The organism is Leisingera caerulea DSM 24564 (genome assembly GCF_000473325.1).
Lineage (GTDB): Bacteria > Pseudomonadota > Alphaproteobacteria > Rhodobacterales > Rhodobacteraceae > Leisingera > Leisingera caerulea.
Genome location: NZ_AXBI01000020.1, coordinates 434,263 through 546,002 on the forward strand (window position 1 = coordinate 434,263; position 111,740 = coordinate 546,002).

Here is a 111,740-nt window from a genome sequence, read left to right on the forward strand (position 1 = left end):
CCCAGCGCGGTGAAGTAGGTCATGCTGGAGATGAAGGGGTCCTGGGCAACGCCCGTGCCGGTGAGGCTCGAAGGGAGGTTGCCGCTGATCGACCCCGCGGCGGAGGCTTCAGCCGTCAGCGAGGCCGCGCCCGCCTTCACGGCGCCCAGCGAATTGAACGTGTTGCGGTCAACGCCCGGGATGCTGCCGGTGTCATCGTAGGAATAGCCCGCCAGGTAGTAGCCGGCGGAGTTCACGAGGTAGCCGTTCTTGTCGACTTCGAATGAGCCTGCCCGGGTCAGCATGAAATTGGACTGGTCAGTGCTGTTGGGATCCTTCATGACCACGAAGAAGCCGTCGCCATCAATGGCCAGATCGGTGGCTGAGCTCGAGGAGATAATCGGGCCGCCGGTCTCGACATCCTTACGGCTGACGCCGCTCACGGAACCGGAATCCCCGACGACCTGGCTGACCATCTGCGTGAAGCTCCGCTTGTAGCCGATGGTGCCGGAGTTCGCGATATTGCTGGAGATATTGGCGACGGCCTTGGAGTTGACCCTGAGGCCTGCCACACCTGCCTGCATTGCGTTCTGGATGGACATGTAGTGTTCCCTTTCGGAGTAGTCTGGCAGATTTGCGCCTGCCGGGTTCTTGCGAGTGGTTGTCAGTTCTGCGCGGTCAGCGCGGTTGCGGCATCGAGAGAGGTGCCAGCGCTTCGCAGGATGTGTTGCGCCGTGCCCGTTGAGAGGGGCGTGATCGGCGGCGGGTCCGCGGCCCTCATTCCGGCGAGCTGCTCAACATGACCGCGCTTCGCCGAAGGGACACCTTCAAGGTACTCTTCAACTGCGGTCTGGCCCTGCTCAGCGGCCAGGCGGGTTGCGGCGATGCCCTCCGGGGCAGGAAGGCGTCCGGCAGACTTCATGGCAGCCAGGGCCATGGTATCCCGCCCTTCACGAAGCGCGCTGCGGGCGATTTCCAGTGAAATAAGTTCGGCGCTTTCGCCGCGCGCATCAGGCACGCCGCCGGCCTCCAGGACCACTTTGGCGTAGTCGGCATCCAGGCTGGCCACCCGGCGGTCCGGCCGCAGCCGCAGAAGACCGAGAGCCGCCCCGGGGGTACCTTGGCGCACAAGCCGTTTTGCCTGCTCAAGAACCAGACGGTCAAAGAGGTTCGGAGCAATCTGATCCCGCTCACTGGCCAGCAGGCTGTCCCAGATGTCCGTGAACTCTGCGCGTGCCGCCACGGTCAGTCCTGCGGCTTCAAGGCGGTGCGCAAGGGCGCCGCGCACTGCTGCGCGCTCCGTGTGAGCCGCCATGTAAGGCTCAATCCGCCGCACGGTCGCCACCGCTTCGCTGATCCCCATGGCCTCGAGGGCTATCGCATCCCCAAGGAGGTTCAGGATGACCTTGATGCGCCGCTCCGCCAGCTCCGCTTCCGGGGTGCCAGGATGATCGGCCTCAATGAGCGCCATTGTCATGACGGCGGTCTCCGCATCCCCGAGGTCTTCCGAAACCCGTGCAAGCTGCGCCCGCATTTTCAGCGCAAGACTGTCGCCCCGCCACTTTGGCAGCCCCTCTGCCAGAAGGTCCCTGACCCGTTCATGAACGGACCGCTCGGAGTTTTGCAGGGCCAGTTCGGCCAGCTCGATCCGCGCCTCTGCGGCTGCGCGGTCCTGATGCTCTGCCGCCCAGGCAAAGAAGTCGAAGGCCATCTGCTGCTGACCTTCCGCGCGCGCCAGCTGGCCGCGCATGAGGAGCATCTGCGATGTCCCCTCAAGGTCAGTGCCAGACTGCGCTGCATTCAGGATCTTGCGGGCAAGATCCCAATCGGATGCGTCCATGGCGGCTTTGAAGAGATGGGGCGCCAGGCGGCCGGATACAAACCGGCTGTGATCGGTCAGGCCCGCAGCCGCAGTCCGGATCCTGGCCTTGGTGACCTCCTCGCCTGACTGGATATCGGCGATGACGGACCAGACCGGATCATTCCTGACGGCCTCGGGCACAGGGGAGCCGTTTGGCGGCGGGGGTGCATCAGCGAGCAGCCGGATCATGCCAAGATACGCTTCAGCACGCGGATCAGTGCGACCGTTGGCGGCGCCATCGTGCTGCGCCGCCTCAATGAAACTGGCGGCTTCAGGCAGCATCATCCAGGAAATCAGGAAGCTGGCATAATCCAGCGCGGCCGAACTGCGCAGGTTTGCGGGCGCGGATGTGTATATCTCGTCCAGTCCGGCGCGGGCGGCTGCAAAGCCTGTACCGTCCAGACGTGTGCCCAGATCAAGGCGGGCCTCAATGGCGGCCGGCGTGTGCAGCGGGACTGCGCCGCCTGCATAGACGGACACCTCCGCGGATGCACCGTTCCCGATCAGGGCCAGGGAGGCGAGGGCTGCACACCCGGCAAGCTTACGGGCCTGTGAGGGCGCGCGAGAGACTGAGGGGAGATGCAAAATCATCGATACCTTCTGCTTCGAGGCTATTTGATTTTCGCATTTCTGGGGTTATGCGAAAAAACAAGATCATGTATAGTCTATCGCGCTGGCCCGGATCAACCAGAAACCGGCCATTATCAACACCTCACGGACCTGCGGGGAATATGGACAATATAGGCTACGTTGCGATTTCGCGGGCTGCGCTGCTGCAGCGCGCAACAGATATCAGCTCAAACAACATTGCCAATGCGAACACGGACGGCTTCCGAGCCTCAGCGGCGATGTTTGAAAGCCTTGTCGTCGACACCGGCGCCGACAGCGATATGCGGGAGATGTCCTATGCGATCGACCGCGGCACCTACACCAGCATGGACGAGGGTGCGTTGCAGCAAACCTCCAACCCGCTGGATGTGGCGATCACCGGCGACGGATGGTTCGGCTTTGTGACCCAGGGCGGTCAGACAGCTCTTGGACGGGCGGGCAGCTTTATCCTCACCGCCCAGGGAGACCTGGTGTCGCCATCCGGCGACATGGTTCTGGATGAGGGCGGTGCGCCCATCAACATTCCGCCGGGCTCTGGCCAGGTGGAGATTGCGCAAAACGGAACAATCACTGATGAGCGGGGCGGCGAAATTGCCCGCATCGGCGTGTTCCAGGCGCCTGACAGCAGGCATTGGACGCAGCTGGGCGGTGGCATGATGGCGCCGCGGGACGGGGTTGTGGATCTTGTGCCCGTCATTGAGCCCCGCATGTCTCAGGGGTTCGTGGAGAAATCCAACGTCAATCCTGTCACCGAGATGACCAGGATGATTTCCTTCCAGCGTCAGTATGAGGCCGCGATGAACCTCGCCAATGCGGCCGATGACCTGCGCAAGCAAACCCTGAGCCGCCTGGCGCCGAAGTAAAACAGCCAGAATATGCGAAAAACAGAATTGAAACGGAGATTGACATGAGGACACTTGGTATCGCTGCAACGGGCATGCAGGCCCAGCAAGTCAATGTCGATGTGATTGCCAACAACATCGCCAATGCCAACACGACCGCCTTCAAGGCGGGGCGGGCAGCTTTTGCTGACCTGATTTATCAGACCATGGAGCGTGAAGGCGCGCCCAATGCGGACGGCACTGTGCGGCCGGTCGGGGTCGATGTCGGGCTCGGCGTGCGCGCCACCGGCGTGGTCCGCCTCCATACGCAGGGCGGTCTCGACCAAACCGACAACCAGCTCGATCTTGCGATCGATGGTGAAGGGTATTTCGTCGTCACAAGGCCGGATGGCACCAATGCCTACAGCCGGGCGGGCAGCCTTCAACTTTCCCCTGAAGGCGAAATCGTGACTCTGGAGGGCTATCTTCTGGAGCCTGCCATGGTGGTGCCGGACAACACCACTGAGATTGAAATCACCCAGAGCGGCCTGGTGCTGGCCTACACGTCCGATGCGGTAGAGCCCGAAGAGATCGGCCAGATCACGCTGGCGACCTTCATCAACGAGGCGGGCCTCAAACCGGCGGGCAACAACCTGATGCTGGAGACTGCTGCATCCGGGGAACCGATGATCGGAAATCCGGGTGAGGACTCCGCCGGCATCATCCGCCAGGGCTACCTGGAAAGGTCGAATGTCGACCCGATCAAGCAAATGACGGACCTCATCACGGCGCAGCGGACATACGAGATGGGCGCGAAGGCGCTGAAGGCCGCTGATGAAATGATGCAGACCGCAAACCAGATCCGCTAATGAGCGCGCGGACCTTTTTCACCGGCGCGCTGGCGGGGCTGTCGCTTCTTGCTGGCGCTGCGCTCCATGCGGCTGAAGACCTGCTTGCGGGATCGGCAGTTGCCACTCTGGTCGAGGAGCAGCTGCTGATGGCCAGCGGCCAGGAGATTCCGCAGGACGGGCGGATTGAACTCCGGCTGCCCAAGGGTCTGCCGGACAGCGGCATGACGCTCAAGGATTTTTCCTACGATCCGCGCTCCGGCATGTTTGCCGCACGGCTGATTGAGGCCGACGGCAGCAGCACCGGTTTCCGCGGTCAGGCCGTCATTGCGGTTCCGGCCTATGTGCCTGTGAGGCGCATCCCGGCCGGGGTCATTCTGGCGGAGAACGATCTCCGCATGACCGAAATCGCCATGATGGCCCTTCCGTCCGGGTCTCTGCGCAATCCTGAACAGCTGATCGGCAAGGAGACACGCCGGATCCTCCTGCAGGGGCGCCCGGTGATCGAGGGGTCTGTGACCGAGCCCCGGATCGTCAATCGCGGAGATGCGGTGACGATTGTGCTCTCGGACGGAGGGCTGAACCTCAGCGCGCCCGGCAAGGCGCTCGAAGATGGCGCCAAGGGCGAAGAAGTCCGGATCGTCAATTTGAAATCAAATGCCACCCTGACGGCGGAGGTCATCTCAGATGGCGTCGTTCAGGTGGACGGGCGGTGACGGCAGCTCTGTGAAACCGTCTGATGCGAAACATTCCGAAAGAAGAACCCCAATGCGACAGAAGTCTCTCCAGAATGTGAAAATTCTCGTGTGTGCCGGCCTGGTTCTTGGCGCCTGCACCAATTACTCCGAAAACCGGAACCCTCAGCTGTCCGGGATCGGCCTGGATGACCAGACCATGCCGGAAGCCAGCATCGTGCATGTGCCGATGCCTGATCCCGAGCCGGTCCGGACCCCGCAGCGGGCTGAAGCCTCCTCCCTGTGGCAGACCGGATCCACAGGATTTTTTGGTGACCATCGCGCCGCAAGGGTGGGTGACATTCTTACGGTGATGATCGACATCGACGATGAGGCTGAGCTGGAAAACCAGTCCCGCCGCTCGCGCTCGTCCGGCAATGAAATCGATGGATCGACATTCCTCGGGTACGGCAGCAAGCTCGATGCGGTGCTCCCGGGCATCGATCCTGGCGAACTGCCATCAGGCTCGATCGTTGATCTGTCTTCGGCCAGCACGTCCCGAGGCCAGGGCAGCATTGCCCGCAACGAGAAAATCAGCCTCAAGGTTGCCGTGATGATCATCCGCCGCCTCACAAACGGCAATCTGGTCATCGCGGGGCGCCAGGAGGTGAAGGTGAACAACGAGCTGCGCGAGCTGCGCGTTGCCGGGATCATCCGTCCGGTCGATGTCGATATGAGCAATGCCATTCCTTACGAGAAAATCGCGGAAGCCCGGATTTCCTATGGCGGGAAAGGCCAGATTTCCCGTGTTCAGACCCCGCGTTACGGCGAAGACATGCTCGACGTCGTTCTGCCCTACTAACGAGAGAGGAGCCTATGCGCCGCATATTTTTCAAGGCAACCGGTGAAGATGTGCCACCAGCACCAAGGCGTTCGGTGATCGCCCTGTTTTTGGCGGTCTGCGCTGGAACCGGCTTCGCGCTGGGGACTGAGGCCGCAGCCAAGATCTTCACGCCCGCTGCAGAGGCCGAGCCGTTGGAGACCGTCGTCGTCGAGGAAATTGCCGCCAATATTCCAGGTCATGGGACCGCGACGTTCGATGCTCGAATTCTGGTCCAGAAGGCCGGGGTCGCGCCGGACCGGCCAGCGCTGCGGGATGCGGCACTGAAGATTGCTGTCCAGGCCGGCGCCTTGCCGATTGTGCGGCAGAGCCAGGATGTCATGGAGGCATTCGGACGGGCTGTGGGCCAGCTGGCGCCGCAAGCCGGTCTCGGGTCGCTGACTTTGGAGAACGCAGTTCTCTACCGGACAGGTATCTGACTGATACCCGGAAAGGCAGCGCCACGCCCGGACAACCGGGCGTGGCGCTTGGGACATGAGCGCCGGATTTACTCGGCCTGGGCCGATGCTGGCGCGGTCAGTTCAATCGTCACGCGGCGATTGCGGGCATCTTCCGGATCCGCCTCTATCAGGGGATCAACCGCGGCAACCCCGGCCACGCTCATGATACGCCCTGCAGCAATTCCCTTGGAGAGCATGGCCCGGCGCATTGCATTGGCCCGATCGGCGGACAGCTCCCAGTTCCCGTAGTTGCTGCCGCTGCGGAAGGGTCGGGCGTCCGTATGGCCGGTAATGCGGATCTCCAGGGGGAGTTCGGAAATCGCCGGAGCGAGCTGCCCCAGGATGGACAGCAGGGCTTCGCTCGGATCTGCGCTGCCAGTGCGGAACATCGGCCGGTCGCCGAGATCCACGATCTCGACGATCATGCCGTTCTCCTTCAGGGATACCATCAGGTTCTCAGAGAGAGCCGCAAGCTCAGGGCTTTCCTCGAAGCTTTCATTGATGCGGTCCCTGGTGGCTTCAAGCTGTTCAGACAGAGTGGCTCCACCCTTTTCTTCGGGCGTTGTGGTCTCCTTGTCGAGCTGCAGCCAAGGGTTTACGGCTCCGGATCGGGCCTCGGCAGTGTCTGTGTCCTCAAGGCCGATCTGATCCGGGCCTGTCGGGGCAGAATCCGCCTCAGGGGTCAGTTCGCTCTGAGGCTGCTGAACCGCTTTGATCTCCATGCCGATGCCATTGATCTCCACGAGGGGGATCTCTGAAGGCGTGAAGAAGTCCGCAAGGCCGCGCAGCTGCTCCTCATTGGATCCGGACAGAATCCAGAGCAGCAGAAAGAAGGCCATCAGGGCCGTCATGAAGTCCGCATAGGCCACCTTCCAGTTCCCGCCATGATGTCCTTTCTTCACTTTCTTGGGACGCTTGATGATGACGGCATGATTGTCGTGTTTCGGGGACATGTTGCTCTGTCTTTCCAAGTGAGGATATTGCGGTGTCCATTTGTGAAAAATGGACTTTCGATGGTAACTCTACCGCTCAGGGACTTGTGAAAAAAGAAAAAATGCTGCACTCTCTCCATCGCCCCGCTGCTGGGCTGGGAAAAATGCGAAGGAAGCGGTTGCCTGCCTTCTGGAATACCTCCAATGACGCGGCGTCCGCGAATGATTATCCGGAAATCCGGATTTTCCCGGCCCTGCGGTGGAATTTGGGAATACATATGCTGGACAGCACCACGATTGGCTTCAATGAAGATGTGGATGACGAGCAGGGCTGGATACGCGACTGGAAACGGAGCCGGAATCCATTGGCCCTAAACCGCATCGTGGACAAGAACCTCTCCAAGATTCAGGCCATGGCACGGCGCCGGACACGATCTCAGAATGAACGTGATGACCTGGTTTCCGCTGGCACGGAGGCCATGATCAAGGCCTTGCGCAAATACGAGCCTGCACCTGATGTTCCGTTCTTCGCCTATGCGGTCAAATTCATCCGCTCCGCGATGGCGCAGGAGGCAGCGTTTCCAAGCAGGATTGTAGATATTCCGGAAAACCGGCTGCGGACTGCGAAAGCTGGCCAGATGGATGAGGATGAAGCCGCCCTGGTCTTCGAGGCGCGCTATGTTACCGACATCGACGACCTGCATGAGGTGACCGCGTCCTCGACAGCGGTTACGGCTGAAACGTCCATGGTCAAGGACGAGATCCAGTCGGGCATCCGGAAGGTGCTCGATCTGGCCGGGGAAGCGCTGACACCTGTTGAAGCCGAAATCATCTTCAACCGGCTGTCCGAAGACGGGCCTGTGGACGAGCTCGCTGCCAAACTTGACATGTCGGTGGCGAAGATGCGAAAAATCGAAAGCCGAGCCATGGCCCGGATGAAAAATTATCTGCTCAAGCGCGGCGTGACCGCCGATTTCATGAATGCGGAGTATTGATGCAAGTCCCCTTCCTCACGATGCCGCACAATGCGCCTGCGCAAACCGCACCAGCCGCCTCATCGAGCGGGTTTGAACGTGTCCTCAACGCCGCATCGGATACAGACCCCCTGCCGGTCGCACAGGACGAGAAGCGCCCGGACGGGGATGGCGTGCCGGATGATCAGAAGGCGCCACCTGAAGAGCTCCCCCAGCCCGAAGACCTCCCGGCCGGCAATGCAGGCGGATCGGAACTTCCGGAACCGGAGGCGGCATCTGCCGGCGGCATAGAGCAAGCGCTCACTGCGCGAAATGATCCATTGCCGCAGGGCGAGCCTATTGAGGCAGTCGAAGACGCTGCTCGCGGTGAGGATATTCCCGTGTCCGTCCCCTTCAGTCCAGAAGCGGTGGCCGAACCGGCTGAGGCGGTGATTGCGGTCGGGGATGATCGCGAAGCCGCCGTTATCCCCGATGCGGATGCGGCGGCGCCCGTTGTTGCCCATGACGTTCAGTCTTTGAATGTGCGGCCGGTTGAACCTGCTCAGGACCATGAGGCTGGCTTGGCTGAGGCTGCAGCTGTGCAAGATACCGGGGCAGAAGAGGTTGTACCGGTCCAGGCCGGATCTGTGCCTGCTGCAGCCGGGGCATCTGAGGTGCATAATGCGTCGCAGCCCGGCCAAGCCCAGGCCGTATCCGGCCCCGGCAATGCGGCCATTGAGGCTGGCCTTCAGGCCCCGGCCAAGAGCCCTGATGCGGTCGGCCAGCGCGCCCTGACTGCTGGTGCCGCCCAACCGTCATCCTTTGACCGGATGGTGGATGATGCGGGCGGCAAGGGCAGCGCGCCGGAGCGGGAGATTGTAGAGGTGCGAACCGCGGGAGCGGCGAAGCCGTTACAATCCCTGCAAGCCGCATCCGCCGCTGCCTCCGGCCCCCAGTTGCAGGATACGACCATTCTTCCCCAGCAGATGCGGCTTGCGGCCGTGCAGACGGCAATGAGCCCGGAAGCCCCGCAACCGGCACCCCAGCCCAATTCCCCAATCGTGCGCCAGGTCGTTGATCAGCTGGTCCAAATTCCCACTGAGACAGGCACCGCAACGATCCGGCTGAAGCCGCACGGCATGGGCGTCATCGAGATTTCGGTGGATCGGGCGGCCGATGGCCGCCTTGAAGTGGATATGCGCGTTCAGAACCCTCTGGTGCTGGAGGCAATGCGCAATGAGCGGAGCGCGATTTCCCATCTCTTCCAGCCTTCCGGAGGCAACAGCGGGGGGTCTCTCAACATGGACCTCTTCCAGCCCGGCACCGGGCGGGGCGGCCAAGGCCAGCAGCAGGGTCAGACGCCGCGCACCGCTGACGGCTCAAGCGAAGGCCCGGACCGGGCGGAGAGCCTGGACAATTCCGGGCCAGACGATAATGCGCCGCGCAGCCAGGCCCGGTCCGCGGGCGGACTTAACATCCTGACATAAGGGGGTTCCCATGAGCATCAGCTCCATTTCCAATGCCTCGGTGGCACCGGCCTCCGATGGATCACTCTCGAAGCTTTCCGAAGATTATGAGACATTCCTCGGCTTGCTTGTTGCCCAGATCAAGAACCAGGACCCTCTGGAGCCCATGGACCCGACGCAGTTCGTGTCCCAGATCGCGACTTTGACCCAGGTTGAGCAATCTGTGAAAACCAACTCCCAGCTGGAGCAGCTGCGGTCCACGCTCGCCCTGACGGCTTCGATGTCTGAGGCGTCTTTGATCGGCCGGTCGGTCACTGTGCCCTCGAACAGCATTACTGTCGATGAGGCCGGGTCGCCGGTCAGCTTCAGTTACGAGATCGAAGGCGAGGCGGCATCAGTGACCGCGATCATCAGCGATGCCGAAGGCAACGTCCTGCGCATGATCGAGGGGCTCCCGGGGGAGGGCGGGAAGCTGAATTCTGTCACCTGGGATGGCTACGATGCACAGGGTGCCCCGATCGGTGCGGGCACCTACACCATCTCGCTTGCGGCAGAAGGCGCGTCCGGCGGGTACAACACCTATATCCGCGACACCGTGACATCTGTTTCCTACGTCGCCGGTGAGCAGCTCCTGAACCTGGCCATGGGCGGATCCGCCAGCAGTGGGGATATCGTCAAGATCGAATGAATTGGCCGCACGAATTTGCGAAAAACCGGATTGAACATTTCATTTGGGGCGGCTAGCCTCAAACTGCGAAAAGGGGAGTGAGCCGGTGCTTCGGCCCTCTCCGGACTGAAAGACCAAATGGATTGCCAATGACCCAACAAACCTCCCCGGGGGATGCTTCCGTGTCCCCTGATCCAATCGTTACTGTCTATTCCCGTCCCGCCTGCGTGCAATGCGAAGCGACCAAGCGCGCGATGACGCAGAAGGGCATTGCCTTCACAGCTGTCGACCTGACGGACAATCCTGACGCCGAGGCTGCGGTAACCGCACTTGGCCATCGCAGCCTTCCCGTTGTTGTTGCCGGCAATGAGCATTGGTCCGGATTCCAGCCCGGACGCATCGCCGGCTTGCAGACGTAAGGCCCGGGCATGCTGGGCATCGAGCAGGGCAAGATCGTCTACTGGAGCGGCAAGACCGGCAACACTGAGCGTTTTGTCTCCAAGATTGGCCTTCCCAGTATCCGGATCGCCAACCATGGGGATCCGGTGCGGGTCGAGGAGCCCTTCGTGCTCATCACGCCCACCTACGCCGATGGCCTGGGCCGCGGCGCCATTCCGAAACCCGTTGATCGATTTCTCAATGCCCCCGGCAATCGCCGTTGGCTGCTGGGGGTGATCGGCGGCGGAAATCGTAACTTCGGCCGGATGTTTGCGCAGGGTGCAACGGCCGTTTCCGTCAACTGCGGTGTGCCGGTCCTGCACCGGTTTGAGCTGGCAGGGATGCCTGCTGACGTCGACCGCGTAAGAGAAGGATTGATCAGGCTATGGACGGCTCAGTCGAAAACATCTTTGGCGGCGTAAGCGAGGATTTCTACTCGCTCAACGCCCGCCTGAAATTCACCGATCCGGACGGCAATGTCGACTTCGACGCTGACCGGCGCGCGGTGCGGCAATACTTCCTGGAGCACGTCAACCAGAACACGGTCTTCTTCCATTCGCTGGAGGAAAAACTGAACTACCTGGTCGATGAGGGCTACTACGAGAAAGAGGTCCTGGATCTCTACCCGTTCTCGTTCCTCGAGAAGATCTGGGACGCGGCCTTCGCCCATAAATTCCGCTTCCCGACCCTCATGGGGGCCTACAAGTATTACCGCTCCTATACGCTGAAGACGCGTGACGGCAAACGCTACCTGGAGCGTTTCGAAGACCGCATCTGCATGGTTGCGCTTGGACTGGCGCGTGGCGACCAGGATTTCGCGATGACTCTGATGCGGGAGATGATCTCGGGCCGCTACCAGCCGGCGACGCCGACCTTCCTCAACACCGGCAAGAAAAGCCGCGGCGAGCTGGTCTCCTGCTTCCTTCTGCGCATCGAAGACAACATGGAATCCATCGCGCGGGGCATCAACTCGGCGCTGCAGCTGTCCAAGCGCGGCGGCGGCGTAGCCCTGAACCTGACCAACCTGCGCGAGGAAGGGGCGCCGATCAAGGGCATCGAAGGCCAGTGCGCCGGTGTGATTCCGGTGATGAAGCTTCTGGAAGACAGCTTCTCCTACGCAAATCAGCTTGGCGCGCGGCCCGGCGCAGGCGCGGCCTATCTCAGCGTCCACCATCCGGATATCCTCAGGTTCCTGGACACCAAGCGTGAGAATGCGGATGAGAAGATCCGGATCAAGACCCTGTCCCTTGGTCTCGTGATCACCGATGTTTTCATGCAGGTGGCCAAGCGCAATGGCGATGTCTACCTGTTCTCTCCGCATGACGTCCAAAAGGTCTATGGCTGCGGCATGACCGAGATCTCCGTCACCGAGAAATACGACGAGATGGTGGCAGACGACCGGATCCGCAAAACCAAGGTCCGGGCCCGCAAGATCCTGGAGATCGCCGCCGCCATCCAGGCTGAAAGCGGCTACCCCTACATCGTGTTCGAGGACACGGTAAACCGCGCCAACCCGGTGGATGGCCGCGTGACCATGTCCAATCTCTGTACGGAAGTCCTGCAGGTCTCCACGCCTTCGTCTTTCACGGAAGATCTGGGCTATGAAGACACCGGCCACGATATCTCCTGCAACCTTGGCTCGCAGAACATCGCCAAGATGATGGATGGCGGGGATCTGGGAGCACCAACCCGGGCGGCGATCTTTGCCCTGACCGCCGTGAGCGAGATGAGTGCGATCGACGCTGTCCCGTCGGTGCGCCGCGGGAATGACGCGATGCACGCGATCGGGCTCGGCCAGATGAACCTGCACGGCTTTCTGGCGCGCGAAGGCATTCGCTATGACAGCCCGGAAGCGGTTGAGTTCACCAGCTGCTATTTCGCTGCAATCACCCATCATGCGATCTCGGCATCCAATGAGCTGGCACAGCAGCGCGGCCGCGCCTTTCTGGGCTTTGAAAAGAGCACCTATGCGGATGGCAGCTTCTTCGAGAAGTATGTGACCCGTGACTGGCTGCCGGCGTCGGACCGGGTGCGTGACCTGTTTGCCAAACACGGTGTGCAGCTTCCGGCACGCGCAGACTGGGAGGCGCTCAAGGAGCGCGTCATGCAGCACGGCATCTACAATGCCTACCTGCAGGCAATCGCGCCGACAGGGTCGATCTCCTACATCAACCACTCGACCTCCGCGATCCATCCGGCTCCGCAGCTGATTGAGAACCGCAAGGAAGGGAAGACCGGACTGATCTACATCCCGGCGCCGTTCCTGAGCAATGAGAACATGGCCACCTACGGCGATGCCTATTCGATCGGCTGGAAGGCAATCGTAGACGTCTATGCCGCCGCCACCGAGCATATCGACCAGGGCGCCGCAATGACGCTGTTCTTCACGCGCAACATTGATGACGGGCAGGGCGGCCGCAGGCCGATCACGACCCGCGACATCAACAAGGCGCAGATCTACGCCTACACCAAGGGGATCAAGACGATCTATTACATCCGCATGAGCGACGACAAGCTCGAGGGGATGGATGATCAGGCCGTCTGTGAATCCTGTTCCATCTGAGGGGCTTGCCATGATCAAACACGGAAACCTCGAAATCGCTGAACTGATCAGCAAAGGCATGGCCCGCTTTCCCGGCGGGCCGCCGAAGTGCCCTTTCCTTGAACCCCTTGCCGACCGCATTGCGCGCATTGCGGAAACCAAGGATGCCGCCGAGCGCGACGGTGCGGTAAGTGCGCTGATCCTGTCCCTGAGGGGAACGGAGGATGCCACCTACCTGCACAACACGCCGGTTCAGCAATTGGGGGAGGAGCTGATTGAGGCGGCTTCCGCATACGTGGATGCGTGCCTGGAGGATGGGCATACCCTTGCTCTTGGCCCCCGCATCACCCTTCGTGCTGCGCACAATCGGCTGCAGGCCGTCTATGCGGCGTTCGTTCAGCCCGAAGCGCTTGCGGAGCCTGAAGAGGCGAGCAGCGCGCCCTCACCCTGAATTCCCCATTTACGATGACGCCAGGCCGCTCCGGCAGCCTCTTCCATCAGAGGATTTGACACATGAAAGATACCATTCGCGCGATCAACTGGAACAAGATCGAAGACGAAAAGGACAGCCAGGTCTTTGACCGGATGAAAACCAACATCTGGTTTCCGGAAAAGGTCCCGGTCTCCAATGACCTGCAGGCCTGGTCGCGCCTGACCGAAGCGGAGCAGCTGCTGACCATGCGGGTTTTCACCGGGCTGACCATGCTCGATACCGTGCAGGCGCAGATCGGCGCGCCGTCGATGCTGAATGATGCGATCACGCCGCATGAAAAATCCTGCCTGTCGCTGATCCAGCTGATGGAAGAGGTGCATGCCAAGTCCTACAGCCGGATCTTTTCGACCCTGTGCTCCAGCGATGCAATCGATGAGGCATTCGCCTGGTCCGAAGAAAACGAGCATTTGCAGGCCAAGGCCCGCCTGGTGATCGATGCCTATGAGGAAGACCGGGAGCCTCTGAAGAAGAAGATCGCGTCGACCTTCCTGGAAAGTTTCCTCTTCTATTCGGGCTTCTATCTGCCGATGTATTTCTCCTCCCGCGGCAAGCTCACCAACACGGCCGACATGATCCGCCTGATCATCCGGGACGAGGCCATCCATGGCTACTACATCGGCTACAAGTTCCAGCGCGGCGCTGAGAAGGTCTCGCCGGAGAAGCGTGAGGAGCTGAAGGGCTGGGCGTTTGACCTGCTGTTTCAGCTCTACGAGATCGAGGAGCGTTACACGGAAGAGCTCTACGACGGGACTGGACTCACCGAGGATGTGAAACGCTTCCTGCAGTACAATGCCAACAAGGCCCTGCAGAACCTCGGCTATGAGCCCTTGTTCCCGGTCGGGGCGGGCGATGTGAACCCGGCCGTTCTGGCGGCCTTGACCAATGACAGCGAGAACCACGACTTCTTCTCGGGGTCCGGTTCAAGCTACCTGGTCATCCCGGTTGAAGAGACTTCCGATGCTGACTGGGATGCTGTCGCGGACGGCTGATCGAAGAGGGGAGCGCCGCAAGGTGCTCCCCGACTCACTTGCGGAGGCGGGGCCTGCGCCAAATCAGAAAAATGCGAAAAAGTAACTGACAAAATATAAAATCTCGCTATGATCTGTTCAGCCCGTTTATTTGGGCGCTCGATTGGAGTGACAAGATGATTGAAAATACTGCGGCGCCTGTGCGCCACAGGCAGCAGCCAGCGGGTCATGAGGTCCGGCCTGGCAACGGCAATCGTTGCAGCGGCTGCCTGGGCCCCGGAGGCCAGGAAAGTCTTCTGAAGCTGCGCCTCGAATTCCCTGACATCCATTTCCTGTCCGATACCGGCCGCTGCGGAAAATGCGAAAAAGTATGCGACGTGTATGACCTCGCGTTTCTCCTTCTTCTGCGCTGGCACGGATGCTTGCGCAGCAAGGGCAGCGCCGGCCTTGCTGCGGCTTATCCGGTCCGCCGTTTGCGGTGTGCAGATCCCGCGACTGCCCCCGTTATGTCTCCTGGTGAAATCCGAAAGCGTGAAGTCCTGCGCCGGCTGAGGGCGGCTGATTGATGGGGCAGCAGGTGGAGATTTCGAAGATTGGCAACCTCGTCCGCCTGGAGAGGCAGCGCCGGGGTCTGACGCAGCAGACATTGGCGGACATGGCCTCTGTCAGCAAAGGCCGGGTTGAAGCGATTGAGAATGGCCGCTGCCTCGACATGGGGCTTGGCACCGTGAGCGCGGTCATCTCGGCGCTGGGGTTTCACCTCTGCGTGCTTCGGCCGGAGTAGCTGAAAACGTCTATTTTGTCCAGTAAATTTCGCATTTTCACGATCACGTCATACAGTCTGGCGAAGTGCGAAAATAGTGATTGGAGTGACCGATGCTGAGGACGACCCTGCTATCTCTAACCGTTTGCGCCGGAGCTGCAGCAGCAAACGCGGAGGCCGGGTTTCAACCGGTAAACGATCGCCCCTTCCTGGACCTGATCGGTGAAATCGAAGGTCCGGACGGCTATGACGATATTGTCCTGGATGCACCGCTGCAGCCGCCGCGGCCGATCACACAGATGACCATCAATGAGGTCCTGGAATACCAGAGGGCGCTGCAGTTGGAGGGCTCGCATTCATCCGCAGTAGGGCGGTACCAGTTCATCCGCAAGACGCTGGCCTATATGGTCGACAAGTATGAGATCGATGGAGATCAGCTGTTCGGCAAGGTCATGCAGGATTCATTGGCCCGGCGGATGATGGTGAAATGCGACTTCTACGAGGCTGATGCGAGTGAGAGCCGGGTGGGAAATTGCCTGGCCAGGGCCTGGGCGTCGCTGCCAATGATGTCCGGCGAGAAAGCCGGTCAATCCTACTATGGAGAGGTTGGCACAAACAAAGCGCATGCGACCAGGAGCGAGGTCCTGGTGGCCTTGCGGCAGCGGTTCGCTGAAGATCCTCTTCCGGAATATGAGGTGGCCTCCAATGACCCCCTGCCGGTGATCCGAAATACCAGGGGCTCAAAGGTCGCGGACCGCATTCCGCTGGAGCCGTGAATTATGTGAATATCTGAAGGTGTGGTCTGATATTCGCATTGAATTCGGATATGCTCGCCTCCAGTTGATCTTCGAAGGCAAGAATGGAGCCGATAATGACCCTTGATCCCTGCAAGACCGGCCGCAGGAGCTTTCTCACCGCTGCAGCTGCCGCGGGCCTTGTCGCCATGTCCGGCGCCGCTGTTGCAAGCTCGGAGCCGGTCGACCCCTGGGTGACCCGCGAGCTTTACACCTGGGAAAAGCACCGCCTGGCCACGCTGGCGGAGAAGCTGAACGACACGCTGGCCGATCTGCCGGTCGAAACCAGGGTTCTCCCCGGCCACCTGCGGGTCCGCATTCCGGCCAGCCTGGCCTATGTTCCCGGAAAAGATGCGCTGAACCCGGATGGGGTTGCAGTTCTGACACTCGTCGCTGAGAAGCTGGCCGATCAGAAGCGCGTCAGCGTGGAGATCGTGGGTCATCATGACACCCGCGCCAATGACTACGAAGCCTACGTCTTCACTCAGCGCCGGGCGGTCGCGGCCAAATCAGCATTGGAAAGCAGGGGGATTTCCCCGGCACGGCTCAAGGCCACCGGCCTGGGGATGAAGTTCCCCTTCACAGACGGCGGTTCCGCGGAAAATCAGCGGATCGAACTGATCATCCGGCCGGTCTGACGTGAAGGGTGACAGCCTTCTGAGCCAGGGGCGCCGGACAGGCGCCCCGTCCGGTGCTTTCGAGGTCTGGGTTGAAGTCAGATGCTCGACCTGTCCGGAACAGATCGCGGGCGCATATGCCACCCGCAGCATCCCGCATCGTGAAATTGAGGAGGCTGGCCGCCGGGCGGGCGCCGTTCTTGTTGACGGCCGCTGGCTCTGCAGGTGCTGCGCCGGGAAGATCCTGGAGAGAAAAAGGGCCGCGCAGGGCCTAAAATGAGCTGCCATGCATTTGATCAATTGAAGAGTGCTGGGCTAGCGCCTAGAAATTATCCATGAAACGAAGCGAAACCGGGCGCGACCCGGTCAGCACAGAGGCCGGTTGAAATCCGGAAAGGAGACATCATGAGCAACATGACCAAATCAGATTACGTAGGGGCGATTGCTGAAAAGGCAGGCGTGACGAAGGCCGAGGCGGAAAAGATCGTGAATGCGATCGACGAGGTGACCCGCGAGCAGGTTGCCGGCGGCGCGACTGTTCCGATCCCGGGCGTGGGTAAAGTCGCGGCGGTCGACAAGCCCGAGCGCACCATGCGCAACCCGGCCACTGGCGAGAACTTCGTCAAGGCCGCGCACAAGGCGCCGAAGGTCACCATCGGCAAGGCGCTGAAGGATGCGGTCAACGCCTGATCAGCCCGGATCTCAAGATGAGAAAGGCCCGCTGGCTTGCGGGCCTTCTTTTTTTGGAGCGATGGCAATCGTATTTGCACGGTTGGATCGGAATACGCCTGCAAAGTGGCTTGTGCTGGTCACTCAACGATTACGTCGACCTTTTCCATCTGGTAGCTCGGACGCCACCAGATGTCTCCTCCACCGTGTCTGTCCAGCGGATACACCCGGCCATCAAAACAGACTTTGTCAGGAGTTTGCTCGGTAATCCTGGCGTACGTACGGTGATCAATTGCACCTACCCTAGTGGAGATGTTTATGCTTGCGGAGCCAGGGACGACTGACCAGCCATTAGGTGGGTAGTCGCACATGCCAAGTATCGAATGTTCCCTTCCATCGCCCATATTTGCCAGGCGCCATCTTTTGCCCGAATGAGGGCCATCTATGAATGCGGTCACTCGCGTAGTCTCAATTTTGACCGTCGGGACCCAATATATTACGGCGTTTGAGGAGGTTCCGCCAATGTTTGCAATGACGCGGACGTCTTCACCCGGCTCACGCCTCACCACTGTGGTGTAAGACGTGCCCGTTGAAAACGTATCTGGCAGCGCGCTCGTAAATTCACCATTGACCACCTGGATATCTGCTGGTGCCTCGGTTGGACCGCCGGCCGACGCGTTCCAAGAGACCTCGACAGTTATCTCCCGGTGAGTTGCGTCGAAAGCATAAACCACCGTGCCCGTGCGATTGGCTCCGCGCATGCAAATGTCGAAAGCAGCTACTGCGTTTCTGGAGAGCTTTTGCGTCGACATGCTAACCAGCCTGTTGCTGGAAAACTGCGCTGCAAACGACGAAGTTACAGTCTCCAGAACCCTTTTCTGACCTTCACCTGTCAGGTCCACTGGGACACCTTTGATCGGAACGGTAATCCCGGCTGCCCATTTGTCAGAGGAGTCAAGACTTCGGCTGTACGCGCTGGCAAGGGCAAGGTGCGTTGCATCGTTTATATTGATTGCACCGACGTCTTGAATCAATGTTTCAAAACAATCGGTCTTTGCAAAGCTGATTGAAGGTAGTCCCAACAGCACTATTAAGGTGATCAATTTATTCATGTACCCCTCCATTTTGTGACAGCTATAGCACAAAATTTGGAATTTTGCATGATGCTGGCGCTGATGGCCTTCAAGGCTGGTATTGGCCTCTGGAATTCAGCTGTTATCGGTCCTTCGTAGTTGCATTATTTTGGCGCCTGTCGGAGTACAGGAATACAACGTAATGCTTTCCGGCCGTGGGTTTATTTGGCTGCGGCAGCTCCTCACCGCTTGGGTAATCTGGTTCAATAAATAATGTTCAGCTTCAACGAATTCCTGCAGAGGATCGGCCTCGACCCGGCGCGGACGCGCCTCTTGCGCCATAAAAAAGGGGAAAGCGTCGCTGCATGGCGCCGCGGCCGGGAGCGGGCCTTCGGTTGTTTTGCCAGCTTTCAGACGCTCAACAACTCCCCCTACAACGGCAACGTCACCCATGCTTGCCACTTCTTGCCTGGTCCTGGCCGTCCCGATCAGTCCCACACCGCGCTGTTCCTCGGCACCACACGCATCCTCGGCCGATGGCGCTGGGACGGCAACCGCATGCCAGCCATTCAGGACGCCGAGGTTATTGAAGGCGAGCGTGGGAACGAGGACGTGGAAGCTTTTGATCTGGAATGGATCGAGCCTGGCCATGACTACTCGGAGCGGATGCTAATCCACTGGGGCAGGAACGCCCGCACCTGGTCGCAATGGGCCGGCGAGCAGCCGAAAGACATCCTGGAAATCCGCCTCACGGCGCAAGAGCCGCCTTTTCCGGGTTTCTCAGCCTTCCTCTCGCGGATCAGCGAGATCCAGAAATTCCCCGCGAGCTGGCTCAATGCGCTCAGCTCAGTGGGCGGCATCTACTTGCTGGTGGCGGATAACGGCGATCAATACGTTGGTTCGGCCGCGGGGCAGGATGGCTTCCTCGGACGGTGGTGCCACTATGCGGCCAACGGAAATGGCGGCAACCGGCTTCTCATCGAGCGCGGCCATCGGGACTATCAGATCTCGATCCTGGAGGTTGCATCACCCGATATGGCCGCGGCCGACATTATCAGGCGCGAGAGCTTTTGGAAGGACAAGCTTGGCGCCAGGGCTCATGGTCTGAACGCCAACTGATCCCGCTGCTATCCCATGTCAAACTCCGGCTCCTGCCGGGGGTCATAGATCAGCTGCCTTGCGTCGGTCAGGAGGCCGTGGACTTTTTCGCCCAGGTAGCCGGTAAAGCCGGGCCGTTCAAAGGTGTTCCGGCGCGCGGCGGGGGCAATGAAGCGGGACATCTCGTTTGTGAACTCCCGGGACGCCACTGTTTCCCTGATACTGTCGATCCGCTGGTCGATCAGATCCTTGTAATCCTCAATCCCGTAATCCTCGATCTTGCTGCAAATCAGCTCTGGCCGGACCTCGGCGCCCTTTCCAGAAAGCCATTGCAGGTCCCAGATATCCCGGTGCCGCTTGTAGGTCGTGCAGGCCACAAGGGAGACGATCTTGTCGGCCAGGATCTCGTCCAGAGTCTCCGTGCCGATCAGGATGTCATCATACCCATCGGGCAGCATGTTGTAATTTCGCATTGGGGAGCGCAGCTCCGAGGTGTATGCGGGAACATTCGCCACCTCGAATTTGATCTTCTGCTGCGGCAGGTCAGGGCGCCCGGGGTTGGTGATCACTGAAATCTGCCAGCGGTCAGTCTTCACCCCGAAATAGGTCGCATCCTCCCGCATCTCCTTTGGGTTCTTCACCCGGATATCCAAGAGGTAGCGCTGCGAGATATGGGCCTCAACACAGTCCCGGATCTCCTTCAGCTGCGATGGCGCAAAGTTGCGGCCGCCGACGAAATCGAGATCCTCGGAAAAACGCGGCGCCCGGTGGCACAGGCGCAGCGAGGTCCCGCCCTGGAAGGTCAGGTTTTCCAGCAGCCCTTCGCGATCCAGGGCGAAGAGGATGTCATAATGCAGCAGCTCCTTCTCAACGACCGGGCGGAGACCGGAGAGCTCGGGGTCACGCATTGCGTGATCAACAACTTCATTAAAACTCGGCATCAAGACTCTCCTCTTCCACCTCGGGTGTGACCAGGTGCGTGTTGCGCCCGACACGGCGCAGATCCCGCAGGGCCCGGTCGGGGGATGCAATTTTCAAGGGGCGGCCAACATCCTGAAGCTGGTCGAAGAATTCGCTCCAGGGCTGATGGGTATGGGTGAATTCGATATCGCCCCAAGGTGTTTTGAATTCTCCGGATCGGCCGGTTGTCATAACCGTCAGCCGTCCCACCGGGATCTGGGAGATCCATCCGTGTTCGGACAGAGCGCACTCCAGGCTCACATAGTTGTGGGAACCGCGGCGGATCGTTCGTGCAATTTCCTCCACCAGGTTGGTGGTCGGCTGGCTGGTCCTGTTGAAGACGTAAATGCCGCGCGCGGCGCGCTTGATTACTGGCTGGTCCGCCGCCGCGAACTTCCGCAGTTGCACGAGGAAGGAGTCATACTTCCCTTGGGGGAACAGTTTTCGCAAATCGCCCGTTGTAAAGACGCGCCGCCCTTTCCGGTCCCAGTCTTCCAGTTTCTTATGCAGGTCAGCTAGCTTCATTTTCTGGATAACTCATCGCGAACGCAGCCAATTGGCTACACTTCTGTCAAGATATTGACGATGTGCGAAAAAACAAAACGGCATTTGATCCGGCAAGCCGCAGGGAGGCGAAACAGACAGGCATAATGTGCGCTCGGGCGAACATTGTGCCGCTCTGTGTTCACCAGAGATAGCATTGAGAAATACCAATGCCGAACTCGCAGATTGCAAGGGGCTGGTAGCGGCTTGAAGCGATCAATCCGCCTGCAGCGAGTTCAGGACCTTGATGATCTCGGAGCCAAGACTGCGTGTGTTCTTGGCCCTGCCCATCGAGTTCAGCAGCTCAACACCAATATCCGATGCGATCGGCCGCAAGGCGGGCTTGGTCACCGGAACCAGCTGGCCGTTTTCAAAGGCGATGATCGTGCCATTCTCGAGCTGCGCCACGCGCATGTCCCGCCAGGTTGCGCTGGCCACTTCCGCAAGTTCCGAGATCGGTTTGGCGGGCGGCTTCAGGATGGCGTTGACCGGAAGGTAGACCCCACCTGCCACTTCCCTCAGCTCGCTTTTCAGTTCCTCAACTGAGCAGTCGAGCAGTTCCTTGATGGAGGGCTCATCTTCTTCAATGCAGATCTGAAGGACCATAACGCGGGTCGCATGATCAAGCGTGTTGGCATTGAAGTTGATCCGCGTCGAGGATGTGAAGGTCTTCACCGAAATCTTCTCGCCCTCAGCGGAGACGACGTCGTATCCGGCTTGGTTGACCGATAAGGCCAGCTGACCGCGCGTGATCATTGCGGCGTAAAGCTCTCCGATCCGGCCGGTCAGGTGGCGCAGCTCTGCAATCGGAGCGCCCCAGGCGAGCTCCTTTTCAAACCATTGAAGCGCCTCAGACAGGGAGCGGATGATCTGTGTTTGGCTCAGGCTCATTCCGGCACCACATAGGCAACGGGGCCGAGGTTGGTGTTCAGGAACCAGTCGCGGTGCTTCAGGTCGCCGTCGGCAATGTAGAGCTTGCGGATCAGGTACCGTTTCTCTTCCCCGTCGGAGGTCATGACCATCACCGGGCCGTCCGGGGTTTCGGCGATCGAGATATCGGGATCCTGGGCTGCGATACTCTCGATGACCCCCATCATCTGGTAGGGATCGGTCACCCGCTCGATCTTGAAGTAGCAGACGCCCTCAAAGCCGCCGATTGCGACGGCGGTAATGGCGCCGATGAGGATCGTCGCTGGCGCCATCGCAATTCCTGCGGCCGTTGCGCCCGCGCCGGCCGAACCCGCCACAATGCCGGTTGTCCCCGCCGCGGAGGCGCCGGCGGCGGTCGATCCCAGCATCGTCAGCCCGGATGTGGAATGAACAAGCGTGTAGTACCCGGCCGCCTGCAGCCCCGCGCCCGTGGCCGCGGCTCCGCCGCCCAGGGCGGCTGCGGCGGCGCTCGCCGTTTTCCCGGCAAGTTTCGAGGGCCGGTAGTCGCAAGCGTCGGCAAGGGCGGGGGAGGCGGCCAAACTGAAGGCCGTGAGGCAAACCATAGAGCGCAATAAGGGCATCAATCAAATTCCAGAGAAATGGACTGTGCCCCATTGCTACACGCAATGATGGCGGCCCGTCGAGACTGCCTGGCAGCGCGGGCTGCCGAAACGAGCATCCGGCGCCTCGGAGATCGAGGTATCCGATTCCTGGGTGGCGATGATCCCACGACCTAGTACGGCGCTGACCCGGCTTCCGCTACCCATGCGCAACAATACTTCATTGCATCTTCCACTACTGCCGCTCTGTGCTTATCATTCACGATGTTTCGAGGCGCGGAGGGGGATATGGCTGCTGCCAAAACAATTCGATCAACCAATTTCGGAAAGTATGAGCTCCGACTCGTTGAGCAGAATGGGGTCTTCTATGGCCTTGCTAATGGCAAAATATGCTCCGAGGGAAATGATCGAGATCGGGTGTGGTTGGCACTGCATGATGAAGCAGGGAAGTCGGATCCGCGGTATTTTGGGTATGCGGGAGCAAAGAGCCGTTTTTTGAAGTTCTTTCCCGCGGGATTTCAATCAGATGGCTACGCGAACCAGGAGCGGGACTACAAAGTTGCAGCCAAACGGAAACTCGATGAGGTCGCACCTCTCGAGGGGGTGTTGAGCGGCTCAGGGTATGGCGAAGCGGTCCTTTCAGTTTTCCGAGCTACCAACATGCTATCCCCATTTGAGAAGACTAAACTGCAGGAAATTCTGCGTGGTCCCGACGCAGACAAAATTGTCCAAGCTGTCGCTGAGTTCGCCACGAAGGCGAACAGAAATACGCTCGCGCGCCTTGAGGCGGCGCTGAAGCCTTATGATGCGGCAAAGTGGACATTCGCGACCTATCTACCCTACTTATGGCAGCCTGATCGACACATGTTCTTGAAGCCTGAGGTTACAAAGGACTACGCGGCTCGAGTCGGTCATCCACTTGCTTCAGTGTATGAGGCGCGCCTGGACTTCGCAGTATATTCCAGCCTCCTTGATCTTGCCTCAAGAACGAGCGACGAGCTGAGCGATTTACGGCCTCGCGATAGGATCGACATTCAGAGCTTTATTTGGGTCGTCGGCGCATATCGTGAGGAGCAAGAAGATGTCTGATTTTGATGGTGGGTTCGTGCCTTCATTAGCCTAAGGCGGAATAGAGCAGGAATGGCCGCCTTAACCGGGCTGCGCCGCTGGCCACACGCAATGATGGCGGCCCGTCGAGACTGCCTGGCAGCGCAGACTGCCGCAGCCCGGACCTATTTCAGGATCTGCTCCCGGATAAGCGTGAAGCTCAAAGAGGCAAACAGGTAGATGCCAAGGAAGGCGGCAAAAGCCATGAGCGTGTGGATGAGCGGCCGCGGGTATTCCGGCGCCCCCGGCAGGACCGGCTCAACCCCAAGCGCAAGATAGCGGACCTGCCGCCCAGCATCGGAGCGGGCGCGCTCAAGCGCCAGGACGCTCTCGGTCTGAATCTTCTGCCGCGCCTCCAGCTCCGCCTGCAGGACCGCGAGCTCGGCCTGGGCGCGCGCGATCGACACGCCATTCTCGGAAGCATCCGTAATCCGGGCGCGCTGAGCGGCAAGGCTCTCTTCCAGGAGGCGGATCTTCTGGTTCGCCAGGTCAATCTTGGTCGTGTTCGGCCGCCGGTTGGACAGGAGCTGGGCGCGCGCGAGGCGCGCCTCCGCCAGATCCGCCTCGATGGCGCCGATCTGCTGATGCAGCAGATCCATCTCAAGATCGCCTGACAGCACGGAAAAGTCCTGCTGGAGCCCGATCAGCTTCTGCTGCGTCTCCGCCACCGCCTGATCGGCCCGCGCCCGGGCGTTCGCCGCGGTGTCGACGTGATCATCGCGCAGCTTGGCCGTCATGTGATCGAGGTGCCCCTCGGCCAGCGACAGGAGCGTCAGGGAGATGCTGCGGCTGATTTCCGGGTCAGCGGCCGACACCTGCATGCGCAAAATGCCCTCTGAAGGATCAAAGCTGACCTTCACGTGGCGCAGGAAGGAGCGGTAGATGTCCTCTGAGGTGGCGTCTTCCGAGATCCGCCTGAAAAGGTCGATTCCGGGTCCGGAAAAATGATCGGCGAAACCTTCCGCTTCATCCATCTGCGCAAATGCGGCCCGCGACGTCAGATACCCCTGAACAGAAATGGCATCCTGGTTTCCCGGAAGGGCGGGGCCGCTCATGCCGGCGGCAGGACCGTTCGGCGTGCCGATGTTTTCAGCCCCCTGGATGACAAACTCTGAATGGGTCACATACAAGGGGGTGGCGATCGTGGAGAAATACACGGCTGCCGCGACCGTTGGCGCCGCCACAAATGCCGCCAGACGCCCGAGCGCCCGGATGCCTTTCTTCCGGGATTGGGCGGCAAGGTCCGGCTCTTCACCGCCATGGGGAAGCAGGTCGGGCAGCCGGTCCCTCTTCGCCGGCGTCGGACGCACAATCGCGCCGCTGGCACGGAGCGCCCGGATTGCATCGTAATCGCTTGTGAACCGCAGACGCCGGTCTCTGGCGGCCGCCCGGGCCCGCGCGAGGTCGGCGGCGCTGAACCCCTCGCTGCGGATTGCATCGAGGGCCCGGATCATATCCGGATCCGGACGGGCCGGAAGTGCATGGACGGTGGCTGCGCTCTTCAGGGGTGCTGTCATCTGTTTCATCCCGCGTCAGGCAGCTTCAGGGCTGCGGGTGTCAGGGGCGCAGGCGCAGTCCCGGCCGGGACGGTCACCTGATCTTTCACGAGCGGCAGGAAAGGAGCAATCACCGCAAATTCTTCAGTGCGCGACAGATCGGATTTTCGCCGAATGACGTGGGCGCCAATCATGGCGAGCGACACCAGGCTTGGCAGCAATTCCATCTGCTCCGCAGACAGGCTGACATGGCCGCCGTTCGCCAAACTCATCACAAGTCCTCGTCGCAGGAGGCGCAGAAGCCCGCGTTGCGCTCTTCGACGAATTCCAGGTCTCCGCAGCGGAACCACCACTCGCAGCCGCCGCAACGCTCAACAGCATGGGCGCCGTCCAGCAGACGATCTTCCAGATCGTCTTCGCTGACGTCGAGACCGTGGCGTTCAATGAGCCCGGTCAGGCTCGTGCATGTTCCCTCCAGCTCTTCCTGGAGCTCTTCGAGAACCTGATCCGAAATTTCGCTCATGGCAGATATTCCTCCTTGCGAACATAGTGAAAGCGGTACGCGCCGCCTGCGGCCTCCAGGGCCAGGAGCTGGGGCAGGTAACCGGTTCCCATATCCAGGCTGATCCGGGCGTGCGTGGAGACATGATCCGCAAGGTCCGCGGCTTCCTTCCCGGACTCGATCCCATTTTCGCACATCACCGTGTGCCCGTGGACAACGATTTCCCGGCGGGCCTTATCCCAGCCTCCCTTCCACAGAAGGAACTCACGGCGCAGGCAGGCCCAGTGGACCCGCGGAGCGCTGGCCAGGGGCTGGGCCAGAAAGCGCTCCCGCTCACCTTCCGGGTCAGGACCCACCGGCGGGCGAAGGCCTCCATGCAGCAGCAGGAGATCCCCGGACTTATAGTGGCCGGGTGCGGTGCGCAGGAAGTCCAGATAGCCAGCCGGAAGAGCTTGACGAAGCTGTTCACGGATTTCCTCTTGGGAGGCCGTCATGTGCCCAGGCAGCTCCGCCACCATGCTGCTGCCGCCGCAATCGAACCAATGGTTGAAGGCGGTGGTTTCTAGCGGGAGATCCAGACCATCCAGCAGCATCCCCTCATGGTTTCCGGGAAGTTTGATCCGCTTGTCGCATTGTTTTTTCGCATCCAGCGCCAGCTGAATGGCGCGGAAGCTTTCCGGCCCGCGGTCAATAAGGTCGCCCAGGAATGCAATGGTGCGCGGACGCCCGTTTCCCGGAACCCGCGCGATCAGGGCCAGCATGTGCTCCAGGAGGTCGGCGCGACCGTGAATGTCCGGGATAACGAACAGATGCTCATCTGTCCGGGTTCCGTTCTCAAACGCCTTCCAGGCTGTGGTCTCATCATCAAAATGCATCGGGCGCACTCCTTGGGCGCGGTACGGGTTCTGCAGGTCCCGCGGAGCGGCTCCTCTGGTTACCTCAAGAATTATATTTTCGCATACTCATTTCAGCAACCGGAATTCTCATCGCAATGAGGTTATCTTAATGGGCGACATGCGTCCCGCCAAACGCGAGGCGGGACGCTGCAGGAATGGTCGGCCACTCCTGCGATCCGCCTACGGGGCGTCCGTGTATCCGGCGGCTTCATCCTCCAGGAACTCCTCGAGGAAGCTGCGCGCGCTGCGCGGCGGCCGCGGAGCGCGCGGCTTGTCGATTACCTTGCGGATCCGTTCCATGGCGACATCAAGCGGGACGCCGGGGCGGGGATCTCGCAACGCCGCCTCGACCTTCCGGGTAATTTCGCGCGAAGACGCGGTAATTGCGCGCTGCACATGCTCGTAATCTCCGGGCCTGTCGGTGGCGATCAGGACATGATGGCCGGCAAAGGCGGCGCTGGAGATCCGGATCATCACCTGCGAGTCCAGAGGGTCCGGCCGGTCGAAGATAATCACATTCGGATCGCTGCTCATTGCGTCCAAATACGGGCTCTTGCTGCGATAGGATGCGTAGCCGGTGCCAGCACCGAGGTGACGCGCGATGCTGGCTGCGGGCCTCTCTTCCCATCCCGAGATGAGTGTGCCGCCAAAGCGTTGGCCCGCCTGGAATTCCTCCGATACGGAGCGGATGACGCGCGGCTCAGGATTCGCGCCGACCTGGGCCGCGGCGGCGAGACGGGGCAGGGCGCCATGGAGCTGGCGCGGCGAGCAGAAGCCCAGCCGGTCCTTCTCCCAAGGCAGGACATCCGGGACGGAGATATCCGCCTCACACCCCAGCGCGCCCAAGGCGGCATTCCAGCTCCGGAAGCCGTAGAGGCCGGAGACAAGCTTCAGGGTCCGGCCGTGCTTCAACGGAGCGCCGGCGGCGGCAAGAGCTGCACCCAGTTCATGGGCGCCGCGCTTGATGTCATCAGCGCTGAAGACCTCGGCGCGCAGAGCGGATGCGGCCGGAAGGGCCGATACCACAGCGTTCAGTTTGCCGGAGGGGACATGGTCGGAGTGACGGCCAAGTGCGGCCGCAAGGTCGTTCAGGATCAGCATCGCGATCTCCAGGTCGGGCAGATTTGCGGATCGTCCGTTGCCGCGGGCCCAGGAGTGCGGGCTGCGAAGTCTAAGTCCGGATTTACCAGTGTGGACGAGGTCGGGCCGGAACCCTTGGGAGCACTATAGGCCGGGCAATTCTTAGCCGCAATCAAAAATTCGCAAATTTGCGCGGGCTGCCAATACTGCAGGGGCGCACAACTTATCCTTGATGCGGCAAGACTTGTGCCGCTAGATGGGCGCAGATTTGATCATCGCATTACTGTGCAGGTTCCCCTTGTCGACATTCACCGCAGAAGATCTGACCGCGCTATTTCGCGAGCTGGCGCCGCTGCGGGCGCGGGCTTCCAAGGAGAAGCCCAAGGCCCCATCCGCAACCGAACTCCAACGCGCTTTCGCAGAGCTGCGCGGCCCGGTGGAGGATACCAAGGCCCGGGGCGGGCTGCTCAACCCCTGGGCCCTGGCCGGGTTGGGCCGGAACGAGGTCCGGGTCACTGCGGCGCTCGCGGGGCTCTGGCAGGAAGACTTCGGCGGCAGCGTTTCCCGGAGCTTTCTGGCGCTCTATCTCTACCGCGCGATCCCCGGAATAGCTTGGCTCGAGGAGCTGCAGTCCGGGTACCGGCTGCGCAATGAGGTGAATCCGCTTGGTGAGCTGGCCGACCGTATTGATCTGATGATCGAGACCCGCAATCACCTCATTGGCATCGAGGTCAAGATCGATGCCGGGCTGGGGCCGATGCAGCTGGAGCGCTACACGGAAGCGCTCGAGGCCAGGGGCAGGCATATGGGCCGCCGCGCCAGCCTGGTTCTCCTGGCGCCATACACGCTGACCCGGGATGGCGTCAGCTCCACCACATGGAAAGATCTGGCCGCGGCCGCCCGCGAAACCGCGGGCAAGCCGGAGCGCGGCAGGAGTTTCATCGAACAGTATATCGCCCGTTTCGGCGATTTCGTTGCAGACCTATAGGAGGCGATCGACATGACCCAGCAAGACAATGACATCGGCGCGGCGATCGTGCGCAATATCGATCTGCTCGAGAGCGCAATGAGCTATGCCTCGGAAACGATGGACCGCCTCATTGGCCAGGAGATCGGGGATATTCTGAAGCGGAAGAGGGATACGTTCGGCTGGAACGGAGATGCCGTTGAAACCGTCGAGGATAACTTCTGGCTGTCCTCGCCGGAATGGATTTCGGAAGGTGATCCTGATGGCAACTACGACCTCTTCGTCGAGATGGACATGACGGGGGAGGCCGCAACCTGGTTGGCATATTTCGCTGGAGCTGCCGGCTTGGGCGTGCATCTGGAGCCATCATCCAACACCCTCTCACGAGGGCCCCTGAAGCGCGTTCTCAAAAGCAACCCTGAGCTCATGGCTGAATTCGCCTCAAGGGGCTTCCATTGGGATCCGGAGGGCAAGCTTACGCTGCCGGTCGAGTTCTCCCGCGAAGCTCTGGCGATGGCCTTTGAGGAGGAGGACTTCTCGGAGGCGCTGGCGCCCCTGGAAGAGGCGTTGGATCTGGTTTTTGAGACGCGCGCGCTCTTCGACCGGCTGGCGGCCAAGATCCGCAAGGATGATAAGCGCAAGTCGCCCCGCGCGGCTGGCGGCAGGAAGGGCTGATCAGGCCGGGCCGGTACCGGCGCCATCTGCCGCGGGCGGCCGCGGCAGATCGATCATAAGCTCCAGGCGGGTAGAGGTCCCATCCGGCTTGCGCAGAGAGACTTCTGCGCCGCCGGCGATCTGCAGCGCCATGGTCTCGTAGAGATGCAGCGCGGCTTTCACGACTTCGGTTGTGCTGGAGGCGTCCGTCATCTCTTTCAGAGTCTCGATCCGCTTGAAGGACCGCTCAGGCAGGTTGATATTGGTGCGCTGTTTCTTCTGTCCCACGATACTCTCTCCATCAGCTCCCGAAGGTCTTGGTCTGATCCTTGCCGGTCACGGCGCGCCAGTAGTCGTCGGCCCGCTTCTCGAAATTCCCGGCTTCGCGGGCGTCGCTCTGGTAAAGGCTTCCGGGTTGCAGTCCCGGAACATAGTCCTGCTCGACCCAGCCGCGGGGGTCCGCATGCGGGAACCGGTAGCCGACATTCCCGAGCGCCTCGGCACCTTTGTAATGGGTGTCGCGCAGGTGCTTGGGAACCGGCTGGGGCGCTTCGCTCGTGACCAGCTGCATCGCGAGCGCAATGCCGCGGTGCGCTGAGTTCGACTTGGGTGCCCGGGCCACATGCAGGGCCGCATGGGCCAGAACGATCTGCGCTTCCGGGTAGCCGATCTTCTCCACCGCGGTTGCGGCCGCGACCGCGGTCTGCAGCGCCGTGTTGTCGGCCAGGCCCACGTCCTCAGAAGCGTGGATCATGATGCGCCGCGCGATATAGCGCGGATCCTCTCCGGTATGGATCAGCCGGGCCAGGTAATAGAGGGTCGCGTCCGGATCAGATCCCCGCATGGATTTCACGAAGGCGGAGACCACATCGTAATGCTGGTCCCCTGACCGGTCGTGATTGACCGGTGCCGCCGCATAGACCTCTTCGATCATGGCGTCCGTCACCCTGACCGGCCCGCCGCCATGGCCAAGGCACAGGCTTTCCAGCGCGGTGAGAGCGCGGCGCGCATCGCCGCCCGAGCGGCCGGCAACCAGGCGCCGGTGCTCCGGGCTCATCTGAACATCGATCCCGGTGCCGCGCAGATGATCAATTCCGCGGTCCACGACCCGCACCATCTCATCGATGGTCATCGGCTCCAGCTGGAGGATGGTCGATCGGGAAACGAGCGCCGGGGTCAGCGTGTGGTAGGGGTTGCCGGTGGTGGCACCCATGAAGTCCGCGGTACCATGCTCGGTGATGGCCAGCAGGTCATCGAGCTGGGTCGAAGAGAAGCGGTGGATCTCATCCACGAAGATCAGGAGGGGCCGAATGCGTGCCTCATCGGCGAGCTTGCGGATATCAGCCACCTTGGCCTGGGTGGCATGCAGAGGGCAGAAGGCTTTGCCGAGCATGTTGCCCACCGCCCTGGCGATCGTGGTTTTTCCGATGCCCGGAGGCCCGTACAGCAGAACGCTGCCAAGCGCCCCCGCGGCAATGCGCCGGCGCAGCAGCGAGCCCGGCGCCACGATGTGGCTCTGGCCGATGATGTCATCGAGCGTTTCCGGCCGCAATGCCGCGGCCAGAGGGGTGTGGCCCTGAGGGGCCGCTGCGTCGAACAAATCAGACATTCTCGATCCTGTAGGGGAGGGCGGCCCGCATCGCTGGCCTTAGTGATTTTCGCAAATGCTTCTACCGGCAAATACCGGATGCATCAAGCCTCCTGGCGGCCCTTCTGCGCGCGCGTTACTGCCCGGCGCTGCGCCATGCGGTCGACGATCGGGCGGATCTGGGCGGCGGTCCCATGATCTCCGATCTCGGACAGCGTCTTGGCGGCGCGGCGCAGATCCTCGGTGACGCGCTTGCGGATAGCCTCCTCGCTCTCCGGCTTCATTGCAGATTTTTTCATTCAGATTTTCTCCTTAGTATCGACTGGCGCAGAACTCGCTTCCTGCTCTTGGAACCAGCAGAGGACTCCTCTGGGATTGGGGAAGGTGAGAGCCGTCAAACTCGCTCCCTCCGTATTGAAGGCTCCCCAGCGATCATTGGTCAAACGCATGGCAAGGCCAACGACATTCTCGCCGCGATTGATCCGCTGAATATCCTTGTCCAACCGCTCCAGATTCAAGGTCATCGAGGTCTCCATTCCCTATTTAACTGTCTCATCGCGGGCCCGCAGCTTCAGGAGCCCATCGATCTTCCGCCGCGCCTCCGGCCCCGGATCAGTGATCCCGGACAGGCCGTGCTCCGCCGCTTCAGCCCCGGACCCGAACACGTCGACACCCGGCTCATAATCCCAGACGCCGGGATCCAGGTTACGCCCGTGGAAGCGCAGCGCCAGCAGGTGATCGCGATCATGAGCCGCCAGCCAGCCGCCGCAGAGGCAGCCATCGCGCTGATGGCACATGAAGAGGGCAGGCGGCTGTTGTCCGGTTTCGGCATCATAAGCCGGAAGCTTCAGGTATTCTTCGGCCGCCCAGATACCGGAAGGAACATCCTTCCGATAAGGGCAGGAGCCGCAAGGGACGGGCGGCGGCGCGATCATTCCGGGTTCCATCAGGAATGTCCGGACACGTCAGTGAAGGGGTCGGGAATCCACCTGAACGGGGTCTCCGGCCCCATCGGCGCCGCGTCATTCAGGAGATCATCCGTGTAGCACCAAAGGCCATCTTCGCTGATCCCGTGCTGCGCGCGATCCGCGTCGCTGTAGCGGTAATAGAACACGGAGGTCGAATGCCGCCTGCCTGCCTGGTTAGTATCCAGGATCAGGATGGGCCGGCCATCGCGCGGCGCCTCCTCATAGGGGCGGCCGGGCTCAGCGGCGGTCTTCCGGGAAATCCTGTCCGCAACGACGTCTTGGGGAGGTTGGCTCAAATCTCTGCTCCGGGAACGGCTTTTTTCCAATCGGATGGGGCAATCTGTGACGATCGCCCTATTGCGAAAAACTATATGTTGACCCGGCCTGAACAGCAAGGAAATTCGCAAATTCCCTGCGCGGCTCTTTCACCCGGGATTCCGGGCTGGTCTCTGCCTGGGCATGCGTCCGGCGCATAGCAGATCTTCCGATACGGGAATTGCGCCCGTCTGCAAAATTGGGCGATACTGAACATAACGGCGCCGCAAAGGTGCCAACCAGTTTCCTGGAGCTCTATCTCCTCCCTCTGAGCTCTGGAAATACGCGGCGGTCCTCTCCTCCTCCCTGAGGGCCGCCGCACCCCCTCTTTCATCTCATATTCTGCCAGACGTACACCACGGCGCCCCGGTTCGACCGGCAGGCGCCATTTCGCTTGAAGCAGAGCCTTTTGTGCTGTCCATGCGCATTAGCGGCATCCAGGGGGGGGCGACGGCGTCACCCGCCGCCCCAAGGATCAGTCATCCCGCTCCAGCACCCCGGACCAGTAAAGGTAGTCGTGCCAGCTGCGGTGAAAGTTCTCAGGCTTCAGCCTGCGCAGCTTGACCATCTCCCGCGTCGTCGGCTCCTTCGGCATCCTGATCGGCCTGATATCCTGCCGATGGCCCTTGCTGGAATTGCAGGGGCCGCACGCGCTCGCGATGTTCTCCCAGGACGTCAGGCCGCCGTCTTTGCGCGGAACCACGTGATCGAAGGTCAGGTCCTTGGAACTGAACTCGCAGCCGCAATACTGGCAGCGGAATTCATCGCGAAGAAAGATATTCATCCGCGTGAAAGGCACGGCCCGGGGCGTCTTTGCGTAGGTCTTCAGCGCAACGACAGAGGCGGGCCGGTAGACGGAGTTGCTGCTCCTGAGCTCGACATCGTACTCTTCGACCACGGTAACACGGCCCAGGAAAACCGCCTTGGCGGTTTTCTCAAAGCTCAGGGTAGACAGCGGGAAGGATGTAACCGGCCGAAAATCAGCGTTCAGGACCAGCGCGTCCAGGTTCCGGTTCATGAGATGCTCCTTTCTGTTCGGGTTGTGATCCGCCAGAACAGAAAGGGGCGGATCTACGGGCTGGTGCTGGTTGGGGTTGACGGTTTGCGGCCGGTGCGGGCTTTGCGCCCCTCAATCAAATGGCCATTCCATGCAAAGGCCGGATCCCGGTCAAAGACGGGCATCGCCATGCGCAGCAGCGAGCAGCCAGCGGCGCCGGAAGCGCGTTGGATCGTGCTGGAATATGAGGCGGTGCGTGTCATTCAGGATTTGCCTTGCTGGATCAGATGATCATTCATACCTTGCGAATTGAAAAACGCAAAGATATTTTCGCATTTCATTCAGCTTTTGACCGGATCATCCTGGAACTGGACGCCCGCCGGCTCATTGGCGATACGCTCCAGGGCGGAAAGTTGATCTTCGAGGCTCGGCTCTGCGCTTGCTTCCGGTGCGGGCTGCGCGTCCTGGCCGATGCCCGCAAGCAGCTGCTGATAGCGCTCGTTCGACAGAACCACGAGGGTTGCTTTCCCGTGGATGGTAATCTCCACCGGCTCATTCAGGGCGACGCGTTTGTACGTGCCGAAGTTCTTCTGGAACTCTGCAGAGGTGACCTGGGTCATGATAGTGCTCTCCTGGCGAAATCTAGTTGGTCGAAGTATAGCCCCGGCTTTGGGGCCGGGATATGTGAGGTGCATGAAACGGCACGGAAAATTGTGGAAAACAGATCCGGCACGTCATGCCGGTGAATAGCTGAACCCGGCCGGTTGGCGCGCTTTCAGGGCGGGAACAAGGTCGGCCAGGCTGCTGATCCACGGCAAGTCCTGGTGCTCCCGGAGGTCCCGCTGCGAGCGGTTGTGGCTTGCTGTCACAACCACCCCGTAGTGGCCTGCCTGGTATCCGGAACGCACATGCTTCGGAAGATCATCCACCCAGAGCGACCGTGGCTGTTTGCGCAGCTCATCGAGCTTTGATGCCCCCAGATCGAAGAAGATGATCTCATCAAAGGCATCATCACCGAAGATGCGCGCAGCGTTTTCTGTTCTCGCAGACCGCACGCCGGCGCTTGTCGAGCAGGCCGTGAGCATCCGGAGCCTGAAGCCTGCGGCTTTGGCCATTCGCACGAACTCAACTGAGCCCGGAGTTGGGGGAAGATGGCCGAACCACTCAGGGCAGCTGTTGAATTCTGTGATGAGCTCAGGCACCAAGTGCAGGTAATCAGCCGGGAGAAAGCCTTCCAGATTATAGCCGGTAGGCGCCGGCGCAAGAGTTGCTACTCCGTAGGTTCGCTCGAACCAGCGACCGAAGGTCGGGATGTAGTCGAAGACAACATCATCCCCATCCAGGAGGATGGTGTCCGAGAGGTCGTCCGGAAGTTCCGGGATTTGAGAAATTGGGCTGCCTGTCGCGCTCATGTGGCCTCCTTCATGCGGCATCAGAATACTTGCGAAAAAACGAAAGCACAAATAGAGTTTCGCAAATTAACCCGGGCGTCCGGGTTGCGTTTTATTGGCCAGTCATAGGCTGGAGCAAAGGGATTGAAATATGATCGTCATCGGGAAAGCTGAACTCTATGCCGGACGCAAGCGGCTGAAGGCTCTGCGCGACAACGCCGCTGCTGCGGCGCACGGGCTGATCGAACATGGTGAGGCTGCTGAATCCGCACGTGATGGGCTGCGCTTTCACTCCGGTCTGAAAACCCGGAACCTTGATGCCGTCCTGGTCGTCCAGGATGGCGAGGGGCGTTACATCTCCGCCCTGAAACTCCGGGATACCCCACGGGGCATGCCAGACCTCATCGGCGCGCCGGGCGCGCATGAAACCCCCGCGGAGGCGCAAGAGGCGGGCTATGGCCTGCTGATCGCGGCCATGGTCATGATCCTCGATCATAAACGGGCGCTGCGGGAGGGGACCGCGCAGAAGATCAGGCGCTTTGAGGTTGGTGAATTCGCCTTCGGTGTTCCGGAGGAAATCATTTCCGTGGTCGGAAAGGAGATCCCGGCCGGGCTGGAAGCTGCTGAGAAGGCGCCGCTCCAGGAGGCATGCGAGCGCGCGCTGCGCCGCCATGTCGGACACCTCAAGGGCGGACAGGAGGGGTGGGAGGCAATCAGCGACAATACGCAGGTCGACATTCTGATGAATGCTGCCCGGCTCCTCTGCCTGAACGTGAACATGATCGAAGGGTAGCCGTTGATCGCTATTGCGAAAAATCAAGCGAGCAGGTAGGCTTCGGGTACAGCTTGGGCTGCTACGGCTGAAAAGCCATTCGCTTCCACATCATAGGATGCTGCAGAGGGGGACCGCGAGGATCCTCCTCTTTTATTCAGGCAAGCTCCACGCCTGATTTGGCCTGTTCGCGCTTCAGCCCCTGTCCGGACGACGCGTCGCCCTCCAGGAAGCTCTTGAAGTGCCCGTTGAGCGGAGACGGGTGCCCGACATGGACGAACAGCCTGCCGCCAGCCCGGAACGCAACCTGGCCAAGACCCGGAAGCGGCTGATAGTCATTGAAGGCCTTCAGCATGGCGCCCTTTACCGCGGCAAAATAGTTGGTGTCATTGCCGAGCAGCACCACCAGGCGCGTTCTGTTCGAGAGCCGGGACAAATGGGTTTCGATGCAGCGGGCCATGACAGCCTGCCCCTCCGGGCTCTTCATCCCCCGGATAACCGGAGCCGAGTTGCCGCGGTAGATGCCTTCCTTGTCCCGCGCTGTCAGCGAGCAGCGCACGATGGACGCAAACCCGTAATCTGTGCTGGCGGCAGTCAGGAAGGGGGAGATGTCCTCCACGTCTTGCATCAGGCCGATTGCCTGCAGTGCCTGAAGCAGCCGGGGGCGGAACCCGGAAAACGCGACCGCATCAAAGTACCCGGACTCATGCGCATCCTGCATGAACTGCATCTGGGTTGTGCCCTTTGTCATGCCAAGAATGAGAACCTTGGGATCCGGGGCGCCCCAATAGCCCGGGTCATTGACCAGCTGCCATTTTCCCTCATGCAGATGGCGGACGGACCCGTCGCAATCCTTCCAGCAATTCCGGCAGGCGATGGGCCCATGCTGGGCTGTCGTCATGTGAAGCTCCTTGATTATGCGAAAATAAGGAGCAAAGTATCAATCAATCCGGGAAAGGCAATTCCGTATTTTCTCCAACATGCGGAAAATCCGGCTCGCGATCCCGGACGATGGTTTCAAGAATACGAACGGTGTCCGGACTCAGGGCGATGTAGCTGTCCTGCGCTTCCGGAACCAAGCGCTTGAAGGCCCGGTCGCCAAGCCTGTCCAGCTGGTCCAGCTGACCGGTTCGGGAAAGTTGCTCGATGCGCTCAGCAGGGATGCCCTCCCAGCGGTTCAGGTAGACGATTGCTGAAAAGCCGCGGCGCCGGGCATCCGCAATACGGCGGGCCCAATCCCCGCCCCGGTCCCGGCTGCGCCGAACGTTTGAGATACCAAGCTCGACCTTGTGCAATACGGCAGCGTTGCGCATCTCCGCCTGCTCTCTTGAGCCGCAGTGGAAACCGCGATCAACGGTCTTTTCAGGCCGGAATGAGCATATTGGCTCTTTAGAGCCATGCCACAGGATCAGGCTTGCCATCTGCGCCCCTATGGATCCGGCTCAGACGGGCCGCGGGGCGCCTCAAGAAGATCCGGGCGTGCCAGCACAAGCTGCTCTTCCAGCCAGGCGATGTAGTCTTCCCGCGGACGCCCTTCCTCCAGGAAGCTGCGGTACAGGCCCAGGGCTGCCTCTTCATTCAGAGGCGCCATGTATTCCATCAGAACATCGGCTCCGGGAAGGAAGTAGTCCTCCACGGGCTGGTATTCCTCCGCCTCCCGGGCCGTCAGGCGAACGATCAGCTGATCATCATCCCAGGCGACCGTCTCCAGGCTGCGGTTGTGGGCCTCGAACTCCGAGAAGTCGAGCGTCACCGCGACAGCGCCTTCGCTGCCGCAAGACCGCAGCTTGCACACCCGCGCCCGCATGCCGGGCTGCGCATAGCTTTCGCACTGGGTGATCGGCCCCTTGAGCATCACGCAACGCCCCGCAAAGGGTAGCTGGAGCAGTCCGGCGTCGGCTTCTGCCGGCGTGCTCCCCAGGCGCGGCAGCTGCCGCAAAGCAGCGCCTGCCTTGGATATGATGCGAGGGTGTCGGGGAGGGGGCATCTGGACTGCAACTCCGAATATGAGGTGGATTAAAGCTCCGGAGAGAAAACGGGCTCGTCCTGAAAGTCCTGCTCAGCACAAACAGCTTTGCGAAGCGCTTTGGTGCGATCAAGCTCCAGGACATCACGCTGCGCGGCAGGGTGATCCGGGCCGAATGCGGGGATGAAGCGGCTTGTCAGAATCTCGGCGATGTTCCCGGATGCCAGGCTGGCCCCCAGAAGCTCCGTGCAGATCTTGCTTCCGGATTGCACTGCGCCCAGCCGGTCGGAGATGTCCGGAAAGCGGGAGTGCTGCAGCGCCTCACCAATGGCGATGCGAAGGTCATCATCGGAGAAATGGTCCATGGAGGGCGCGGCCCGCTCATCGGATGTGCGCATCATTTGCAAGCCGTTGCGGGTGTAGACCCGGGCCACGAGTTCAGGGAGGTATTCGTAGACCAGGGCGCTTTCCGGAACCTGGCCGCGATGACGCGACAAGTCCGGTACGCCGGGCGCTTGCGCCAGGCACTCACGGCGGACCTGGCGGCAAATCGCAAGCAGCAGCGATGCGGCTTTGACATCCGAACCCTTACGGGCAACCTCTGCCGCCCGCTCCTTGAAGTCTTGTGTCTCAGAGACTTGCGTATTCCCGATTCCGCTCATGAGCTCCTCCTTGGCTGCTCATGTGGATGATCGGGCACATCTGCGAAAAAACGAAGCTAGGTTTGCCGCTAGGGCTTGCCATTGCTCCCGAAACGTGCGTCCAGGTATTCCGACAGCCCCCCGAAACGGCGCGCATTGATCTGCCAGGACGAGAAGTCATGGCGGATTGCCAGGGCAAGGAACAGAAAGAACACCGCGCCGAGGCTGACGCCGCTTAGCAAGGAAAGCAGGCCGGTGCCGACGATCAGGGTGTACAGCCCAAAGCCGATCGATGCGACTGATGCGGCCGCAAAGGCGAGCGCAATCCGGAAGTGCTGGATGGCCATGCCCCTGATATGCGCCTCAGAAAGCTTGGAGTCTGAAACGACTTCCGCAAAGCGCGCACGCCCCCCGTCCGGATAGCGCCCGTGATAGCCCTTCATGAATTCGGACCTGTCAAATGCGGCCGGCTTCATGGCGCCCAAGGCCGCCGCGGTTGCTGAGCTCACATTGCGGCGCGACTGGGCAATGAGTTCCGGCTTGCGGAACCTGTTCTTGCCCCACTGCCCCACCCGGGACAGCAGGGGGGCTTTTGTCGGCTTCTCTTTTGTCATGGTGAATTACCTTCTGGAAATTTCGGCATGCGGCCCGCGCAGAGCTTGCGGGGCCGTCTGGTCAGGTGGCGTTTGGCAGCATTCCGGGAAGGATAGCCGGGACCATGTAGTTGGGCTCCCAAGGCATCAGGAAAATCTCCGGGAGATCCTGCTGCAGCTCGCCGGAGCCGGCACTGTCGATGTTGGCCGGGTCATAGCAGCCGCCAGCCGCAACGCGTTCCATCAGATGCTTCTGATATTCTTCCGGGGTCCAGCCATGGGCCGCGGCGATATCCGGATCGAGGCCGGAAGGGGAGAACCCGGACTCAGCCCATTTCTGGAAGCCGCCGCTGCCCAGCATGTGCGAGGCCAGTGCGGCGCCGCCATCCGTCATCGGAATGCCATCGACCATCTGTCCGGACTGGTAAGTCTTCTTGATGTGGGAGAGGTTCTTGTTGGTGAAGTCGGACAGCGCCTGATCCTGCGCTTCGGTGCTCGACATGAACTGATCGCGGCTGTAGACGCCGCCCTTCCCGGTCCAGACGACGCCTTCCCAGTTTCCGGCGCCATTGGGCGGCTTTGCCTGCCCCGGCTCAATGTAGCCCAGGTCAACCAAGGTGCCGAACAGGAACTGGTAGGAGCCGGTCGCCGTGCTGCCGGGGTTGGTGGCATACTGATCGCCGCCGCCCTCAAAGCCAAGCACCGCCTCTCCGTAGTTGTTCGAAGGGCCGCACTCGCCGCTGCCTGCCGTCGCCGAGTCCGCGCCGGCATATGCGGCCTTTGGGGTGAAGGCCGGATTCAGAGCGGCCGTCAGCACCAACGCAGCTGCAGGAATCGAAAGAATTATTGAATTTCGCATAGCTGCGCCCTCACTTCCTCATTTGATTTCGGCAACCTGAAGACCCGCCGGCACCACATTGACCACAACGGAGGAGCCATATGCGCCCTGGAAGATCCGCGGGCTGTCTGTCGATACGCCGGACAGGATCAGGTCGTCATTCTGGTCGTAGATCAGGTAGGGCGTGCCCCACATGCCCACCTTGTAATGCAGCCCGCCGATCAGGAAGATCCGTTCCGGATGACTGTCGCCATTCAGATCCAGCTCATACTTGTCGAGGCGAAGCCTGGACGTCTCCTGGTATTGGGATGTCGATCCCACCAGGCGGTATTCATCATCACTGGCCGCTGACGGACGCAAGCCCTCGAGCAGGTCGCCCCACATGTACATCGATGGACCGCCGCTATAGGCCCAGGTGATGCCATCCGCATTGACCACGGCGCCCGTGTCCACTGTGGGCTCGAAGGAAGCAGACTGAGCCATCCCTCCGCCCACTGCGCGCCAGCCGCTTTCGCCCTCAGCGAAGAGCTTCCATTCGCAGGCACCCTGGTCGCACAGGCCGCCCAGATAGACGAGAGCTTCTGATCGGCCATTGCTGGACATGTCGAAATAGGTGATGTCGGTGATCTGATCCGCGCCGGGCATCTGATCGAGGATCTCAGCCAAACCTTCGGGGGGCGAAGACTCCGCCGCCTCAACCGCGGGGGCTGCAACCGTTAGGGCGAGCGCTGCCAAAGCGCGGACTGAGAAGAGGGGCATGTGAAAATCCTGATTTTTCCAGTTCAGCTCAGCTCGTGATGATATGCGAAAAAACGAAGTCTAGCAATCCGCCCGGACCTCAGGGTGTGAATTCATAGCTGTCTTTCTGCGACCGGTTCAGTTGCCAGATGGCATAGGGAACATCCGGGGGCAGCTCCTTGCCGCGCATCGGGTGCGCATAGCCCCGGCGAACCAGATACGGTCCAAGGGCATATGCCCGCTCCGTGTTGAAGTTCAGTCCGGGAGCGCCGGAAATGCTGACATTCGCAAGCAGGCGCCCGTAGCGGTCGACAATCCTGCCGCCATCCCCCTGCACCGGCTCCACGAACAGCGCGCGGCCGCTGCAGATCGCTTTGACAAGCAAGGAGGCTTGCCGCCCCGGGCTGTTGGCATGCGGATCGATGCCAGCCTTGCGGAGGGTCTCATCAGATCCGCGGCGCTTTGGTTTCTCCGGTGTGTTCACCGAATACAACCGGATCCGGAAGGCTTCCTCCCGGCGCTCTCCGCGCGCAGCGGGCGGCGCCAGAACCTTGAAGGTGTCCCCGTCAATGACGCGGTAATCGCGCGGCCGAAGAAAGAATGCCTCCGACGGCCGTGCGGCCATTCCCGGTGTCAGCTTAGAAACCGGAAGATATGGAGGGATCTTCATCGCAGCCCCGTGCCTTCTCAGCTTCTGCGGACAATTCGCGCAGCAGCATGATGCCGGTGCGTGCATCCACTTCGGGAAAGCCGTTTTCCTCATAGGCCGCCTGCTGGGGCGCATCGAGATTGTCAGGCGCGCCCATGATCCGCAGGTCGCCCAGGCAATCCAGAAGGTGGACCTGGCCAGCGCGCGCCATTTCCCGCAGGCCGAGAAGCCGGTCGGAGTGGGTGTCAGCCTCGAGATAGAGGGAGACGCCTTGCGGTGTTTCCCGGAAAAATGCGGTCTCGCCGTCGATGTCCTGCTCGCTGAGGCTCAATCCAAGCCCGGGAAGTTTTGCCAGGTCAGCTACCGGCAGGACGGCAAAGAAGATGCTGGCTCCGGCAATCGACTTTCCGTCGTACCGCAGCATGACCGCATTCTCGCGATGCGTCATAAGCTGGTCCGGGAGTGGGACCGGGAAGCGATGCGCCCGGGCGATATCCCCTGATTTCCGCTGATACACTTTCCATCTCCGTGAAGTCTGTTCTGCTCAGAACCATATTCCTCCGGGACGATGAAAATCCCAAACGGATCAGGAGGTTTTTTCAGGAAATTGCGCAGCCGGGCCCCGGAATGGGGCCGGGAGAAGCGCAGCTGCGAGACTTTTCCGGGTGCAAGGGAGGGGACCTGGTGCGCGATCAGGCCGCAAGGCCTGAGCGCTTTCAAGTCTTTGCTGAGGTCAGCCGGGACCAGGCTTCCTGCTTGCCCTTGATCCAGTTTTCAACGCTCAGGCCAGATTCGATGACGTCCTGAACGCGGGGACAACCGCAGTAGACGCCCGGCTGAACAATGCCGCCCAGGTGGGCAATGCCGGTTTGTGCAATTGAGATCTGTCTGGACAGCTCATGCTTGGGAGGCCGCGCCCTTCCGGCAAGTCCCTCCACGGTAGCAAGCGTGCATTCTGTCAGAAAGGCACGTGCATCATCCGTCCCCCGGATGCGATCGCTGGTCAGCATTGTCATGGCGAGACCTCATGCAGCAGTTCCGCGCGAAGGGCGGCGCCGTCGTGCGTCAGCCGCCATTCCTTTTTTACGCGCTCGATCATCCCGGCCTTGCGCAGTTTCTGAACCAGCCTGTCCGCCGCGCGCGCATAGGGATGATCCACGCCTTCCGGGGCAGGGGAGATGCGGTTCAATTCGGCCGCGAGCCCCGAGTAAGAGGCCGCCTTGCCCGGCCGAAGCCATTTGGTAAAGGCGCGCATTTGATGTTCAGCAGATGCTTGCAGCCCGTCTGCAGTCAGATCTCTGAAAATTGCGGACACAGTCTCCCCTTTCCTTACAGTGCCAGCCCGCGCGTGGCCTGAAATTCTTCGGCCGTCATGGGGCGGCGCTCTCCAATTGGCTTCCCGGTCAGCTCCGCATCGGTGATCCACCATTTGGTCGACGGGTAAAGCGACACCTGCACCAGGTGGCAGCCGCGATCTGAAAAGCGCAGTCCGGTCTTGAAGCCGGACTTCTTTTCCGCGTCGCGGATGCGCGCCATAGCCTGTTTGTCCTTTAACGCTTCCGCATCCGCATATGTAAGCATGGTAGGATTTCCCCTTTTGGCGGCACCAGTATATTTGAGAAAAACAATTACACAATAGGGATTATCCAGCAAGGAACCCTGATATCCACACAAATCATGGGGTCAGGCAGTCTTGCGGTGGTATGCGAAAAACAAAGGTATGTTATATTGGGGTGCGACGTTTGATGGAGGGCATCAATGATCTCAAGACGCGGATTCATCGGAAAGGTTGCGGCGGCTGCGGCCTGCAGTGCGCTGTCCGCAATCCCGGCTTTAGGTGCTGATCTTGATATCCCGGATCCTGTCCGGGACAACAGCCGCCTCGACCGGCTGGTTCCGCTCATCGAGCCGAGGCTCGACCTTTACAATCCGCATACGCGCGAGCGAAAGCAGGTCCTGTTCTTTGGGGCAACCGGTTACAACCGTGCCGGCATCCGGGAAATAAACTACCTGCTGCGCGACTGGCGCCAGGATGAAGTCGTGCAGATGGACGTCCGCCTCTACTGGGGGCTCGCGGCGATCCGCACCGCGGCCATGCGCGACGGGCTGAGCGGCGAGATCCAGGTGAATTCCGGGTTCCGCAGCAAGGCAACCAACGACTACCTGCGCAGCGAAGGCTACGGCGCCGCGGTGAACTCATTCCACCTCAAAGGCCGGGCGATTGATTTTGTGGTGAAGGGCGGGGATGTCGCGAATGTGGCCCGCTATGCGCAGTGGCTGGAAATCGGTGGAACCGGCCACTACCGCGGCCGGTTCGTTCACATCGATTCCGGGAAGCCCCGTGTATGGTTCGGCTGATCCCGGATCAGCTGTTGTAGGGCGAAGGCGGCGCGGGCTCGGTGCTCATTTCTCCGGGATGGGCGCTGCCGGCCTGCAATTGCTGACGGTTCCCGGTGCGCCTCCCGCCTGACTGGCTCGCGCGCAAGGCCTCCTCGAGAGGAAGCCGCATTTCTTCCGGGATCCGCCCGAACCAGCTCAACACCCGGTGGCGGGCCCGCTCGCCCAGGGTTCCGGACGCATCTTCCCGGACGATATTGCCCGGGTTCTCCATAACGCGTTCGATCATCCGGCAGGTTGCGGGATCCCAAACGGACCGGGGCGTCTTGCGCAGGGAACGCATCCCCTGAGGGGAAGGCCGCGGGGGCGCGGGGAACGCCGCCTGCTCGATTTCGCCGCTGGAAGTTGCAGTCCGCAAATGGCCGGCATAAGTCGACGGGCGTCCCAGTCCTTCCGAGGCCATCAGCTCCAGAAGCACGGATTCCATCGGCCAGCTCCGGACGCCGGTGATCAGGCTCCGGGTCCACGGGTAGTTGAAACCAACCTCCCGCTGCCAATCCAGGTCAGACAGCAGCTCCGCATCCTCAGGATCAATGCCGGCAACATTGTCCAGGCGCCAGCTTCCTGGTTCCAGATGGATTTCCCGGGCCGCCTCAAAGGCGCGGCGCGATACAAGCGCAGCCATCAGCTCCTTGATGGCTGGCCGGGTCCATCCGCCCTCCGGCTGCCGGATCGGACGCCTGATCATCTGGCGAAGCCGGTCTGAGTTCAGGGTCGACAGGGCCAGAACGGGGTGCAGCGCCTCATGCGTATCCCCCGTCACCACATCGCCATCAGGCGTGATACGCCCCTCATTTCCCAGCACATCCGCTTCGAGGCCGCTGAGGCCGCAGGAGAAGCCCAGCATGACCACCTTCGAGGCGCTTGCCGGGGATATCGTTCTGCTGTCCGTGCGCGGATAGGAGATGATCCCGTCCTGATATGCATCCTGCAGCCCGCGCATGGCCAGCGCCGAGCTGATCCCGTGATGACGGGATGCATAGGCCAGCGCATCTGCCGTGTTGAACGGCCTGACCGTGCCAACGCGCGGGGCAACCGCGGCGCTCAGGGACTGCAACGGGCGTACGGTTCCGGGAACGAGAAGACCGGAATGACGCCGGGCCAGCTCCATCAGCCGCCGTATTCGCTTGCCGTCTTCCTGCCCGGTCAGTGCGATCCGCGCCATGAAGGGGCGCCCGCCCATGGCGGAACGGGCCTGAAAGGTGATCTCTCCGGTTTCCGGGCGCGCTTTGAGGCGTGCCGGAGCCCGGTTGAGCAGCAGCGTGGCGCCAAGAACGGCTGAACGCACCCGGCCAACCGGAACGCCGGCCAGGCGCGAGAAGGTCGAGCCAATCCAGCGGTCCGTCACCGCACGCGCCCGCCCGTGAACCGCGTCGGCCACGATCTTACGGCCCGAGATCCGGGTCGCAGAAGCCAGGGCGGCCCTGACGCCTTCACGGGTTATCGGCCCGGGGCGCACCCGCACCATGCGGCTCGCCCGCTTGGGGAAGTGAGACAGGATGATTTCGACAACGTCATATGCGATCACGTCCCCCTCGACATCATTGTCCATCGCAATGACAATCGGGCAGCTTTCCGGAACTTGGGAAACAGCATCGATAATGCTCTTCACCTTTTCAGGATCCGGACGCCGTCCGGGATCAAGCAGTTTCCCCTTACGGATATCAATCCCAAGCGGGAGCAGCCGTTTGGGGAAATGGCAAACATGGCCGCCCGTCGCAATGACATGGGACGGCATGCGTATTGCCTCCATTATCCGGGTCCAGGCCTGGGCCTTCCCGTGTGCTTCGATGATGATCAGGGCCTGCATTTCACGCTCACATTTTACCCTAGAGTCTGTCGAGGGAATGCGAAAAAGCAAAGATATTTCTTCGTGAGGCGTCGGCCCTATGCACAAAAAAGGCCCCGATAAGATCGGGGCCTTTCTCTTTGCGTCTGGCGCAATTACTGGAGCGCATCTTCGAGCGTCTGCACCCGTTCGTCCAGCTCCTGGATCGCCGCCAGCATGGGCGAGATGATCTGGAGGTAGTCGACCGCCTTGGTGCCGGCCGCATTGGTGCGAACCGCCGTGGGCATGACGGCCTCGATCTCCTGGGCGATCACACCGTAGGCTTGCTGCCCGGTTTCCTTCCAGGAGTAGGTGACCGGGTTCAGATCGCGGACGATCTCCATGCCATCGGCCGCCTGAACCGTTTCGATGTCCTTCTTCAGATTGCGGTCCGAGAAGTAGTAGTAGGCTTTCGAGTAGAACGCCGTGGCGTAGAGATGGCCGTCGTAGTTCAGGCGGGTTTTGCGCGTCGGGTTGCTGGTCCCACCATAGAACTGACCGTTGGCCTTTGAGTAGCCACTGTACTTCATCACACCGGCGCTGCTGTCGGTGGCGCCCTTGCGGCGGTGATTCGAAGACAGGGCAATTGACGGGTTACCGTTTACACCGTTGCCGTTCGATACGTCGATACCAGATCCGCCTCCGATGGAGCGGGTGGTAACAACGTCACCGCTGCGCTTGACGATGATTCCAGTGTTGCTTCCGGAAAGCCCCTGCAGCGCGGCCAGCATGGACGCGGGGCGGATTGTCCGGTTTGCGGTCAGGTTGCCGCCGCCGGTCAGGCCCGCTCCGGTGTTGATCTGGCGGCTGCGGTAGGCATAGCGGCCGTCACCCCAGGAGGTGTTGAAGCTGAACGTATTGCCCGACTTCGAAAGTCCGGTGCCAGCGGAAAAGGAAGCAACGCGTGCATCGACGTAGCTCTTGTTTGCCGCATCCGTGCTCCTGATCGGGGTCGAAAGACCACCCAGCGTGCCGTCCAGCCGGAACACGAAGTTCTTCGCGCTTGCTCCGCTTTGCAGCCTGATATACAGCGGCTTGTTATGTCCGTTGGGGGAAATCCCGGTCAGGAAGTGGCCGGAGCTTCCGCCGTGGAAGGTCACGTACTGACCTGCATCACGGCCGAAGCGGATGTTGGTGCCCGGAGTGTTGCTGTTGCGGAAGCTGCGCAGTTCGCCGGTGAAGGTCTTCACGCCGCTGATCGACTGGTTGCCCGAGGTGCGCAGAACCGTCCCGTCAACACTGAAGGTCGTTCCGCTCAGGTTCAGACCGGAGCCGGCAGAATACGTGGTGCCGACCGCAGCTGCGGCGGCAGCGTCCACGTAGGACTTGTTGGCGGCCTGGCTGCCCGCAGTCGGGGTGTTGACGACCACCGAGCCGGTGAAGGTCTTGGCGCCAGAGATGGTCTCATTGCCGGTGTTGTTCACGAAGCGGTTGTCGCCCCACGCCACGTCAAACGCGAGCGTGCGGTTGGATGCAAGCGAGCCGCCGCCGGTCAGGCCGGTTCCGGTGTTTACCAGGCGCGAACGCAGTGCGTAACGGCCGTCACCCCAGCCGGTGTCGAAGGAGATGGTGCGGTTTTGCGTCAGATCGCCGCCGCCGGTCAGACCGGTGCCAGAGTCGATGCGGATCGCCTTCAGGTCATCAACGTCGTCCTGGGTCGATTTCACAATCGTGTCGACATAGAATTTGCTGGCCGCATCCTGATTGTCGACCGGATCGAGAAGGTTCTCGATCTTGAAGCCGCCCATATCCAGTTCACGGGTCGCATTGTGGTTGCCCAGGTGGTCCCCGTTGGCCGTGACATAGGTCTGCAGGAAGTTGTAGTTGACCGCATCAGCGCCGTTGACCGGATCATCCACGTTGACGATCCGCCGGTTCGACATGTTCAGGTTCTGGGTCGCGGTGTGGTTGCCGAGATCATCGCCTGCCCCGGCCACAGCCGTGTCGACATAGGCTCGGTTCACCGCATGCGTCGGCCCTGACGGCGCCGGCAGCTGGAAGATGCCGAAACCGTTCATATTGATGACCTGCGTGGCCGTGTGGTTGCCAAGGTTGTCGCCGTTGGCAGACACGTAGTCCTGCAGATACTTGAGGCTGATCGCATCCAGCGGATTGGTCGGGTCGGCCAGGTTGAAGATGGAATAGCCATCCATGTTCAGATCCCGCGTCGCGACGTGCGACCCCAGGTTATCCCCCGAGCCGTTCGTCGACGTGTATGCGTCAAAGGACGGGTTGTTCAGGGAGTTGACATCAGACCCGTCAGAACGGCCGTTCGCGATCGCTGGTTGTGCCAGGACAGCGGCCAGGGCCGTCGAAGCCACGAGGGAGATTTGTATCTTCCGTTTCATTGCCCTTCTCCGGGTTGCTGAAAAATATCCTGTCTCGCATATTAGAAAGGTCTGCGAAAAACCCAAACCATTTATTGTCCGCAAGACTCCCCGCTGGAAATACTTTGAACGCCATTCCGCCTTGCAATACGCGGGAATCTGGCACGCTATAGTTGATGAAAAGCACGATAAAACAGTCGTTTACGTCGTTAAATACCCGATCAGGCAGGGGTCAGGCCGCTTTTTGCCGGATCCGTGAAAAATTAGATGAAACGCCTGTTATCCCCATAAACTAGCACTTGCGGCATTTGTGTTTTCACACGCCCGCCGTAGCTTCACAGAATATGTGAAAAAGATAATCGGAGTCCGAAAATGCGGCTGACCCATGAACAACAGGATATCCAGGACTATTCCGCCGGAATGGGCCCTTCGGATAACCTGAAGGTGATCGCTTTCGCGGGCGCAGGTAAAACCACGACGCTGAAAGCCGTCGCAAGCGCCCGTAAGAACCGCGGTGTCTACCTCGCGTTCAACAAGTCGATCGCTGATGAGGCGAAGCGTAAGCTGGCCATGACGAAGTGCTCGGCCTCAACCATGCACAGCCTTGCTTTCGGGGCCGTGCGGGATGTTATCGGAAAGCCGATCACCATCAATGCGCGCGCCATTCGCGAGACCGGCATCATGTCCCGGTTCCACATTCCGAATGTCGAGGGCTGGAACGATTACCGTATTGCCTCGGCCGTCGGCCGCACCCTTTCGGCCTTCTGCAACTCTTCCCATGAGGAGTTCGATATCAGCCATGGTGAAGAGGCGCTGGTCAGCTCCCTTGGCGATCCGGACATGATCCGTGACCCCCGTAAGCGCGAACAGGCACGGGATGCGATGCAGCGGCTGGCGACACCGCTGATGAATATGGCGGAGGCGCTGTGGTCCCATTACCTGGAGAAGCAGGAGATGAGCCACGACATGTACCTCAAGGCTCTCGATCTGGACGCCGACCTGCGCGGGGCAGCCTTTTCGAGCTTCCGCTACCTGATGGTCGATGAAGCCCAGGACATCAACCCGGTGCAGCGCTCGATCATCACCAAAACCGGACTTCCGATCATCGCGGTGGGCGACCCTTACCAGCAGATTTACTCCTGGCGCGGCGCGGAGAACGCGCTGGACCTGCTGCCTGGTGAAACCAAGTACCTCACCCAGTCCTTCCGCTTCGGGGAAGACATCGCAGAAATCGCCCGGCACATTCTCAACACCCGTCCGGACGGCGGGCCGCAGCAACGCCTGATCGGCGCCGGCTCCGGCAACATCACCGGTCATGAGGGCGCCAAGATCGCAATCGTGTGCCGCACAAACCTGGGCATGATCGACGAGGCGCTGAACTGCATGCGCAAAGGGATGAGCCTGCATGTCGACAACATGCAGGGGCTTCTGCAGGACGTGCGCTCCGCCCAGGCGCTGTTCGACGGCCGCCCGGACAAGGTCCAGTCTGCCGATCTCAAGCATTACGACACCTGGGATGAGCTGCGCATGGAAGCGGAGGAGGCGGACCAGTCCCTGATGAAACTGGTCAACCTCGTCGAGGGGGAAATGGTCCCGCAGATCGAAGCGCTATCCAGCCATCAGCGCAAGGACCAGGGCGACGCGGCCGTGATGATCTGCACCGCCCACCGCTCCAAGGGCCTTGAGTGGCCAGCGGTGCAGCTCGGCGCCGACTGGAAAGACGTCGGGACGATGGGCAAGCGGTACCGCAAAGCGGCCACACAATCCGAAAAGCACAAGACGCTCGCGCTCGAAGAGTGGAATGCGCTTTACGTGGCCGCGACCCGCTCGATCCTGCGCCTGCGCGGCCATGAGCGCATCTGCTTCCCGGAGCCTGATCTGGAAGATGAGTATGAGCCGATGGCCGCTGTCGAGGAGCGCCGCAGGTCCATGACCGTTGAGGAGGGGGAGGAGATCCGCTTTCCGCAGTAAACCGGACTCGTGAAGCCGATCTGAAGCCGCCCTTTACGGGGCGGCTTTTTGCGTGGCAGGGCGGTCCGGATCAGACATCCGGGCACGAATCCGGTCTGCCGTCAGTGAAAGCGCTATGCCGCCCGGGTTCGGTGGCAGGGTGAACTTATCGAGCCCTTCCTCGAGATACCGCGCCGATGTGACATCGTGGCGGTCCATCATCGGAACAACATGCGCATGAGCATGCGGCACATGAATTCCGGTGTAGAAGAAGGCAACACGCTCTGCCGCCCATTCCCGTTTCATCACGCGTGCAAGCCGCTGCCCTGTAGACATGATCCGTAATGCGGTGGCTTCCGGGAGGTCATCGAACCAGGGATGGTGCTGCTTGGGGATGATCAGGGCGTGACCTTCACGGATCGGGTGAAGATCGAGAAACGCAAGCACGAGATCGTCCTCAAAAAGCCTGTGTGCTGGCAGCTCCGCCCGGGCAATCCGGCAAAAGATACAGGTGTCGGCCATCCGGACCCCATCCATCAGATTATGCAAGGGCCACGCTACTTCATCTGCTGGGAGTATCAAGGCAGCGTCTAGGCGGGCTGGAACGCAAATGAGGGCGCAAGCGCCCTCATCAACTCCCGTTCCGTGTCTCTGATCCGCCCGGTAAGCCTCAGGGCGCGCTCGCCGTGATGAGCTGCTCAATAACGCTGACCGCCAGAGGAAAGTTGACCGCAAGCACGCCGGCAATGACAAAGGTCATGCCCGGACCGAACGTCTTGGGGCCGCCCCCGCCGCCAATCGCAGTATCACGCAGGAGCATCAGGCCGCGCATGACGCCGATCAGCCCAACAAACTGCACGACCGTGACAATGCCAACGATCATCGATCTGCCCGCGGTATCCGCCTCAAACAAGCCCACGGTCGACGGGGCATAGGCAAAGATGGAGGCGGCGTCATGGGCCTCTTCAGCAAAGATCGTTTGCGCGATCGTAGAGGTCAGGCCGGGCAGGGCGATAAAGCAGACGCCGATAATGAAGGACCAGGCCGGAGAGGCCCAGGATCCGGCGTTGCGGCCCATCTCGCTGCGCTTGGAAGCCGCCTTGATGGACATCATCACGATCACGATGCCCGTGATCCAGGACAGCACATACAGCAGGCCGGTCAGGCCGCCGCCGCCCGGTGAGATCGCAGCAACAAGGTTTTCGATGATCTTAAGGAGATCGACCATTGGAGGGCTCCGGCTTCACTTTTCGCATTGAGGTCGAAGGGGCGGCCGCAGCCGCCCCGTCAGTATCATCCCGGGATCAGGACCGACTTGTTTTCCATGACGACAACCTTGCCGCCCTCCGAGGTGGGCATGATCTGCAGAACATAGCCGTAGCCTTCGACAAAATCGCCGACCTTCACATCAGAAGGGACATGCGCTTTCGTGCCGGGTGCCGGAATGCCGCCCGGAGACTTCACATAGACTGAGTCCGAACCCGGGACGCCCGCGGCGGCGGCAGTGGCGGCGCCTGATTTGGCGGTGCTGCCGTTAATGGCGACCCGCGCAATGAGGCCCAGATCACGCGCCATTCCCTCGAGGCGCTCGTTCAGATCCGTGATCGAACGTTCCACAGCAACCCGGTCAGCAGGATCTGCGGTTTCCATCGCGGCGGTCCGACGGGACAGGTCGACGATCAGGTTTTCGGCCATGTCGACCTTTTCCTTGACCCGCAGGAACTCGGCGAGAACCTCGTTCTGGCCAAGCGCCAGGGTTTCCGCGCGCTGCGCCTTTGCCTCAGCCAGGGCGAGCTGTTCCTGCAGCGAGACGATTGCAGCATCGCGCTCCACGACCTCGGCCGACAGGGTTTCGACCGTTTCGAACATCAGGTCGATGGCGTTGCGGATTTCTGCGATTTCATCCTTTTTCGCATAGTCCGCCAAGACTTCCTCATTCAGCACAGGCGCCGCCGGTGCGGGCTCAGCTTCCTCGCTGGGCAGGTCCAGGAACAACGCATCCAGATCGCCTTCGGCCGCACTGGCCAGATCTTCGGTCAGGTCATTCAGGTTGCTTGCCGCTTCACTTGCGGGAGCCTGTTCGCCCTCAATAGCGCCCGGCGCCGCGATCTCTTCAAGCATCAGCTCCGAAAGATCGCCGTTGTCGACAGGCAGTTCTGCCTCAGGCAGCGTGACCGGATCCGGGGTCCCGGTGTCCGCAGCAGCCGCGTTCTCCTGGTCATCCGTCTGCGACGTGCCACCCTCTGACTGAGCATCCTCTGCCGGAACAGCCGTGCCCGCCGGGAGAATGGTCTGCTCAGCCTGAACCTGAACCGGTTGCGGGGCGGGCAGCTGTGCCTGGGTAGCGCTCGATGCTGCGGGGGAGGAGAGCTTGTTCAGAGCCAGGTATCCGCCGGATGCAGCAATCACGAGGGCAACAGCGCCTGCTGCGAACATCAGAAGTCCGCGCTTGCTTTTGGGTTCAGCGGCGGGAGCCGGAGCATCCTGCTGCCCCGCATCGGCTGCGGACGGCACCTGCGCAGGAGCGGTCTCCTCGGCAGTATCCGGTGTGCCGGCATCAAACCAGCTGTCGTCGACCGCCTCGCTCCGAGCGGCGTCAGGTTCCATGTCATCCATGATACCGGAAGTGTTGTTCTCTTTTTCGCTCACGCCCGATGGTCCTTCTTCAACAGCGGGGGCCGCCACGGCCTCAGCGGCGTCATCCTGATACCCGTCGCGGTAATCATCGACGGGCGTTTCATAGGATGCATAATCGGTCTGTTCAGGCTCTGTGAAAACCTCCACATCCGAGAAATCCACATCTTTGACCGGGGTGTCACCGGACGATCCCTCATCCGGATCAACGCTCCAGGGCTGGAGGTCATCGCCATCGTCAGCGAGCGTGGACACCGCGCTCTCCGACGTTGAGGCGTCATCCTGCCAGGCCGAACCGGGCACGCTGGTGCCATCTGCGGTGTCGGCCCAGTCCGGGCGCGGCATGTCATCCATCGACAGCCAGTCATCATCCGATCCGGTGACTTCGGTTTCCGCTGGCGCGGCACCGGTGTCCTGGATGGCATCGCTCAGCGCCGCATCCAGCTCATCAATGTCGACAGCACCATCTTCGGCTTCCGGCAGCGCGTCATCCAGATCATCAATCCAGTTTTCCGCCGGATCGGCTTCGCTCTGCATTTCATCGCCGGAGACGATCTCCGCAGCGGGCTGCACGCCGATCAGGCTGGAAAGGCTCTGATCTTCGGCTTCGGACATCTCGGTGGTTGCCACATTGAGGACGTCATGCCGTGGCGCGGGCTCTTCCTCTGTGGAGCCGTCCTGCGCTGCAGGCTCCGCCTCCGCTTCGTCTTCGCCGGACAGATCATCCAGTGCATCGGAGCCATCCAGCTCATCATGCAGGTAGGACAGATCATCCATCGCCTCATCTTCGGCGTCCGCATGTGCCAGGGCGGTATCCGAAGCCGCGCTGTTCTGCTGCAGCTCATCATCGCCGGGGATGGTGAATTCCTGGAGATCAGGTTCGGCATAGGCCGTATCCTGGGCGCCGGAGATAGCGTCATCGGCGAAGGGCGCCATCAGGTCATCACCTTCTGGGAAGACATCGCCCAGAAGATCGTCATCCCCATCCTCATCAGCCAGGCCGCCGATCACAACGGCATCCTCTTCAGCATCGAGATCCGCATCATCCGCCGCGGGCAGCGGTGCGGCCGACGCTTCGGGCACAACGGCAGATGTGCCGCCGCCCATGCTGATGGGGCCCGCATCCTCGTCGTCATCAAAGATGGTCGACATATTGGAGAGATGCGTCAGACGCTCCTCGAATTTGCCCAGGTCGGACGTCGCCTGGTCGATAGCCTTGCCGTCGAGCAGCTCGTGGTGGCGTGCCTGGACTTCTTCAGCATTTGCGCTGCCTGCCAGAACGATGCCGGTTTCGGTGTCAGACTGGATTTGAGCGGTGGATGCGCTTTTCTTGCTCATCTTTTCCCCCGATGATGCTCTGGTGATTATTGGGCAAGCTTCTCGACGGGATCGATAAAGATGATCCCGATCGGGTAGCCGTTTCGCAGAATGATTTTCGGACCCTTCGGCGCATTCGCCAGGATATCCGAGGAAATGGCGCTCGCAGCATTGGCCGCACCGGCGTACATGCTTTGCTTGGCGCTGGCGGACCCTGTGGCAACGGTAGCGTTGTCACCCGTTCCGATCACGGTCTGCGCGGTTTGCGCCCGGCTCTGGGCATAGCCGCTGATGAAGGTCGCGGCGATAAGCGGGCCATAGCGCGCCACGTAGCGGCGCTCCACATCGCTTGCCACGGCGGTTTCCGCGGTGGCGCCATCAACCGCGAAGGCATTCACGGGATAGACCGTGCCGTCCTTGGTGGTCATGTTGGTGAAGCTGACAACCATCCGGTCTGCCGTCTTGTCAGCCGTAAAGCTGCCGGTCAGGCGGGCGCCTTTGAAGTCACCGGAGACAATTTCCGCAAGCACCGGCGAGTTCATGTCCGAAGAGACATTGGTCAGCGTTTCAGCATAGAGGACATCGCCAGGCCGCAGGATCATCTCAGCCGCACCACCGCCTGCCGCGCCGCCATCTGCAGGCTGCGCCGCGGCACCGGAGCCGGTGCCATTTGCGTCTGATCCCTCGTTCGGGATCGACACTTCGCCCTGAGCCATCCCGGAGGTGGCAAAAGTCTTGGCAACCGTTTTCATCTGGTTCGACATCAGTGCGACATACGGGTTCTCCTGCTCGTCAGCTGCACCCGGGGCCATCACGGGCTGGGGCTGCTGCTTCACTGCGACGGGCACCCGCCGGCGTTCCGCAACCTGCGGCGCCGGTTCCGGACGGGGCAGCACACGGCGTTCGGTCACAACAGGACGCTTCACCTCCGGTTTCGGCTCAGGCTTTTCTTCCTCGACCGCGATATCCTCGATTTGCACCGGCTCATCGACAGGCTTCAGGATGCCCTCGGGGGTGGGAACGGATGTCACGCCCAGCTCTGCGGCGCGCTGCGCCCGGCGATCATTCAGCTCCTGCAGGCTCTGCTGATATTCAGGGCTATCCTGCTGGACGGAACCGCCCGGCGTGGAATCCAGGCTGGCCGCGCGGGGCGTCTTGCTGGGCTCGACCTGCTTTTGCGTGTTGTAGAAGATCCCGCAACCAATCGCGACCATCGCCACGACCGAAATGCTTGCCAGCTTCAGCGACGGCGGCAGCCCTTTCTTGTGACGCACGGGCGCCGGATCTTCCATGACCTCAACCTCGGGGATGTGGTCCAGTTCGTTGGGATTGTCAGTCATTGCTGGCTCCTCAGGGCAGGACAACGTCGGCACGGACCATCTGGCCAGCGACGGAAAAGAGCGCCGTAAAGCTGCGCGGGATTTCATACACGCGGATGCCGTCCGGGCCGGACATGGCATTGGTGTGAGCGGGCCACATCAGCGGGTGCTTCGAGCGCAGGTAGACCTTCTCGCCCATCAGCCATCCGCGGGCATCGACGCCCTGGATTGCCACCGGCTTTGCCTGCGTGGGAATATCGACGCCGGCAAGGAAGGAGAGCAGCAGCTCAGAGCCCGCCTCGGTCACGCTGTCAGACGCAACGGCCGTGTTGATCTTGGCGTTGGGCCCCTGGCTCATGATCTGGATGTCATGGCGGAAATGAGCGGTCTCATTGGAAATGCCGACGCGCATCACAACCGGCTTGGCCTGCCCCTTGAGCATCACGACCAGGTTGGTGAACCCGACTTTCGTCAGCGGGGTCATCGCCAGGTTGTTGGCCTGCTCGCCGAGCTGAATGACCTCGAAATCCTGGCCGGAGCCCACGACATACTGCGTGATCGGCCAGGGCTGACCGGTCACATCGTAAAACCCGATCACCGAGGCGATGCTGGGCGCCAGGGTCAGAACCGGAGGCGTTTCGCCCGGCTCCAGGCTGATAAAGCCTGCATCGACCCGCGCATCCGGCTCTTCACGTTCCAGAAGCGCACGCTGGTTGGCTTCATAGATATCGCGGAACTTACGGACCATTTCGGGCGTCATGGGAAAGTTGTTTTCGATGGCCTGATTGAAGCCATCGATCTTGTCCGCGTTGAGCTGATTGCCATCGTTCAGCTTTGGCAGCGGATTGCCGTTTGCATCCGTGGGTGCGGCTGGCACGGCGCTGCCGCCGGTGGCCATCCCCCGGGGTGCGGCCGACGGCACATAGCCCGAGAAAATCCCGGAGCTGCCGTCGGCCTGGCCGCCCATTTCCGCGGCGGGGGAAGTGCCCGCGGAGGACGGATTCTGTTGCGCAAGAGCCATCCCGGTGCAGGACAGCAGGGCGATGGCTGCGGCGCCAGCGGCAAGTTTGGTTTTGGTCATCTGGTGCTTCCTTTTTCGCAAAACCGGATCACTTGACGAGGACGCGGGTGATCCCGACGCCACGCGATGTTTGCCATGTGGGCAGACGGCTGATCTGAACTTCGGCCATCCGGTCTTCCGTGCTCTGTTCGGAGGACGATTGATAGGTGATGGTGATCGGGACCTGCACGACCCAGCTGAAGCGGCCGGTCGCATCCGGGCCGGATTTGACGATAACGGCGCCATTGGCGACAACGCTGGAGATCAGGCGCCGGTTGCGGACGAAGTCCAGCATCCCGGATCCCTCGATGGCCTGCAGGAAGTTGTTCCAGCCATTGGGGCGTTCGAAATACTCCGATGCCTCCGCCAGATCCTGGCGCCAGTTCACGAAGTTGAAGGTCAGGGACCGGGTGATCGCCTCGACGGCGAAGTTGGTGACCTGCCCGTCGTTCAGGTAGGGCTGGGTGACCGGCGTCAGGGGGATAATGCCACCATCCTCGCGGGCAATGAAGTAGCGCGGCTCCGGCTTCTGGGTGAAGGCCCACCAGGCCGCACCGGTCGCGGTTACGGCCGCAGCGGATGCAACAATGGCCGCAATCGCCATCCGTTTGAAACCGGTCTGATAGGTCTCATGGCGTGCGAGGGCCGTTTCAGTGCCCCCGAACCTGTTTTTCATGCTCATCCGTTGTCGACCCCAATCGAGAAATGCTTCAGCGGGACGATGATGGAACGGGATGGCGGCATGCCGCTGCCAAAACGAACAGTTTTTCCCATTTTCACATCGTCTGCCTGATGCATAACATCTTGGTAGGAGTGCGCGTAAGGGGTCTTCTCCAGGATGCTCCGGATCGCTTGCGAGTTTTTGTGGATAAGCACGGTGGTGGCCACGTCGCCATCCTGGGCGGGCTTATCGCCGACGCCGGGCCGGATGCCGTAGCGCAGAAGGACCTTGCGCGCCTCTTCACCGTTCAGCATCGCATCATCATTGCCTTCATAGCCGCATGCGCTCTCCAGAATGGTGCCCAGCAACTCAGAGCGCGCGCCGGCATTGTTCTGACCATCCAGGCGCACCTCATGTGACTGGAGCGCGGCGAAGAGGCGGGTGTGGTCCTTGTCTTCGGAGACCACGTCACTGAAGTCGGTCAGCTGCTCGATCACGTTGAACTCGGTTGCAATGAAGGAGACAGCCTCCTGCTCGTTTTCCGGTGTCCCTTCACGCATCATCAGCCAGCACCCGGTCGCAAAGCTGCCGAAAACGTCTGCGAGGCGGCGCTCAAGACCCAGGCAGCTCAGAGCATGGACCATATGGCGGTAAGTCGCCATGTAGTCTTTGGCGCGGGTCAGAATACGGCCGATCCACCGATCAGAGAATTCCTTGGTGATCAGATCCAGAGCAGGGATTTCGATGTCATTTTTGAAGCCGTCGTGCTTGCGCCCGGAGGACAGTTTGAGGCGGGCAAAGCGCGATTGGTCCGCGGATTTCTCCAGGCCCGGAACGATCGACGTCAGCATGAATGTTGACGCCACCTTGTAGCCCCGTGCGGCCCCGCCGCCCGAGACGCCCTGCGCAACAACAGCGTCATCCTCAGTCGACGAATAGCGAGCCATCTTGATGATGTCGTCCATCCGCTTCCTGTCTTTCATATCTTCACCCTCCGCCTCATCGAAGATGACGGGAACGGAGCGGTTCACCAGGAAGTTCCTGATGCCGGACTCGGAAGAGTTGGAAACCACGCTCACCGCGAAGTCACCCAGCACCTTGCCGACGATATTCCGGGTTACCCAGGATTTACCGGATCCGCGCGGCCCGTCGAGCCAGATGTGCGACCGCCACGGCAGCATTCCGCAGATCGGAGCAATTGCGATCCAGCCCATCAGCGCCATGATCGACAACTCCCGGCGGTCGTGATGCCAGTCCAGCTTGCAGATGATATCGAGAAGCTGACGCACTTCGGGACTGTCGGCGGTAAACGGGGTTACCACGTCCGGCATCCGCGTGCGGGGGCCAACCGTGTAGACGTATTGGCCGGTGAACTCGTGAAGCGGCTTACTGCCTTCGCCATCGACGTAGAGCTGTGAGCCGGTGTGGAATACCACTGTTCCCCCGTCAAGGCGCGCGCCCTGGCTGCAGCGCAGTCTCGGATCCCAAACTCCGGCACTGTAGGTGGCCTGAATCAGGAAATCCACCGCGCGCTGCCAGTCCGGGCCTGCAGGCTGGCCGTTGCGGTTCAGCTTGGGGAAGTTTTCTTCCCACCAGTCAAGAGGTGCCAGGTGCAGCAGCGAGGTTGAGTTCATCTGCTTGGGGGCCAGCTCAAACACCTGGCCCGAGGTCAGCGACATGAAGACGTTGACGGTGTCCAGGTAGCCCAGGCAACGGAAATGACTATTGAAAGCGCGATTCCCGGCGTTCTCTTCCTCGATCTCCTGATGCTGGTCCACCTCATCCGGGGAGATCAGATCCTCGCTCGCAACGTCTTCAATTTCCGGAGCGTCGAGCATGGGCGCCGTCTCGCTGCCGTCAGACCCATCAGCCAGCGTCTCATCAATCATTTCCAGCCAATCAATATCGTCGTCCTGAGCTGCCGGTTCCCCGGCAAGCTCAAAAGGGGCGGCCATTTCCGGCTCCTCCAGGCCGGATGCGTCCATGTCCTTCGGGGTCTCTGTCTTGCGCAGTTCGAGGTTGGCCATATTCGTCCTCATGGAGTTCTTTTTGATAAAATTGATTAGCTCGTGCGGTGCCCAGCCTTCTTCCTCAGCGTCGGCGACATCCCATCCGGACTTAACATCCTTGGGAGGCCTGACCTGGCCGAGGACGATGTTGTCCAGAACGCCGCGGTCCATGGCGCGCTGCGCTATCACGGACTGCATCTGGTCAACGGCCTGTTTGAGACGGTCTTCGACCGTGCCGTCCGGGCGCTGCAGCGGCTTATCCGCATCGGGCCACTGGATGATGTTGATCTTCCGGTCGCCCACGATATCGAAGAAGGGTCCCCAATCAGCGTAGATCGCCGATTTCGACCCGCCCATCGGAGTGAGCACCAGCCATTTGCCTTCGGGGTCGGCCTGACGCAGCATGCGGGCAGCCGCATCGCGGGTCTTCTCGCCCTCAACGATGAGGACGTTTTTGCCGCCCGCAGCGTTCCAGCCGCGCACATCTTCCATGCCATAGACCGGCCTTGCGCTGCCAACCTTCGGTCCGATCGAGACCCAGGCAAGCCGCTTGCCGTCGTGCGTGGCATTCTCCAGAAGGCGCTCCGGGCAATCCTCGGTAGGAACCATCAGGCGGGCAGGGATAAAGAATTTCTTGTCACGGCCCATGACACGCAGAATGCACATGAGAAGATCCCCATCCGCATTTCGGTACTCATGAACCATCTGCGGGAAATACCGCTTAACGGCCGGGTCCCGGTCTCCGTATGTGCCGCGGTTATTCCAGAGCTGGAAGTCACGCTTCGCCGCGGGACGCCTGACATCGGCAGGGACAGGGATAATCCCGGCATCCGCCAGATTTCCGGGCGCCGGGCGCACTTTGGAGCTCTCGTAACGGACGAGCTTCTTCTTGGGACCGGCCGGCTTTCGGCCTTCCACCAAGCTGCGGATCTGGTCGGGGACCGGAATGCCAATCTTGTCAGCTGCAAAAATGATGGCGGGCTGGAAGTCCAGGTTCTGGGTGACCATGATCAGCCGCAGGACGTCGCCATTCTCCCCGCAGCCCCAGCAGCGGTAATTGCCACGACTTGGATTAACCTTGAACGAGGGGGTCTTTTCGACATGGAACGGGCAGAGGGCTTCAAAGGTGCGCCCGGTCTGGCGCAGCTGGGCACCCGTCAGATCGGCGATCGCATGATCGATGCGATAGCGGCTCTTGACCTCGTCCTTGAGGTCCGAGAACGCCCGGATGATATCCTCGCGGGACATTTTGACCGCAGCATTCTTTTTCGCATTTGCGGCCATCAGAAACTCCCTCCGAAGGACACGGCGTAATCACCGGAGGACCAGGCTGAAGTGGATTTGCAGGAATCGCAGATCCGGTGACCGAAGCCTTCCGAGAAGAAGGTTTTCTGGCACGTGAGGCAAGGCCGCAATTTCGCATTACCGTTTTTCGCATTCTCTGCAGACATGCGCTCGCCGGCAACCGACTTGGGCGGCAGCCGCAAGCGCGAAGCTTTGATCGCTACAGCGTTCTCCTGGCGGCCCAGTTTTTCTGCGATTTCGGAATTCGAATGACCATCTTTCCAAAGACGGATCAGGAGCTGGACATCCTCATCCTGCCAGGGACCGGTCTTTCGAACCGGAGCCTTGCCGGACGCATGCCCGAAGCCGGATGCGGCCATCACTTCCCCCATTTTGCAATCTCGCTGTTCTGTGTGTCGGGGCAAGTATCAGTCCTGATATGCGAAAAAGCAAGAGGGGAAGTTTTCGCGAAATGCTCGGATCACCCCTCATCACTGTTACGTCACTGAAAACAAACAAAAAATAGATATTATCCGGAACCCGGAGAGGCCGGATCCGCCAGGCTGGAGCGGCGGTCGGCTCCTGCATGGATATGAAAAATACCAAAAAAGACAATAAAAACAACGAGGTAACAGCGTTACAGTCCGTTACGGATGAAGATCCACCTGTAAGTCATTGATTTTATCCCTTTATTTCTATTTATCTATCTATGTATCAGGTAGATAGTAATAGATATATATAGAAGAAGAGAGAGGGATATTTCCGGACTCACGGAGAGTCTCTCCCCTCTACATACAATCCTGCCGTTACCGCCGTTACAGCGATACAGGATAGAAAAAACAAATAAAAATAGATGGTTGCGTGTAACCGGCAATAAGTGGCCAGGCGTTACGGAAGGGAAGTTCCGGCCCGGCCGGCCGAGTTTTCCACATCTGCGTTGGCCGGGATACGAATGCGCACTAGGGAATTTCTCAGTTTTTCGCATATTCTCTACATGCAGAAGATTGCGGCGGCCCGGGAATGCGGATCGCTGCCGTGCAGGTTTATGAGAGGATTGAACATGAAAACCTGGAAGAAACGTGCCGCCCTCGCAGCGGCGGCAACTGCGGCAGCCCTGATTGCGGCTCCCGCCATGGCTCAGGACGCCGGTGCCATCTTGAGCGGGCTGCGCGGGCAGGCCACCGAAGCTGTGTCCTTTGCGACCGTCATCTCCTTCCTCCTGGGCGCTGCGATCGGTATCGCGGGCTTCTTGAAGTTCTATGCCAACACCAAGAACCCCAACGATCCGTCGAACAAGATGTCGACCGCCTTCATCCTGATTTTTGTCGGCGCCGGTCTGGTCGCGCTGCCTGCAGTTTTGGGGTCGGGTATCTCGACCGTGTTCGGCAGCGGCGCGGATACCACTGATGGCACCAGCGGCTTCACCTCGCTGAACTAAGCGAAATGCGAAAAACTAAGCGCCAATCATGATTGGCGCTTAGGCGCTTCGGGGGCAGAGCTATGAAGGCAAAATTCTTGATCCGCACGTCGGCCCGCGCCTTTCAGGCATTGGCCGCAACCCTGGTCTCAGCCGGGGCCGCTGCGGCGCAAGCTCTGGATCTTGGCCAAATTGCCACCGGCATGACCGGTCAGGCGGTCGAAGGGACCAGGTTCATTACCGTCGGAGCCTTTCTTCTCGGTGTAAGCCTGGTGATCGGCGGGTTTCTGAAATTCTACGCGCATTCGAAAAGCCCGAATGATCCTTCCAGCTCCATTTCGACGGGTTTCGTTCTGATCCTGTGCGGGGCGTGCCTCGTTGCTCTGCCGTCTCTCCTGTCATCCGGCGTGGCGACCATATTTGGCGCCAGCGCTGATGTGACTAACGGGACAACGGGCTTCATCCGGATTGACTGAAAAATGCGTGCCGGGAGCCAGCGGCTCTGTCAGATGCACTTGGGGGAACGATGCTTTCCGATATGCTGAAATCGTCGCTTGTGACGATGAACCTTAGGGTCGTTGATCATGCCGCTCTTCTCGTGCCGCAGGCGCAGGAATGCGGTGAGGTCATGAAGCGGGACCAGGAACGATGCCATATCTGCGGTGTCAGGGTTCCCGGAATGATGGAAATCGACCACCTGAAAGGGCACCGCGAGTCGCCGGCATCCGACATGGCTTGCATCTGCCAGTTTTGCCACAACCTCAAGCACCCGCTCTGGGCCGGGGCCCGCAAGCGGATTATCCCGATCTTTGCGCCCGACATGAGCCAGGAGGATCTTCACCGCCTGGCCTGGGTGGCGCTTGCATGGCGTAATGCGCCGGATGATGCGCCTGTCGATGTTTCCGCAGTGATTTCGGACATCGAAGCCCGCCGTCAGCGTCTTCGCGAACTACTTGGGTGCAAGGATGCGGAATCCCTTTTCGAGGCCGCCCTTGGGATGCCTGCGCTGATCGGGGAAAAGGAGGCGGGCGAAACGCTCCTGCGCATCGACCAGTCCCTGCGGTTCTGGCCTGCGGAACTCTCGGAAGGGTATGAGGGTCTCAAGAAGGGGTCGCGGCTGTCGACGTGGAGCATCGGCGGGTTTCAGGTCATTGCAGATGAGGCTGCGCAAGCGATACGTCAGGACTGCGCGCCCGATTTCGAGAAAATCCGGGCCGCGGCAGAGGCCGTGGCGGCGGCTTGAGGAGCGCGCCATGGGCATTGAATTTCAGGATATTGAACAAGAGGACCGTACCGGCAGTGAGGATCCCTTCTCCAATGTTGGGGTAATCTTTTTCGGCGAAGATGGCAGCTGGCAGGCGCAACGGACCGGAACCGGATTCACCGCTGCGGGCGAGGGTGTGCCGCAGCGCCTTGAGCCAGGGCTTTGGGTGGCTGACATGGGCTACGATCAGGTCCGCGCGATCAGCAAGGAGCTGCGCGGCATGACGATGCGGTCGGATAGCTGGCTGAAGCTCTCGATTGACCAGATCCGAACAGCCTTCGGCCTCAGCGGAAAACGCCCCGATCAGTCCCTGCCGGTCATCGCCACAATCGCGCATCGGGTCTACCGCCTGTCACAGGAAGCGCTGCGCGACAACATGGGCGATTTGCGCTACAAGTCCCCGCATGAATTCCAGAGCCAGATGGAGCGTGCCGCATCTCTGGCCACCGCGATTGCCACGGTGAACGCGCCCGCGGTTGCCCGCACCGGGTCATCTGAAAAGCGGGTGATCGAGCATTTCACCAGAACCTACCAGGCCGGGATGTACATCGGCGGGCGTAAAGAGCCGCCTGATGACCACATCAACCTGGCGTTCCACTTCCCGCGCCTGAGCTATGCGCGCCGCATCACGGAAGACGATGTTCCGGCCTCCTCGATCTGGCAGATTGCCAATCGCAAGGACCACCAGAGCGTTGAGGACTTTCTGGAAAATATGCGCCAGACCGGCCGGCCGGCCATTTACAAGGCTGTCTGCCAACCGGGTGAGGGCTACGTGCCGGAGCATGTGCAGGTGTTCGCCAATGGGCTGAACACTTCAATGGGAGACACCCACCGCACCAGGTTTATCGATGAAGAGATCAAGCTTCTCGCACGTCATTACAAGGTTTCCGTAGAGGGCGTTGTCGCGGGCAGCAAATGGTGCCCCTCCGCAACCGGCCAGCTGCTGCGCAGCCTCGAGGCCGCCGCGGGCGGAGCCGATGCCGCGCGCGCCTCATGGTCTGTCGGCCTGGCGGCCGAAAACATCCTGGCTTCGGCGTTGAGGGCGGCCCGCAAGGAATCTCCCGGCCAGACAGCGGAAGCCGTCTGGATTGCCGCCCGGGACCGGGCCGCCATGATGCCTGCTATCGAAGCGCTGGCAGAGGTCGGGGCGTCTCTTGTCTCAGCCCACTACGGCAACATCACGGTCCGCTGCCCGCTGGACATCGAGCTGTTGATGCTGGTTGTCGATGCGGCCTGGGAATGCGGACTGATCCTGCCGCTGGAAAGCGTGGAGCTTCTGCGGCAGATGGGGGTTCCAATTCCGGCAGAACCGAGCCTGTTCGGCGGGAATGATGTGGATTACCTGCTGTCTGCTGTTGTTCACCGCCGCCAGCGTAATGCACTATGGTCCCTTGACGGGATCATGGATCTCCCAGCGGATGAACGGGCCCGGCAGTTCCGGATCTTGACATCCGCATGAGTGCGAAAAAGGAAGAAGAATGGGCGTTTTCGACGTATTCACGAAGCTGATTGGCGGTGTGCTTCAGGAGTCCATGATGGACCAGATCCGCCTGGAAACCATGGAAGATGATACATCCATGGTCTTGAAAGACGGCTCTCTGATCTCGCTGATCAACGTGGCGGGCGCCCTGGAAACTCCAGGCGAGGCTGAGATCGCCTTGATGGTGGAGCGGCTGCGCGTCATGCTGGCGTCGTATTTCGCCAAACCCGGCCATGCCATTGAAGTCAACTTCATGCGCGATGCCAACGCCGCCCGGCAGTACATCGAGCGGATCGTGAACCGGACCAAGCGCGGCGCGCATGGGCTCGGCCTCGACCTCGACGACGTGCTGCAGGAGCGGATCTCGAACCTCTCGACCAAAATGGTCAGCGAAGTCTGCCTGATCACGGTCACAACCCGCCCGGCGGTACTTGACCGCGAGGAGCTGAAAGAGGATGTGAAAAATCTCGGCGAGCGGATGGCCAAGCTGCCGGTGATGGAAGGCGGCCAGCTTCCCTCCAAGGCAATGCTGTCGGCGCACGCCCGTCACCTCGCACTGGTTGAGGCCTTGAACAGCACATTGATCAAGGCGGGGCAGATGTCCAGGGTCCTGGGGGTTCACGAAGCGCTTCAGGAGATCCGCGCTGGCATCTATCCGGACACCTATCCGACCAAGGACGAATGGCATCCGATCCTGCCCGCCTGGTCGAAAGAAGGCGCAGCCACGCCATCGGTGAACCCGGGCAAGCGCGCCCTGACCATGCTTCCGGAAACGCCCGCGCAGATGAACGCGACGGAATTCGGGAACCTCGCCGTGCCGACTTTCGACCTGCAGCTGGCCACAGAAGACAGCTACATCGAAAGCAACCGGTCGGTCCGGATCGGGAACATGGTCTTCAACGGGTTCGACATGACGGTCGCCCCGGAGGTGCTGCCGGACTTCAATTCTCTGGTTGCCGACATTACCGCAAAGGGCATGGATATCCCGTGGCGCGCATCGATGCGCATCGAGTCCGGCGGGGTTCAGGCTCAAACCCTGAAGATGATGTATCTCTCCATCTTTGCCTGGGCGGGCGGCAACCACAATCGCAGGATCCGCGAGGCGCTGCTGCTGAACAGCGAGATCGACGGCAAAGAGGACAACATCGTCCGGTTCCGGATGTCTTTCTCGACCTGGGCGCCACCGGGCAAGCCGGATGTTCTGCGCCGGAACTCCCAGATTGTCACCGGAGCTGTGAAGCGCTGGGGAAACTGTGGCGTCGACGGCATCTCCGGCGACCCGATGGCCACCGTCATGTCGACCATGCCGGGTGTCACCCAGTCGTCAACTGCTCCGGTTGCGGCCGGGCCGATGCGGGATGTGCTGTCGATGATGCCCTTGAGCCGTCAGGCATCTCCGTGGGAGAGCGGGGCGGTGATGTTCCGGACCGGTTCCGGAAAGCCCTGGGCCTACCAGCCCGGCTCCTCACTCCAGACGACATGGGTCAGCCTGATCGTTGGCACGCCCGGCTCGGGTAAATCCGTGCTGATGAACGCGGTCAACTTCGCTTCGGCCATTGCCCCCAATGCGGCCGTCGGGGACACGCCGCAGCTGCCGCGGATCTCCATCATTGATATCGGGCCCTCCTCTGCGGGGCTGATTTCGCTTCTTCAGGAGGCGCTGCCGGCGGATCGCCGCCATGAGGTTCTGTTCCAGAAGCTGAAGAACGACTCCAGCTATGCGATCAATATCTTCGACACGCAGCCCGGCATGCGCAAGCCGATGTCCGGGGAACGGATCTTCCAGATCAACTTCATGTCCCTGCTGATGTCTGACGGTGCAAATCCGCCCTCCGGCCCCATGCGCGGTCTGATTTCGGCCACCATCGACATGGCCTATGACATGATGATGGACCACCGGTCGCCGCGCCGCTATCTGCGCGATGATCAGCCCGCGGTCGACAAGGCGCTTGATGAGCTGGGCTTTGAGGCCATGCCGGAAACCATCTGGTGGGAAGTCGTGGACTTTCTGATGGAGCATGGGCGGATGGCGGAGCTGGAGATCGCACAGCGCCAGGCCGTGCCGACCCTTCCGGATCTCGTCACCGCATCGCAGCAGGATCAGGTGCGTTCGATCTACGGGGATGCAGTGGATGCCGCGACCGGCCAGCCGGTGCTGAATGCGTTCCAGCGCGTCATCTCGGAGGTCGCCCGTGATTATCCGATCCTCGCAGGCTGCACCCGCTACTCGATCGGTTCGGCGCGGGTTGTCTCTATGGACCTGATGGATGTCACGGCGCGGGGTTCCGGCGATGCCGCCAAGCGGCAAACGGCCATCATGTACATGCTGGCACGTCAGGTCATGACCCGCGACTTCTTCATCGATCCGGAAGAGATCGAAGGGATGGTCAAGCGCGGGGATGTCCCCGACATGTACCTGGACTACCACGTCAAGCGCGCCACCCAGATGAAGAACACCCCGAAAATCCTCTGCATGGATGAATACCATCGTTGCGGATCGATCGACGCGGTGAACGATCAGCTCCTCCAGGATGCCCGCGAAGGCCGGAAATTCAAGGTGGACATCAAGGTCGCATCGCAGCTGATCGAAGATTTCCCGAAAGCGATCGTTGAAGTTGCGACCGCGCTCGTCGTCTGCAATGCGGGCTCGGAGAACTCGGTCAGCTATCTCGACGAGATGTACCGGCTGACCGAGAATGAAAAAGCCATCCTCCGCCACAACCTCAATGGCCCGTCCTCGCGCGGCGCCCCGGTCTGGGTGCTGTTCAAGATCAAGGGCAAGGGTCAGGTGCGCCAGGAGCTTCTGCTGACCCTCGGCCCGGCCGAGCTTTGGGCCTTCTCAACCACCTCGGATGATGTTGCGCTCCGCTCGGAGCTTTACAAGCAGATCGGTCCGAAGGCGACACGCCAGGTCCTGGCAGCCCGGTTCCCGGGCGGCACCGCAGAAGCGGAGATCAAGACCCGCATGGCCCGGATCGAGGAAATGGGCGAGCGCGGCTTGAAGGCAGGACAGACGAATGTGATCAATGACCTCGTGCGGGAGCTGAAGGAGCAGTCCTTCATCATGCAAAAGCCTGCCGGATAAGCGGTTTCCTACCATCGATCACACAGAGCGCGCGGCCCGTCCGCGCGCTTTGCCGTCCGGGGCGGGGCTTGGGCAGCAAAGCGCGCCGCATCTTTCCGTTGAGCTGCGCCAAGGAAGGTGATACTTTTTCGCAAAACCTTTCTGGATTGGACGCCTCTCAATGAACGCGAAAAACTATACAGCCTTTAAGCGGGTCGATTTGCCAACGCTGCTGGCCTCATCTTCCTTCTTGGTCAGCGGGCTTTTCATGGCTCAGACGTGGATGGACCATGAACGGGTGCGGCTGGCGGCCGAACCGCGGGTGCCCGAGCTGGCGATGGCCGCCTGGCATGAGGTCTCGCACTGGGCCGGCATCCCAGGCCGCCAGGTCGACGTGGCGGGCTATGCGGCACCCGAAGAGGTCCCGGACGTGCCTGATCTGCCGGTCCTCAACGCCATCACCGTTCCAGACGGGCCGTCCGGCGAAGCCGAGCTTCAGAAAATCGGCGCCACGCTCGCAGCGGCCTATGTGTTGCCGCAGGAGAAGGTCGTGGTTGAGATCCCGCGGGCCAAGCCAGCTCCGGAAAAGGCTGTCACCCTATCCGAGGAGATCGGGGGCACGAAGGAGCGCGCGGGCGCGGCCGGATATGTTCTCGGGGAAGATGGCGCCTCTCCAGAGCTGCGCCTGGCGTGGTCCACGCTCCACCGGGCCAGGATGGCCGAAGAAAGCGACCTGCAGGAGCCGGATGAGGCTTACTTCCGGCGCGCGGCCGGGGAAATCGGATACGTGCCCGCCGGTTTGGCTCCTGAACAGGTCCGGTCTCTGGATGCGCCGGTCGAAGCCGGGGCGGGCGGTCTGGCGGAGGGGCCGGTCACATTCCGGTCCGCAGATCTTCTGGATGTCGATGGGCAGCTGATCCGGCTGGATGGTGTCCGCGCGCCGTCTGAGGAGGATGCCTGCCAGACATCTGAGGGCAGTTCTTACGACTGCGCCGGCTGGGCTGTGCGCGGCATGGAGACGATCGTCGATGGCCGTGAGCTGAAATGCCATCTGACGGACCGTGCGGCCGGTGCGGATGGCGAGGTCTACGGCTGGTGCGACCTGGAACTGCGCAACGGGTCGCGGCGGGACCTGGCGGAAATCGGCGTGTCGTCGGGGATCCTGATGGTCGAGCACAATGGCGCCGGCATCAGCCCCTACCTGCGTTCCGAGGATAATGCGAAAAACAAAGCGCACGGCATTTGGTCTGGCACCTATGTTCCTGCGAAAACCGAAGAGGAAAAAGAGTGAAATACGGAATTTTCGGAGCGGCGGCCATCGCTCTCATGCTGCCCTCCTTCGCGGCCGCGAAAGACGAGCGGGGATTGTTCGGCCTGACGCCGGATGATTTTGCCCGCGGCAGTGCCGTGCAAAGCGCTGATAGCCATGTCGCGGCCGCAGTGATCGCCTCAGGCACGGCAACTGGCATTCAATTTTCCGGGTTCAGCCTGCGCGGCGACAGCATGATCCTTGAAGCCGATCGTGTCGTTGTTAGCCCGGGCGGCCAGGTGAATGTCATCCGGGGAACCGTCAAATCAAAGCATGACGGCAAGGGCATCCTGAGCTTCCAGGACGGCAGCTTTGAATCGGCCGTACTCCTGGAAACCCTGATGCTTGAGGACAGCTGCACGCCGTTCGGCGCCGCAAGCCCTGATCAGATGGATCTGGGGGACGCGGAGTTTGCCGATCTGGTTTTGCGTGCGCCTGAAGATGTCATGGATGCGGTTGCTGCCGGCACCTCGTCAAACGGACCGGAAGTCATTCGCATCAAGCGTCTCAGCATGTCCTTCACCGGCCTGACTGATGCGCCATGCTTCATGGTGTCGAGGTTGTCGGCGCATGAGGGGGTGGCAGTGGCCGCTGATGGCTCCATCGGGCGCGTGAGTCGTGCCGAAGGGCGGGCGAATTTCCTGCCCGGATCCGGCCAGCCGGTTTTCCTGGATGCATCCATGACTGGCGCGGTTGCCTATGGGCCTGATGGCGATGAGCTGCTTCTGGCAGAAAACGTGACTTACGGCTTCTCGATCGATGAGGGCATCACGGCCGGACTGCAGGCGCTTGCGGAAACTGACCCGGAGGAGGTGGTTCCGAATATCGTGCAGCTGCTTGCCGACGGGAACTTCGGCTTCCATTACACGGCTTCCGGGCTGCGGATCCCGCTGGGCGAGATGCTCAGCAATTCTCAGCGCGACCGCATCGGCTCCAACGGCAGCGAGGTTGTCACCGGAGCGGCGGCGATGTCGCTCTCCTCAAAGGCCGATCGCATTCGCCTGGTGGCGAACACGGATCTGGAAGGGATGCAGGATGCGCATCTCGACCTGGAAATGGTCATCACGCCAGGGGCGGGCGGGGGCACCGCAATGGCCATGACCGGCGGCCATCCGGCAGCGGTCATCCTGCCTTACCTTCAGATCGAGGGGCTGGAATTCTCGATTGAAGACCGTGGGATTTGGCAGCTGATCGAGCGCGGCACCGGAAAGCCCGTATCGGCGCATGCGGCCGGCCTGGCGGGTTTGGCCGCCATGGCGCCGTCGGAGATCTCCAAACCGGTCATGGAGTGGATCAACGGGATCGCCCGCAACGGCCGTGGCGGTGTAACCATGAACCCGATCGAGCCGGTGGGTCTCGTTGAGGTGATGATGGGCGCGATGATGAACCCCGGAGGGCTTGGCTCTCTGCTCAGCATCGAGACCCATTAACAGACCGGCCTTTCCTGGAAGGGTATAAAGGGGATCTGCGCATCTTGGGCGCCAGCTTTCGGGAGATGGAGGCTGGCGCCTTTTCTATAGATTGCGCAGCGGGCAGTTCGGTGCCAAACAAGGGCATAGCCCATTGGTAGATTCCGGGACCCGTATTATGCGTCTAAGTTTAGCAGCAGCAGTTTTTCTGGCATCCATATCCGGCGCCGCCGCCAGCGCGCAAAGCAAGTGTGGTGGTGGCCGCAGCGATGTCCTCTCCGTTCAGGAGTATGACGCGGCCGTCACCCAGGTTGCCTACTCCAATGGTCTGGAACTCAACGTCCAGCTCAGCAATGAGAGCGGTCGTGACATCCGGATGATTGATGGCAGCATTCTGTTCCAGGACGTGCTCGGCCGGGACATCATCCGCATTGCAATTGAGCCCGACCAGAAGATCGCAGCCGGCGGATCTGTGAAGCAGGAGGGGCTTTATACAAACACCCGCCTTGCCGACGTGGCGCCGGAGGATGTCGTGGTGTCGACCTGCGTCCGCGGTCTCGTCTATGCGGACGGCGAAGTGTTCAAGGCGGGCGAATGAAAATGCGCAAGCCGATCTTGGCCATCGCCCTCGCAGTAGCTGCCTCGCAGGCCGCCGCCGAGGGGAATGAGGAGTTCAAGGCTGCCGCAGTCCAGGTGGCGATCGCTGCGAACTGCCGGGCCACCTACGGCCAGCACGATCTGTTCGAGGCGGCCTTTTCAAACTTTGAAGCCGTCGCAGAGGAGACGGAGGCCGATCTCTCCGAGCTGGAGCTCGCTGAGATGAAGCAGAAGCTTTACGACTTTGAGGCCGAACCCGAGGGCAACATGTTCCTCGAAGGGTTCTGCAAGAAGCTGACTGCCCAGCTTCTCCCCGGATCGGTCAGCGAATAGGCAGTAGAGCTGCCCCGACTGGCCTCATGCCGCCCGGACCGTGCGTTTGCGGATTGTCTTGTGCATGGATGGGATGTCCTTCACCGACAGCAGATGCACGCCGGTGCTGCGTGATAGGTCCCGGGCGCTCTTCGTGTAGTGCCCGGTCGTCAGAACTGCAGCTGCCATGACGCGGTAATGCGCCTGACCCGCATAGGCCTCCTGGACGGCCCTGTTGCCGACTGCACCGCTATAGCGCTTGCACTGTATGCCAAGGGTCAGCCCGCCGCGGCGCGCAATGATGTCCAGGCCCTGGTCGCCGCTGGCGCGCGTCACGCTGGCTCGCCATCCGTGCCGCCGGAGGTTCTCCGCGACCCAGTGCTCGAACAGGTGGCCATTTCTGGGCGGCCGGGCAGGATTGAAACGCGGCCTGCTGCCGCCAAGTCCTGGCAGGTGTCTGCAGATGCGCACAAGCAGTATGACCGCGCAGGCCACCCCGAAGATGATCGGAAGCATATCCGGGTGGGGAAGGAGGTTCGGAGCCCAGGTTCCCGCCAGGCGCCACATGAGAAGTCCAGCGAATGCGCAGACTGCCAGCCAGGCGGCCGTATTCACGAGAGCTCTGATGGCGCGGGAGATCACATTCAAACCTAGAGTGTCCGGGGTTCGGATCTGAGGATCCGGGTTGCGCCCAGACTAAGCGGCTATGCGAAAAACAGATAGAAATTTGAATAAGAAATCCACAATCCCGGCGGAGGATCAAGTGGGGCTGGCCCTTTGCCCGTTGCATAAATGCACAAGAGCGGGAGGAAAATGTTTGAAAAACAAATAGGCAAGATATAGAATCCAATAATCACATATGGTTGGATTCCCGAAGAAAACGGAAAGTGCAGATGAACACAGGAACTGAAAGCATCGGTCGGGACATGTCACCGAGCACCGGCGCCTGGATGACTGCCTTTCAGATTGATGGGAATGAAGCAGAGTTTTCGCGCCTGCTTCGCATCCTTTCGGTCAAGCTTGGCGACGTCTACACCAGCAGGCTGCAGCATACGGTAAGCCTGTGCGGAGCGCTTCAGGGCGGCCGTGTGAAAATGATGCGTCGGGACGCGTCCGGTGTGAGCTTCACGGAGCTTCTGGGGCTGCTGGCTATCGTCAACACCCACGCGCGCCTGGCGCGTGCCAAGGCGGCCCGCATCGAGGATCCGGGGTTCTACCTGCGCGCGGAAGGCGGGGCGGTGCGCCCTGCCATGCCGCTGGAGCATCTGGCCTTGATCTCAGGCTACCGGGAAGACGAGCTGCCCTTGCTGCTTGCGCCGCTGATCCATGATGGCGCCATGCGCATCGTCCGCGACAGCAATGGCAACAAGGCCATCCATGCCGCTGACGGCTATGTCGACGAGAGCGAAATCCGCCGGTTCATGAAGTTCTGAGGCGGGGCATGTCAACCTGCCGCACATGCGGAACGCCAATCCGGACATCATCGCTTTGGTGCTCTCCGGAGTGCCAAGCGGTCCGGACCGGCCCGCAGGCCAGCCTGCAGACGGAAAAGAGCCTGACAGAATAGTCTGCCAGGCTCGATTTCATTCGCGTGAGCGGTACCGCGGGATCAGACGAGGGACAGATCCACCGCCGAAACCTTGCCGTTCCTGCCGGTTTCCAGCTCGTAGGAAACCTTCTGGCCATCCGGAAGGCTCTGAATGCCAGAGCGCTGCAGCGCGCTGATATGGACGAAGACGTCGCTGCCGCCCTCATCCGGCTGAATGAAGCCATACCCTTTGGTTTCGTTGAACCATTTTACAGTGCCGGTCGCCATGTCTTCTCCTGAGGTTATCCGGTTTCCGGACGAGCCTGCCCCATTTCCCCGCAGGGCGGCAAGCCCCCGAATTCAAAGCTCTTCGTTTAGCGCAAGAGGTTCAGGAGGTCGCCGTTCCGGTTTTCCGGGATGGGCGCGGCCTCGCGGATTTCCAGCCCGCCCCAAAATCCGGATATTCCGTCCTCGGCGCCTGCCGGGGAAAGCGGGGGTGCGCTCGCCGCGGCGATCACCTGGCGGGTGCTGCCCGGAGATGTTGAGGCTCCCTGTTCGTGAAGCACCGGCGGCCAGGCGATCGAAGCGCTGACCGCATCATCCCGCAAGCCATCTTCCCGGATCAGGCCGCGTTCGAGGGCGGTCTTCAGAATATCGGCGGCAATCGGAGCTGCAGCGCTTCCGCCCGCCATGCGGTTGGGAAGCGGCTTGTTGTCATCCCGTCCGAGCCAGACACCGATCACCAGATGCGGCGTGACCCCCATGAACCAGGCATCCCGCCAATCCTGCGTTGTCCCGGTCTTTCCTGCGATCGTCACCGGGTGCTTGCCAAAGGCCCGCGAGGCGGTGCCGCGCCGGGTGACGCCGCGCATCATGCCCAGAAGGTCTTCGATGGAGCGCCGGCTGGCCACGGGTCCGGGACGGCGGAAATCTTCCTGGAAAGCCACTCCGGTTCCGTCAGTGATCCGGGAAACCGCATGCGGCTTGCGCGGCATCCCGTCATTGACGATTGCAGCGTAGCCGGCCGCGAGATCGCGCAGCGTGGTTTCCGAGGTGCCAAGCGCGGCCGAGATGTGGCGGTGCATGCCGCCCTCCGGGTAAACCCCGGCCGCCTCCGCCTGGCGCGCCATCGCCTCAACACCAATCCGGTTGATGAGAAAGGCTGCCGCAAGATTTGAGCTGCGCTCGAGGCCGCTGTACATCGGGATAAGCCCGGACTGGCTGTGGTCATAATTCCGCGGGCGCCAGGCCACGCCCGAAGCCGAATGCCAGGTGTGTTCGATGTCCTCAACGGGGCTTTCCGGGCTGAAGCCCGACCGCAGCGCCGCAAGATAGAGGAATGGCTTGATGACGGATCCGGGCTGGCGCTGCGCGCGTGTCCGGTCGAACTCGCTCAGCCCGGCATCCACGCCGCCAACCGTCGCAAGAAGGCGGCCGGTGCGGGGGTCCAGGATGACGATGGCGCCCTCAACCCGGGTTGGGAGCCGGATATCATAGGCCGGTTTGCCGCCGATGTGATCAAGCTGCGCAACCGGAACCAGGTCGCCCGGCGCCGGCGCGTATTCCGGGTGCGGATCCATGAGCACCACGCCCTGCTGCAGACCCTCACCTTCCACAAAGAGGTCCCAGCCTTGCTCGTTTTCCTCAATGAGGAGGGCGCTGCGATACGGGGAGCCTGCGGGAAGGGCTGCGCGCAGATCGGCAGGCATACGAATGCCATCCGCCGCAGCGCGCAACTCCGAGACATGCGGCTCAGAGATCCTCCTGGGCGCAATCACCGGTGAAACCTCCCGGACCGCGTCCGCAAGCGCCTCTTCAGCCAGGTCCTGCCAATCCCTGTCGATGGTGCTCAGGGCAATCCCGTAGTCCGGGACAAATTCGCGATCTTCCAGATCCAGCATTGCCGCGCGCTGCTCCCACTGGCTGGCCTCGACAGACAAGTCGGGCGCTATTGCCCGGACCGGTTCATCCAGAGCGGCAGCCAGGGCGTCCTCATCGATCCAGCCGTGGCGCGACATCACCTTCAGGATCGCATTGCGCCGCTCGCGGGTAATATCCGGATTTTTCCAGGGGTCAAAAAGCGATGGGCCCTTCAGCATGGCGGCGAGGGTCGCGCTTTCTGCCAGCGAGAACTCAGCCCAGCTCTTGCCGAACCAGACTTCGGGGGCCCGCATGACGCCCGTCAGCCCGCGCCCGTACCAGGCGCTCTGCAAATAGCGCCGCAGGATCTCCTGGTGGCTGAATTTCTGATGGGCCCGCACCGCCGACATGGCCTCGGTCAGCTTGCGCCCCAAGCTTCTCTCATTCCCAACAAGGGTGTTCTTCACCATCTGCTGACTGATCGTCGACCCGCCGCGGAGATTACCGCCAAGAGTATCGAGCGCGGCGGCAGCGATGCCGGCCGGATCAACACCGGTATGCTCGAGGAAGCGTTCGTCTTCAGCTGCAATCACCGCATTCAGGAAGTCTTCGGGAAGCTTGCCCATCTCGACCGGCACCGGACGGGATGTGATCACCTGGCCAATCGGCTCATCCTTCCCTGAATGGATGCGGATGACATACCCGGGCCGGGCCTCAGGTGTCACATCAACCGGCATCCGGCCCGGAAGAGACAAGGAACCCATCGGGCTTGTCATCAGGGTCCCCGCCACAGCAACAGCGAGATTTGTCAGGGAATAGAGACCTGCAGGCATATTTTGCTCAGCCTTCCTTGGTTTCGCGGCCTTCGTCCACCACAGCGCTGGTCCACAGCTCGCGGCCGTCGCCGATGATGCCCTCGGTCGGGTCAACGCCGGTGAAGCCGATGATGGCGCCGCGGATGAAGTCGGCCGGGCGCAGGTTCAGGCTGCGCATCTCCGCCACGATCTCCTGATGCATGCGTTCCGGGATCCAGACGATGACCTTGCGCCAGGCGATGCCGGTCGTGCCGGTCAGCTTCTGCACGCGCGCCGAGCTGCGCTGCGCGGCATCCACCGCGGCCTCGAAGGCATCGTGCTGCCCCTCGGCGTGCGCCTTCAGGATGGCGGCCAGAACGACCCGCACCAGCTTACTGCGGTTCGGGTTCTTCCTTGTGAGCTCATCGCTCATCGCGTCGGTCATCTTCACATTGACCGAGCGCAGCTTCTCCGCTTCGCCACGAGTGCTCATCGGGATCTCCTTTATCAATCTTCGGGGCTGGACCCTCTGTATTCCTTGAATCTATCCCCAATGGGGTCGTGCCGCACTTTAGTTTTTCGCATTTTGGGCTTGGTCTTGTCGGGAATATGGGGAAAACCTTGAGCGATTTTCGCAAATCCCCTGTAGAATCAGGCAAACGAGCTGGAGTAGGGCATGTCCAACGACGCCATAGAATATCTGCGGTCCCTTTCTGACGAGCAGAGCGCCGCGGCGCTGAAGACCGATGATCCGGTCATGATCATCGCCTGCGCAGGTTCCGGGAAGACCAGGACCCTCATCGGGCGGTTCATCCACCTGATGATGCCGCAGTCGATGGGCGGCCTCGGGGCTGACCCGAACTCGATCATGATGGTGACCTTCACCAACAAGGCCGCAAAGGAGATGCGTGAGCGTATCAAGCCGATCATCGGCGCCCTGCAGGCGATGAACCCGCGGATCACAGGGGAGCCCTGGATCGGCACCTTCCATGGATTGTCGCTGCGCATTCTGCGTGTCGAGGCGGCAAAAGCGGGTCTGGGCCGCAACTTCTCGATCTTCGATGAATCCGATGCAGCGGGCCTTGCCAAGGAGGTCGCTGAGCAGCTGGACCTGGATAGCTTCGATGTCGATGAGTTCTTCCGGGATCTCGAGACAGCGAAGGCACGGCTTCTGTCGGCGGACCTTTTGTCCAAGAAGGTCTTCGATATCCATATGTCGAAGCTCGACAGCCCGGTTCTGCCCAAGAACCTCGCCACCTGGGAGAAGATCCTCGGCACATTCCACACCCAGGACTTCCCGCGCGTCTATACCGCCTATCAATCCGCGCTCGATGAGCAGAACGCGGTCGACTTCTCGGATCTGATGAACCGGGTGACCAAACTGTTCCAGGAAAACGAAGAGGTGCGCAACTCCTGGCGCTCGACGTTCCGCCACTTCATGGTGGATGAGGTCCAGGACACCAACCGCGCGCAGGTCGCCTGGCTTGATGCCCTGACCGATGGCGGCCGCGAGATGGTGATGCCGGAAGGCGCCTACGAGAATGAGTTCGCCAATGCCGGAGACGGCATGCATGAAGTGAACGGCTTCCGCATCCGCCAGTTCCCGCGGCCGACGGTGGCATTCGTGGGGGATGATGACCAGTCCATCTACGCATTCCGGGGATCAGATCCCTCGATCATGCGGCTCCTGACCGACCGGTACCCGGGTCTCGATGTGAAGTTCATGCGCCAGTCGTACCGCTGCCAGCCCGCCATCCTGGATGTGGCCAACACGCTGGTGCGCAACAATGCCGGACGCTATGACAAGGTGATCAAGGCGGCCGATGAAACCCGCCCGCGCGCTCCGGTATACGTGGAAGAGCATCAGCGCCCGGAGGATGAAATCCGCCGCCTGGCAGCTGAGGCGCAGAACCATATCGCCTCCGGCGAAGACCCCTCCCAATTCGCCATCCTGACCCGGACCCGGGATCTGGCCAAGGCGGTTGCCAAGGAGCTGCGTGCCGCCGGCCTGCCGGTCACAGAGGGCAAGGCGTCCGATATTCGCAAAACGGCAGAGGTCCGGGATGCGATGGCTTTCGCGGGCTTCATCACGAACCCGGATGCCGAGGTATTCCTGCGCCGCATCATCAACAAGCCGGCGCGCGGGCTTGGCCCGACATCGACCGGGCGCGTGAACGCGAATGCGCGAAAAAAGAACGTGTCGTTCATCGAGGAACTGCGTTCGATCATGAATGACCGGATCGAGATCCCGGAAGACGGGGAGGGGTACAAACCTGCCTTCGTGAAGAAGCTGAAGGAGTTCGGCTTCCTGGTCGGCCAGATGCGCAGCGACGCGCATGCGGCCCCCAATGCGGGCGAGGCAATCCGTGCCATCCTTGAGCGCTCGGGCTATCTGCCGAACATGCGCCGGGATGCGCTGCGCTCGGCGGGCTTGAAGGACGTCGACTTCGACAATCTGCCGCCGCGCGAATTCCTGACCGCGCTGATCCGGGAAACCTCCTCCAAGCGTGAGCAGGTGGGCGAGGACATCAGCTCGGAGGATCTTGCTGACCGGGCTGGGCAGCTGTCCGAAGCCTCCCGCCGGATTGGCAACATCGCCCTGCTCCTCGAGCAGGCCGAGCCGCATGCGAGCCTGGAAGCCTTCATGCAGGAGGCAACGCTGGAGATGGACCAAAGCGAGCAGGCCGCCGGTATCCAGGTGATGACCGTGCATGCCTCCAAGGGTCTGGAATTCTCAAAAGTCCGGCTGCCGTTTTGGATGGAAGGGATCTTCCCGCATGGGCGCGCGCTGGAAGAAGGGGATGCGGCGATCGAAGAAGAGCGCCGCCTGGCCTATGTGGCCTTGACCCGTGCGATCGACGATGTCCGGATTTCGCGCTCCTGGAAAATCTATGGCTGCCCGTTCATCCGGGGGCGCACTGACCGGCCGTCGCGTTTCATCGACGAGATGCGGCTCAGCCCCAACAATGCGTTCAAGATGACGTCCATCAAGGGCGCCAACAACGCGGTCTACAAGGTCGGCCCCGTCAAGCCGGTGTCGCGCCCGGCAGCTCAGAAGGCCCCGGCCGCCACAAGCGGGAATGATGCGCTGAAGCTGCCGCCCCGCCAGGAGCTGGCCGGACTTCTTGGCACGCGCAGCCCGGCTGCGCCCGCACCGGCCGCCGCGGTTCAGGACAGCTTTTTCGATCAGGGTTTCGCGCCCGAGCAGATGCTGCCTCCCGAACGCGCGCTTCCGGAAGATCCGGACGACCGCCCCTTCGCACCGGTGAGCGAAGAGGAGTTCGCGCAGATGCAGCAGGGGGAGCCCGACTATGGGGACATGGTGCCCGACTACGATTGGGAGCCCCCTTTCCATGAAGATCCTCGGGACAACCCCGACTTTGAACCTTCCATGTAAAGACCACTGGAGACAGAGATCATGAGCCAACTTTTTAAAATGATGCCCAAATCGAATGAAGCGGTCCTGGACGAGCAGTTTGAGGCCCAGTCAGCTGGAAACGAGTGGGACAAGATCAACCAGGAACTCGAAGCTGAGAAAACTCAGGCAGACGCGGATGCCTGGGATCAGATCAACCAGGATCTTGAAGCAAAGGCGGCCGGTGCTGATGCCTGGGACTGGAGCGAACAGGACATGGCGAAGGCGCCGAAGGTGCCGTTCCGGCTGCGCTCGGCCGACGGCAGCGACATTCCGGCGTTCCCGCGTGAGGAGGCGCTGGCCAGGCTGCACGCAATGAGCCCCGATCACGCTGCTGAGGTTCTGGAAATCTCGCGCCGCGCTGCCAAGGCGGCCATGCATGAAGCCATTCTGTCCAGCAGCGAGAAGGTGCCGCATGACACGCGGCGCGATTTCGTTGCCAATGTTGAGGGCGCCCTGATGGCCGCGCATCTGGCTTCAGCGCGGGGCATCCGGTTTGTTCCGGCGCCGGAGATCAATCTCGAGGTTCATGGAATCCGGATGGACACTCTTCTTCAGTCCGCCTGGGAGAAGGCTTCCGTGCGCCATGAGGCAGAAGAAAAAAGGAAAGAAGCGCCGCAGGCCCGCGCCGTGCCGGCGAACACATCCCCTTCCCAGGAAGAAGAAAAAGAGAAAAAAGAAGCGCCGCAGGCATCAGGCCAGGAACCCGAAAACGGCGACTTGGAAAACAAAAAACCTGCACAAGATACCCTTGACCCGACTGTGAGTGGCTATCGTCTGGAAATGCCAGCCCAGGACGGTGAGCAGGTTATCAAGGCAGGGGATGTCGTACCGGCCCTGAAAGCGCTGACCGCAGAAGTGAAAGCGGAACTCGATGCCCGGCGCAAGGCGTTCATCCGCGCGGCAGTCGCCGCCGCATTTAAGGAGAGCGGTGTAGAAAACCCCAGCGATGCCGATGTCGAACGCCTGACCAAGACGATGAACCTGGCGTACCTGGCGACCCGTGTGGCACGCGCGAAGCTCGGTCATGACGAGACCAGCCCGGTCCGCGCCCGGATCGAAGGCTCGCCGGTTCTGGATGAGGTGCTCGCCCAGGAGTTGGCGCGCGAAGTACCGGCGCCCTCTGCCGAGGCAGAGAGCGCTGCACCCTTGCCGGTGGCGGCGACATCGCCCTCCGAACAGGCTGAAGCGGAACTGATGACCGGCGCCAGCGGTGGGTTTGGCGTGATCGAAAATGGCGATCCCGAACCGGAGATCCCCATGGAGCACGAACTGTCGGTTGCGGATCACATGGAACGGCTGGGCTTTCCGAAGCGGCCGAAGTCGTGGCCTGTGGTCATGGCCTGGCCGATGCAGCCTGATTTCGACATGCTGATCAAAAGCAAAGCCTCCCGTGAAGCGCAGGAAGAATATCTGCGCGGGATGCGGGAGATGCAGGCCAGGATGCTGCAGCGGGCCGAGGAGATCAACGAATACATCCTCAAGCACAATGACCCCCGCATTCCGCGCGGCTCCCTGGTGAACCGGAAACTCGGCATCCCGACCTGGTCTGATTATGGCGCGCGCCGCCATCTGAAGCGCTCGTCGGACGATCTCCACTACGGCATCCGCTGGGCCAGCCTGCTGGACGACAAGACAACCCGTCAGGCATCCAACCTGGTGCGCGCCTGGGCCCACAATACCGCCACAACCAACGATGGCGGGGTCGTGGTTGCTCACCGCGATGCAATCCGGTTCAAGGAAATCACCCCGCAATCGGTCCAGCTCGCAATCCAGGAAAGCATGGCGCGCGGCTGGAGCACGATGAAGATGAAGGGGGACCGCAAATTTGCCATGGCGGCCATCGAAGCCGCAAAGCAGGCGAACGTGCAGGCGGAGATCATCGAGTTCTACGGCCCGTGGAACCTCTACAAGCGGCGCCACACCGTCATGCCGACGCCGCCGGGGGCCACGAATGCGCAGCCGCGGGTGGAAACGCAGAACGTGGGGGCCGCGCCGACCGATGCGAACGCACGCAAGCCGCTGACCGACAGCGAAGTGCAGCAGGACATCGAGGAGGCCGCAGCAGAAAAGATCACCCTGGCGCAGAAGGAGAAATCCATTAGGGAACTGGGAAATCTGGGCAAGAAAAAGGGTGCCGAACCTGATCCGTCCAGCATGGAAGTGATCCAGGCTGACGAAGATGTGCCGATCGAATGGGATCTGACTCCCGAAGGCGGCCAGGACGACCCCTTCGCCGCGCCCAAGCCCGCAATGGCGGGTCCGGGAATGGCCTGATGAGGAGGCGTTTCCCGTTTTCACGGGAGACGCCTAATCTTTTTCGATGAGCAGACCAGTGAAGTTCCGGAAAACACGATGAAAATACACACCAAGGCACTCCTGGACACCTGCGGCTTTGCTTGCAAGAGCCTGGCCGGCGAACCGGAAACGGGGGGCTATGCCGAGCTGGATGCGCGCGCGGTGTTCATAACGGAAGACAGCGTTGAACGCGCCCGTGCGGCCCAGGCCGGCCTGGCGCCGTTTGACCCCTCCCGCCTGCCGTCCTTGCGGTATGGCGACATCCTCATATCGCGCGCCCGGCCTGACGGCCAAAAAGAAGGGCTGCACATACCCGCGGGCCGGGATGCCGGTCTCGTGGTTCCGGTCACCGGGAGTGATGGCTTTGAGCGCCAGATTCCCTTCACCGGCCGCCATATGCTCAGCGCCCGCCAGCAGCTGCTGGCGATGGGGCCGCGCGGACGTCAGCTGAATGCGGATCAGCGGACTATCCTGGAGGGTATTCAGGGTGTGTTCGAGATCGTCGCAGCAAAAGCGGATCCCGCTGTTTTCAGCGAGGAGCTGATCGGTCAGGCGTTCATGTGCTCCCTGCTGGATCACGCCGGACGTATCGGTACATCGATTTCCGATGCGGATTTCGGGCGCAAGGCGCGGGCTGATATGATCCGCGCGCAGATCACCCGGGTGCGGCCGGATCATCCCGACGGGCTGTCGGCCGCCGCGGCCGCAGATCTGGACGAGGTTTTCCAGGACATCGGCATCCGGACCGCGGCGCAGTCCGGGGGTGAGATCCGGTCGATCGGCGGAATGGAGGTCACGGATGAAGCGCTGCGCGGCATGATCATGTCCAACGAGAGGCTCAGCCGGGAAGTCTTTGGCGCTCTGACCGCAACACCGCTCTCCCGCCTGGGCGCGGCCGCGGTCAGCTCCATGGAGTATGACCTCCTTGCCGATGAGCTGTCCGACCGGGCCCTCACTGGCCAATGGGTCGATCGCGCGCAGCGGCGCGCGCAGGAAATTACCGGCGAGCAGATGCCGGGGTATACGTTCGAGATGAAGATGTTCTCGGTGGATGGGATCGACATCCTGGCGATCCGGGATTCAGTCGGCTCCGCTTCCGGGCAGGCTTTCGTCTACTCCTGGCCTACCGCGGACCGGATCCCGCTGGCAGAGATCGGGAACGAGACCGTCCTGAATATCTCACCTGAAGAGATCCCGGGCGAAGAGGAGGTCAAGCGTTTGCAGGGCATCCTGGACTCCCTGATCGGCGACCAGGCTCTTGAAGCCGCGCATGGACGGGCCATCCGGATGGCCTGATGCGCCGCCAGCGCAAGAAGATGCGCCCGCCACGGAGTGACGGGTGCTTTCATCTTCGATTTTCGCAATAATCAGTGCAGGTGTTTGCTGGCGCGCATCAGCAGGTTGCGGTTCTGCAGGATGCCAATCGTATCTGCTTTTTCGCAAAGTATGTGGATCGACCGGCTGTAGCCGGCATCCGAGGCGCACTCGTTTTTCACCTTGTTGATGGAATTGAGGATCGTGGTGTGGTCCCGGTTCCCGAGATTTTGTCCGATCATCGTCAGGGAGTGCCCGCAAACCGAGCGCATCAGCCAGATCAGCTTGAACCGAGCGATCACGATTTCCTTCTTGCGGCTCTCGGAGGCAATCTGATCCATAGGGATCTGCGTGTTCTCGAAGATCAGCGCGGCCAGCGCTTTCATGCAGGGCGTAGTGCCCGCAGGCTTCAGCTGGCGCTCGTTCTGACGCTGGGCCACGATGCCCAGGGCCTTCAGGTGGATGATAAAGCGGTAGCGGCTGATGGGCCGGTCCTGGATGCGCATGGTTTCCGCATTGAAGACCTGGTTCAGGATATTCGCGGGGCTCAGATCGGCGTCAATGAGGCCCTTGCGGTGACCGTTCGACAGAAGCTGGCCAATCCCGAGCGCGTGAACCTCCTTGGCGGTTGTCGCAACGCGCACCAGCGGCGTGCCGTCTTCCAGCTGATGGAAGATCTGGAGCGCCTCCTTCAGGATCTCCCGGCTGCGGGCCGCGACCGGGTTCGCCGGAGGCGTGCTGTCCTCGAGGGCGCAAGTGATACAATCAGAATTTCGCAAATCAAGAAGTGAGGTGAGGGACTGGGCGGCCTGGTGATCCTCTGCCGGCATAGCCAGGCGCAATATCTGTGCGTTCATCGTTTTCCTCAGTTTTGACAGGCCATTAGCGGCCCGGCTTGACTAAAAATATTTCCCAGAGGGAGTCGTCCGGAGTTTCGGCCCTCAAGGTGGTGCTTTTGATTTTCGAATTTTACGATTAAGGTCAGCGTGAGCAAATTAGATTTTCGCAAACTGGAGAAGACTTGCATGTCGACCGAAGCCAAGAGCACCGAAGAAGCGCCGGAAATTTTCCCGCTCGAAGACTCCCTGCCGCTCTTTCGTGCGTTCGATGCTGCCGCTGATGCGGAGGCGGCGCGCAAGGCGCCGGCTGATTTCGAGGAGAGCAGCAAGCGCCTGGCCGCGCTGATCGATAAGCTGCCCCAGCGCCGCGCGATCAAAGATGAGCATGCGGCGCGCTGGCTGGAGCGCACAATGCGCACCGCCGTTGACCGGATGGAGCTTGAGCATGGCGAGGGGAATGCCACGGTTGCCGATGTTCACAATCATGTCTTCTGGCACGTGCGCCGGGCGTCGGGGATTGGCGGCTCGGAGGCCGGAACGGTTCTGAAGCACTACCGCGGCAAGAAGGGCACCTTCGGGGATGCGCACAACCTGGTGCTGGAGAAGCTGCTGATCATGTCGCCGCAGCCTTCCACCGAGGAGATGGCCCGCGGCGTGCGCGCTGAGCCTTGGGTGCAGCGCATGTATCACGAGCAGCATGGCGTGAAGAGCGATGAGGAAGATCTCGCCAAGCTGAAGAATTTCCGCTGGGCAAAGCGCCCCGCCTCCGTTGGCACGCCGGACGATATCGTCACGCACACGCAGGGCGATCTGGCCGGGCTGAAACGCTGCCTCGATTACAAGGCGCCCTCGGCTGCCGTTGTCGAGGATTACGAGAACAACGGTGTGTCGATGGACTACATCTGCCAGGTGCATCACTACGCGATCCTGCAGCTGGCCTCCGGCTCCAAGTTCGACGTGATGTCCATCGAGGCATTCGATCCCCGCAGCTTTAAGATTATCTCCTTCCCGGTTGAGTTTGACATCGAACTGGCGAAAGAGATTGCGGGCGCCTGCCACCGGCTGTGGCATGAGAACGTGATGATGGGCGTTGTCCCGGATGCGCCGGCCGTCGAAGAGCTGGATGTCAAAGACGCCACGCTGAAGAATTTCGGTGTGCAGGCTGCATTCCTGAAAGTCCTCGGCGACGAGCTCGGAAAACGCCAGAAGGATTTGCTGGAGCGCATCTCAACCATGGGCGCCGAGTGGCACGAAGTGGCCACGGGCAAAATGGATCTGACCGTTGCGGCCTTTTCCCGCAAACGCAAATGGGACGAGGACAAGCTGCGCGACCTGGCGGAAGCGGCCGACATCGATGTGACACCCTTCGAGATCCCCGACAAAAAGGGCAAGGTCGACGCTCAGGCAGCAACAGATTTTCTGCAGGATCTGCATGCGGCGCTCAAGGAAGAGGACAAGGAAGCCGTCAGCAAACTGCTCAAAGACTACCTGGATGCGGGCGCGCCGATCGTCACCAAGCTGGACATGGATAAGCTGGCCGAGCATCTCGAAGAGCGCGGCATTTCGGTCAATGAGGCGGCGGGCGTGCAGGAGAGCTTCGCCCTGTCCCGGAAGTCCAAAGGCCCCGAGTTCGAGCGCCTGTCGCACCTGCGGGGCGAGGTTTCCGATCTCGTAGACGGCATCGAGGCCATGGCTGAGGAGCAGGCGCCAAAGATCATCAGCGGCGAGATCGATGGTGATGAGGAATACGATCCGGAGATGGAAATGGCCTGACGCCAATCTGCGAAAAACCAAATCACGGCCCGCGCTTTCACAAAGCGCGGGCTTTCTTTTTGCGGGTGGTCATTAGAATTTTAGACACACTGCACTTGTGACGCCATTTTGCGGCAGCTGATCTTCTGGTAGTGTTCAAGCCACATCTCTCGCCTGCACCTTGATGGCAATTGTAAGCAATTTTTTTGGTGTGCTTTTGCTATTCGGGGCCAACTGATTGTTCTGAAGCAGTTTTACGTGCTGTGTCGCACGGATTGGATAAGTGTGGGGGGTAGGGTGCTGGCGAGATCTTTCCTGATTGTCTTTGCAACATTTTTGGCTTCGTTCTGGATGCCGGGCGATGCGGTTGCGGTCGAAGCTCTTTCCTGCGGCGTGACACCGATTTCGAGCAGAGGCCATCTTCCATCTGAGGTTTCAATTCAGCTGCTGGCGAACCAGAGGCTGGCTGCGGTCAGCAACAACTGGATCGAGATGTCCTACGGCCAGCCGGTGCTGGCCAACCTGAAGCGGAGAAGCGAGGCTTCTTTCGTTTTGAACTGGGAGGTTGAGCATCCGGGCGGCCTCGGCGGACCTGAGCCGGCCACGGTGCATTATCGCGCGGTTCTGAATATGCGAAACCTGAAAATCACCGTGCTGGCATCTGAGCCTGGCGGGAGCGGGACGCGCCAGCGCGGAACAGGCAGCTGTGCCACCGCTGACCGCTAACGGCCGTGCGCGGGATTAGCCGCCGCGGCAAGTCATCTCGCTGTTGGCTTGGGGCTCCTGGGGCTGGCCGCCTTCCGTGAAACCCCGCGGGATTACTTCTCCGCCGCATGCACGGCCCGGGTTCGCCTTATAGGAAAATGCCATGCTTACACTTTTATTGAAATTTCAATCCAAAGCTGTTAGAGGCTGTGATTGCATGCTTTCTGGTTTATCTGTGTTTTAGGGTGAGTGATGCTGGAGCTTTATGTCTTGTGTACCGGAGTCGGATACTTTGCAGGATTTGGTGCCTGCTTCTGGATGATGCGCTCAGATTAGGTCGCGGCAAATGTTCCGGTTCCAGGAAACTGATGGTGCCTGCTCGGTTAATTTCGAGTGCCCAGTGTGCCAGATCACAATGGATATAGCGTTTGACGCAGTGCCTGCGAAAGGGGACGAATTCGACTGTCCGAATTGTCAGGCGCAGCTGATCGCGCACTATGCGCAAGACGAGTGCAATTAGGGGGTTGCGGGTTGGATCTCGGAGGACTGCAGGTCAGGTTGGCAAGGGCTGAAGAAGTCGCCGAGGTCCGGCGATCAGGGAGACGCATCATTGGCACCTATGGGGGGCTTACAGTGGTCGTCTACCACGATGAGGCGCGAAACGTTGTTGCGGTTTCCCATGTTCTGCAAGTGGCTGCATCTGCCTAGGTCGTATTGATGATAGGGTTTCACACCAGGCTTTGAGTACAATTCAAGATGGTGTCATATTTAGAAACCGGAACCCATCCTCCCCCAAACTGGGGAGGACAAGTGCTTCTTGCGTCGGAAAAATAGCGATAGTTCAGAGGGAGAAGAGATATGAAACGATCTATCGTTGCAGCAATTGCCGTTACAGCTATCGCACTGACCTCTCCGGTTTTCGCCGGCAGCAAACCCAAAGGCGCAAAGCCTGCAGATCCCAAGCAAATCGCCGCGCTCTATGCCGGTAAAACCAGCCACTGGACCCGCGGCGGATATGCCTATTGGGGGCCTGGCGGTGAATTCCTGGGTGTCGGGAAATCCGGAGATTCCGTAGGGATCGGAAAGTGGTATGTGACGACGCGCGGAAAGCTCTGCCACGAGACCCAATGGTATTGGCTGGAGAAAGGCGAAAGGAAAAGCACGGACGGCAAGTGGTGCTGGGACTTCGTAACAGCTCCAGATGGGGTGGTCTGGGAACGGTTCCAGGAAGACAAGTCAAACTGGTACCGCCACAAGCCTGCAAAGCAGCACAACGGGAATACTCAGCGCAGCAAGATCAGCTCCCTGAGATCCAAGATCGGAGTTTGACCGGGCGGGGGGCTTCTGACAGCAGGGTGAAGAGCATCACAAGATCGGAGGGGTGAATTGCAGGGCCCTCCACGTGAACTTCACTCTGTTGTCAGAAAGCGTCTTCTTCATGACCGACTTCACGTGGGAAGTTGCTGTTGACGCCGCTACGCCAAGGGCCTCGCCGATCTCAGGCGTGGTCAGGCCGGAGACCAGAAGGCTTGCAGCCTTCTTCTCCATCGGGGTGAAGCCGTAAGCATCCCCAAAAAGGTCTATCCGCAGGTCGGAAATCCGATCTGCATCAATGATAGTGATCAGGCTCCCGAAGAACCCTCTTTCCAGTTCGACATCTGCATCCCGAAGAGGAGATACGATGAGCAGAAGCGGATGGTCCGATCCCCGGCGGGGAATGCTTAGCTCAACGGCGGACGCTCCGCCCTTGCCCTCTGACGTCTGGGCTATGTTCTGGACGGCCTGCGATATCGCTGCTGTTTTCTCAGGGTCGATTGTTACCAGATTGCCGCGCAGATCACGCCAGATCCCGTCCTTTTCAGCGCAAATGTCTTTGGCAGCGGTATTGCAAACTGCAACTCTTCCGAAGCGGTCCGTGACGCATATGCCAAGATCTATTTTGTTGAGAGCCCCCAGAACAGCATCGTATTTCGCTCGCAGGTTTTGAGCCCATCTTGCTATGTCAAACGCTTTTGCAAGGTGTGGCCCAAGAATGCCGGCTGCAACAACGTCTTCTCGCGGGATTTCTGAATGAGCTTCGTCGTAGTAAAATTGGACCCCAGCATTTATCAAAGGATCCACGGAAGTGTTGAGATACAGGCGTCTGAATATCCCTGTTTGTCCCCGGACGAAGACGACTTCAGGTCGGCCCTCAATCCATTCCAGATCCCAAATGTCGGTATCCAAAACCGGGCTCCCGACCGAAGACGTCCGCATATATGCGGCACCGACATCATCATATCCGGTTACCCCTTTCTCTCTAAACCTCCTGTTGTACTCTTCAAACAGCCACTCAATTGACTTCAATGATGGGCTTCCGCCCCGTGTTGAGAATCTTATCTCATCATATTCGCCATAGGCGTAGTGAACGACATGCTTCGCAGCGGTAGCCCGCCGGCAAGCCTCCATTGCATCACTCCACCTGTTCGTGGAGTAGGCCGCGTCATAGATGCTGGAAAGTGCGTTAGAGAAGCGGTCGATACTTATCATGTCTTTCCACCAGAACTTGAACTCAAAACATCCGCACCCTCGCAGGTGCGCCGAGGATCCGACTCATCCCCAAGCTGTACCCGTCAGAGGGCAAAAATAATCCTATCGCAAATCTAAGCTTTGACAAATCGGAGCGCCCCCCCTTGCCTGAAACAGGAGAAGGTCTCCCCAATTTGGAGGAGGATTTGCCCCGCAAAAGACGAGAGCCTGAACCTGGAGGCTGGGAAAGTTTTTCCACGCCCAAAGGTTAAGCGGGGGAGTTGTGATGGCGCTTATTGAAGAGACGCTGAATAGCGATTTGGTCGAGTACAGGATTATTTCTGATCCGGACGAGCTCCGTCAGGTTTTCCGTCTCAGGTATGAGGTCAATATCCATGAGCTTGGCTGGACGATCCCGGCCGACCACTCCAGCCAACTCATCACCGACGAGCTCGACCATACCTCTTCGATTGTCGGTGCGGTGGTGAATGGGGAGGTGCTTGGATCACTCCGGATGTCTCCTATGGCAAAAATCCCGGAGGGCCTTCGCCGGAAGATATTCTCCGGGTATCCGACGCCCGTGGACCTGAGCGCTTTTTCAGTTACCTCGCGCCTCGCCGTTGCCAGGTCGCACAGGAGGTCGAGAGTTGCCCTGAAAATCATCCAGGAGGCGGCGCGCGTCTCGAATGCGAAGGGATCGCCGATTTCGATCATATATTGCGCGCCGGCTCTTGTGCCGATGTACATGAAGCTTGGCCTGAGGATCTTCAATAACCCTATTCATGTGGATGGCTTGGGCATTCAATGCCTGATGTCCATTGACGTCTCCGACCGGGAGGCGCTTGCAAAGTTGCGCAGCCCGCTGGCTTGCTGCGCGCCTCCCTCGCCGCCGCATACCCCGTCCATAAAGTCCGCCAGGGACTGGCATGCCCTCACGCGTCCGGTCAGAAGCCTTCCGGAAACCATCCCGGCCGCAAGTGTCGAGGCAATGCTGCCTGCGGCGCGTTCCGGGTCTTTACCTGGTCTGTCCTCAGGGTCACAGCACATCGTCCAGGTGTTCCGTGCGGGTCAGGAGGTTTGGACGCGGGGCAGCCCGAGGCAGCCGAACCTGCTGGTCCTGGAGGGAGCGCTGCGCTCCAGCGGTCCGGATATCAGCCCGGTCAGCTTCAAGGCGGGAAACTTCATTGACTTTGACAAGCTGAGCCATCGGGGGGTTGCGGCATCAAACCTGAACAGCCTCACCGAAACCAGAGCAGCAATCATTTATTGAGGTGCCCACATGAAAGCCAATACTTGGGTCTCAAAGCACTTCCAGAAGGGCAAGCAGGTCTGCTTGGTGACGGGGGGATCGTCCGGGATCGGCCTCAACTATGCCAGGTCCTTTGCCGCGATGGGGTGCGATCTTGTGCTGGTTTCAGAAAACCGGACTGAATTGGAGGCGGTCGCGAAGTCGATCGCGATGGATTACGGGGTGGAGGTGGAAACCATCACCCACGACTTCACGGATCCTTACGGGGCTCCGCTTCTGGAACGGCGCATATCCGAGTACAGGGTCGGGATTTTTGTCAGCAATGCAGGCTTTGGCATGAAGGGAGGGTTCCCCGCCTTCAGCGGTGATCGCTATTGCGACATCATCAGCTGCCATGTCAGCTATCCAACGCTTCTGTTACGGCGGATCCTCTTCAGTCAGAGCAAGGAGGACCCTTTGCTGATCATCAACGTCGTCACAATCAACGTTCTGGCCCCAACGCCTTTCACGGCGGTTTACACCGCAACAAAGGCTTACCTGCTCAGCCTCTTTCAGTCTGTCGAGGCGGAGTTCTCCGACAGGCCATACCTGTGGCACAACATGCTTCCCGGAACCACTGATACGCCTTTCCACGTCAAGCAGGGCGTCATTCCACAGGCGATGGTCATGAAGCCGGAGGAAGTCGTTCGGCGCAGTCTCGACAATATTGGGAAGAGGATTTTCATCCCGAACAGGATGGATCGCGCGATTGCGCCTATCTTCCGGATTCTTCCCAGCGGCGCGGCGATGGCTCTGGCGAAGTTTTTCCTGAAGCGACGCCTCGGTGTTGCAACTGGCACGCATGGCGCAAAGGAACCGGCTGAGTAGACCTTCAGCGGCGGCACGAAATTCGGCCACGGCGGCGGCTTTGCCAGATTATTGCGATTGACAGTTCGCGCCCGGCGGCTAGGCTCTCCCTATGGTTAAGAGCGTAAACCCATTCCGGTTTCTTCTTCTGAACCGCCCGGTTCCCCGGGCGGTCTGCGCATAGGCGCGTTCTCGACCACCCGGGGCTTCTCATATCCTTGAAATGAGACTGCAGGCTTTATTGCCCTGGGAGACGTATCATGACATTAGCCAAGAGTACCCAACTGCCTGCGGGCAGTGACTTCCGATCGCTGTTTGAGCGCTCCGCTGTGGAGACCGGATTCCTGCTTACTGTCGAGGACCGGTTTGGCATTGAGCGCCTTCTTCACCGCCGCGGAACCCGAAATGCGCCCAGCCCCGCGCTTCTGAACGGGCTTTTGCGCCACAAGCTGCGGATCTCGCGCGGCGCGCCGTGGCCCGCCCCGCCGGAGCTGGTCGTGGCCGGTTGCCATGTGACTTACATGATCAGCGGCGGGGGCGCGCGCTCGGGTGTGCTCTCGATGAGCCCGGCGCCCGCCCCCGGGCGGATCCTCATCGCATCACTGCTTGGCGCAACCCTGGTCGGCATGCGGAAGATGCAGAAGGTGCCGCTCCTGCGGGATGACGGCCAGATCGAGACGATCGTCGTTCTGGACGTAAGCCCGGCACCGGACCACGGCCCGGCCTGACGCCTCCACGCGCCTCGCCGCACCAGGAAGCCGGCCACCCCCAAAGAAATGCACCAATGCCATCGAAAGGCAGAAGCATAGGAGTATCCCATGACCGAAAAAAGACCCGCCTCGCGCGGCACAGCCCGCCGCCCCAAGGTCGTCATCGCAGCAGACTGCCTGGACCGGCTCGAAGCACTTGCGGAGGGCGCGATCCCGCGGGATCCGGACCTCGCAGACCGGCTTCTTGAGGAGATCGGCCGCGCCCGGATTGTGCCGGGGGCAAAACTCCCGGCGAATGTCGTGGCGATTGATCGCCCGGTCACCTTCCGGGATGAGACAACCGGTCAGGAAAAGACCGTAACCCCGGTTTTTCCGGAGAATGCCGATATCGAGCGGGGCCGGATTTCTATCCTGACGCCGATCGGGGTCGCCCTGATTGGTTTGTCCGAAGGGGCATCCCTCAACTGGGATACCCGTGATGGAAAGCGGCGGGTGCTGACCGTTTTGCGTGTCGCTCCCCATGATGCCGCCGAAAAGCTGAACGCTCAATGATTGGTAAAAGGCCGCTCACGCACTGACACTTAGAATGAACCTCTCAGGCGCGATTATTTCCGGCGCCCCAATTGAATAGCCTGCGGGGGCGCCGAAGGCCGCCAAGCTTGATTTTGCAAGGCGCCTCAGGCACTCTTTTTACGTGTAGGTTTTTGGTGGCTTCTGTATCACTTCATTTCGCTCCGCAGATCAGATGTTCATCAGGGTGAGGATTATCCTTCGCTTACCTTTTGGCAGGTGACTATGTTCGGAAAAATTGAAGATCTCATCCGGTCAAATTGCACGGCATTCCTTGCAGCATTGCTGATTGTGACATCGCCGACCGTCGGAGCTCAAGTGAATGTAAATCAAGGAGCAGCTGGAAGACCGAAGGAAAGGCCGAATTACTTAATTCCCCCCAGGCTATCCGCCGGGAGCGCTGCTTCCGCTTATAGCGGCCGTCCCTGCGGTGCAGCGCCCGATAGTCCCTGCATTAACCGCCGAACGATGCGCGACTTGCAGGAGAGTCTCAATGCATTGGGGTTTGACGCAGGCCCCGCGGACGGGATCTTCGGGCTTCGGACATCACGAGCGCTAAATGCGTACCGCTCAGTAAAGGGTGCCCCGTTTTCCGGTTATCCACTCGCCAAGGAGGCTGAGGCAATTATAAGTGCAGCGAGAGAGGCCGATGGTAGCCAGCCGATCGCTGTGGCTGCAACTGCTGCTGTGGTGCCGCCAGACACACCCGGCGTCGCACCGGTTCCAACCCGGGTCTTTGCGGGACCTGGACAGTTCCCCCCATCACGCTTCAGGGGGTATGGCTTCCTTGCCTTCCCCGCATTGGCCTCAGAGTATGATTTCGACCGCCATATGAAGCTCTGCCAAGCATATGTGAACAGCCTGCCCGCAACCTCATCGGTCAAACAACCGCGAGGGGATCAATTCGTCACAGTATGGCCGATCAAGGACAAGAGGCTGGCGTCCTCCCTAAATGGCAAGTTTCTCAGGCTTGAGACGTCGGCCAAATGCTCGAAGGCCATCGATGATTATGATGATGGACAAGCGCGTGAAGTGCTGGCCAATGTGCGCGCGGCTCAGAATGTTTCCCTGGATGGCCGGGGGCCCTACCTCTTCGGCTGGATCCCGGCGAATGAGTACGGTCAGGCGGGCAAGCTCATCCTGATGCTGGACCTGTCTCGCGTCACCACCTACGAGCAGGCCCTGGTGCAGCTGCAAAGCTGGCAGCAGAAGATTGCCACGAACCCTGAGCTGCTGCGCGATGGATTATCGGTCGAGAATATACGGCGAACGATCAGGGATTGGTCAGATCAGCACGGACAAGCATTCCTTATGCTGATTGGGGCAGGGTAGGCGGATATGGGGCTTGCACAAATATCCCGCGGACTTCTCATTGCATTCGTTTTCGGTCTGTTTTTCACCTTCTGGGTCAATCCTGGCACGACCGGCGGCCTTCTTCTTCTCATGGCGATCTCCACTGGCGTCATGTACCTCCTGGTCTCTGTGGCACATCTCATCTGGATTTTGGTTTCGCGCAGCCGAAGGTCTGCTGAACCGCCTCAGAGCGCAACGGAGGTCCCTAAAGCCCAATCCGGAGCAGGGATCACCTTCCGGTCTCAACGCGGAGATGGCAAATCGACAGACGATGGGCGCAGTGGCTAACCTAAAGACTGCCACGGCGGTAGCGCGTTCTCAGCCGTCGAAAACCCTCACCGCGCGCAGATTATCTTCACCATTTTTGCCTTGCTTTAGAATTTCCTCACCCTGCCAGCCCAAAAAGAAACCCCCGCGGCATCGGCTGCGGGGGCTGTTCAGGCGAGATGGTGGTCTGCCGGGGCCGGATCAGTTCAGCTGGGAAGAATTCCCGGGCATCATGTCACGGTCGAAGTTCATCGTGAACGGGCGCATGGCCAGCTTGTAGACGATAAGGGCGCCGTCGACCTCGGCCGCCTGCCCGATGGCGTAGCCGTGGCGCGGCAGGGTTTCCTGGCCCAGGTCGAAGTCGAGCTTGAGGGGGACCGTGCGACCGAAGTTCTCCGCGTCATCCAGGGTGAGCAGGGCCTCATCCGGCGCCTTCGGGTTGAAGGAGATCGAGCCGCGGAACTCGATCACATTGCCCGCCAGCGTGGTGATGCCGCGCGCCTTCTGAACCTCGAGCGCGTCAGAGACGCGGCGCACATCGGCAGGGGTCTTGATGCTGACTTTCGTCACATCGGCGGCGTCGGACGCGTCGATGAAGTTGATGACCGCGCTCTTCTCCCCGATGGAAAGGCTGGCGGGATCGTAGAATCCGAACATGTGTGTCTCCGGTTTTTCTCGTTGAGCGCAGCCTGCTGGCCGCGTTCTATTTTTCGCATATCCCATTCTGCCCCGATACCCTGACAAAACCTATGAGAACCGAAAAATGTGGATAGCTTTTCTCAGCTGCTTTCGAGAGCCGGGGCCGCGGCCGGGCGCGCAGTCCATGTCTGCCGGATCATTTCGGCGTAGACCGGATCCGGAGAGGGCAGCCAGTCCTGGTCGAGGCGGCGGCCGCCGCCGGTGCCGCTGCGCAGGTTGCGCTCGCCATAGACATGCAGCGTGCTCTTGGCGGTGTGGCCGGTCAGTGCCGCGGCCTGATGCGGTTCCATGGCCAGCTTGGCCCGTGTCGCGAAGGAGTGCCGGAAGGCATAGAGGTTCAGGTTCATGCCCTCGAAGCGCGGTTCCTGTTTGGCGATCTGCTTGAGGATTCGGGTCATCGAGGCCCGGATGCTGTCCTTGCGTTCGACGGTGAGCCGCAGCTTGCGGCACTGGGTGGCGAGCGCGATCAGGTTGAGCTGGCGGGTCGGGATCTTCTTGAGAACCTGCAGGCGGTATTCGGATTTCAGTTCCGCTTTCTGGTTTGTCGTTTTGGCCGATTTGATCATCAGGATGCTGGGGGCGCCGCTGCGCGTCATGGCATTGCGTGCGGCGACGCCCAGGTTGTCGCCGGTGTCGCGCGACGCCTGTTCGACGGTCATCATGAGTTCCTGGTGGAGCGCCATCGAGGGGTTCTCGCTGACCATGCGGACCATCTCGGGCGTGAAAGCGAGGTCAATCCTCGGCACCATGAGCGCGCAGTTCCAGACCTCGACCGGGCGCATTCCGGTGAACCACATGACGTTCACGAAAAGTCTCAGTGTCCCCTCCAGACGGGCCTTGCCGGTGATCAGCGAGTTCAGGCTGTCGATGGGGTCATGGAGGCTCAGTTCCAATTCGATGGCCGTCAGATCCCGGGCATTGAGGAACCGCTGCGACTTCTGATCGGTGCGCGCCTTGGTGTCCCCCTTCTTGCCGGTCAACAGCTCGACGAGCTCCTCCTCGACCAGGTCATGCCCGTTCAGGCGCAGGGTTTCCATTTCGCCGGACAGGATCTCTTCGCCGTCTTCCATGATGGTCCGGTAGGGGCGCCGCACGGATTGCATGGCGGCATCAAAATCGTCACTGCCGGGCGCCTCCATCCAGCTGCGCACGGTGACGCCCGTGGGCCAGGAGCAGGTTCCATCGGTGCGCTCCACCTCTGAGAAGATTTTTCGCACAGCTGCGATCTCGACATTCACGGTGGCCACGGAGAGCGCGCGGGAACGGATCGACAATTGCGTCACCAGATCGATGAGCCGCGCAGGGCGTGAGAGGGCCTCGCAACGGCGTTCGGCGCAATCGATCAGGCGGTTGATGACATTCACGTATTGTTCCATGGTTTCCCCATCTTGCCACGATAAACCCCGGAGGGGAGGGGCATCGCATATTATCGGACCGGGTAAATTCCGGGTTCTGTTTTCGAGCCTGCCGCGCAGGCCGCCAGGCCGCGCTGTGACCGAGTGAGAGTCACCAGGCCCGCTTCCACATTTATAGGGCGCCTTTTCGAAAGAAGGTAGCCTTGGATCATTCATTTTCGCAAAACACTGTGGATGACCAGCGCCGCCGGGGTGCTTCCTCGAAGATCTCGCAAGAAGCCGGTTGAAGGGCGGAAAAACTATTACACGACCCTGCGGCGGCAGATTGCACCCCTGCATGGCGCACATGGTTTACTCCAGCCGTGAATATTCCGGCTATCGGCGAAAATTTGGGAGTCATTCACCCTGCGCATAAAGAGCGCAGCGCTTTTGCTGGCAGGTCCGCCGGCAGGCCGGGGTTGCGGCCGTGGAGCCTCCAGGCGGCACTTTATAGAGATGATGATGCGAGCGTCTCGGGGCGCGGAGCGAGCCGCGGCGCGTCGGGGTTTTCCACAATAATCAAGCCGGTCGATCGGGAAAGACCCGCATCAGACCTATTTTCGCACATTCGCCAAATGCTAGCCTGGGTCAGGTTTTCACCAGGAGAACACAGGTAGAAATTCATGAAACATTTGGCAGCCCCCTCGCTCGTCCTTGTCACGCTCATCTCGGCCTGTGGCTCCATGACGATCGGGACCCCCAAGGTCGATCCCATCCCTGAGATCGACGAGCAGATCGCTGAAGCGGTCGAGACCTCCTCGAAGGCAAATGAGGCCATCGCGCAGGTTGAAGTGGCAACCGCCGCACCGGTGCGCGCAGGCCCGGGCCAGAGCGTCCCGCCTGGTGTCGTTCTGCCGCCAGAGGCCGTGCAGCCGGTCACCGTGGACTGGCAAGGCGCGATCGAGCCGTTCCTCTCCGAGATGGCCGTGCGCGCCGGCTATGCCTTCAGTGTGACTGGAGACACCCCGGCCAATCCCATGATGATCTCGATCACCGCGAATGAAGAGCCCCTCTTCGGGGTGGTCCGCCGCGCGGGGGCCATGGCGCACGGTTATGCCGACATCGGCTTCAACCCCTCCGCCAAGACCATCGAAATCCGTTACGGAGGCTGATCGCATGACGAGCCGCGCCCCCGCAATCATGGCCCTCGCCGGCCTCGCGCTCTCGGCCTGCACCTTGCCGGCCATTGAGCGCGGCAAGAGCTCCGATCTGGTGCCTCCGGCGATCGGTGCCGAAACAGACAACCTGCGGATTGGCGCGGAGCCTCCCGCGTCCGCGTCTGATATCCGGATTGCCATCTATGATCCGGACGATTCAAAGTCCGAGATCACCAAGCTGCGCTCGGAAGCCCTCAAGGAGGCCGCGCAGAGCTATGGATCGCAGATGGGTTATGCCCGGCGCTCCTGGGAGATCCTCGGCCGCCTGGAGGCACGCTCCCGTGACCTGAGCCAGGTGTTCGACTTCAACCGTGTGGTGTCTTCTGCTCCGGTGAAGGCGGGTGTCATTCTGCCGCCGGTCGTTTCACGCTCATTCGATGCCTTCACCACCGATGCGGATGGTCGGGAGGCCAGTGTGGCGGATGAATATCTGACCATCGTTCGCCCTGGCAGGATTTCGGCGCATGCCCCGACCTGGCGTGACTACCTGATCTTCGCGGCGCCCTCCCCGGAGGAACCTGCCCGCAGCCTGATGCCGTCAGGCTCGCAGGAGCTGAAGATGTTCAAAGGCTGGTTCGAGGATGGCTTTGATGCCGGCATTGAGTTGGCCGATGCTGAGTTCGAGCAGCGCATTGCCCGGCTGAAGCAGGACTATCAGGGGATGCTGCAATACCGGCGCCTGGTGGCAATGGGCATGATGGACCGGATGGTGCTTGCCGACGCCGACTTCGGCGTGACCGAAGACAACGGCCAGATGCGGATCGGCTCCTCGACCGTCCGGATCGTATCCGACGCATCGTTCCAGTCCGACCCGACACGCTGGAAAGTCCGCTCGGTGTCCGAACGCGATGCGCTCATCGTCGAGACCGGAGAGATCCCGTCGCTGTCCAATTTGGATTGACCCCATGAATGAAATGAGCCCCTCCAGCCAGCCGCGCACGCCCATGTCACGGAAAATGTCGCCGGGCGTCGAGAAGGCTGTCAAAGTGCAGCCGGATACCGAAGCCCGGACAATCCGCTTGCTGCCTGACGAGCCGCAGAGGATCTGCGTGCAGGATTTCCGCCAGATGCTGATGACGGCGGTGATGTCCGGCGCCTCGGACATCACCTTTCAGTCGGACCAGCAGCCGCGGCCGGAAATTCACGGCATTCTCTACCGGGGGATGACGCGCCCGCTGTCGCCGACGGAGCTGAACCTTGTTCTGGTCGAGGCTTACGGCGGGTCGAACGGTCCCACCGAAATCAATGCGATGAATGTCCTCGATTTCTCCTACGAGCTGAACTTGCCGGATGGGGACCGTCAGCGCTTCCGTGTGAATGCCACCGGCATTTACGGCCGCGATGGCGCGGGCGTGGAGCTGACCTTCCGGGCCCTCCCGCGGCGGACGCCGGATCTGGAAATGGTCAAGCTGGGCGCGGATGAGGTTGCGGCACTGGCCCCCCGGGACGGTATCGTTGTGATCGCAGGGGCGACCGGGTCGGGTAAGTCGACAACCATGGCGGCGCTGACGCGGTACCATTTGGAGGAAAGCCCCCGGCCGGTGAAGATCGTCGATATCCAAGCGCCGATCGAATACACCTTCCGGGATGTCATGAGCAGCCTGGGCGGATCCTCTTCGACGATCGGGCAGTCCGAAGTCGGCCGTCACGTGCGGTCCTTTGCGGAAGGTGTGCATTCGGCGCTGCGCCGCAAGCCCCACATCATCAACGTTGGCGAGGCGCGTGACTTCGAAACCATCGCCGCATCGCTCGAGGCTTCACTGACGGGGCACCTGGTCTACACGACCACGCATGCCGGTTCGGTTGCTGTTGCGATCCGGCGACTGCTGACGATTTTCCCCGGCAATGAGCGGGAGAGCCGCGGCTACGACCTGGTCAACGCGCTGCGCTTCCTGATGGTGCAGCATCTGGTGCCGACCCCTGATGGCAGCGGCCGGGTGCCGGTCCGGGAATACCTTCAGTTCACGGAAGCCATGCGTGAGCGCCTGCTGACGTCCCCGATGCAGGACTGGTCGACGATTGTTGATCAGGCGGTGCAGGGCGCGCTGGCTGGCCAGGACCCGGAGATGCAGCACGCGTCTTTGCAGTCAGTGTGTTCCAAGCTCTATGCGGAAGGAAAGATTACCCGCCGTGACGCGCTGCACTTGGGCGGACGGTATGCAGTAGAAGGGCATGGCTGATGTATTTCGGAACGCCCCTCTACTGGCGTGAGAGCCACAAGCAGCCGAGGTTTCTGCTGTTCGACAGCCGCCTGGTTGCAGTGCTCTTTCTGACCATCATGCACATCCGGTTGTGGACGATTATCCTGTCGATCGTGACCATCCTGGTGCTGTGGTTCTTCGAGCGCAAAGGCGTCAGCGCGGATAGCATCCTGCGCTTCCTCCGGGCACGCCTCGTTGGCCGCAAGCGCAGCGCCCGCGGTCTGCATCGCGAACGCTCAGCTGTGGATTTCGGCTTTGAAACCGAAGCCCACGTCCAGCGGGCCCGGCAGATGATCGAGCATCGCAGTCAGGCAGCGGAAAAAGGAAAGTCGAAGAAGGGGAAGGGGCGGAAATGAACGCGCTTGTCAAAGAACCCGCAGAAACAGCAGCACGCATCCGAGTCTTCCGCTCTCCCGAGCCGCGCCTTACGGATGACTATCCAGGAATGCGCGAAGAGCGGGTCTTCGTCACAATTGGCCCGGGGGAAACCCGTGTGACCATTCTGGATGACGAAGGGGAGTGTGCGAAGAGCTGGACCGCGATCTTCGGCTGGAGTTTTCTGTTCGGCGTTCCGGTTAACCTGGGTGACCGCATTATCACCCTGGATGAACAGGAAACGATCACCCTGGCCCTGAGCGGCCGGACCCGGATCTACGGCCGGATGGTTGATACGGCCTCCTTTGTGAAGGAGGCGGGCCGCCAGATGAGCGCCGGACTGGACGATATCCTCTCGCAGACCGTCGGGTCCGGAGCCCGCTTCTCAGCCATCGTCCTGGCAGCCCCGCAGTGGCTTCACGAACTTCTGTCCGGATCCATCGGGATCCGGCCGCATATCCTTCACGAGATCAGCGACGCCTGATTGTAAATTCTGGAGAACATCATGAAACGGATCATCGCAACCGCTTTGGGTTTTGCCGCGGCCGGGCTGATCAGCGCAACACCCGCAGCTGCAGGCTTCTACCTCGAGGGCCTGCAGCCCTACGCGGGGGATTACTGCGCAGATGCGGACACCACGCTCAGCGACCCGCTGGTCGAGCCCCATATCGACTGGGAAAACGCGTCACCTAGCGCCGAGACCCTGGAGGGTCACCCGCCCTATACGGCCCGGGGCTGCAAGACCGGCAAGTACGGCAAGGCCGGGCCCGGCCGCGTACACCCGGCAGTCAAGATCCACTCCAAGACATACCGTGTGCCACAAAAATGACTTCCGGTTTCGAAAAGACTGTCGAAATGCTCAGCGGGGAGGACGGCCCATCCATTGTGGTGCGGCCTCTGTTCCCCTTCACAGCTGAAGGGTACCGCATCAAAACCCCGGCCGCGGTTGAGATCTATGGCGAGGGCAAGATGATCTCGCTGGATCTTCCCGCAGAGGTGCAGGAGGACTTCTTGTGTGCGGATCAGATCGAGCTTTGCGAGTTCCCGATCGAAGGCACAACCCCGGTTCGGGAGCTCATTCTGATCCGCGAAAGCAATCCTGAGATTGAGATTTTCGCAAACTCGCCGGAAGATACGGGCAACCCCAAACCGCTCAAGGAACTCCTCAATGGCGAATGAAGACCGCAATCAGAAAATCGTCACCCTTCTGAAAACTCTGATGTCGACCTCGGACGGCCTCAGCCTCATTCGCGACACCCTGCGTTCCGGCGGGATCAGCACGCTCCAGCAGGTCGAAGCAATGACCTTCCCGGAGGTCACTGATCCAGTGCGCCTGGCCAATGCCGAAGAGGGAGTCCTGATGGATACGGAAACCACAGGGGTCGACACCTCGAAGGACAAGGTCATCCAGCTGGCTATGCGGAAGGTGAAATACGACAGCCAGGGCATTCTGAGCGTTGGCGAGGTCTTTGACCGGTTCCGCGATCCTGGGATGCCGATCCCGGCCGAGGTGACCCGGATCACCCGGATCACGGATGAGGATGTGAAGGGGCACACGATTGACGACGGCGAAGTCCGGGCCTTCCTCGGGAGTGCGAAAAAGGTAATCTGCCATAACGCAGGGTTCGACCGGAAGATGGTGGAGCGCAACTTCCCGGACGCCGGCTTCGACAAGATCGACTTCGATTGCACCTTTGCGCAGGTCGATTGGCTGTCCCGCGGCTGCAACGGCCGCTCGCTTGAGCAGATCGCGCTGCAGGCCGGTTATGTCTACGGATCACACAACGCGCTGAACGATATCAACGTGATGCCCTATATCCTGAACCAGGACCATCCTGAGCTGGGCACGCCGTGGTCAGAGTTGCATGCGAACAGCAATGCGTCTTCCATCCTGCTGATTGCGGAAAACAGCACGTTTGCTGTGAAGGATCACCTCAAGGAAAACGGATACCGCTGGTCGCCTGATGGCCAGGATGCCGCGGGATACGAGAAGTCCTGGTACAAGATCCTCCCGGATGATCCGGAGGTCCTGGCGGAAGAGGCTGACTTCCTGAGGGAAAAGATCTACCAGCGCGACGCGTCCCTGCCGGCCTTCCGGATTTCCGGAATGGAGCGCTACTCGGCGCGGCGCCCGGTGACCAAGGAGGTGTTCCGCACCGCCGAGGTGCGCACCGCGATCGATGTGGTCGCTCAAAAGAGCGTCACGCAGGAGCCGCAGGGCGCCTTTGGGTTCTGATTGGGGTTCGGTCCCGCACAATGAAGCAGGCCCGCCGATGGCGGGCCTTTTTCGTATGCAGCTTGCGGGGTTAGCGCAGGAGGGTAAGCTCCTGGACCAGGTGCTCGAGTTCACCGCCGAGCTTTGCTGAAACGGTCAGCCCGTTGGGCAGCTTCAAGGTCCTGGATACCGTATTCTCGAGCTTGAGGCTTGCATCGACCATCTTCTGGTGGAACCCGCCTGAGCCCTTTTCCTTGCTGTACCAAAGGCATGCAAGTTCATGCTCATCAATGACCTCGGCGTTCTTGATCTGCTGCAGGACCGGCTTAACGAAGAGTTCGGGATGCGTGTCGAACCCCAGCTTTTCGAGGTAGATCAGCACCGCGGCGAAACCGGGCAGGCTGACGGCGCGCGAGAAGCTTGCGACCTGGGTCTCATCCGGCCCCGGCTTGTGGAAATGGCTGACGGAAGTCACCTTGGCCATTGCGAGGAGATTGTCTACGCCCATCCCGAACACCATGCTGCCAAGATCCATGCTCAGCTTGTCCAGCCAGGTCTCGAATTCCTGGGTGCTGATCAGGCGCCGTTCGGACAGGATCTTCGCCCTGGCCTTCGCCTTCGCGGTTACGGGGCGAGGCTTGAGATTGTTCAGACCCTTCCAGATTTCCTGAAGTGCCCGCTGTTCGACATGGTCGCCGGATACGGCCTGCGGGGCAGCCGGTACAGGCGCAGGGGACGGTGCGGGCGCAGGGGCCGGCTGAGCATTCTGGGCCATCGAGGAGAGTAAGTGGCTCATGCGGCCCCAGCTCTGCTCGCCATGGATCTTGGCGATAATCTCCAGGCTCTGGCTGTGGGATACGATGTAGGACGGTGCAAGTGCGGTGCGCAGGCGCTTCGCCTGGGCTTTGGCAACGTCGGAGGAGGCCGGGAAACCGGCATTCAGTGCATTCATGATTCTACCATTGAGGGTCGTATCGTATCTGGGGTTCGGTCCATTACCGCCACGAAGACCCTTGGATAGAAGGATATCATGAACGTTAGGATGCACATGTTCTTCTTGGGAAAATCCCGGACCGGAACGGCCATGTGCAGCACAATGACCTCATAACCCGGATTATTCTAAGATGCAACCTGAAAGGTAGGAACGGGTCATGCGGCCTCAGGGGCCGCATACCGGTCAGGCCGCTGCAGGCGGACAGGGCGCGCGCATCGGACCGTCGTCCATAGCGATGTCACGGCCGGGCCCCTTGAGGAAGAACCAGCGCGCCATGAGCGCGGCCTCTGCCATACCGTGGTTCTTCTTGACCCGCAGAATTTTTTCGTGCTCTGGCCAGAGCTCGCGCGCGTAGGCCCGGGAGGCCTCCTTCACCTTGTCATCAGAAAGACCGCCGAGGCGGGATGCAGATTTCCATTCCGGAGGGGTGACCATGATGAGCGGCTTGTGATGGGCAGACACGGTTCCGAGGATCGAGCCCACGCACAGTCCGAAGGTGAACATCGAACTCACCCCTTGGTTGGTTCTGGCGCCAACCTCCTCCACGATCACCTGGTCGCTGTCCGCGATCACCTCGGCAATATGCATGGGGCAGGGGCGAAGGAGGCGGCCGGATCCCAGCGTCGTAACCGTGCCGATTTCAACGGTCCAGGGCGTAGCGGTATCAAACCGCGCCCAGCTTGCCTCACGGCCGGGGTCGAAGGTGGTAATCCGCATCAGCGCACCGCCTGTGAGGCTGATGGATTGATATTTGCAATATGAAGGGGCACCGTAAGGCTCCAGGTTGTCAGTTTTGTCTCCTGCTAACCTATCCTGCGAAATGGAAATGCGAAAAAGTTACCTGTTGATATCCACATGAATGCAATGCGTCAGACACGAAAAAGGCCCGCCGGAACGGCGGGCCTTGCTCAGAGAACCATGATGGTCAGGCGCTCAGCTCAGGTATGAGCGTTCATTTCACGTATGAGCGACCAGCACATCGGAGTGTAGGGTATGGCCAGGATCACAACCGCGACCAGAGCCGCGATATGGCCGACATGACCGCCACCCGCGAGAACCGCCATCGCCACCAGCGCGGCCGGCACGAGAGACGCCAGGAGCGTCAGGCCGTGAGCCGCATACAGGGCGCCGGTCAGGAAGATCATCAGACCGGAGCTGCGATCGCTGAGGCTTGCGAACATCTTGACGTGGGCAACCACCGCAAGAGCGGCAGTGACAGCGGTCGCAAAGCCCCAGGTGAGCGGGGTCAGGCCGATGTTGAGGAAGTCGCCCCCATCTGCCGTCGACGATATGAAGCCGACAGCCGTGGCCGATATGAAGGCGATATACAGGAGGCTGTAGATGAAGGTCATTGTGGTTCTCCGTTGCTGATGCACTAAATGTAGGTTGCGAAAAACTTTATGTCAACGAGGCTCTGATAATTTTTCGCATCCCCCCAAATTTGAGGGGAGGGCGGAACTTGTGAGTTGGCCTGCTGGACCTCCATTATTCCTGGTACACAAAGAAGAAGGGCGCCCGCAGGCGCCCCTCTTTATCGTCTTAGCCAGAGTCCCCAGGACGGCCTGGGCCCCTGATGGACGTCTTGAAGCTGTCGTAGAACCCGCGCACGAAGCCCGGTTTGGCATAGCCGCCAGATGCATCCCGCTCGCCGGTCCCCTTGGCAGAGAAGCCGTATTTGGCGCCAAGGCGGTGCGCTGCGTTTGCAGGGGTTGCACCTGCCTTATACATGGCACCAGCCGCGCCTGCCGCAGCCATCCGGACCTGCTTCTCCTCACCGCTGGTGATATTTGCATCCGCACCCATCCAGCGCAGCACGCGTCCGGGGAATTCGGAAACCAGCGAGAAGCTGCGTTCCAGCAGGGTCATGTAGAGGACCGTGATCAGGACGCCGAAGCAGAGGATTGCGCCGAACTCGACGAACGGCCCGCTGCCCATGATCCCGGAGATGGCCTGGTTGATGCCGAGATCGATCAGAGCCGAGGTGATCCGGAAGATCGACATGCCGATCAGGAAGCCAAAGACCATCAGGACCGGGGTCATCAGGAGGGAGAGAAGCATCAGCCATCCCATCCGTCCGGCTTCGCCGGAAACACCTTCCCCGTCCATTCTCATGTGGCCCAGGGCCCAGAGGTTGACGGCAATCACAGCCTCGATGATCAGGAGGAAGTAACCGCTCACCGCCAGAACCCAGAAGAAGAAGGGCATGATGGGGAGAATGAACGACAGGGTCGCACCCGCGGCCAGCAGGATCCCGATGAAGGGTGTCATCACCGTTGCCACCGAACCGCCGGTGAACAGACCGCCGATGAAAGCCACACCGATCAGAACCGCAGACAGGTTGATCAGCGCATTGCCAAGCTTCGTCAGGCCGATCATCGGATCCGCAGCCCATTGGCCAGGCGAAGTCATTTCAAGAATGGTTTCCATCACCCAGGTGCGCCAATACGAGTAGCCGGGGATCTTGGAAAGGAAGTTTCCGCCATCGACATTCTTGTTCAATTCGCCCAGATGATCTGTCGACATCGGGAAGCCCAGGGCAGCAAGGCCCGCGGTGGAGTTGGAGTAGGATTCCATCATCCGCGCCATCCACAGGGAGGCTTCTTCCTCGGTGGCAAAACCCGCCGCATATGCGCGGTCGGTCTCATCGATGAACCACCCGGTCTCGCCGCCGGAAGCGATGTACAGATCCCGCGCGCCGTCACCGACGATACGGATGTAATTGCCCTCGCTTGCCGTGGCTTTTGCATAGGTGAGCGATGCCAGCTCATTGTTGAGCTGGGCCAGCATCATGTACCAGGAGCCGGCGCCGATCCAGCCTTCGCCGTAGCATTTGACACTGTCGTTATCGACGGATGGATTGGAGATGTCTGCCGGAGCGTTCTCCGAGCAGGTACCTTTGATCCGGTTGAGGAGCGCATCCCGGGACGCCTGGCCCTGGCGGTCGGTGCCGACGGCCAATGTGGTCAGAGCATCGATCTCGTTTTCCAGATTGGCATTGGCACGCTGCCAGGCCGAAATGATCCCGCTGGAGATGTCCGGGATGGGCGCGCCATTGTCCATTGCCGCGGGAAGGATGTTGTTGGCAATGTTCGCCAGATCAGTCTCCAACATTTGCATGGAGCCCTGGTGAGCGGCAATGAACCGCGACTGAATGCCAGCACGCGCACTTTCCGGAATGCCGTTGATTGAGGCGCCGTCCGAAATGCTGGTGATGTAGCGGGGCAGTTCGGGCGTCGACGATGAGCCGCAAAGACCCATGTGGGAAAGCGAGCCATCAGCCGCCTGCACCGCAGACATTCTGGTCGTGCGGGTGCCGTCCGGGCTTGGGATGACGCGGGTGGTAATGCCCACACCGGCGGCGCCGCCCGTTGCGGTGGCAAACTGCTGATTGACGATCGCCTGGCAGGCCGCGTTGTTGAACAGGGTTGCTACGATCTTCGGATCGATCTGCGGCGGATCCGCGGTGATCGGGGCTTCCCCGCTGATCACCAGTTCTGCCGAAGCGCCCCAGATGGCGGAAGCAATATTGGTGGATCCGCGGACGATATAGGCGACACCGTTCTGAGCCAGGTTATAGCCGTTCAAGGTCGGGACCATGAGGCCGACGGCAAAGATTACGCGAAGGGGCGCCCAGAGCGAGGACCACCTCTGGCCAAGTACCGAACCCTCGTGGGCTGACTGCATGATCCCGATCGTGACATTCCAGAAGAACAGAATGCCGCCGACAACCAGCATGATGATGTTGAAGTATCCGATGATCTCGGAGAACACCGTCTTGGTCGTCGAGCCGTTTGCCGCGGGGAACAGCGGGCCGAAGAGCTGGTTCAGAAAGATCGAGGTATAGGCATCGCCGTGCTGGGTGCCAAACAGCGCGGCCGTCTCCAGAACGCTGGGCGTATCAGCCGCCGCGGCGCCCTGTGCCAGCACCAGCATGATAAGGCTCGAAAGCCCCAGCATGCCTAGCACATGTTTCCATCCCGGCATGAGGGCGGGACTCCCCTTGGTTGGTATCATGGTATTGGACCTCATCTTCCGGACGTTTCGCGCCGATAATTCCGGATTCTCCGGATGGACATCTGCGAAAATTGTAATTGCGAGGCGGGAAAGAACCGATAGCTATGTCCCGCTCCCAGTCGGGCGGGGCAGTAATTTTGTGGACAAGGCCCCCCGCAAAAACAAAAACCCCGCCGAAGCGGGGTTTCTTTTTCGCATAGCGTCCGCTTAGCGGGTGAAGGTGATGTCCAGCACGCCGGTGGTGCAATCGGACGCGGTGCCCGCACCATCGACGCCGGCAACGCTGCGCGGACCGAAGTCTTCCAGCTTCATGCGCTCACAGACGGAGCGGTTCAGGTTGGACATGGTGATGGTGAAGGTCTGGCCATTGCCGGTCGCGGTGACATCGTCGAACATGCGGTCCGGCATGCCGGATGCGATCTGGAACTGCGAGCCAACCATCGAGCCGCTGTTGTCGGCGTCGGCGGTCACAGCGGAGAAATCGGGATCCAGGCGGTACTGGGAGTGGATTTCGCTGGAGATCGCGATGGCGGTGCGGGTGTTGTCGGCGACGGTGGTGGAGTTGGTCACCTGGAAGTACATGTACATCACGCCGGCCAGGCCGCCCAGGACGACGATCACGCCGAGTGAGATCTGGAAAAGGTCATAGCCGCGTTTGCGCAGGGTGTTCAGTTTCTTCATGGTCGTGTTCCCGTTTCAATCCTTAGGAGCGTGGTGGCACGCGAGGGCGCCTGGTGGTTCGGACAAGCAGCGCAGGAAGCGCAGCCGCAAGAATATTATCCTCCCAATTGATGTATTTTCGCAAACCGCATTCCGCTAGTGAATGGTCCAAAATGTGGATAAACTCGTCCTTCAGCCTCGCGGGACGCCTGAAAATGCGGAGAACTCCCCCTCCAGGAATCTGGGCACTTTCTTCTCGCTTCGGGCAATGTATTTCCAGCGCTGAGTAATCCGCAGAAAAGGGCTGCGCATAATGTGAAAAGGGCCCCGTTTCCGGGGCCCTAACCTGAGACAGAACTGTGACTGGCGGGAAAATCAGCGCAAAGATGTCGTGATCTGCCCTTGCAGCGCAAAAACGCCCGCGACGATGCCCAGCAGGGTGCCGGCGACAGCCAGCATGGCCAGGTTCCGGACCATCCCCATGGATGAGGTGATGTTCTTCTGGGATTGATCGATCCAGCCCTTTGACAGCTTGGAGAGCTGGGCGGAGAGATCCTGAGTTTCAGCGTAGATCTTGATGTTCAAGTTCATTTTACGGTCCGGCCATCCGGTTCCGGCCCGGTGAAGGGCGGCGCCGAAGTTGTTGCCGTTGAGCAGCTGGTTCCGGATCCTGAGAATCCGGTAGGCCACGTAGGGCGACGCCGAAGGCCGCAGCCGGTCCAGCGCCTGCGAGGCGGGCATGCCGCCTTGGATCAGCATTGACATCGACATCAGGAATGAAATGCCGGTGTACATCCGGTATGTCGAATAGAGCGGAAACTTGTCCGCGATGATGCGGCCGCCCCCGACCCAGCGCGGAAAGGAGAAAACGATCAGCGACAGGGTCGTCACCAGGAACAAGACCGTTGGGGTGATGTAGTTCATCGCGAAGGTGTTGATGAACCGCAGGAAGGCGGAAGGTCCGTACCACTTCTCGATGGGGTGCATCTCAGCGATCGTGGGAACCACTTCACTGCCGAAATACGTCATGATGCCAAAGAGCACAGCAATCAGAACGAGCGGATATGCAGATCCAACAAGAATGGTGGATTTGATTTTTCGCTTTTTCTCCAGCATCTCGAGGTAATCGCGCAGGTTGGCTGCGAAATCGTTCGAGTTCTCAATCGCCTCCAGCACCATGATGTCTTCCTGCGGAGCCCAGGGCTTCATCGCCTGGCCGAGAGAGGAGCCGTTCTTTTTGCTCTGGATGATGTCATGCAGGATGATCGCCAGGGTCTCTTTTGGCTTTTTGCCTTCCTCGCTGGCTGTCTCCCACGCCATCTGGATCGCGTCGGTCTGGTTCATGCCCGTTTCGATCAGTGCGATCAATTGGTCATAAAAACCCGTGCGCTGGCTGTAGCTGAAGAGAAGTTTCGCCAGCTTCTTCTCGATCTTTGAGGGCTTGTGAGGCTTCATGGCGTATGCTTTCCGGCAGGGGAGATGGCGTTATTGCGGAGTGTTTCCATCAGCGCAGAGCGCTGCAAAGGATCGGCTGGAAGAGGGCCGAAGGCGTCCAGCACTGCGTTAGCCTCGCAAACCCCTTCCGCGGCTCTTGCGAGGGCATGGGCAAGAGCGCTCAAGCCCGGTGATGGATAGGACGGCGCCGGGGCGGCGTGCTTGCCGGATCCAGGCAGAACGACAATCTCGCCAATAACTTCGGCACCATTGATGCCATCTGAGCATGCGTCGCAGCCAGCACCCCTTTCGCGCCAGCTGCCGTGCCCTTCGAAAAGATTTGAATACTCCCCTGAAACCTTTCCCGCGCCCGGCTGTGAGCAAACAGCGCAAAGCCGGGGCAGTTTCGCGACATGGAAGAGACCGGAGAGCAGGCCTGCACTCCAGGGATCAAACCCTTCAGAGAAAAAACCAGCCAGGCGCGCAAGCGCCTTATCAGCAGCACTTCCCTCAATGCTTGCCCACACGCCGATGCCCCAGCGTGCGGCTTCAGCGCCGGTGCGGGCAAGGAGCGGCGCCCCTTCCGCATCGATCGGGTCCACGATCAATGCATCGGGATCCGAATACATCGCGTAGCGGACAGCTGAGACCATTCGGTCACCGCCCGGCTGCATGGGCACGATGCTCTCGGGCGGAGCCCGGAACGCCCCCGGCAGTGCAACGACGGAGACCCGCATGCGGTCATGGGAGCGCATGCTGCGTGCCACATACTCCAACGCAAGCGTTCGCGCGTCCGCATCCGCACCAGAGACAAGCGCGATACCGGATGAGCGCTGGATCAGCTCTTTTATCGCGGCCTCCTGGCTTGGCAGGAACGCCAAATGCAGCTCGGTCACTTTTCCAGCCTCTTTTTCATTTCCTGTTCCTGTTCCAGAACGGCGACATCGGAGCGCAGGCGTTCCTGCAGGAACATGAAGTCGCGCTCGTAGGCCGAAAACAGATCCACCTCCTCTTCGACCTCGTTGATGTCGCAGAGACCCGCACCGACTTTAGAGAGGGCGTGGTGCAATACCGGCAGGCCGCCCAGTCCACCCTCGTCGACAGGCCTCATCCAGTATTCCCGCATCTGGATGCGTTCGCCGCGGGCGAAGAGCTCAAGCAGCTTCGGGTCGGTGAGAACCGTCTCCGCAACCACTGTCCGGCCGGAGAGGCCAAGTTTGCAGTGGTCGCAGCCGGGGCCGCGGACATAGAGATCATCGGCTCCCTTTTTGAAAACATTGATAAGCTTTTTCGCAAGCTCTTTGTCCAGCTGACCTTTGGCAACCGCTTCCCTGAAAGTGATGCGGCAGTGCTCGCACATGACACCGGCCAGACGCTGATAGACCAGGCCGCGGATAACTTGCGGATCCTGCAGCTTCCACGCGGGCACACCAAGGTCGATCATGCGGTCAAGAATGCCAAGCGCGGAGCCTGCATGGACCGTTGTCCAAAGGGCGTGGCCGGTCATCACCGCCTGAATGGCCAGGTTGCTCGTTTCAGATGAACGCGTCTCACCCATGACAATGACGTTCGGGTCGGAGCGCAAAGAGGCTTTCATCGCCTCAGTGAAGCCATCGACCCCGTTCTGCCCTGAGCGTACCGGCACCTGAATGGCGCCGGGCAGATCCAGTTCGACCGGTTCTTCGATGGTGTACATCGTGATTTCGCGCAGCTTGTCGATGAACATCTTGTTCAGGACGCGCTGCAGTGTTGTCGATTTACCCGAGGACACTTTCCCGGCCAGGATATACATCCCGTTTGTCCGGCGCCGCATCGTGGCAATGTCGGAAATCTGCTGGGCATTATAGCCCAGATGGTCGATTTCGATCTCATTCGCCGGCGCTTCATATTTGAGGCGCATGACAAGGGCGCCGCGGCCATCTGATGTTGGCGAATACTGCAGGCGGACCATCTCCACCTTGTTGGGCAGAAGGTTCGATTTCGAGGTCAGCGCGCCCTGCTGGAAGCTCAGGTCAGAGGTCGCTCCGCTTTGGTCAGAGGCAACGGCAAAGGCGGCTTTGATCAGCGCCATCCCCTCATCGGGCTCCCGGAAGCCAAGATCCTTGGCCCGGCCGAACACACGGATCCTGATCTCTGCATACCGCTTGAGAACGCGGATATGGACGTCGGACGCGCGCTCCGCCGCAGCTTTTGCCAGGATCTCCGAAAGGTCGACCTGCCGGTCCAGCTCCAGTGCGATCGCCTCAGTGGCGCCCCCGGTCTCATCAGCATAGAGGTCCATGAGGACGGTGGGCTCGACCTCATGGAACTCTTTGATCTCATACCCGCGGCGTGTCGCCGTGGAGAGGGCCATCTTTACGTCAGCGGACCAGCGGTCGCCGGTCGTGATGATGGCAACCCCGTTTGAGAACAGCGCAACCTGCCTGCGCTGGGAGTCCGCAATCTGTACAGGCCCGTTTGGCCGCGTCAGCAGTTCAGCACTCGAAATGCTTTGCTTGAGTATGTCGGTGCTCATGGCTCACCCAATCGAAAAACAACAATCAATTTTCGCAAATCGCCCCATGGCTTCCGCCACGGGGCTGATAGCCGGGCTTACCCGCGGATCTGGATCTTGATCGGCTTGCCGTGGCGCAGAATGGTGATCGAAGTCTCATCGATCTGCTGGACGATCGTATCGTTGGGCAGCAGATCGCCCTCCCGGACACGGATCCGCTCCTCGCCATGCACGATCACCGCCGAGAAGTTTCCGGCCAGCCCGTAAACCTCCCGAAGCGACACCGGGATGTCGATCGGGGCCAGAGGGGCCGCCGTCTGGGCGCCGCCGGTATCCAGGGTAGAGGCGCCTTGCATGGAGGACAGCTCTTTGCGGATCAGCTCGACAATTTCGGACTGGGAGGGCGCATCCGAGGCGGCAGCCGTCTGCCTGGCGTTTGCTGACGGCGGCGCGACATAGGTGGGATCGAAGAAGCTCGAGCCGTCATCACGGGCCTTCGGGGCCTCGACGACGCTATCCGATGGCCCCTCCAGGGCTTCCTGGATTTCACGCTGGATCTGGGCCCTCTTGAGATCGGCATCAAGCAGGATCGGGCTGCCTTCCAGCTGCTTTGCCAGCTCCGGATACATCAGGCGGAAGGCGTCAACGCCCAGCAGCTCCACCAGCTGTTCGACAGATTTGGCGTGGCTGATCTGCCCTTCCAGGATCAGCCTTTGCTCCATGATGTCGGCCTGCTTGCTGACAATGCCGTAACGGTCCAGCCGCAGGGTGTCGGCCTTGGCCACCTCATCCACGGTGGCCTGAAAATCGCGTTCGACGTGTGCCGGCGCGCCTTCCGTTTCGGCCGCGGCAGCGTCCCGAACACTGCCATCGATCACGATCTCCGGTCCGGAGGGCGGATTTTCTGAGGACGGCTCCTGCGCGTTTACGGGCAGCTGGAACGCCAGCAAGGCCAGCGCAGAGATGCCAATCGGATTGAGGTATTTCATTTTCGCATTCTTCATGACGGCCTCGGTCAATTCGTGATGGTTTTATTCCCCGGTCCGCTTAACGCGGAGGAGGAGGCAGCATAGGCGGATGGTAGGCTTTGATCGCCAAATCCCAGATCCCGGTCTGCATATTGTATAGCAGAGCCTGCGGGACGAGCGCCGGTACATCCTCCAGGATATCCCCAAAATTCGTCAGCCTGTATGGGGCCGAAATACGGATGTCGTGCGAGTTGAAAACCGGATGCGTGCGTGCCGCTTTCTGGTTTTTGTCATTCGGCCGAATGGCCAGCGGAGCACCCAGGACCTGGAAGCGCTCACGCAGCCGCTCCTCGATCAGGACGCCCGACCAGGGTTTTTCCTGGAAGGAGATCTCATTCACGCTGAATTCAAAGGTCCGTCCCCAGGACGCGGTTTCACCGTTGGCGGACAGGCGCGGTGCTGGTTCGTCCGCGGGGATGGCCGCGCGAAGCCAGCTGAAGCTTCCGCCTGAGCGGCTCCAGCCGGTGCTGATCGTCCCCTTGCCTTTGTCAAACGAGCAGGAGATGGGCTGGGCCTCCCAGCCGGGGATGAGAATGGCGGACTTGGCCATCTCCTTCATGCAGACTTCGATAAACCCGCCAATCTCAACCGATTTGTGCCAGGGCACATCATGAGGGGAGAAGGTCATTCCCTGCTCAGCCCGGCGGCGCAGTTCCCTCAGCTCTCGTTCCT

The 111,740-nt window shown here is 60.8% G+C and carries 118 protein-coding genes (2 of these 118 only partly in view); 53 read left to right on the forward strand and 65 right to left on the reverse strand.

What is annotated here, in order from left to right:
- A protein-coding gene (locus CAER_RS0105900; protein WP_027234479.1) for a flagellar hook protein FlgE crosses the window boundary here: on the reverse strand, positions 1–581 show its 5' end (the start). 709 nt of this gene lie to the left of the window's left edge; 581 of the gene's 1,290 nt are visible here — the first part of the coding sequence; the start codon lies at positions 579–581; its stop codon lies beyond the left edge, outside the window.
- Between the two features lie 62 nt (positions 582–643).
- Entirely contained in the window at positions 644–2,320 is a 1,677-nt protein-coding gene (locus tag CAER_RS0105905; RefSeq protein ID WP_209320194.1) for a tetratricopeptide repeat protein, read from the reverse strand.
- A gap of 251 nt (positions 2,321–2,571) precedes the next feature.
- On the opposite strand from CAER_RS0105905, the gene CAER_RS0105910 reads away from it, so the two are divergent.
- From CAER_RS0105910 to CAER_RS0105935, 5 genes are read left to right on the forward strand one after another with little or no spacing between them, the layout of a single operon-like run.
- Complete coding sequence (locus CAER_RS0105910) at positions 2,572–3,312, forward strand: flagellar hook-basal body complex protein (protein ID WP_027234481.1); 741 nt, start codon at positions 2,572–2,574, stop codon at positions 3,310–3,312.
- A 44-nt stretch (positions 3,313–3,356) separates the two neighbouring features.
- Complete coding sequence (gene flgG / locus CAER_RS0105915; protein WP_027234482.1) at positions 3,357–4,139, forward strand: flagellar basal-body rod protein FlgG; 783 nt, start codon at positions 3,357–3,359, stop codon at positions 4,137–4,139.
- Positions 4,139–4,834, forward strand: a complete 696-nt coding sequence (gene flgA / locus CAER_RS27650) for a flagellar basal body P-ring formation chaperone FlgA (protein ID WP_051357727.1) — start codon at positions 4,139–4,141, stop codon at positions 4,832–4,834. Before flgG ends, flgA begins: the two co-directional genes overlap by 1 nt.
- Before the next feature lie 52 nt (positions 4,835–4,886).
- Positions 4,887–5,654, forward strand: a complete 768-nt coding sequence (gene flgH / locus CAER_RS0105930; RefSeq protein WP_051357728.1) for a flagellar basal body L-ring protein FlgH — start codon at positions 4,887–4,889, stop codon at positions 5,652–5,654.
- Positions 5,655–5,668: 14 nt separating this feature from the next.
- On the forward strand, positions 5,669–6,112 hold the full coding sequence (locus CAER_RS0105935) for a hypothetical protein (protein ID WP_154667721.1): 444 nt from the start codon (positions 5,669–5,671) through the stop codon (positions 6,110–6,112).
- Positions 6,113–6,180: 68 nt separating this feature from the next.
- On the opposite strand, the gene CAER_RS0105940 is transcribed toward CAER_RS0105935, so the two are convergent.
- Entirely contained in the window at positions 6,181–7,086 is a 906-nt protein-coding gene (locus CAER_RS0105940) for a flagellar motor protein MotB (RefSeq protein ID WP_027234485.1), read from the reverse strand.
- A gap of 32 nt (positions 7,087–7,118) precedes the next feature.
- On the opposite strand from CAER_RS0105940, the gene CAER_RS0105945 reads away from it, so the two are divergent.
- A complete protein-coding gene (locus CAER_RS0105945; protein WP_154667722.1) occupies positions 7,119–8,060 on the forward strand; it encodes a sigma-70 family RNA polymerase sigma factor in 942 nt (313 codons plus the stop codon).
- 59 nt (positions 8,061–8,119) lie between these two features.
- On the opposite strand, the gene CAER_RS0105950 is transcribed toward CAER_RS0105945, so the two are convergent.
- Entirely contained in the window at positions 8,120–8,830 is a 711-nt protein-coding gene (locus CAER_RS0105950) for a hypothetical protein (protein ID WP_154667723.1), read from the reverse strand.
- Positions 8,831–8,851: 21 nt separating this feature from the next.
- Here CAER_RS0105950 and CAER_RS0105955 point away from each other — a divergent pair, with 21 nt between their 5' ends.
- The 11 genes from CAER_RS0105955 to CAER_RS0106005 all read left to right on the forward strand — a co-directional run bounded on the left by CAER_RS0105955 (position 8,852) and on the right by CAER_RS0106005 (position 17,456).
- The gene (locus CAER_RS0105955; RefSeq protein WP_154667724.1) at positions 8,852–9,505 is read left to right on the forward strand and encodes a hypothetical protein; all 654 of its coding nucleotides are present in this window, start codon (positions 8,852–8,854) and stop codon (positions 9,503–9,505) included.
- A 10-nt stretch (positions 9,506–9,515) separates the two neighbouring features.
- The gene (locus CAER_RS0105960; protein WP_027234489.1) at positions 9,516–10,172 is read left to right on the forward strand and encodes a flagellar hook assembly protein FlgD; all 657 of its coding nucleotides are present in this window, start codon (positions 9,516–9,518) and stop codon (positions 10,170–10,172) included.
- A gap of 128 nt (positions 10,173–10,300) precedes the next feature.
- The gene (nrdH, locus tag CAER_RS0105965) at positions 10,301–10,570 is read left to right on the forward strand and encodes a glutaredoxin-like protein NrdH (protein ID WP_051357729.1); all 270 of its coding nucleotides are present in this window, start codon (positions 10,301–10,303) and stop codon (positions 10,568–10,570) included.
- A 9-nt stretch (positions 10,571–10,579) separates the two neighbouring features.
- Positions 10,580–11,011 carry a class Ib ribonucleoside-diphosphate reductase assembly flavoprotein NrdI gene (gene nrdI / locus CAER_RS0105970; protein WP_027234491.1) on the forward strand — a complete coding sequence of 144 codons (432 nt, stop codon included), beginning with the start codon at positions 10,580–10,582 and terminating at the stop codon, positions 11,009–11,011.
- On the forward strand, positions 10,975–13,152 hold the full coding sequence (nrdE, locus tag CAER_RS0105975) for a class 1b ribonucleoside-diphosphate reductase subunit alpha (RefSeq protein ID WP_051357730.1): 2,178 nt from the start codon (positions 10,975–10,977) through the stop codon (positions 13,150–13,152). The genes nrdI and nrdE overlap by 37 nt, the downstream gene beginning before the upstream one ends.
- 10 nt (positions 13,153–13,162) lie before the next feature.
- Complete coding sequence (locus CAER_RS0105980) at positions 13,163–13,582, forward strand: hypothetical protein (protein WP_027234493.1); 420 nt, start codon at positions 13,163–13,165, stop codon at positions 13,580–13,582.
- A 62-nt stretch (positions 13,583–13,644) separates the two neighbouring features.
- The gene (gene nrdF / locus CAER_RS0105985) at positions 13,645–14,613 is read left to right on the forward strand and encodes a class 1b ribonucleoside-diphosphate reductase subunit beta (protein WP_027234494.1); all 969 of its coding nucleotides are present in this window, start codon (positions 13,645–13,647) and stop codon (positions 14,611–14,613) included.
- A 544-nt stretch (positions 14,614–15,157) separates the two neighbouring features.
- The gene (locus CAER_RS0105990; RefSeq protein WP_027234495.1) at positions 15,158–15,376 is read left to right on the forward strand and encodes a helix-turn-helix domain-containing protein; all 219 of its coding nucleotides are present in this window, start codon (positions 15,158–15,160) and stop codon (positions 15,374–15,376) included.
- Positions 15,377–15,468: 92 nt separating this feature from the next.
- Complete coding sequence (locus CAER_RS0105995; protein ID WP_027234496.1) at positions 15,469–16,131, forward strand: lysozyme family protein; 663 nt, start codon at positions 15,469–15,471, stop codon at positions 16,129–16,131.
- Between the two features lie 95 nt (positions 16,132–16,226).
- Complete coding sequence (locus tag CAER_RS0106000) at positions 16,227–16,787, forward strand: OmpA family protein (RefSeq protein WP_027234497.1); 561 nt, start codon at positions 16,227–16,229, stop codon at positions 16,785–16,787.
- 384 nt (positions 16,788–17,171) lie between these two features.
- Positions 17,172–17,456, forward strand: coding sequence for an HU family DNA-binding protein (locus CAER_RS0106005; RefSeq protein ID WP_051357731.1), 285 nt, complete (start codon positions 17,172–17,174; stop codon positions 17,454–17,456).
- A gap of 119 nt (positions 17,457–17,575) precedes the next feature.
- Here CAER_RS0106005 and CAER_RS0106010 read toward each other — a convergent pair whose 3' ends face one another.
- A complete protein-coding gene (locus tag CAER_RS0106010; RefSeq protein ID WP_154667725.1) occupies positions 17,576–18,547 on the reverse strand; it encodes a hypothetical protein in 972 nt (323 codons plus the stop codon).
- Between the two features lie 234 nt (positions 18,548–18,781).
- Between CAER_RS0106010 and CAER_RS0106015 the strand changes: the two genes are divergently transcribed.
- Positions 18,782–19,627, forward strand: a complete 846-nt coding sequence (locus CAER_RS0106015; protein WP_027234500.1) for a GIY-YIG nuclease family protein — start codon at positions 18,782–18,784, stop codon at positions 19,625–19,627.
- Positions 19,628–19,635: 8 nt separating this feature from the next.
- Here the strand turns inward: CAER_RS0106015 and CAER_RS0106020 are convergent, their stop codons facing one another.
- The 4 genes from CAER_RS0106020 to CAER_RS27655 form a co-directional block, all read right to left on the reverse strand.
- Positions 19,636–20,547, reverse strand: coding sequence for a nucleotidyl transferase AbiEii/AbiGii toxin family protein (locus tag CAER_RS0106020; RefSeq protein ID WP_027234501.1), 912 nt, complete (start codon positions 20,545–20,547; stop codon positions 19,636–19,638).
- The gene (gene abiEi, locus CAER_RS0106025) at positions 20,534–21,091 is read right to left on the reverse strand and encodes a type IV toxin-antitoxin system AbiEi family antitoxin (protein WP_027234502.1); all 558 of its coding nucleotides are present in this window, start codon (positions 21,089–21,091) and stop codon (positions 20,534–20,536) included. The genes CAER_RS0106020 and abiEi overlap by 14 nt, the downstream gene beginning before the upstream one ends.
- Positions 21,092–21,325: 234 nt before the next feature.
- Positions 21,326–22,000, reverse strand: a complete 675-nt coding sequence (locus CAER_RS0106030; protein ID WP_027234503.1) for a DUF6998 domain-containing protein — start codon at positions 21,998–22,000, stop codon at positions 21,326–21,328.
- A complete protein-coding gene (locus CAER_RS27655; RefSeq protein WP_154667726.1) occupies positions 21,997–22,578 on the reverse strand; it encodes a hypothetical protein in 582 nt (193 codons plus the stop codon). The genes CAER_RS0106030 and CAER_RS27655 overlap by 4 nt, the downstream gene beginning before the upstream one ends.
- A 309-nt stretch (positions 22,579–22,887) precedes the next feature.
- Here CAER_RS27655 and CAER_RS0106040 point away from each other — a divergent pair, with 309 nt between their 5' ends.
- Complete coding sequence (locus CAER_RS0106040; RefSeq protein WP_027234504.1) at positions 22,888–23,688, forward strand: hypothetical protein; 801 nt, start codon at positions 22,888–22,890, stop codon at positions 23,686–23,688.
- A 143-nt stretch (positions 23,689–23,831) separates the two neighbouring features.
- On the opposite strand, the gene CAER_RS0106045 is transcribed toward CAER_RS0106040, so the two are convergent.
- From CAER_RS0106045 to CAER_RS0106065, 5 genes are all read right to left on the reverse strand, one after another.
- On the reverse strand, positions 23,832–25,223 hold the full coding sequence (locus CAER_RS0106045; RefSeq protein ID WP_154667727.1) for a hypothetical protein: 1,392 nt from the start codon (positions 25,221–25,223) through the stop codon (positions 23,832–23,834).
- A gap of 5 nt (positions 25,224–25,228) precedes the next feature.
- On the reverse strand, positions 25,229–25,474 hold the full coding sequence (locus CAER_RS0106050) for a hypothetical protein (protein ID WP_027234506.1): 246 nt from the start codon (positions 25,472–25,474) through the stop codon (positions 25,229–25,231).
- A complete protein-coding gene (locus CAER_RS0106055) occupies positions 25,474–25,725 on the reverse strand; it encodes a hypothetical protein (RefSeq protein ID WP_027234507.1) in 252 nt (83 codons plus the stop codon). The genes CAER_RS0106050 and CAER_RS0106055 overlap by 1 nt, the downstream gene beginning before the upstream one ends.
- Positions 25,722–26,579: a metallophosphoesterase gene (locus CAER_RS28850; RefSeq protein ID WP_027234508.1), complete on the reverse strand. Its 858-nt coding sequence runs from the start codon at positions 26,577–26,579 to the stop codon at positions 25,722–25,724. The genes CAER_RS0106055 and CAER_RS28850 overlap by 4 nt, the downstream gene beginning before the upstream one ends.
- A gap of 201 nt (positions 26,580–26,780) precedes the next feature.
- Positions 26,781–27,701, reverse strand: coding sequence for a glyoxalase superfamily protein (locus CAER_RS0106065; protein WP_027234509.1), 921 nt, complete (start codon positions 27,699–27,701; stop codon positions 26,781–26,783).
- Between the two features lie 235 nt (positions 27,702–27,936).
- On the opposite strand from CAER_RS0106065, the gene CAER_RS0106070 reads away from it, so the two are divergent.
- Together CAER_RS0106070 and CAER_RS0106075 are read left to right on the forward strand one after the other, a co-directional pair.
- The gene (locus tag CAER_RS0106070) at positions 27,937–28,668 is read left to right on the forward strand and encodes a PD-(D/E)XK nuclease family protein (protein WP_027234510.1); all 732 of its coding nucleotides are present in this window, start codon (positions 27,937–27,939) and stop codon (positions 28,666–28,668) included.
- Between the two features lie 12 nt (positions 28,669–28,680).
- Positions 28,681–29,322 (forward strand): hypothetical protein, encoded by a 642-nt coding sequence (locus CAER_RS0106075; RefSeq protein WP_027234511.1) that lies wholly within the window; start codon positions 28,681–28,683, stop codon positions 29,320–29,322.
- On the opposite strand, the gene CAER_RS27665 is transcribed toward CAER_RS0106075, so the two are convergent.
- The 10 genes from CAER_RS27665 to CAER_RS0106125 all read right to left on the reverse strand — a co-directional run bounded on the left by CAER_RS27665 (position 29,323) and on the right by CAER_RS0106125 (position 34,581).
- Positions 29,323–29,589: a hypothetical protein gene (locus CAER_RS27665; RefSeq protein WP_036796924.1), complete on the reverse strand. Its 267-nt coding sequence runs from the start codon at positions 29,587–29,589 to the stop codon at positions 29,323–29,325. It lies immediately after the preceding gene.
- 13 nt (positions 29,590–29,602) lie between these two features.
- Entirely contained in the window at positions 29,603–30,910 is a 1,308-nt protein-coding gene (locus CAER_RS0106085; RefSeq protein WP_027234512.1) for a replication-associated recombination protein A, read from the reverse strand.
- A gap of 83 nt (positions 30,911–30,993) precedes the next feature.
- Positions 30,994–31,188: a hypothetical protein gene (locus CAER_RS0106090; RefSeq protein WP_027234513.1), complete on the reverse strand. Its 195-nt coding sequence runs from the start codon at positions 31,186–31,188 to the stop codon at positions 30,994–30,996.
- Positions 31,189–31,413 carry a hypothetical protein gene (locus CAER_RS0106095; protein WP_154667728.1) on the reverse strand — a complete coding sequence of 75 codons (225 nt, stop codon included), beginning with the start codon at positions 31,411–31,413 and terminating at the stop codon, positions 31,189–31,191.
- Positions 31,414–31,428: 15 nt separating this feature from the next.
- Complete coding sequence (locus CAER_RS30325) at positions 31,429–31,836, reverse strand: DUF6283 family protein (RefSeq protein WP_051357732.1); 408 nt, start codon at positions 31,834–31,836, stop codon at positions 31,429–31,431.
- On the reverse strand, positions 31,836–32,153 hold the full coding sequence (locus CAER_RS0106105; protein ID WP_027234516.1) for a hypothetical protein: 318 nt from the start codon (positions 32,151–32,153) through the stop codon (positions 31,836–31,838). The genes CAER_RS30325 and CAER_RS0106105 overlap by 1 nt, the downstream gene beginning before the upstream one ends.
- Positions 32,154–32,647: 494 nt before the next feature.
- Positions 32,648–33,190 (reverse strand): HNH endonuclease, encoded by a 543-nt coding sequence (locus tag CAER_RS0106110; protein ID WP_027234517.1) that lies wholly within the window; start codon positions 33,188–33,190, stop codon positions 32,648–32,650.
- A 53-nt stretch (positions 33,191–33,243) separates the two neighbouring features.
- Positions 33,244–33,432 carry a hypothetical protein gene (locus tag CAER_RS0106115; protein ID WP_027234518.1) on the reverse strand — a complete coding sequence of 63 codons (189 nt, stop codon included), beginning with the start codon at positions 33,430–33,432 and terminating at the stop codon, positions 33,244–33,246.
- A gap of 78 nt (positions 33,433–33,510) precedes the next feature.
- On the reverse strand, positions 33,511–33,789 hold the full coding sequence (locus tag CAER_RS28855) for a type II toxin-antitoxin system Phd/YefM family antitoxin (protein WP_051357733.1): 279 nt from the start codon (positions 33,787–33,789) through the stop codon (positions 33,511–33,513).
- 114 nt (positions 33,790–33,903) lie between these two features.
- Positions 33,904–34,581, reverse strand: coding sequence for a hypothetical protein (locus CAER_RS0106125; protein ID WP_027234519.1), 678 nt, complete (start codon positions 34,579–34,581; stop codon positions 33,904–33,906).
- 130 nt (positions 34,582–34,711) lie between these two features.
- Here CAER_RS0106125 and CAER_RS0106130 point away from each other — a divergent pair, with 130 nt between their 5' ends.
- Positions 34,712–35,353 (forward strand): hypothetical protein, encoded by a 642-nt coding sequence (locus tag CAER_RS0106130; protein ID WP_027234520.1) that lies wholly within the window; start codon positions 34,712–34,714, stop codon positions 35,351–35,353.
- A 136-nt stretch (positions 35,354–35,489) separates the two neighbouring features.
- On the opposite strand, the gene CAER_RS0106135 is transcribed toward CAER_RS0106130, so the two are convergent.
- From CAER_RS0106135 to CAER_RS0106190, 12 genes are all read right to left on the reverse strand, one after another.
- Positions 35,490–36,233: a uracil-DNA glycosylase family protein gene (locus CAER_RS0106135; RefSeq protein ID WP_027234521.1), complete on the reverse strand. Its 744-nt coding sequence runs from the start codon at positions 36,231–36,233 to the stop codon at positions 35,490–35,492.
- A gap of 43 nt (positions 36,234–36,276) precedes the next feature.
- Positions 36,277–36,753, reverse strand: coding sequence for a hypothetical protein (locus CAER_RS0106140; protein ID WP_154667729.1), 477 nt, complete (start codon positions 36,751–36,753; stop codon positions 36,277–36,279).
- An 8-nt stretch (positions 36,754–36,761) separates the two neighbouring features.
- Positions 36,762–37,187: a hypothetical protein gene (locus CAER_RS0106145; RefSeq protein ID WP_154667730.1), complete on the reverse strand. Its 426-nt coding sequence runs from the start codon at positions 37,185–37,187 to the stop codon at positions 36,762–36,764.
- A gap of 161 nt (positions 37,188–37,348) precedes the next feature.
- Positions 37,349–37,960, reverse strand: coding sequence for a hypothetical protein (locus CAER_RS0106150; protein WP_027234524.1), 612 nt, complete (start codon positions 37,958–37,960; stop codon positions 37,349–37,351).
- 68 nt (positions 37,961–38,028) lie between these two features.
- Positions 38,029–38,553: a hypothetical protein gene (locus CAER_RS0106155; protein WP_027234525.1), complete on the reverse strand. Its 525-nt coding sequence runs from the start codon at positions 38,551–38,553 to the stop codon at positions 38,029–38,031.
- 61 nt (positions 38,554–38,614) lie between these two features.
- Positions 38,615–39,349: a hypothetical protein gene (locus CAER_RS28860; RefSeq protein WP_154667731.1), complete on the reverse strand. Its 735-nt coding sequence runs from the start codon at positions 39,347–39,349 to the stop codon at positions 38,615–38,617.
- A gap of 60 nt (positions 39,350–39,409) precedes the next feature.
- On the reverse strand, positions 39,410–40,129 hold the full coding sequence (locus tag CAER_RS0106165; RefSeq protein ID WP_027234527.1) for a hypothetical protein: 720 nt from the start codon (positions 40,127–40,129) through the stop codon (positions 39,410–39,412).
- Between the two features lie 79 nt (positions 40,130–40,208).
- Complete coding sequence (locus CAER_RS0106170) at positions 40,209–40,733, reverse strand: thermonuclease family protein (RefSeq protein WP_027234528.1); 525 nt, start codon at positions 40,731–40,733, stop codon at positions 40,209–40,211.
- A gap of 13 nt (positions 40,734–40,746) precedes the next feature.
- On the reverse strand, positions 40,747–41,205 hold the full coding sequence (locus CAER_RS30035; protein WP_027234529.1) for a hypothetical protein: 459 nt from the start codon (positions 41,203–41,205) through the stop codon (positions 40,747–40,749).
- Between the two features lie 268 nt (positions 41,206–41,473).
- On the reverse strand, positions 41,474–41,773 hold the full coding sequence (locus CAER_RS0106180; RefSeq protein WP_027234530.1) for a hypothetical protein: 300 nt from the start codon (positions 41,771–41,773) through the stop codon (positions 41,474–41,476).
- Positions 41,770–42,012 carry a hypothetical protein gene (locus CAER_RS0106185; RefSeq protein ID WP_027234531.1) on the reverse strand — a complete coding sequence of 81 codons (243 nt, stop codon included), beginning with the start codon at positions 42,010–42,012 and terminating at the stop codon, positions 41,770–41,772. Before CAER_RS0106185 ends, CAER_RS0106180 begins: the two co-directional genes overlap by 4 nt.
- A 74-nt stretch (positions 42,013–42,086) precedes the next feature.
- Positions 42,087–42,338, reverse strand: a complete 252-nt coding sequence (locus CAER_RS0106190; protein ID WP_027234532.1) for a hypothetical protein — start codon at positions 42,336–42,338, stop codon at positions 42,087–42,089.
- A gap of 177 nt (positions 42,339–42,515) precedes the next feature.
- Here CAER_RS0106190 and CAER_RS27680 point away from each other — a divergent pair, with 177 nt between their 5' ends.
- Entirely contained in the window at positions 42,516–43,115 is a 600-nt protein-coding gene (locus CAER_RS27680) for a YcbK family protein (protein WP_051357734.1), read from the forward strand.
- Positions 43,116–43,122: 7 nt separating this feature from the next.
- On the opposite strand, the gene CAER_RS0106200 is transcribed toward CAER_RS27680, so the two are convergent.
- From CAER_RS0106200 to CAER_RS30330, 3 genes are all read right to left on the reverse strand, one after another.
- On the reverse strand, positions 43,123–44,766 hold the full coding sequence (locus tag CAER_RS0106200; protein ID WP_161631073.1) for a DNA topoisomerase: 1,644 nt from the start codon (positions 44,764–44,766) through the stop codon (positions 43,123–43,125).
- A 332-nt stretch (positions 44,767–45,098) separates the two neighbouring features.
- The gene (locus tag CAER_RS0106205; RefSeq protein ID WP_027234534.1) at positions 45,099–47,135 is read right to left on the reverse strand and encodes a tail fiber domain-containing protein; all 2,037 of its coding nucleotides are present in this window, start codon (positions 47,133–47,135) and stop codon (positions 45,099–45,101) included.
- Positions 47,136–47,241: 106 nt separating this feature from the next.
- The gene (locus CAER_RS30330) at positions 47,242–47,496 is read right to left on the reverse strand and encodes a hypothetical protein (RefSeq protein WP_209320196.1); all 255 of its coding nucleotides are present in this window, start codon (positions 47,494–47,496) and stop codon (positions 47,242–47,244) included.
- Positions 47,497–47,681: 185 nt separating this feature from the next.
- On the opposite strand from CAER_RS30330, the gene CAER_RS0106215 reads away from it, so the two are divergent.
- Entirely contained in the window at positions 47,682–49,280 is a 1,599-nt protein-coding gene (locus tag CAER_RS0106215) for a UvrD-helicase domain-containing protein (protein WP_027234536.1), read from the forward strand.
- 33 nt (positions 49,281–49,313) lie between these two features.
- Here CAER_RS0106215 and CAER_RS27685 read toward each other — a convergent pair whose 3' ends face one another.
- From CAER_RS27685 to CAER_RS0106255, 8 genes are all read right to left on the reverse strand, one after another.
- Positions 49,314–49,781 (reverse strand): HIT family protein, encoded by a 468-nt coding sequence (locus tag CAER_RS27685; RefSeq protein WP_051357745.1) that lies wholly within the window; start codon positions 49,779–49,781, stop codon positions 49,314–49,316.
- 148 nt (positions 49,782–49,929) lie between these two features.
- On the reverse strand, positions 49,930–50,487 hold the full coding sequence (locus CAER_RS0106225; protein WP_027234537.1) for a hypothetical protein: 558 nt from the start codon (positions 50,485–50,487) through the stop codon (positions 49,930–49,932).
- A gap of 65 nt (positions 50,488–50,552) precedes the next feature.
- On the reverse strand, positions 50,553–53,231 hold the full coding sequence (locus CAER_RS0106230) for a hypothetical protein (RefSeq protein ID WP_027234538.1): 2,679 nt from the start codon (positions 53,229–53,231) through the stop codon (positions 50,553–50,555).
- Between the two features lie 26 nt (positions 53,232–53,257).
- Positions 53,258–54,550, reverse strand: coding sequence for a DotG/IcmE/VirB10 family type IV secretion system protein (locus CAER_RS0106235; protein WP_027234539.1), 1,293 nt, complete (start codon positions 54,548–54,550; stop codon positions 53,258–53,260).
- A gap of 10 nt (positions 54,551–54,560) precedes the next feature.
- Positions 54,561–55,610, reverse strand: coding sequence for a DotH/IcmK family type IV secretion protein (locus CAER_RS0106240; RefSeq protein WP_027234540.1), 1,050 nt, complete (start codon positions 55,608–55,610; stop codon positions 54,561–54,563).
- A gap of 28 nt (positions 55,611–55,638) precedes the next feature.
- Complete coding sequence (locus CAER_RS0106245) at positions 55,639–56,271, reverse strand: type IVB secretion system apparatus protein IcmL/DotI (protein WP_027234541.1); 633 nt, start codon at positions 56,269–56,271, stop codon at positions 55,639–55,641.
- The gene (locus tag CAER_RS0106250; RefSeq protein ID WP_161631074.1) at positions 56,268–59,507 is read right to left on the reverse strand and encodes a CHC2 zinc finger domain-containing protein; all 3,240 of its coding nucleotides are present in this window, start codon (positions 59,505–59,507) and stop codon (positions 56,268–56,270) included. The genes CAER_RS0106245 and CAER_RS0106250 overlap by 4 nt, the downstream gene beginning before the upstream one ends.
- A 35-nt stretch (positions 59,508–59,542) precedes the next feature.
- On the reverse strand, positions 59,543–59,923 hold the full coding sequence (locus CAER_RS0106255) for a GcrA family cell cycle regulator (RefSeq protein ID WP_161631075.1): 381 nt from the start codon (positions 59,921–59,923) through the stop codon (positions 59,543–59,545).
- A gap of 680 nt (positions 59,924–60,603) precedes the next feature.
- On the opposite strand from CAER_RS0106255, the gene CAER_RS0106260 reads away from it, so the two are divergent.
- The 9 genes from CAER_RS0106260 (at position 60,604) to CAER_RS0106300 (ending at position 70,416) form a co-directional block, all read left to right on the forward strand.
- On the forward strand, positions 60,604–60,981 hold the full coding sequence (locus CAER_RS0106260) for a hypothetical protein (RefSeq protein WP_027234544.1): 378 nt from the start codon (positions 60,604–60,606) through the stop codon (positions 60,979–60,981).
- Between the two features lie 62 nt (positions 60,982–61,043).
- Positions 61,044–61,436: a DUF6750 family protein gene (locus CAER_RS0106265; protein ID WP_027234545.1), complete on the forward strand. Its 393-nt coding sequence runs from the start codon at positions 61,044–61,046 to the stop codon at positions 61,434–61,436.
- 50 nt (positions 61,437–61,486) lie between these two features.
- The gene (locus CAER_RS0106270; protein ID WP_027234546.1) at positions 61,487–62,203 is read left to right on the forward strand and encodes an HNH endonuclease; all 717 of its coding nucleotides are present in this window, start codon (positions 61,487–61,489) and stop codon (positions 62,201–62,203) included.
- Between the two features lie 10 nt (positions 62,204–62,213).
- Positions 62,214–63,683 carry a hypothetical protein gene (locus CAER_RS0106275; RefSeq protein WP_027234547.1) on the forward strand — a complete coding sequence of 490 codons (1,470 nt, stop codon included), beginning with the start codon at positions 62,214–62,216 and terminating at the stop codon, positions 63,681–63,683.
- A 19-nt stretch (positions 63,684–63,702) separates the two neighbouring features.
- On the forward strand, positions 63,703–66,789 hold the full coding sequence (locus CAER_RS27690) for an ATP-binding protein (protein ID WP_051357735.1): 3,087 nt from the start codon (positions 63,703–63,705) through the stop codon (positions 66,787–66,789).
- 247 nt (positions 66,790–67,036) lie between these two features.
- Entirely contained in the window at positions 67,037–68,059 is a 1,023-nt protein-coding gene (locus tag CAER_RS0106285) for a hypothetical protein (RefSeq protein WP_154667734.1), read from the forward strand.
- Entirely contained in the window at positions 68,056–69,507 is a 1,452-nt protein-coding gene (locus CAER_RS0106290) for a hypothetical protein (RefSeq protein ID WP_027234549.1), read from the forward strand. Before CAER_RS0106285 ends, CAER_RS0106290 begins: the two co-directional genes overlap by 4 nt.
- Before the next feature lie 91 nt (positions 69,508–69,598).
- Positions 69,599–70,084, forward strand: a complete 486-nt coding sequence (locus CAER_RS29675; RefSeq protein WP_154667735.1) for a hypothetical protein — start codon at positions 69,599–69,601, stop codon at positions 70,082–70,084.
- Complete coding sequence (locus CAER_RS0106300) at positions 70,081–70,416, forward strand: hypothetical protein (protein ID WP_027234551.1); 336 nt, start codon at positions 70,081–70,083, stop codon at positions 70,414–70,416. The genes CAER_RS29675 and CAER_RS0106300 overlap by 4 nt, the downstream gene beginning before the upstream one ends.
- 24 nt (positions 70,417–70,440) lie before the next feature.
- Here CAER_RS0106300 and CAER_RS27695 read toward each other — a convergent pair whose 3' ends face one another.
- Entirely contained in the window at positions 70,441–70,911 is a 471-nt protein-coding gene (locus tag CAER_RS27695; RefSeq protein WP_051357736.1) for a restriction endonuclease, read from the reverse strand.
- A gap of 377 nt (positions 70,912–71,288) precedes the next feature.
- Between CAER_RS27695 and CAER_RS0106310 the strand changes: the two genes are divergently transcribed.
- Positions 71,289–71,828: a hypothetical protein gene (locus CAER_RS0106310; protein WP_027234552.1), complete on the forward strand. Its 540-nt coding sequence runs from the start codon at positions 71,289–71,291 to the stop codon at positions 71,826–71,828.
- A gap of 176 nt (positions 71,829–72,004) precedes the next feature.
- Here CAER_RS0106310 and CAER_RS0106315 read toward each other — a convergent pair whose 3' ends face one another.
- From CAER_RS0106315 to CAER_RS0106325, 3 genes are all read right to left on the reverse strand, one after another.
- Positions 72,005–72,211 (reverse strand): cold-shock protein, encoded by a 207-nt coding sequence (locus tag CAER_RS0106315; protein WP_027234553.1) that lies wholly within the window; start codon positions 72,209–72,211, stop codon positions 72,005–72,007.
- Positions 72,212–72,297: 86 nt separating this feature from the next.
- Complete coding sequence (locus tag CAER_RS0106320; protein ID WP_161631076.1) at positions 72,298–74,559, reverse strand: transglycosylase domain-containing protein; 2,262 nt, start codon at positions 74,557–74,559, stop codon at positions 72,298–72,300.
- Positions 74,560–74,623: 64 nt separating this feature from the next.
- A complete protein-coding gene (locus tag CAER_RS0106325) occupies positions 74,624–75,070 on the reverse strand; it encodes a hypothetical protein (RefSeq protein ID WP_027234555.1) in 447 nt (148 codons plus the stop codon).
- A 183-nt stretch (positions 75,071–75,253) separates the two neighbouring features.
- Between CAER_RS0106325 and CAER_RS27700 the strand changes: the two genes are divergently transcribed.
- From CAER_RS27700 to CAER_RS0106340, 3 genes are all read left to right on the forward strand, one after another.
- Positions 75,254–77,974 (forward strand): ATP-dependent helicase, encoded by a 2,721-nt coding sequence (locus tag CAER_RS27700; RefSeq protein WP_036796934.1) that lies wholly within the window; start codon positions 75,254–75,256, stop codon positions 77,972–77,974.
- A 21-nt stretch (positions 77,975–77,995) separates the two neighbouring features.
- Positions 77,996–80,269, forward strand: coding sequence for a hypothetical protein (locus CAER_RS0106335; protein ID WP_027234556.1), 2,274 nt, complete (start codon positions 77,996–77,998; stop codon positions 80,267–80,269).
- Between the two features lie 78 nt (positions 80,270–80,347).
- Positions 80,348–81,586: a hypothetical protein gene (locus CAER_RS0106340; protein WP_027234557.1), complete on the forward strand. Its 1,239-nt coding sequence runs from the start codon at positions 80,348–80,350 to the stop codon at positions 81,584–81,586.
- A gap of 71 nt (positions 81,587–81,657) precedes the next feature.
- Here CAER_RS0106340 and CAER_RS0106345 read toward each other — a convergent pair whose 3' ends face one another.
- Positions 81,658–82,461 (reverse strand): helix-turn-helix domain-containing protein, encoded by an 804-nt coding sequence (locus CAER_RS0106345; protein WP_084299472.1) that lies wholly within the window; start codon positions 82,459–82,461, stop codon positions 81,658–81,660.
- Positions 82,462–82,629: 168 nt separating this feature from the next.
- Here CAER_RS0106345 and CAER_RS0106350 point away from each other — a divergent pair, with 168 nt between their 5' ends.
- The 3 genes from CAER_RS0106350 (at position 82,630) to CAER_RS0106370 (ending at position 86,229) form a co-directional block, all read left to right on the forward strand.
- Positions 82,630–84,216, forward strand: a complete 1,587-nt coding sequence (locus CAER_RS0106350) for a YqaJ viral recombinase family protein (protein ID WP_027234559.1) — start codon at positions 82,630–82,632, stop codon at positions 84,214–84,216.
- 330 nt (positions 84,217–84,546) lie between these two features.
- Positions 84,547–84,921 carry a hypothetical protein gene (locus tag CAER_RS0106355; protein ID WP_027234560.1) on the forward strand — a complete coding sequence of 125 codons (375 nt, stop codon included), beginning with the start codon at positions 84,547–84,549 and terminating at the stop codon, positions 84,919–84,921.
- Between the two features lie 837 nt (positions 84,922–85,758).
- Positions 85,759–86,229, forward strand: a complete 471-nt coding sequence (locus CAER_RS0106370) for a DUF995 domain-containing protein (RefSeq protein WP_027234561.1) — start codon at positions 85,759–85,761, stop codon at positions 86,227–86,229.
- A 36-nt stretch (positions 86,230–86,265) separates the two neighbouring features.
- Here the strand turns inward: CAER_RS0106370 and CAER_RS0106375 are convergent, their stop codons facing one another.
- Entirely contained in the window at positions 86,266–87,429 is a 1,164-nt protein-coding gene (locus tag CAER_RS0106375; protein WP_027234562.1) for a helix-turn-helix transcriptional regulator, read from the reverse strand.
- Positions 87,430–87,694: 265 nt separating this feature from the next.
- Between CAER_RS0106375 and CAER_RS0106380 the strand changes: the two genes are divergently transcribed.
- The 5 genes from CAER_RS0106380 (at position 87,695) to CAER_RS0106400 (ending at position 92,115) form a co-directional block, all read left to right on the forward strand.
- A complete protein-coding gene (locus CAER_RS0106380; protein ID WP_154667738.1) occupies positions 87,695–88,678 on the forward strand; it encodes an N-acyl amino acid synthase FeeM domain-containing protein in 984 nt (327 codons plus the stop codon).
- 9 nt (positions 88,679–88,687) lie between these two features.
- Complete coding sequence (locus tag CAER_RS0106385) at positions 88,688–89,524, forward strand: SDR family NAD(P)-dependent oxidoreductase (RefSeq protein WP_027234564.1); 837 nt, start codon at positions 88,688–88,690, stop codon at positions 89,522–89,524.
- A gap of 239 nt (positions 89,525–89,763) precedes the next feature.
- Positions 89,764–90,231 carry a hypothetical protein gene (locus CAER_RS0106390; protein WP_027234565.1) on the forward strand — a complete coding sequence of 156 codons (468 nt, stop codon included), beginning with the start codon at positions 89,764–89,766 and terminating at the stop codon, positions 90,229–90,231.
- 90 nt (positions 90,232–90,321) lie between these two features.
- Positions 90,322–90,765, forward strand: a complete 444-nt coding sequence (rnk, locus tag CAER_RS27705) for a nucleoside diphosphate kinase regulator (protein WP_036796940.1) — start codon at positions 90,322–90,324, stop codon at positions 90,763–90,765.
- A gap of 486 nt (positions 90,766–91,251) precedes the next feature.
- Positions 91,252–92,115, forward strand: coding sequence for a peptidoglycan-binding domain-containing protein (locus CAER_RS0106400; protein WP_027234566.1), 864 nt, complete (start codon positions 91,252–91,254; stop codon positions 92,113–92,115).
- Between the two features lie 489 nt (positions 92,116–92,604).
- Here the strand turns inward: CAER_RS0106400 and CAER_RS0106410 are convergent, their stop codons facing one another.
- Together CAER_RS0106410 and CAER_RS0106415 are read right to left on the reverse strand one after the other, a co-directional pair.
- A complete protein-coding gene (locus tag CAER_RS0106410; RefSeq protein ID WP_027234568.1) occupies positions 92,605–93,060 on the reverse strand; it encodes a hypothetical protein in 456 nt (151 codons plus the stop codon).
- Between the two features lie 122 nt (positions 93,061–93,182).
- Positions 93,183–94,478: a site-specific integrase gene (locus tag CAER_RS0106415; protein WP_027234569.1), complete on the reverse strand. Its 1,296-nt coding sequence runs from the start codon at positions 94,476–94,478 to the stop codon at positions 93,183–93,185.
- 701 nt (positions 94,479–95,179) lie between these two features.
- On the opposite strand from CAER_RS0106415, the gene CAER_RS0106420 reads away from it, so the two are divergent.
- Genes CAER_RS0106420 through CAER_RS27720 form a run of 8 tightly spaced genes read left to right on the forward strand, consistent with a single transcriptional unit; the run spans position 95,180 to position 100,465 of the window.
- Positions 95,180–95,608, forward strand: coding sequence for a DotD/TraH family lipoprotein (locus CAER_RS0106420; protein WP_161631077.1), 429 nt, complete (start codon positions 95,180–95,182; stop codon positions 95,606–95,608).
- A 4-nt stretch (positions 95,609–95,612) separates the two neighbouring features.
- The gene (locus CAER_RS0106425) at positions 95,613–96,554 is read left to right on the forward strand and encodes a type IV secretory system conjugative DNA transfer family protein (RefSeq protein ID WP_027234571.1); all 942 of its coding nucleotides are present in this window, start codon (positions 95,613–95,615) and stop codon (positions 96,552–96,554) included.
- 43 nt (positions 96,555–96,597) lie between these two features.
- A complete protein-coding gene (locus CAER_RS27710; RefSeq protein ID WP_161631078.1) occupies positions 96,598–97,833 on the forward strand; it encodes a type IV pilus twitching motility protein PilT in 1,236 nt (411 codons plus the stop codon).
- A complete protein-coding gene (gene icmT, locus CAER_RS28865; RefSeq protein WP_051357738.1) occupies positions 97,833–98,210 on the forward strand; it encodes an IcmT/TraK family protein in 378 nt (125 codons plus the stop codon). The genes CAER_RS27710 and icmT overlap by 1 nt, the downstream gene beginning before the upstream one ends.
- Complete coding sequence (locus CAER_RS0106440; protein WP_027234572.1) at positions 98,207–98,713, forward strand: hypothetical protein; 507 nt, start codon at positions 98,207–98,209, stop codon at positions 98,711–98,713. The genes icmT and CAER_RS0106440 overlap by 4 nt, the downstream gene beginning before the upstream one ends.
- A 21-nt stretch (positions 98,714–98,734) precedes the next feature.
- Positions 98,735–99,058 carry a hypothetical protein gene (locus CAER_RS0106445; protein WP_027234573.1) on the forward strand — a complete coding sequence of 108 codons (324 nt, stop codon included), beginning with the start codon at positions 98,735–98,737 and terminating at the stop codon, positions 99,056–99,058.
- The gene (locus CAER_RS0106450; RefSeq protein ID WP_027234574.1) at positions 99,055–99,408 is read left to right on the forward strand and encodes a hypothetical protein; all 354 of its coding nucleotides are present in this window, start codon (positions 99,055–99,057) and stop codon (positions 99,406–99,408) included. Before CAER_RS0106445 ends, CAER_RS0106450 begins: the two co-directional genes overlap by 4 nt.
- The gene (locus tag CAER_RS27720) at positions 99,398–100,465 is read left to right on the forward strand and encodes a 3'-5' exonuclease (protein WP_051357739.1); all 1,068 of its coding nucleotides are present in this window, start codon (positions 99,398–99,400) and stop codon (positions 100,463–100,465) included. Before CAER_RS0106450 ends, CAER_RS27720 begins: the two co-directional genes overlap by 11 nt.
- 70 nt (positions 100,466–100,535) lie before the next feature.
- Here the strand turns inward: CAER_RS27720 and CAER_RS0106460 are convergent, their stop codons facing one another.
- The 10 genes from CAER_RS0106460 to pilO2 form a co-directional block, all read right to left on the reverse strand.
- Positions 100,536–101,396, reverse strand: coding sequence for a glyoxalase superfamily protein (locus CAER_RS0106460; protein WP_027234575.1), 861 nt, complete (start codon positions 101,394–101,396; stop codon positions 100,536–100,538).
- Positions 101,397–101,621: 225 nt separating this feature from the next.
- Positions 101,622–102,155 (reverse strand): RuvC family protein, encoded by a 534-nt coding sequence (locus tag CAER_RS28870; protein ID WP_051357740.1) that lies wholly within the window; start codon positions 102,153–102,155, stop codon positions 101,622–101,624.
- A 221-nt stretch (positions 102,156–102,376) separates the two neighbouring features.
- A complete protein-coding gene (locus CAER_RS0106470; RefSeq protein ID WP_027234576.1) occupies positions 102,377–102,790 on the reverse strand; it encodes a hypothetical protein in 414 nt (137 codons plus the stop codon).
- A gap of 187 nt (positions 102,791–102,977) precedes the next feature.
- Positions 102,978–105,422 (reverse strand): DotA/TraY family protein, encoded by a 2,445-nt coding sequence (locus CAER_RS0106475; protein WP_161631079.1) that lies wholly within the window; start codon positions 105,420–105,422, stop codon positions 102,978–102,980.
- A 237-nt stretch (positions 105,423–105,659) separates the two neighbouring features.
- On the reverse strand, positions 105,660–106,133 hold the full coding sequence (locus CAER_RS0106480) for a hypothetical protein (protein ID WP_027234578.1): 474 nt from the start codon (positions 106,131–106,133) through the stop codon (positions 105,660–105,662).
- A gap of 354 nt (positions 106,134–106,487) precedes the next feature.
- Positions 106,488–107,567: a type II secretion system F family protein gene (locus CAER_RS0106485; RefSeq protein ID WP_027234579.1), complete on the reverse strand. Its 1,080-nt coding sequence runs from the start codon at positions 107,565–107,567 to the stop codon at positions 106,488–106,490.
- Positions 107,564–108,442, reverse strand: coding sequence for an ATPase, T2SS/T4P/T4SS family (locus CAER_RS0106490; RefSeq protein ID WP_027234580.1), 879 nt, complete (start codon positions 108,440–108,442; stop codon positions 107,564–107,566). Before CAER_RS0106490 ends, CAER_RS0106485 begins: the two co-directional genes overlap by 4 nt.
- A complete protein-coding gene (locus CAER_RS0106495) occupies positions 108,439–110,061 on the reverse strand; it encodes a GspE/PulE family protein (RefSeq protein WP_027234581.1) in 1,623 nt (540 codons plus the stop codon). The genes CAER_RS0106490 and CAER_RS0106495 overlap by 4 nt, the downstream gene beginning before the upstream one ends.
- Positions 110,062–110,138: 77 nt before the next feature.
- Positions 110,139–111,044 (reverse strand): hypothetical protein, encoded by a 906-nt coding sequence (locus CAER_RS0106500; RefSeq protein WP_154667739.1) that lies wholly within the window; start codon positions 111,042–111,044, stop codon positions 110,139–110,141.
- A gap of 43 nt (positions 111,045–111,087) precedes the next feature.
- Positions 111,088–111,740: the 3' portion of a type 4b pilus protein PilO2 gene (gene pilO2 / locus CAER_RS0106505; RefSeq protein ID WP_027234583.1), read on the reverse strand. 898 nt of this gene lie beyond the right edge of the window; the window shows 653 of its 1,551 coding nt (coding positions 899–1,551); its start codon lies beyond the right edge, outside the window; the stop codon is at positions 111,088–111,090.

Bases quoted from the DNA above. Each gene is read 5' to 3' on its own strand.
- CAER_RS0105910 (WP_027234481.1), top strand. From the start codon at position 2,572: ATGGACAATATAGGCTACGTTGCGATTTCGCGGGCTGCGCTGCTGCAG.
- flgG (WP_027234482.1), top strand. From the start codon at position 3,357: ATGAGGACACTTGGTATCGCTGCAACGGGCATGCAGGCCCAGCAAGTC.
- flgA (WP_051357727.1), top strand. From the start codon at position 4,139: ATGAGCGCGCGGACCTTTTTCACCGGCGCGCTGGCGGGGCTGTCGCTT.
- flgH (WP_051357728.1), top strand. From the start codon at position 4,887: ATGCGACAGAAGTCTCTCCAGAATGTGAAAATTCTCGTGTGTGCCGGC.
- CAER_RS0105935 (WP_154667721.1), top strand. From the start codon at position 5,669: ATGCGCCGCATATTTTTCAAGGCAACCGGTGAAGATGTGCCACCAGCA.
- CAER_RS0105940 (WP_027234485.1), bottom strand. From the start codon at position 7,086: ATGTCCCCGAAACACGACAATCATGCCGTCATCATCAAGCGTCCCAAG.
- CAER_RS0105960 (WP_027234489.1), top strand. From the start codon at position 9,516: ATGAGCATCAGCTCCATTTCCAATGCCTCGGTGGCACCGGCCTCCGAT.
- nrdH (WP_051357729.1), top strand. From the start codon at position 10,301: ATGACCCAACAAACCTCCCCGGGGGATGCTTCCGTGTCCCCTGATCCA.
- nrdI (WP_027234491.1), top strand. From the start codon at position 10,580: ATGCTGGGCATCGAGCAGGGCAAGATCGTCTACTGGAGCGGCAAGACC.
- nrdE (WP_051357730.1), top strand. From the start codon at position 10,975: ATGGACGGCTCAGTCGAAAACATCTTTGGCGGCGTAAGCGAGGATTTC.
- CAER_RS0105980 (WP_027234493.1), top strand. From the start codon at position 13,163: ATGATCAAACACGGAAACCTCGAAATCGCTGAACTGATCAGCAAAGGC.
- nrdF (WP_027234494.1), top strand. From the start codon at position 13,645: ATGAAAGATACCATTCGCGCGATCAACTGGAACAAGATCGAAGACGAA.
- CAER_RS0105990 (WP_027234495.1), top strand. From the start codon at position 15,158: ATGGGGCAGCAGGTGGAGATTTCGAAGATTGGCAACCTCGTCCGCCTG.
- CAER_RS0105995 (WP_027234496.1), top strand. From the start codon at position 15,469: ATGCTGAGGACGACCCTGCTATCTCTAACCGTTTGCGCCGGAGCTGCA.
- CAER_RS0106000 (WP_027234497.1), top strand. From the start codon at position 16,227: ATGACCCTTGATCCCTGCAAGACCGGCCGCAGGAGCTTTCTCACCGCT.
- CAER_RS0106005 (WP_051357731.1), top strand. From the start codon at position 17,172: ATGAGCAACATGACCAAATCAGATTACGTAGGGGCGATTGCTGAAAAG.
- CAER_RS0106010 (WP_154667725.1), bottom strand. From the start codon at position 18,547: ATGAATAAATTGATCACCTTAATAGTGCTGTTGGGACTACCTTCAATC.
- CAER_RS0106015 (WP_027234500.1), top strand. From the start codon at position 18,782: ATGTTCAGCTTCAACGAATTCCTGCAGAGGATCGGCCTCGACCCGGCG.
- CAER_RS0106020 (WP_027234501.1), bottom strand. From the start codon at position 20,547: ATGCCGAGTTTTAATGAAGTTGTTGATCACGCAATGCGTGACCCCGAG.
- abiEi (WP_027234502.1), bottom strand. From the start codon at position 21,091: ATGAAGCTAGCTGACCTGCATAAGAAACTGGAAGACTGGGACCGGAAA.
- CAER_RS0106030 (WP_027234503.1), bottom strand. From the start codon at position 22,000: ATGAGCCTGAGCCAAACACAGATCATCCGCTCCCTGTCTGAGGCGCTT.
- CAER_RS0106040 (WP_027234504.1), top strand. From the start codon at position 22,888: ATGGCTGCTGCCAAAACAATTCGATCAACCAATTTCGGAAAGTATGAG.
- CAER_RS0106045 (WP_154667727.1), bottom strand. From the start codon at position 25,223: ATGACAGCACCCCTGAAGAGCGCAGCCACCGTCCATGCACTTCCGGCC.
- CAER_RS0106050 (WP_027234506.1), bottom strand. From the start codon at position 25,474: ATGAGTTTGGCGAACGGCGGCCATGTCAGCCTGTCTGCGGAGCAGATG.
- CAER_RS0106055 (WP_027234507.1), bottom strand. From the start codon at position 25,725: ATGAGCGAAATTTCGGATCAGGTTCTCGAAGAGCTCCAGGAAGAGCTG.
- CAER_RS28850 (WP_027234508.1), bottom strand. From the start codon at position 26,579: ATGCATTTTGATGATGAGACCACAGCCTGGAAGGCGTTTGAGAACGGA.
- CAER_RS0106065 (WP_027234509.1), bottom strand. From the start codon at position 27,701: ATGCTGATCCTGAACGACCTTGCGGCCGCACTTGGCCGTCACTCCGAC.
- CAER_RS0106070 (WP_027234510.1), top strand. From the start codon at position 27,937: ATGGGCGCAGATTTGATCATCGCATTACTGTGCAGGTTCCCCTTGTCG.
- CAER_RS0106075 (WP_027234511.1), top strand. From the start codon at position 28,681: ATGACCCAGCAAGACAATGACATCGGCGCGGCGATCGTGCGCAATATC.
- CAER_RS0106085 (WP_027234512.1), bottom strand. From the start codon at position 30,910: ATGTCTGATTTGTTCGACGCAGCGGCCCCTCAGGGCCACACCCCTCTG.
- CAER_RS0106090 (WP_027234513.1), bottom strand. From the start codon at position 31,188: ATGAAAAAATCTGCAATGAAGCCGGAGAGCGAGGAGGCTATCCGCAAG.
- CAER_RS0106095 (WP_154667728.1), bottom strand. From the start codon at position 31,413: ATGACCTTGAATCTGGAGCGGTTGGACAAGGATATTCAGCGGATCAAT.
- CAER_RS30325 (WP_051357732.1), bottom strand. From the start codon at position 31,836: ATGGAACCCGGAATGATCGCGCCGCCGCCCGTCCCTTGCGGCTCCTGC.
- CAER_RS0106110 (WP_027234517.1), bottom strand. From the start codon at position 33,190: ATGAACCGGAACCTGGACGCGCTGGTCCTGAACGCTGATTTTCGGCCG.
- CAER_RS0106115 (WP_027234518.1), bottom strand. From the start codon at position 33,432: ATGACACGCACCGCCTCATATTCCAGCACGATCCAACGCGCTTCCGGC.
- CAER_RS28855 (WP_051357733.1), bottom strand. From the start codon at position 33,789: ATGACCCAGGTCACCTCTGCAGAGTTCCAGAAGAACTTCGGCACGTAC.
- CAER_RS0106125 (WP_027234519.1), bottom strand. From the start codon at position 34,581: ATGAGCGCGACAGGCAGCCCAATTTCTCAAATCCCGGAACTTCCGGAC.
- CAER_RS0106130 (WP_027234520.1), top strand. From the start codon at position 34,712: ATGATCGTCATCGGGAAAGCTGAACTCTATGCCGGACGCAAGCGGCTG.
- CAER_RS0106135 (WP_027234521.1), bottom strand. From the start codon at position 36,233: ATGACGACAGCCCAGCATGGGCCCATCGCCTGCCGGAATTGCTGGAAG.
- CAER_RS0106140 (WP_154667729.1), bottom strand. From the start codon at position 36,753: ATGGCAAGCCTGATCCTGTGGCATGGCTCTAAAGAGCCAATATGCTCA.
- CAER_RS0106145 (WP_154667730.1), bottom strand. From the start codon at position 37,187: ATGCTCAAGGGGCCGATCACCCAGTGCGAAAGCTATGCGCAGCCCGGC.
- CAER_RS0106150 (WP_027234524.1), bottom strand. From the start codon at position 37,960: ATGAGCGGAATCGGGAATACGCAAGTCTCTGAGACACAAGACTTCAAG.
- CAER_RS0106155 (WP_027234525.1), bottom strand. From the start codon at position 38,553: ATGACAAAAGAGAAGCCGACAAAAGCCCCCCTGCTGTCCCGGGTGGGG.
- CAER_RS0106165 (WP_027234527.1), bottom strand. From the start codon at position 40,129: ATGCCCCTCTTCTCAGTCCGCGCTTTGGCAGCGCTCGCCCTAACGGTT.
- CAER_RS0106170 (WP_027234528.1), bottom strand. From the start codon at position 40,733: ATGGCCGCACGGCCGTCGGAGGCATTCTTTCTTCGGCCGCGCGATTAC.
- CAER_RS30035 (WP_027234529.1), bottom strand. From the start codon at position 41,205: ATGACGCATCGCGAGAATGCGGTCATGCTGCGGTACGACGGAAAGTCG.
- CAER_RS0106180 (WP_027234530.1), bottom strand. From the start codon at position 41,773: ATGACAATGCTGACCAGCGATCGCATCCGGGGGACGGATGATGCACGT.
- CAER_RS0106185 (WP_027234531.1), bottom strand. From the start codon at position 42,012: ATGCGCGCCTTTACCAAATGGCTTCGGCCGGGCAAGGCGGCCTCTTAC.
- CAER_RS0106190 (WP_027234532.1), bottom strand. From the start codon at position 42,338: ATGCTTACATATGCGGATGCGGAAGCGTTAAAGGACAAACAGGCTATG.
- CAER_RS27680 (WP_051357734.1), top strand. From the start codon at position 42,516: ATGATCTCAAGACGCGGATTCATCGGAAAGGTTGCGGCGGCTGCGGCC.
- CAER_RS0106205 (WP_027234534.1), bottom strand. From the start codon at position 47,135: ATGGATGGCTATTCCATCTTCAACCTGGCCGACCCGACCAATCCGCTG.
- CAER_RS0106215 (WP_027234536.1), top strand. From the start codon at position 47,682: ATGCGGCTGACCCATGAACAACAGGATATCCAGGACTATTCCGCCGGA.
- CAER_RS27685 (WP_051357745.1), bottom strand. From the start codon at position 49,781: ATGGCCGACACCTGTATCTTTTGCCGGATTGCCCGGGCGGAGCTGCCA.
- CAER_RS0106225 (WP_027234537.1), bottom strand. From the start codon at position 50,487: ATGGTCGATCTCCTTAAGATCATCGAAAACCTTGTTGCTGCGATCTCA.
- CAER_RS0106230 (WP_027234538.1), bottom strand. From the start codon at position 53,231: ATGAGCAAGAAAAGCGCATCCACCGCTCAAATCCAGTCTGACACCGAA.
- CAER_RS0106235 (WP_027234539.1), bottom strand. From the start codon at position 54,550: ATGACTGACAATCCCAACGAACTGGACCACATCCCCGAGGTTGAGGTC.
- CAER_RS0106240 (WP_027234540.1), bottom strand. From the start codon at position 55,610: ATGACCAAAACCAAACTTGCCGCTGGCGCCGCAGCCATCGCCCTGCTG.
- CAER_RS0106245 (WP_027234541.1), bottom strand. From the start codon at position 56,271: ATGAGCATGAAAAACAGGTTCGGGGGCACTGAAACGGCCCTCGCACGC.
- CAER_RS0106250 (WP_161631074.1), bottom strand. From the start codon at position 59,507: ATGTCCCGCGAGGATATCATCCGGGCGTTCTCGGACCTCAAGGACGAG.
- CAER_RS0106255 (WP_161631075.1), bottom strand. From the start codon at position 59,923: ATGGCCGCATCCGGCTTCGGGCATGCGTCCGGCAAGGCTCCGGTTCGA.
- CAER_RS0106260 (WP_027234544.1), top strand. From the start codon at position 60,604: ATGAAAACCTGGAAGAAACGTGCCGCCCTCGCAGCGGCGGCAACTGCG.
- CAER_RS0106265 (WP_027234545.1), top strand. From the start codon at position 61,044: ATGAAGGCAAAATTCTTGATCCGCACGTCGGCCCGCGCCTTTCAGGCA.
- CAER_RS0106270 (WP_027234546.1), top strand. From the start codon at position 61,487: ATGCTTTCCGATATGCTGAAATCGTCGCTTGTGACGATGAACCTTAGG.
- CAER_RS0106275 (WP_027234547.1), top strand. From the start codon at position 62,214: ATGGGCATTGAATTTCAGGATATTGAACAAGAGGACCGTACCGGCAGT.
- CAER_RS27690 (WP_051357735.1), top strand. From the start codon at position 63,703: ATGGGCGTTTTCGACGTATTCACGAAGCTGATTGGCGGTGTGCTTCAG.
- CAER_RS0106285 (WP_154667734.1), top strand. From the start codon at position 67,037: ATGGCTCAGACGTGGATGGACCATGAACGGGTGCGGCTGGCGGCCGAA.
- CAER_RS0106300 (WP_027234551.1), top strand. From the start codon at position 70,081: ATGAAAATGCGCAAGCCGATCTTGGCCATCGCCCTCGCAGTAGCTGCC.
- CAER_RS27695 (WP_051357736.1), bottom strand. From the start codon at position 70,911: ATGCTTCCGATCATCTTCGGGGTGGCCTGCGCGGTCATACTGCTTGTG.
- CAER_RS0106310 (WP_027234552.1), top strand. From the start codon at position 71,289: ATGAACACAGGAACTGAAAGCATCGGTCGGGACATGTCACCGAGCACC.
- CAER_RS0106315 (WP_027234553.1), bottom strand. From the start codon at position 72,211: ATGGCGACCGGCACTGTAAAATGGTTCAACGAAACCAAAGGGTATGGC.
- CAER_RS0106320 (WP_161631076.1), bottom strand. From the start codon at position 74,559: ATGACAAGCCCGATGGGTTCCTTGTCTCTTCCGGGCCGGATGCCGGTT.
- CAER_RS0106325 (WP_027234555.1), bottom strand. From the start codon at position 75,070: ATGAGCACTCGTGGCGAAGCGGAGAAGCTGCGCTCGGTCAATGTGAAG.
- CAER_RS27700 (WP_036796934.1), top strand. From the start codon at position 75,254: ATGTCCAACGACGCCATAGAATATCTGCGGTCCCTTTCTGACGAGCAG.
- CAER_RS0106335 (WP_027234556.1), top strand. From the start codon at position 77,996: ATGAGCCAACTTTTTAAAATGATGCCCAAATCGAATGAAGCGGTCCTG.
- CAER_RS0106340 (WP_027234557.1), top strand. From the start codon at position 80,348: ATGAAAATACACACCAAGGCACTCCTGGACACCTGCGGCTTTGCTTGC.
- CAER_RS0106345 (WP_084299472.1), bottom strand. From the start codon at position 82,461: ATGAACGCACAGATATTGCGCCTGGCTATGCCGGCAGAGGATCACCAG.
- CAER_RS0106350 (WP_027234559.1), top strand. From the start codon at position 82,630: ATGTCGACCGAAGCCAAGAGCACCGAAGAAGCGCCGGAAATTTTCCCG.
- CAER_RS0106355 (WP_027234560.1), top strand. From the start codon at position 84,547: ATGCCGGGCGATGCGGTTGCGGTCGAAGCTCTTTCCTGCGGCGTGACA.
- CAER_RS0106370 (WP_027234561.1), top strand. From the start codon at position 85,759: ATGAAACGATCTATCGTTGCAGCAATTGCCGTTACAGCTATCGCACTG.
- CAER_RS0106375 (WP_027234562.1), bottom strand. From the start codon at position 87,429: ATGATAAGTATCGACCGCTTCTCTAACGCACTTTCCAGCATCTATGAC.
- CAER_RS0106380 (WP_154667738.1), top strand. From the start codon at position 87,695: ATGGCGCTTATTGAAGAGACGCTGAATAGCGATTTGGTCGAGTACAGG.
- CAER_RS0106385 (WP_027234564.1), top strand. From the start codon at position 88,688: ATGAAAGCCAATACTTGGGTCTCAAAGCACTTCCAGAAGGGCAAGCAG.
- CAER_RS0106390 (WP_027234565.1), top strand. From the start codon at position 89,764: ATGACATTAGCCAAGAGTACCCAACTGCCTGCGGGCAGTGACTTCCGA.
- rnk (WP_036796940.1), top strand. From the start codon at position 90,322: ATGACCGAAAAAAGACCCGCCTCGCGCGGCACAGCCCGCCGCCCCAAG.
- CAER_RS0106400 (WP_027234566.1), top strand. From the start codon at position 91,252: ATGCGCGACTTGCAGGAGAGTCTCAATGCATTGGGGTTTGACGCAGGC.
- CAER_RS0106410 (WP_027234568.1), bottom strand. From the start codon at position 93,060: ATGTTCGGATTCTACGATCCCGCCAGCCTTTCCATCGGGGAGAAGAGC.
- CAER_RS0106415 (WP_027234569.1), bottom strand. From the start codon at position 94,478: ATGGAACAATACGTGAATGTCATCAACCGCCTGATCGATTGCGCCGAA.
- CAER_RS0106420 (WP_161631077.1), top strand. From the start codon at position 95,180: ATGACGATCGGGACCCCCAAGGTCGATCCCATCCCTGAGATCGACGAG.
- CAER_RS0106425 (WP_027234571.1), top strand. From the start codon at position 95,613: ATGACGAGCCGCGCCCCCGCAATCATGGCCCTCGCCGGCCTCGCGCTC.
- CAER_RS27710 (WP_161631078.1), top strand. From the start codon at position 96,598: ATGTCACGGAAAATGTCGCCGGGCGTCGAGAAGGCTGTCAAAGTGCAG.
- icmT (WP_051357738.1), top strand. From the start codon at position 97,833: ATGTATTTCGGAACGCCCCTCTACTGGCGTGAGAGCCACAAGCAGCCG.
- CAER_RS0106440 (WP_027234572.1), top strand. From the start codon at position 98,207: ATGAACGCGCTTGTCAAAGAACCCGCAGAAACAGCAGCACGCATCCGA.
- CAER_RS0106445 (WP_027234573.1), top strand. From the start codon at position 98,735: ATGAAACGGATCATCGCAACCGCTTTGGGTTTTGCCGCGGCCGGGCTG.
- CAER_RS0106450 (WP_027234574.1), top strand. From the start codon at position 99,055: ATGACTTCCGGTTTCGAAAAGACTGTCGAAATGCTCAGCGGGGAGGAC.
- CAER_RS27720 (WP_051357739.1), top strand. From the start codon at position 99,398: ATGGCGAATGAAGACCGCAATCAGAAAATCGTCACCCTTCTGAAAACT.
- CAER_RS0106460 (WP_027234575.1), bottom strand. From the start codon at position 101,396: ATGAATGCACTGAATGCCGGTTTCCCGGCCTCCTCCGACGTTGCCAAA.
- CAER_RS28870 (WP_051357740.1), bottom strand. From the start codon at position 102,155: ATGCGGATTACCACCTTCGACCCCGGCCGTGAGGCAAGCTGGGCGCGG.
- CAER_RS0106470 (WP_027234576.1), bottom strand. From the start codon at position 102,790: ATGACCTTCATCTACAGCCTCCTGTATATCGCCTTCATATCGGCCACG.
- CAER_RS0106475 (WP_161631079.1), bottom strand. From the start codon at position 105,422: ATGCCGGGATGGAAACATGTGCTAGGCATGCTGGGGCTTTCGAGCCTT.
- CAER_RS0106480 (WP_027234578.1), bottom strand. From the start codon at position 106,133: ATGAAGAAACTGAACACCCTGCGCAAACGCGGCTATGACCTTTTCCAG.
- CAER_RS0106485 (WP_027234579.1), bottom strand. From the start codon at position 107,567: ATGAAGCCTCACAAGCCCTCAAAGATCGAGAAGAAGCTGGCGAAACTT.
- CAER_RS0106495 (WP_027234581.1), bottom strand. From the start codon at position 110,061: ATGAGCACCGACATACTCAAGCAAAGCATTTCGAGTGCTGAACTGCTG.
- CAER_RS0106500 (WP_154667739.1), bottom strand. From the start codon at position 111,044: ATGAAGAATGCGAAAATGAAATACCTCAATCCGATTGGCATCTCTGCG.